Genomic DNA, 87,706 nt, shown 5'->3' with positions numbered 1-87,706 from the left:
TCCAGACCTCGATCAACGCCCCGCGCCAGAAGACCCAGGCGATCATCAAGCAGGCGGCCGCCAAGGCCGGCATCGAGATCGAGCTGAAATCGGTCACCGGCTCGGTGTTCTTCTCTTCCGACCCGGCCAACCCCGACACCTACCCGCATTTCTACGCCGACATGGAGATGTATACCAACAACATGACGCAGGCCGACCCGGCGATCTGGCTGCTCCAGTACGTTTCGTGGGAGGTCGCGGCGCAGCCCAACAAGTGGCAGGGCCGCAACGTCGTGCGCTGGCGCAACGCCGCCTACGACGAAGCCTACAACGCCGCCCAGAGCGAGCTCGACCCGGTCAAGCGCGCGGCGCTGCTGATCCGATGCAACGACCTCGCGGTCTCCGAGAACGTGCTTCCGCTGGTCCACCGGGCGAAGGTCTCGGCGGTCGGTGCCGGTCTCGTTGTCCCCCAAAGTGGCTGGGACAACGACCTGTCGTTTCTGCCCGACTGGTACCGGGAGGCCTGAGCGGGAGCGCGGGGCCATGGGCGCCTACATCCTGCGACGGCCCCTGGTCGCGATCCCGAGCGAAGTCCGTCGTCGCTCCACGTCGACTTGGCTTGAACAACTGCTAATCATGAGCCGCTGGCGATGAGTGCCGCATGAGTGTCGGAAGCGATCTGGCGTGAGCCGCCTCGTAGCCTTCGGCGTTATGGCGCTGATCTGGGGGGTCACGTGGTTGCCGACGAAGATCGCGGTGCAGACCGTGCCGCCGATCCTCCTCGCAACGGCGCGCTTCCTCCTCTCCGGCGTCCTGTTCCTCGTCATCGTACGCGTACGGCGCCTGCCACTGCGCATCCCGGCGCTCGGCCGGATCGTCGCCGCCTCACTCCTCATCACGACAGGCTGCTACAGCTTCGTATTCTGGGGTGTCGCACATGCCCCGAGCGGGTTGTCGGCGATCGTCAATCTGTCGCTGATGCCGATCTTTCTCGCCTTCATTGGCTTCCTCTACGGCCAGGAGCGCCTCAGCGTGCGTCGGGTCGGCGCGATCGGCCTCGGTGTCGTCGGGCTCGTGCTCCTGTTCTCCGGCCGCGCCGGGGCCGCGGAAGACGGCGTCACGGCGGTGCTTGCTCTCTTATCGGTGGCGGTCGGCACGGCCTGCTACGCCTGGGGCTCTGTGATCAGCCGGCCCTTAACGCAGACGATGCCGCCGCTGGTTCTCGCCTTCTGGGAGACGCTCATCGGCGCAATCGGCCTCGTGCCCATCTCTTTGCTTATCGAGGGGTACCATCCGGGCCGCTTCGCCGCATTCTGGGATGGGCGGGTGCTCGTCTGCCTCGGCGTGATGGTGATCGGCGGCTCGCTGATCGCCTTCTCGATCTTCCTCTGGCTGGTGCGGGACTGGGGCGCGTTTCGCGCCGGCCTGTACGCCTTCGTCAGCCCGGTGATCGCGGTCGCGATCGGCGTCATCTACGCAAACGAACCCTTTGGATGGGAGGAAGTATCGGGGATGGGTATCATGCTCGCAGCGACTGCGTTGGCGCTTGCCGAGCGATCGAGTGTGCAGGTCGACCAAGCCGCCTCGAGCCGTTCTTGACGGAAGGCGCACGCGATCGCCTCCCAATTCGGTTGCGCCGCCATCACAGCGCGCGCGGCAAGATCGCATTTGGCTGCAGTGAATCCGCAGCGGTCGACCGGATCTTGCCGTAAGTCGCGCGACCGGTTTCAAACCCGCGCGCCACCAGAAACGGACGGCGGGGTGCGATCTTCTGTCATGTGAGCGGCTTGGCGCGGGGAATGTGATGCCGGCCGCCTGGCAGCCGGATCTCGTTCCGGCACGCGGTCGCGGCAGACATGCGTCACCGGACTGAGCCGCGCCTATCGATGAGCGTGCTCCAAAGGCTGCCCGTCGGTGACGCCGCCGATGAGGTTGAGGCTGAGCAGGAAGTCGGACGCGAAATCGGTCCGCACCACCGGCTCCCGCGGGACCGGGCCGCGCAAGAATTCCGCCTCGGCGCGCCGAGCCGTCACCGCTTCAGCAACCGATACCGCCCGGAAAGCGATCCGTGCGCCGCCCCGGACCTGGGCCACCCGTCCAAGATCGGGGCCTATCACCGTGGCGATCTTCGGATAGCCACCGGTCGACTGCCGGTCCGCCATCAGCACAATGGGCAGGCCGTTGCCCGGCACCTGGACCGCACCCATCGCTACCCCGTCGGAGACGATGTCGTGCCCCCTGGCGTGCTTGAGCGGCGTCCCGTCCAGGAAGCAGGCCATGCGGTCGCCGCGGGGCGAGACGGTCCAGGGACCGGCGAGGAAGGCCGCGATCTGGTCGGGTGCGAAATAGTCGTCCTGGGGGCCGAGCACCACGCGGACCGTGTCCGGAGCGCGGTCGAGCCACGGGGCCACCAGCCTGTGGGGCGCGCGCTCGCCAGGGCGGCCATCCGCCACCGGGATCCGGACGCCCGCGGCCAGCCCGCGCCCATGGAGACCGCCGACGCCGGAGCGCGTGTGGGTCGCCAGCGAGCCCAGTACCGGGGGGAGATCGAGCCGGCCCTGGACGGCGAGGTAGCCCCAGGAGCCGGTGTCTCCAGCGCGCACGACCAAGCTCCGGCCCGGCTCCAACGTCAGCGCGACGGCGGGCGGCAACGGCTCGCCGTCGAGGGCGATGCGGAAGCCCGTCGAGGCGAGCGCGAGCCCGAGGGCTTCGCCCTCGACCGCGAGCGTGACCCCGCCGGTCGAGATCTCGATCGCCGCCGCGTCGAGGGGATTGCCGGCCGCCCGGTTGGCGGTGGCGTGCATCAGCGGGTCCATCGGCCCGGCGGCGGTGAAGCCGTAGCGCAGGTAGCCGTGCCGGCCGCCATCCTGCAGGGTGATGCCGGGGCCGGCGGCCGCGATGACGAGGGCGCTCATGCGGTGCGTCCCTGTCGAGCCACGGGCTCGCCCGACGCCTCGCGGGCGGCCAGCGCGTCGAAGGTCGCCGCGTCCACCGGCTCGAACCGGATCGCGTCGCCGGCCGCCACGAAGAAGCTCTCGGCGCGCTCGGGGGCGTAGAGCCGGGACGGCGTGGCGCCGACCACGTACCAGCCGGTGGGCATCGGCACGGTGGCGACCGCGGCGAGGCCACCACCGACCACAACGGCATTGCGCGGGTGCGGCGGCCGCGGGCGCGCGCGCCTCGGCACCGCAAGGCCCTTCGGCAGACCGCCGAGGTAGGCGAAGCCCGGAGCGAAGCCGTACATGTAGACCCGGTAGGTCGCCCCGGCATGCAGCGCGACCACCGCCTCGGGCGATAGCCCGGCACGCCCGGCGAGTTCGGCGACATCCTCCCCGTGCGGGGCGTCGTAACAGCAGGGCAGCGTCCACAGGGTGGCCGTGCCCGTGCGCTCCGCGGCGCTCCCGGTCAACCGCAGCACGTGGTCGGCGAGCCGCGCCCGGTCGAGAACGAGAGGGTCGTAGTGCAGCATCAGGGACCGGTAGGTCGGCACACGCTCCCGCAGGCCCTGCGGCGGGTCGGCGGCGAGCGCCTCATCGAGCGCCAGCACTCGGTCGCTGAGCGCCGGATCGACCGTGGTGCCGAACTCCACGACCAGGGCCGCCTCGCCCGCGTCGAGGAGGCGGGGGACGCTCATGGCCGGAACGGGGCGAGCGTCACACCGCCGCCCTCAAGGATGGCGCGGACGGCACGCGCGGTGGCCACCGCGTGGGCGGTGTCGCCGTGGACGCAGATCGAGCGGATCGGCGTCGGCAATTCCCGGCCCGATGCCGTCAGGATGATGCCCCCCTGGACCATGCGCAGCACCCGGTCGGCGGCCGCGTCCGGGTCCGTGACGAAGGCGCCGGGCTGACTGCGCGGGATCAGCAACCCGTCCTCGGTGTAGCCGCGGTCCGCGAAGATCTCCTGGTGGACCTCGAGGCCCGCAGCCTCCCCCGCCGCCACCTGCGCGCTCAGCGCGATGGCGAGAAGGGCGAGGTTCGGATCGACGGCCCTGACCGCGCGGGCGACCGCGTCGGCTACCGAACGCTCCTCAGCCGCGATGTTGCCGAGCGCCCCGTGCGTCTTGACGTAGGTGATGCGGTGCCCCGCATAGGCGGCGAGCGCCTGGGCAGCCCCGACCTGATAGGCCACCAGCCGCCCGATCTCGTCCGGGCTGAAGGGGATGCGGCGCCGGCCGAAGCCCCACAGGTCGGGGAAGCCCGGATGCGCGCCCACCGCGACGCCCTTCTCCTTCGCCAGGGCGAAGGTGCGGGCCATGATCTCGGGATCGCCCGCGTGCAGACCGCAGGCGACGTTGGCCGAGGTGACCAGGTCGAGGATCGCCGCGTCGTCGCCGCAGGCATAGGCGCCGTAGCCTTCGCCGAGGTCAGAGTTGAGGTCCACGCGGGTCATCGCCCGTTCTCCCGTCTCGCCATGTGCCGGCGATGCCGGCACGGGATGGTCTCAGATTCCGAGGTAGGCCCGCCGCACCTCCGGATCGTCGCGCACCTGCGCCGCCGGCCCGGAGAGGATGACGCGCCCCGTCTGCAGGACGTAGGCGCGGTCGGCGATGGCGAGGCTCTCCGCGAGCCGCTGCTCGACCAGCAGGACGGTCACGCCGGCGTCGCGGATCGCCGTGACGGCGGCGAAGATCTCGTCGACGAGCTTGGGCATGATGCCCTGCGAGGGCTCGTCGAGCATCAGCAGGCGCGGGCGGGTCATCAGGGCGCGGCCGATGGCCAGCATCTGCTGCTCGCCGCCGGAGAGGGTCGCGGCCCGCTGCGGCAGCCGCTCCTTCAGGCGGGGAAAGAGGGCGAAGACCCGTTCCAGCGGCGCCTCGCGGTCGGCCTTGCTCCGGTGCAGGTAGCTGCCGAGCCGCAGATTGTCGGCGACCGAGAGGCGCGGGAACAGCCGCTTGTTCTCGGGCACGTAGGCGACCCCGCGGGCCGTGATGAGATGGCCGGGGAGCCCGTCGAGGCGGCCGCCGTCGAAGCGCACGGTGCCGTCGCGCGGCCGCTCGAGCCCGGCGATCGACTTGAGCAGCGTCGACTTGCCCGCGCCGTTGGCGCCGGCCACGACGACGATCTCGCCCGCGGCCACGCCGAGCGACACGCCCTGGATTGCGAGCAGGCCCTGGTAGGCGGTGGAGAGCCCGTCGACCTCAAGCAGCACGGTGTCGCTCCCCGAGATAGGCCGTGATGACGCCGTCGTCCCGCACCACGTCGGCCGGCAGGCCCTGAGCCAGGACGCTGCCGAGGTGGAGCACAACCGCCCGGTCGACGAGCGGCATCACCACCTCCATCACGTGCTCGACCATGATCACGGTCACGCCCGTGGCGGCCACGCGCCGGATCAGCGCGACGCCGGCCTTGGCTTCGGACGGTGTGAGGCCGGTGAGCACCTCGTCGAGGAGGAGCAGGCGCGGGCCGGTGGCGAGGGCGCGGGCCACTTCCAGGCGGCGCTTCTCGGGGGGCGTCAGTTCGCCGGCCACCGCCTCGGCGCGGTGGGTCAGCTCGACGCGCTCCAGGGTGTCCAGGGCGGCGCGGCGGGCGGACGCGGCGGTGGGGTGGCAGGCGAGCGCGCCGACCGTGACGTTCTCCAGGACGTTCATCGAGTCGAAGGAGCGCGGCACCTGGAAGGTGCGTGCGATGCCCCGGCGGCAGCGCTCGGCCGGCGGCAGTCGGGTGATGTCGGCCCCCGCGAACAGGATGCGCCCCTTGCTCGGGCGGTAGACACCCGAGATCAGGTTGAACAGGGTCGACTTGCCGGCCCCGTTCGGACCGATCAGCCCCAGGATCTCGCCGCGGCGCACGTCGAGGGTCACGTCGCGGTTGGCGACGAGGCCGCCGAAGGCCAGCGTCACGGCGTCGACGCGCAGGATCGGGTCGCTCGGGTCCGCGCTCACGGGTTCACACCTCCTCGTTGCGCGCGGCGCGCGTCCGCTTGAACAGGCTGAGCACGCCCTCGGGGCGGGCGATCGCCACGACCATCACGAGGCCGCCGTAGAAGATCAGATCGATGCCGCTGCCGGTGCCGCCGAGATAGGAGCGGCTGATCTCGGTGATCGGGATGAGGATCGCCGCACCCACGAGCGCGCCCCAGAGGGTCCCGACGCCGCCGAGCACGGCGGGCAGCGCGAAGAGCAGGGAGAAGCGAAAGCTCATCACGCTCTCGGGATCGATATACGAGACGTAGGACGCGTAGAGCCCACCGCCGACCGCCGTGAAGAAGGCCGAGATCGCCGCCGCCGCCATCTTGGACCGGAACACCTCGACGCCGAGGCTCTGGGCGGCGGCCGGGTCGTCCTTGACCGCGCGCCAGCCGTAGCCCCACCGCGATTCGGCGACGAGGAAGGTGACGAGCCAGGTCGCGACGAGCAGGCCGAGGGCGAGATGGGCGTACGGGATCTTGTCCCGGGCGAACTGGAGGGTCGCCCAGCTATCCGGGTTGAACGGCCACTGCACGCCCATCGCCCCGCCCACGAAATCCCAGTTCTGCACGAGCAGCAGCCCGGCTTCGGCGATGACGATGGTGGCGATCGAGAAGTAATGGCCGCCGAGACGGAAGCAGGGCCACCCGATCGCGAGGGCCACCGAGGCCGCGAGCACCGCGCCGAACCCGAGGCCCAACCACGGCGACACGCCGTAATTCACGAACAGGATGCTGGTGGCGTAGGCGCCGATGCCGAAATAGAGCGCGTGACCGAGCGAGATCTGTCCGCAATAGCCGCCCAGGATGTTCCAGCTCTGCGACAGGGCCGCGTAGAGCAGGGTCAGGACCAGGACGTTCTGCAGGTAGACGTCCCGGATCGCGTAGGGCAGCGCGGCGAGGCCGGCGAAGACCAGTGCGCCGACGTAGAGGCTGCGGCGGCGCTTGGCCGCGAAGCGCCGGTCAGCCTCGTCCAAGCTCGGGGAGATCGCCGGAGCGGCGATCAGCGACGTGCCGGTCATGTCAGAGCCTCCCGAACAGGCCCTGGGGCCGCACAAGAACCACGAGGAGGTAGAGGGCGTAGACGCCCACCGATTTCAGGGAGGGCGGCAGAACCAGCGTCGTCGCCGCCTCGACCAGCCCGACGATCAGGCCTGCGGCCAGCGCGCCGAAGATGCTGCCGAAGCCGCCGAGCGCCACCGTGACATAGGCGATCAGCGCGAAGGTGCCCCCGACGCCGGGATGAATGTAGTAGAACACGGTCAGCACGGCGCCCGCGAGACCGACGAGCGCCGCACCGAGTCCCCAGCCGAGGGCGAAGACCCGGTTGCGGTCGATGCCGACCAGGGCGACGGCGCCCTGATCCTCGCGGGTCGCCTCCAGGGCCCGGCCGAAATCGGTCCGCGTCATCAGGAGGAACAGGCCGCCGAAGGCCGCCAGCGAGACGAGGGCTCCGAAGACCTGCGGCCAGGGCAGGTAGACGCCGCCGAGGTCGAGGGTCTTCCCTCCGAGCCAGGACACCTGGAGGCTGCGGTAGTCCGGTGTGAACAGGTACTGCGCGACGCCCTGGAGCAGGATCGCCAGGCCGAAGGTCGCGAAGATCTGCACCATGCCCTGGTTGGCCTTGGCCCGCATCGCGAAGCGGACCACGCCGAGGTAGACGGTGCCACCCAGCACGAACATCAGCGCGGCGACGAGCGGCATCAGCACGATCGGATCCAGCCCGGACACGACGACGAGCCCGAAGGTCGCGTACATCGCCAGCATCAGGAATTCGCCGTGGGCGAAGTTGACCACGTCCATCAGGCCGAAGATCAGCGACAGGCCGACCGCGACGAGGCCGTAGATCAGCCCGGTGAGCAACCCGCTCGCCAGCACCTGCACGAGGGCTTGCATCGTCATCGGTGTGATCCCGGGCAGGTCCGAAGGAGGGAGGGTCGAGGGCTGATCGGTCACGCCCGGGCGCGACCCGTCCGATCAGGCGTTCATGGGCCAGATCGCCGGGGCGACGGCGGCGGATTCGGGGAACACCGTCACGAACGTGGTGCCGACGTACTGGATCAGCACCGGCGTCGCGTCGGGGTTCTGGCCGCCCGCGTCGAAGATCACTTTCTTCCAGGGCATGATCGTGCGCGTGCCGGGTATGTCGGTGGCCGCGAGCGCCGCGCGCAGCTTGGCACCGTCGGTGGAACCGGCCCGGTTGAGGGCGTCGGCGAGCACGAGCATCGCCGTGAACTGGCGCGAGGTGTTGTCGTTCAGGTCCCGATCGGCGCGCTTCCTGTACATCGCGTTGACGATGCCGACCGAGGGGCGCTTGGCGGCGAGGTCGAGGGAGAAGCTCGCGCGCGAGATCAGGCCCTGGAGCTTGTCGCCGACCGCGTCGTAAACGGATTTCTCGGAGAAGCCCGCCGCCTGGGCGATGATGGCCTTCGGCTTGTAGCCGAGTTCGCCCATCGTCTTGGTGAGCAGGATGGCATCGTTGGTGTAGCAGGTCGGCAGCAGCACGTCGGCGCCCGCGGACTTGAGCGCCTGCACCTCGGCGGTCAGCGAGGGCGAATTGCTCTTGTACTTCACGTCCGCGGCGATCCTGTAGCCGCGCTCGTTCGCGAGCTTGCGCTGCACGTTGGACGAGTCGATGCCGTAGATCGTGTCCTCGTAGAACAGGGAGACCGAGTCGATCGTCTTGCCCTGCTTGCGCAGGCCGTCCATGAAATCGAACATCGCCGCCGAGAACATCTCGTCGTTGGCGGCCGGCCGGAAGAAGTACTTCAGGTTCCGGCGGCTCAGGCTGGGCGAGGAGGAATCGGCACAGACGAAGGGCACGCCGTAGCGCTCGCACACCGCGCTCACGGTGGCCGAGACGCTGGACTGATAGGCGCCCACGATCGCGATGACCTTGTCCTGGGTGATCAGGCGCTCCGCCTCGGCGCGGCCCTTCTGCGGGTCGCCCTGGTGGTCGGCGATGACGAGGCGGATCCTGGCGCCGCCGAGCCCTTCGAGGCCGGCGCCCTTGGCGGCGGGCAGGTCGAGGTCGTGGCTCTCGTTGATCACGTCGAGCGCCGTCTCGAAGGCGTGGCGGGCATCGACGCCGTTCTGGGCGCTGGCGCCGGACAGGGCGTACAGCACGCCGACCACCACCTCGTCGGCGGCCGTCGCGCGCTGGGACCCGAGGCCCGCGAGCGCCAGGGCGCCAGCGGCCAGAATTTCGCGACGACGCAGCATGGGGCGTTCTCCAAAAGGGACGGGCGCCGGAATGCGGGATTCACGCCATCGCGAATTCGGCGTTGAGCCGGTCCGTGATGAGCATGCAGCCCGGCGCGTGGGTGATCGCGAAATCCGGGCGGGCCGACGCGATCACCGACTGGGGGGTGACGCCGCAGGCCCAGAACACCGGGATCTCGTCATCGCCGATCCGCACCGGGTCGCCGTAATCGGGAGCGGCGAGGTCGCGGATGCCGATCAGGTCTGGCCGGGCGAGATGGACGGGCGCGCCGTGGACCCGGGGATAGCGGGCGGTGATCTCCACCGCGCGGATCGCCTGCGCCGGGGTGAGCGGGCGCATCGAGACCACCATCGGCCCGGCGAACGGCCCGGCCGGGACGCACGGGATGCTCGTCCGGTACATCGGTACGCGCACGCCCATCTCGACGTGGCGCAGGGGCAGTCCGCCCTCGACGAGGGCGGCCTCGAACGAGAACGAGCAGCCGATGACGAAGGCTACGAGGTCGTCGCGCCAGAGGTCGGCGACCTCCGTCCGCTCCCCGACCACCGCGCCGTCGCGCCAGATGCGGTAGCCGGGCACGTCGGTGGCGAGATCGAGGTCGAGACCGAGGTCCGGGATCGTGCGGCTGCCGGGGCGCGACTCGCCGATCACCGGGCAGGATTTCGGGTTGCGCTCGGCGAACAGGCGGAAATCATCGGCCAGCCGCTCGGGGAAGACCGCGAGATTTCCCTGGACGTAGCCGTCCGCGACGCCCGCCGTGCTGCCGGGGATCGTCCCGTCGCGGCAGGCGAGCCGGCCCTCGAGGCCGGTCCAACTTGCTCGGACCGTCGGATCACTCGCGGACATCGTCGCCGTGGACGCCATCACCGACCTCTTCTGCCTTCGTATGCGGCAAGCCTATCCGATGGGCATCGGAGGTCGAATTATCTTTTCTCATCAGTATTCATAAGTCAGGCTTATGGACGGCTGCACCAGTCGACGGCGATGCTGCGGGCGATCTCGGCGGCCGCTGCGGCGAGACGGTTATCCGGCACGTTCTCGTAGGTCGCGGTGAAATCGATGTCCGGAAGACGGACCGTCGTGTCGACGACGCGCAGACGCCCATCCGCCAACTCGGCGCGCACGGTCTCGGCCGGGATCACTCCGACGCCGATAGCCTCCACCGCCATGCGTACGATCGTCGAGAGCGAGGCGCTGCTGTAGAGCCGCGGCGGCGGCAGATTGGAGCGCGCCAGGAGCTCGCGCAGCTGGGCATAGGGGTTGGTGTTGCGGGGATAGGTGATCACGGGATGCCGGACCAGTTCGGCCAAGCCGATCTCGCCGTCGCCGAAATCGAGGCTCGGCGCGGCGATCCAGGCGATCGAGAACCGGCAGAGCGGGACATTGATCAGGTCCGGCGCCGTGATGGGCCCGACGAGGAAGGCGAGGTCGAGTTCGTGGCGTGCCAGCGCGTCGCGCATGTTCGGCGAGACATCGACGGAGAGGTCGACGGCCACGCCGGGATAGGTCCGGCTCATCGCCTCGATGAACCGCATGAGCCATGTGTGGACCAGGGTCTCCGATGCGCCGAGCCGCAGCACGCCGGTCGTCGCCGCGGGATTGGCGACGGCGCCCATCATCTCGGTGCGCAGGCGCAGGAAGCGCTCGGCATAGCTCAGGAGCTCACGGCCTTTGGGCGTGAGGACGACAGCCCGGGCGTTGCGCTCGAACAGCGGCAGACCGAACTCTCGCTCCAGCGCGGCAATCCGCTGCGAGACCCCGGGCTGCGTCATGTTCAATCGCTCCGCCGCGCGGCTAAAGCTGCCGAGGGTGGCGGCCCAGTAATAGACGTCGAGGCTTTTGAAGTCCGGCATGGCGCTTCGGATGCAGGGCGTGGACCGTTCAGGATGGGCGCCCAACGCGCGGATACGAGAGCATACCCGCGTCGTCGGCCTATCCATGGCTCCACTACGGCGACGACGGGCTTGATCAGCGCGACCGAGGCGATCGAGCGGCCGCCAGGCGATCAGTCAGCCGAGAAGCCTTCGCAACCCTGCCAACCACGACGTGGGGGGCCGCTCAGCCGAGGACAGCGAGAGCCGCGGCGAGGTCGGCGATCAGATCGTCTGGATGCTCGATTCCGATTGACACCCTAATCGTCGCGTCCGTTATCCCGAGACGGTCGCGCACAACCTTTGGCACACCCGAATGGGTCGTGGAGGCGGGATGGCTGGCGAGTGATTCCGTGCCGCCTAGGCTGACGGCGAGCTTGAATAATTGAAGAGCGTTGAGGACTTGGAACGCCTCTGCCTCGCTGCCGACGATGTCGAATGAGAATGTCGAGCCTGGTGCCGCGCATTGCTCGGCATATACGTGCGCCTGCCGCGATCCGGGCTCTAGATGCGCGAGATGGTGAAGGCGCAACACCTTCGGATGCGCCGCCAGCATGCGGCCGACAAGTTCGCCATTGCGGTTGGCGGCACTCATCCGCAGCGTCAAGGTTTCGAGCGACCGACCGAGCATCCAGCAGGAATGCGGGTCGAGGCCGGTTCCGATCGCTGAGCGCAGCATCCGCACCGGCCTTATCCGCGCTGCTGAGCCGAGGGCAGCGCCAGCGATCAGGTCGGAGTGGCCGCCGACGTATTTCGTCAGCGAGTAGACCGAGATGTCGGCGCCGTGGCGCAGCGGGTGCTGGAAGAGTGGACCGAGCAGGGTGTTGTCGCAAACCACGACCGGAGCTTCACCGCCTTGTCGGGTGCCGATCTCGTCGGCGACCGCGCGGATCAGGCTGAAATCGACGAGGGTGTTGAGCGGGTTCGAGGGTGTCTCGATCATGATGACGCAGACCCGTCCCGCTTCGGCGGCTTGGTCAGCCACGGCGCGCACGCTCGCCGGTTCAATCCCGTCTGAAAAGCCAAACGGCACGATACCGAAACCGGCCAGGGTCTTGGAGATGAGCGTTTCGGTGCCACCATAGAGCGGCTGCGAGTGCAGGATCGTGTCGCCGGGCCGTGCGAAGGCCAGGATCGTGGTCGCGATCGCCGACATGCCGGAGGAGAAGACCAGCCCGGCCTCGGCCCCTTCAAACACCGCCAGCCGATCTTCGACGATCTCGCTGTTTGGATGATTGAAACGCGAGTAGACCAGCCCCGCCGCCTCGCCAGCCGGGGGTTCGCGCCGCCCGGAGACATAGTCGAAGAAGGCTTTGCCGTGCTCGGCGGACGTGAAGACAAAGGTCGATGTGAGGAAGACCGGCGGCTTCACCGCGCCCTCGGACAGGGCTGGATCGTAGCCATAGCCCAGCATCAGCGTTTCGGGATGGAGCGGGCGGTTGCCAAGCGTCTTCCTGTGGTAGCGATCGTCGGACATGCTTGCCTCGCTCCGACCCGGCTCCAGCCCGGGGCTGAACAGCTCGGTTGCGCTTTCAATCCGGTCTTCCGGACGAAGGAGCATGGCATAGCCGCGCCCGCTTCAAAACGTTGCGACGGCCTCAAAGAGCCTGGGCAAGCGGCAGCGCACAGTCACTCTTGGCCGTGCGCGGAATGGCTGCTTCGGAGAAAAACTGACAGGAAAGCAGCCCGCCTACGGCCTATAAGCGATCCGCAGCCGGCATGATTGACACGTGAGCGGACACCACCTTCCAACCGCGGTCGGGTAGGCGCATCCAAGTCTGGCTTTGACGCCCGATGCCGGGCTTGCCGCGCGGCTTGAACTCCAGATTGACCGTGGCGAAGTCGTTCCCGAGCGTCAGGATCTCCAGCCGGATCCGCGCCTCCTTGGTCCCCCCCGGCGGCGGATCGGCTGCGACGCGTGCGGCGTGGACCTCGGCAAAGCCGTAGCAGTTCTCATGGAGGGCGTAGCGGATCGTGTGCGGACTGTCCCAGAAGGTCTCGTCGAGCACGGCGACATCCTTGTCGACGAGCGCCCGCTCGTAGCGCTCGAACAGGGCGGTAATCTCGGCCACGACCTCGGGGCGGTTCACAGTCACGTCCATTCAGGCCTCCAGGGCGACCGCGGTGCGGATCAGGTCGAGGTCGGTTCCACGCGCACCGAGGATCGACAGGCCGACCGGAGCGCCGTCGACTTGTGCGCCCGGCAGATTGACCTGCGGGACGCCGGTGAGGCCGCCGTGGCTCGTCAGGCAGGCGATGCGCTCCCGCAGGGGATGCAGTTCGCCGAGCGGCAGCCCGCGCAGGGGCGCCGGGAACGGCGTGGTCGGAAGGCACAGGATCGTGCCGGGGGGCAGAAGCCGGGCGAGGCGCGCCCGGGCCTCGATCCGCATCAGGCCCGCGGCGCTCCGCTCGGCGTCGGTCATCATCGAGCCCTGGATCAACGATCGGGCGACCGAGAAGGCCATGCGGGGATTGCAGGCATCGAGCCAGGGCTCGAAGGTCTGCCACGCCTCGCTGCTCTGCAGGACGCGCTGGGCCCGTTGCCACACGGACAGGCCCTGCGGCGCCAACGTCACGTCGCGGCGATTGCCGATCAGGGAAGCCAGACGATCGATCTGCGGAGCCAGTGCCTCCTGAACCGCGGCGTCGGCGAAGCCGAGCGCGTCGGCGGCCACGAGCAGCGTGCGCGGCAGGTGGTCCGGCATCCCTCGGCCGAACAGCACCGCGCCGACCCGCGCGAAGGTCACCGCGTCCCGGGCGAACCAGCCGCAGGTATCCGAGCTCGGCGCCTGCACGCAGATCCCGGAAAAGTCGATGCGGCCGTGCGTCGGCCGGATGCCGTAGAGGCCGCAGAAGCTCGCCGGCACGCGCACGGAGCCGCCGGTATCCGTGCCCAGGGCGAAATCGCAGGCGCCCGCCGCCACCGCGGAGGCAGAGCCGCTGGACGAGCCGCCGGGTACCCGATCGGGCGCCGCGGGATTGAGCGGCGTGCCGTCGTGGGCGTTCTCGCCGAGGATGCCCAGCGAGACCTCGTCGGTCACGGTCTTGCCCACCACGGAGGCGCCCGCATCGAGCAGCGTCCGCACCACGCCGGCGTGGCGGGTCGGCGTCGGGTAGACCCGCGGCCAGTCCGGGTTGCCGCCCCCGGTGGGGGTGTCGGCGACGTCGATCAGGTCCTTGACGGCGAAGGTGAGGCCGGCGAGCGGTCCCGCCGCGGATCCCGCGACGCGGACGCGCGGCCCGGGCAGGAAGGGATCCGTCGAAATCGGTTGCTCGGCTGTCATGCTGGGATCGATTCCTGCCATTGGGCGCCGGGCACGGCGGCGAACAGCGCCTTCGTGTAGGGGTGCTTGGGCGCGAAGTAGATCTCGGCCGTGGGCGCGACCTCGACCACCTGACCGGACCGCATCACGGCGATCCGGTCGCAGATCTGCAGCGCGACCCGGAGATCGTGGGTCACGAACAGCATGCTGAGATGCAGCCGCGCCTTGATGTCGGCGAGCAGCGCCAGGACCTGCGCCTGCACGGAGACGTCCAGGGCCGAGACCGGTTCGTCGGCCACCAGGATCTCGGGCTTCATGGCGAGCGCCCGGGCGAGCCCGATCCGCTGGCGCTGGCCGCCGCTGAACGCGTGCGGGTAGCGCTGCGCCGCCGCGGGGTCGAGGCCGACCAGCGCCAGCATCTCGCAGGCCTGGACACGCGCGATCCCGGGTTCGGTGCCGTGGATGATCGGCCCCTCGGCGACGATGTCGACCACGCGCTGGCGCGGATCGAGGGAGCCGTAGGGGTCCTGGAACACCATCTGCACGCGCCGGCGGTGCGGGCGCATCTGGCGGCGGCTCAGGTCGGCGACGCTGTGCCCGGCCAGCAGGATCTCCCCGCTGTCGACGGGCATCAGCCGGGTGATCGCCCGGGCGAGCGTGCTCTTGCCCGAGCCGCTCTCGCCGACGAGGCCGAGGGTCTCGCCCCGCCGCAGCGTGACGTCGACGCCGTCGAGGGCCCGGGTGACGCGGCCCCCGAACAGGCCGCGGGCCGCGTAGGTCTTCTCGACCTGCCGCGCCTCGACCACCAGGGGGGCGGTGGTGGCGGCGCGGCGCGGCGGCGGCGCGAGCTTCGGCACGGCGGCGATGAGCGCGCGCGTGTAGGGATGCTTCGGCGCCCCGAGCACCGAGGCCGCGGGCCCCTGCTCGACCAGGACGCCCTTCTGCAGGACCGCGACCGTGTCGGCGATGTCGGCCACGACGCCGAAATCGTGCGTGATGAACAGGACGCTCGTGCCGTGCTCGCGCTGCAGCTCGCGGATCAGGTGGAGGATCTGCGCCTGCGTGGTGACGTCGAGCGCCGTGGTCGGCTCGTCGGCGATGAGCAGCCGCGGGTTCAGCGCCAGCGCCATGGCGATCATCGCCCGCTGCCGCTGGCCGCCCGAGAGCTGGTGCGGGTAGGCGCGCAGCATCCGGTCCGGGTCGGGCAAGTGGACGCTCGCGAGGAGCGCGAGGATGCGCGCCCGGCGGTCGGCGCGCCCGAGCGTCGTGTGGATGCGCAGGACCTCGTCGATCTGCCGCCCGATCGTGTGGAGCGGGTTGAGCGCCGTCATGGGCTCCTGGAAGATCATCGCGATGCGCGCGCCCCGGACGCGCCGCATCTGACGCGGCGGGATCGCCGCGAGATCCGCCCCCTCGAACTGGATGCGCCCGCCCGCGACGCGCACCCGCGGCCCCGGGAGCAGCCCGAGGATCGCGCGGGCCACCATCGACTTGCCCGATCCGCTCTCGCCGATCAGGCAGGTGACCGCGCCGGGCCGCAGGACGAGATCCAGATCGGTGACGGCATTCGGACGGTCCGCGCCGGGCGGCAGCGTGATGGTCAGTTTCTCGATCTCGAGGACGGCGTCGCTCATCGCTCTCGGAGCCTCGGGTTCAGGACCTCGTTCAAGCCGTCCCCGACGAGGTTGATGGCGAGGACGGTCAGCAGGATCGCGAGGCCGGGGAACGTGCAGATCCACCACGCCGACCGGAGGACCGCGCGGCCCGAACTGATGATCAGGCCCCAGCTCATCACGTTGGGATCGCCGAGACCGAGGAAGGCGAGCCCCGCCTCGATCAGGATCGCCGTGCCGATCAGGAGCGTGCCGACCGTGATGATTGCCGCGGTGCAGTTCGGCAGCATGTGGCGGAAGACGATGCGCGCGTCGCCCGCCCCCAGGCCGTCGCAGGCCAGCACGAACTCGCGACCGCCGAGCGCCACGAACTCCCCGCGCACGAGGCGGGCGATGCCGGGCCAGGAGACGGCCACGATGGCCACGACCTCGCTGGAGAGCGACGGCGACAGGATCGCCACGATGAGGATCGCCAGCACGAAGGCGGGGATCGTCTGGAAGAACTCCGTGAGCCGCATCAGCGCGACCTCGACGCCGCCCCGATAGTAGCCGGCGAGCCCGCCGATCAGGGTCCCGAGCAGGATCGCCGCCCCGGTCGCGCTGAGGCCGATGATCAGGGAGGTGCGGGCGCCGTACGCGATCTCCGCGGCCACGTCCCGTCCCAGCGTGTCGGTGCCGAGCAGGAACTGGCCGCCTGGCGGCTGGAGAGCGGGGCCGACGAGGCCGAACGGATCGCCCGGATAGAGGAGCGGCGTGAGCGCCACGAGGGCGACCAGCCCGAGGAGCACCATCGCCCCGGCAAGCGCGAGGCGGTTGCGCGCGAACCGCGCCAAGCCCGTACGCATCGCTAGAGCTCCAGCCGCGGATCGAGGCAGACGTAGACGAGGTCGACCGCGAGGTTGATCACCACCACGAGGCAGGCGGAGACGAAGAAGATGCCGAGGAGCAGGTTGAGGTCGCGCGACTGGAGCGCGTTGAAGGCCAGCGTGCCGACCCCCGGCCAGCCGAACACCGTCTCGACCACGATCGAGCCGCCGATCAGGTTACCGGCCTGCACGCCCGCCATGGTGACCACCGGCAGCAGCGCGTTGCGCAGGACGTGCCCGGTCATCACCCGGGCCTCGGTCTGGCCCTTGGCGCGGGCGGTGGTGACGTAGTCCATGCCGACCTGCTCCAGCACGGAGGCGCGCATCACCCGGGCGTAGACCGCGAGGTAGAACAGCGCGAGCGCCACCGCCGGCATGACGAGGTGGCGGCCGACGTCCCAGACCTCGTCCCAGCCCTCGTTGTCGGCGCCGACCGTGTCGTAGCCGCTGGTGGGCAGCCAGCCGAGGCGGATGGCGAAGACCACGATCATCATCAGCCCGAGCCAGAAGCCCGGGGTCGCGTAGGCCACGAGGCTGACGAGGGAGATGAGTGCGTCGCGCCAGGAATTGCGCCCGGTCGCGGCCACGAGGCCGAGGAGCGTCCCGATCACCAGCGCGGCCGCGAAGGCGGTCAGCATCAGCAGCCCGGTGGGCCAGAGCCGGTCGACGATCAGGCTTCCCACCGGGCTGTCGTTGCGGAACGAGTAGCCGAGATCGAGGTGGAGCATGTTCAGCAGGTAGACGCCGAACTGCGTGGCGAGCGGCTGGTCGAGGCCGAACTTGTGGCGCAGCTGCTCCATGTATTCGGGGCTCGCCGCCCCGCTCTCGCCGGCCAGCACGGAGGCCGCGTCGCCGGGGGCGAGGTGGATCAGGAAGAAGTTGAGCACGACGATGCCGAGCACCACCGGGATCGACAGCAGCAGCCGGTAGCCGAGGAAACGCGCGAGCCGCACGGGACTACTTGTCCATCCAGGCCCGCTCGAAGGCTTGCTGGGTTCCGAGGGGGCCGGTCGTGTGGTCCTTGAGGCGCCGGTTGAAGACGCTGACGTACTGCACGTCGATGAGCCAGATCATCGGGCTGTCCTCGGCCAGGATCTGCTGGACCTCCTTGTAGAGCGCGGCGCGCTTCTCGGCGTCCGGCTCGCGCGCGCCCTCGCCGAGCATGCGGTCGACCTCGGGGTTCGAATAGAAGGTGTCGTTGACGAAGGTCACGCCCTTGCGGATCTGGCTGGTGAGGAACTGCTTGTTCAATCCGTAGACCGGGTCGACGCCCTGGCTGAGGAACGGCTCGTTCAGGTCGTAATCGTAGTTGGTGTAGACGCGCCGCAGCCAGGTCGCGGTGTCCTCCGAGCGGAGCGTCACGGCGATGCCCACGCCGGCGAGCGCCTGCTTCAGATACTCGGCCTGCCGCAGCCACTGCTCGCCGAAGGAATTCACCTCCAGGTGCAGGGCGAAGCGGGTCCCGTCCGGGCCGCGCGGGGCGCCGGCCTCGTCGAGCAGCCGGTTGGCGATGTCCAGCCGGTCCGGCACGTCGTACTGGCGGACGGCGTCGGTGTAGAGGCCGGCGGTCTTGAACTTGCGGCTGAGCGGGCCGGTGGCGGGCAGGCCGTAGCCGAACATCACGTCCTTGAGGATGACCTTGCGGTCGATGGCGTAGGCGATCGCCTGGCGCACCGCCTTCTTCTGGAGCTGCGGGTGACGGCCGTTCAGCTCCAGGACGCTCTGGGCCGGCGTCATCTCGTAGCCCTTGGTCGTCAGATCGAGGATCGGGTTGGTCTTCATCCGCGCGAGGTCGGCGTAGTTCACCGCGCTGTACCCGGCGAAATGCGCCTCCCCCGCCTCCATGGCGGCCGAGCGCGTGGCCGCGTCCGGGATGAACCGGGCGACGATCCGGTTGAGATACGGCAGGCCGGGCTTCCAGTACTGCTCGTTGCGGTCCAGGCGCACGGACTGGCCCCGCTCCCAGCTCACGAACTTGAACGGCCCGGTGCCGATCGGCTTGTTGGCGCTGGGGTTCTGGAGGACGTCCGTGCCCTCGAAGACCGAGCGGCACAGGATCGGCAGGTCCCGCCCGGAGAGCGCCTTCATGATGTAGGGCGCCGGATTGGCCAGCCGCAGGATCGCGGTCATCGGGTCCGGCGTGTCGACGGCCACCAGTTCCGCGAGCATGACCGGCGCGATCGGATTGTACTTCTTCAGGATCTCCATGAAGGAGTACTGCACGTCGGCGCTGGTGAACGGCTTGCCGTTGTGGAAGCTCACGCCCTCCTGCAGCTTGAACGTGATGGTCTTGCCGTCGGGGGCGACCTCCCAAGACTTCGCGAGGTTCGGCTGCGGGTTCTGGTCCCAGTCGTAGGTGCACAGCCCCTCGTAGACCTGCGTGGCGATCGGCGGGATGTTGCCCGCCGACACCGCGTAATGGGCCAGGGTCGAAGGCTCGGGATGGACGATCATCACCATCGTGCCCCCGCGTTTCGGCTCGGCGGCGCGGGCGCCGCTCGCGGCTGCTGCGAGGCCGAGGGGAAGCGCCAGAACCGTGCGGCGGGAGAAGTTGGTCGCGTCGAACGTGCGGGGCAAGCCGGAGAACTCCTGAAGCGTCCGGCCGGTTCGCAACACGCGTGCCATACAGATGAGACGTCGACGGATCCATTACGCCGCAAGATTGAGGGTATTGTTTCGTGCAACCAGTCGGTTGCCCTGAAGGATCAAGCACATCATCAGGCTGACTTCGTCCGATACGGGCATTATAATGGCCGGTTCGACCTGCAGGTGGCTGGTCGGCACACCGCCATCACGACAGCTTTACGACGATCGGGCCGCACGCATCGGGCTGTGAAACGGGCGCAGGCCTGAGAACCGGGGAAACGCCATCGCCACGCGTTCAAGACGATCCAGCCCTCGCCTCACGCATCCGCCGCGCAAGATTTTCGCCGATCATCACGCAGGTGAAGTGCAGGTTGGCCCGGCAATCGCTCGGCATGATGGAGGCGTCGCAAACCCGCAGCCCAGCGAGTCCACGAACCTTGAGATCGGGATCGACGACCCCGGACGGGTCCTGCCGGCCGGTCATGCGGCACGTGCCGGCGGCGTGCTGGATGTCGCCGGCCTCGGCGAGCATCAGGGCATCGAGGTCCGCGTCCGGAAGGCGCGCGGCGTCACCGATCGCGAGCGGGCTCTCGCCGAACCGGATCGCCGTCGCGAGATCGGCCAGGGCCGGATGCTCGGTCAGGCCTGCCAGACGGCGCACCGCGTCGCGCATCCGCAGGCGATCGCGCGGGTCATCGAGCATGTTCTCCTCGATGACCGGGTTGGCCTCCGGATCGGCCGCGGTGAGGTGGAGCGTCCCGCGCGAGAACGCCTCGTAGAGGCCGACGCCGATCGCGCCCTGCGGCGTCGGCTCCGGCCCGGTCAGGGTCCGATGATTGTAGGCGACGAAGATCATGTCGCGCTCCCCGCCGCCCGCGAGGCCGCTCGAATAGGTGACGCAGCAGTTGGTGTGGCGTGCATCCGGGGCAAGCGCCCGGTGACCCGGCTTCAGATCCAGTGTCGCCCGCAGGATCGGATGGTCCATGAAGTGGCGGCCGACCGCCTCGTGTGCCTGCCGGACGGGGATGCCGAGGGCGCGCAGCGGCTCGGCCGGGCCGATCCCGGAGCGCATCAGGATGGCCGGGCTGTGGACGGCGCCGGCGCAGAGCACGATCTCGCGGCCATGGATCTCGGTCCAGGGCTCCGCTCCGAAGCGTACGCGCAGGCCAACGGCCCGGTGGCCCTCGAACAGGACGCGGTCGACCAGGGCCTCGCAGCGGATCTCGAGGTTCGGCCGGCCGCGGGCCGGCTCCAGGTAGCCGTCATTGGTGGTGACCCGGTGACCGTTGCGGCTGTTGATCGGGTTGCACGAGACGCCCTCGCCCGTCGGCGCGTTGAGATCCACCTTCCAGGGATGGCCGGCTGCGAGGGCGGCCGCGCGGAGCCCCAGATCCACCGCGCCCCAGGCATCCGCCTTCGCGCGATACACGGGGAGCGGACCGCCGCGACGGCAGCCGTCCTCCAGGCCGAAATCGGCATCGTCTTCGATTCGGTCGAAGAGGGGCAGCACATCCGCGGAAGACCATCCGGTGCAGCCCTGCTCCGCCCAGGCGTCGAAGGCCGCTGGGACACCGCGGATCGCGATCTGCGCGTTGACCGTCGAACTGCCGCCGAGCGCGCGACCGCGCCAGTAGAAGCGGGGCTCCTGCGCACGGGTGCGCCGGCTCATCAGCCCCGGCCACTGCCAGTCCGCCTGATGCGCCGGATCGTACATGAACGGGATGATGTTGGCCGACCGCAGGGCCGGCGGGGCCTCGTGCGAACGCCAGTCGCGCCCGGCCTCCAGCAGCAGTACCCGACGACGCGGATCCTCCGACAGGCGGGCCGCTAGCGCCGCCCCGGCGGAGCCGGCACCGACCACGACGACATCGTACAGCGCGGCACTCATCGCTTCTCGACATTCCAGAAGAGCGGGACGGCCGAGGGGATCAGGCCGGTGAGGGCGGTCCTGTAGGCTGCGGGCTGCGCGAACTGGCCGAACGGGACGACCAGCCCCTCGCCGTAGATGATGGCCTGGATCTCGCCCGCGATCGCGCGCCGCTTGTCCAGATCGGGCTCCCGAGCGAAGCGATCGAACAGGCCGACCACGCGCGGGTCGCACATGAATCCTGAGCTCGCCGCGTCCTTGCAGTTGAAGTTGATGGCCGAGTTCGTCAGCGGCGAGCTGAGATCGAGCCCCAGGGCATGGATGCCGAAGACGCTCCACCCGGCCTTCTTCGTGCGGCGCGCCAGCAGGGCCGCCCAATCCAGGACCTGCACGTCTACGGTGAAGCCGGCCTGCTTCAGCCGGTCGGCCAGGATGGTCGAGGACACGCGCGCCGCCTCGAGATCGTTGGCCACCATCACGATCACCGGCTCGCCCTTGTAGGCGGTCGCCTTCAGGGCGGCCTGTGCCGCCGCCACCGACGGATCGTGCAGGAGATCGGTCCCGACATGCGTCTCGTAGGGCGAGCCGCAGATGAAGAAGGCGTCGCAGGTCTGGGAGAAGCGGGACTCGAGGCCGAACCCGTCCAGGACCTCGCGCTGGTCGACGAGCCTCAGCAGGACGCGCCGGATCGCCGGGTCGTCGAACGGCTTGGCCGCCGTGTTGATGCGGTAATGGCCCGTGAACCGATGCGGGCCGGTGAAGTTCATCACCGCCAGACTCTTGTTGCCCTCGATCTGCTCGATCAGATCGAAGGGCGCGTACTGCATGAAGTCGATCTCGCCGGCGCCGAGGGCGCTCGTGGCAGTCGCCCCGTCGGGGATGACGCGGATGTCGAGGGCGTCGACCTTCACGAGCTTGCCGCCGGCTAGGAAGTCGGCGGGCTCGGGACGCGGCCGATAGTCGGGGTTCCGGCGCAGCAGCATGTGGTCGCCGGGGATGTGCGCGGCGCGGTCGTAGACGAAGGGACCGGAGCCCACGACCTCCGCGAGTTGCGTCGCGGGCGGCGTCGCTGCGAGCCGGGCCGGCATGATGAAGGGCGTGGGGGTCGACGTCGTGCCGAGCGTGTCGAGGACGAGGCCGTAGGGCTCCCGCAGGGTCAGCACGAAGGTCCGGTCGTCCACGGCGTCGAGGGCGGCGGTCACGTCCATGAGCCGGCCGGCCAGCGCGCTGCGGGCCGCCCAGCGCCTCAGCGAGGCGACGCAGTCGGCGGCCCGGACGGGCGCGCCGTCGTGGAAGCGCAGCCCATCGCGCAGGGTGAAGCGCCAGGTCAGGCGGTCCTCCGACACAGACCACGTGTCGACCATCTGCGGCCGGAACACGCCCTCCGCGTCCGGCGCGAACAGCGTGTCGTAGACCATGAAGCCGAAGGTCCGCGTGATGTAGGCCGTGGTGAAGTAGGGATCGAGGGTGACGATCTCGGCTTCCAGCACCGCCTTCAAGGTCGTCTCCGCTCCGGCGGAGGCCGGCGCGAACCACGCCGCGGCCGCGAGCAGCCCGGTAAGCCAGGATCGTCTCATACGCATTCACCCTCTGTCCCGGGCCCGGTAGGCAAGCCGGATACCAACCCTCGCACGCCACCCCCCGGTCGTGCAGCGTCGCCAGCGAGCGCCGGGCGAGGGCGTTGGGCGCGGTTTGCCGACTCGGAAGGGTCCAGCTGTCCCACCGTCCGGCAACTGGCCTGGTCGATGCATTGTTGGCTGACGCGGCCCCGGTCGCCGCGCGGATCGCCGACCAAGTGGCGGTGATGCAGCGGGGCCGGATCGTCGAGGCCGGTCCGGCCGAGACCCAGTTCGCCGCGCCCGCGCATGCCTACACGCGGGGTCTGATCGCGGCGATCCCGGGCCGGCGCCTGTTCGGCGGCCTCGGTGACGCGCCGGGGCCCGAGGCGCTGACGGCCTGAGTGCCCGGCTCAAGCCGCCCGGACCCAGACCGCTGTGTCGTGGAAAGCGGCGCCGTCGTTGGGCGCCGCCGGCGCGGCGCCGATCAGGGTGTTGATCCCGCTGCCGCCCGCGAAGGACGCGCTCGGCCACAGGCTCTCGACCACCACGACGCCCGGCTGCTGCCCCTCGGCGAGGCGCGCGTGCAGCCGGACCCGGCCGCGGCCATTCCCGATCTCGATGGCGTCGCCCGTGCCGATCCCGAGCCGCGCCCCGTCCTCCGGGTGGAGCAGGCAGGTCGGCCGTCCCTCGCGGCGGAGCGACTCGGCGACGTTGGTGAAGGTCGCGTTGAGGAACTGGCGGGCCGGCGGGGCGATCATCCGGAACGGGTGCTCCACATCGGCGGGCTCGGCCACCGGCCAGTGGTCGGGCAGGGCCGGCATCCCGGCCGCGCGGGGGCCGAGCGCCGCCCAGTCGGGGGCGAAGCGGAAGCGCCCGTCCGGATGGCCGAATCCGTTGAGGAAGTGGCTCTCGGCGAAGTCCGGCTGCGCGTCGATCCAGCCCTCCGCCTCCAGCCGGTCGAGCCCGCCCCAGCCCGAGCGGGCCAGGGTCGCGTCGGCAAGATCCCGGGCGCTCAGCCGGAAGCCCGCATGGTCCGCGCCGAGCCGGGCGGCGAGCGCGCCGAGCAGCGCGTGGTTCGAGCGGCATTCCCCCGGCGGTTCTAGGATCGCCGGCCCCGCCTGGATATGGCTATGGCCGCCGGCCCCGTAGATGTCGTCGTGCTCCAGGAAGGTGGTTGCCGGCAGGACGAGGTCGGCCAGCGCTGCGGTCTCGGTCATGAACTGCTCGTGCACGGCCACGAACACGTCCGGCCGCATCAGGCCCGCGCGCACCCGGGCGCTGTCGGGGGCCGAGATTGCGGGATTGGCCGACTGGATCAGCATGGTGCGCACCGGCGGCCCGCCCTGCAGGGCATCGGGATCGTCGTCGAGGATGGCGCCGATCCGGCTCATGTCGAGCTCGCGCACGCCCGGCGCCTTGATGTCGAGCCCCTCCGTTAGGGTCTTGTCCCAGTTGAAGATCGCCGCCTGCTGCCAGAGCGCGCCGCCGCCCTCATGCTGCCAGGCGCCGGTCACCGTCGGCAGGCAGGTCACCGCGTGCAGGTTCACGGCGCCGTTGCGGCTCCGGGTGAAGCCGAAGCCGCAGCGGATGTAGCTGCGCGGCGTCCGGCCGTAGAGGGCCGCGAAGGCCTCGATCGCGGCGGGCTCCAGGCCCGTGATCGCCGCCGCCCATTCGGGCGTGCGCGACGCGAGATGCGCCTCCAGCGCCGCCGTCTCCTCGGCATGGGCGGCAAGGTAGGCCCGGTCCGCATACCCGTCGCGGAACAGGACGTGGAGAACCGCGCAGGCCAGGGCCCCGTCGGTGCCGGGTCGGGGCGCGAGATGGAGGTCGGCGGCCGCCGCAGTGCCGGTGCGGTAGGGATCGATCACCACCAGTTTGGCGCCCCGATTCTTTCTGGCGCGGCTGATGTGGGTCATCGCGTTGACCTGGGTGCTTACCGGGTTGCCACCCCAGACCACGATCAGGTCCGACAGCGCCATCTCGCGGGGATCCGGCCCGGCGATCCGGCCGACCCCGGCGCTCCAGCCCGCGATCGCGACCGCCGTGCAGATGGTGCGCTTGCGCCGCGAATAGCCCATCGCGTGGGTCAGCCGGTGGATGCCGTCGCGCTGGACGAGGCCCATGGTCCCGCCCGAATTGTACGGCCAGACCGCCTCCGGCCCCCACCGCTCCGCCGTCTCCGAGAGGGCTGCGGCCAGCCGGTCGAGCGCCGCGTCCCAGTCGATCCGGCGCCACTGGCCGCTGCCCTTGGCGCCGACGCGTTCGAGCGGGTGGAGGATCCGGTCGGGATGGTGGACGCGCTCGCCGTAGCGGCTGACCTTCGCGCAGATCACCCCCGCCGTGTAGGGGTTGTCTCCGCCCCGGACCGAGACGACGCGGCCATCCGCCACCTGCACGTCGAGGCTGCAGGCGGAGGGGCAATCATGGGGGCAGACGGTCCGGACCAAGCGACGAACTCCCGTGGCACCGGCATGGATGATGCAAAGCCCGTGCGTTTTCGAGGCGCCGAGGCGGTTGGAGGTAACATATGGCTTCGGCCGGCGGACGGGTTCTCACGGGTACGGAGGTGAAGGCGCTGTCGCAGCGCTCGGACCTGCGCGGCGCGATTCGCCTCGGCGCGCATGTCTCGATGCTGGCCGGCACCGGCTGGCTGGTCTGGCGCGCGGGCCCCTGGACGCTCGTTCCCGCCATGCTTCTGCTCGGGATCGTGCAATCGGCCCTGTTCGCGCCGATCCACGAGACGATCCACCTGACGGCGTTCCGGACCCGAAACGCTAACGCGATCGTCGGCTGGCTGGTGGCCTGCCCGTCGCTGCTGAACTGGCACTTCTACACGGCCTTCCACCTCGCCCATCACCGGCATACCCAGGATCCGGAGCGCGATCCCGAACTCGCGCTGATGCCGCCCTCGACGCTCGACGCCTATGTCTGGCGCATCCTGGCGCTGCCCTACTGGCGCACGCGCCTACAGGTGGTCTGGGCCGGCCTGCGCGGCGATCTCTCGGCCTACCCGTTCATCACCGATCGGGCCGCACCCCGCATCGTCCACTCCATCCGGGCGATGTGCGCCGTCCTGCTCGCCGGCTCGGTCCTCGCCATGGTGCTGGTCGGCTGGTGGGCGCCGCTGGTGTTCTGGATCGGACCGCAGCTTCTCGGGCAGCCGTTCCTGCGGCTCTACCTGCTCACCGAGCACACGCTCTGCACGATGGACGACAACGGCCTGACCAACACGCGCACGACCTTGACCAACGGTCTGATGCGGCTGCTCATGTGGAACATGCCCTTCCACACCGAGCACCACCTCTACCCGTCGATCCCGTTCCACCGCCTGCCGGACGCCCACGCGGCCATGCGCGCGCGGCTCGGCGTTCTGCAGCGGGGCTACGCCCGCTGGCACATCGGCTTCGTGCGGACGCTGCGCCCGTGAGCGCTTGGCCGACCGACACCGGAACCTTCAAACTCGGGGACCTGCCCCTCCAGTCGGGTGACGTCCTGCGGGGCGCTTCTCTGCGCTGGAAGACGCACGGAACCCTGTCGCCCGAGCGCGACAACGTCGTGCTCTACCCGACGAGCTACGCGGCCCAGCACCCCGACCTCGAGTGGCTGATCGGGCCCGAGGGGGTGCTCGATCCGGGCCGCTGGTTCATCGTCATCCCGGACATGTTCGGCAACGGCCTGTCGTCGAGCCCGTCGAACACGCCGGACTGGCCCGGCCTCGTCACCGCCTGGGACAACGTCCACGCCCAGCGCCGCCTGCTCGCCGAGACCTGGGGGATCGCGCGCCTGCACGCCGTCTACGGCTGGTCCATGGGGGCGCAGCAGGCCTACCACTGGGCGGCGCTGTTTCCCGAGCAGGTCGCCCGGGCGGTGATCAATTGCGGCAGCGCCCGGACCGCCACCCACAACCGCGTGTTCCTGAAGGGCCTCATGGCGGTGTTGGAGGCGGCGCCGGAGCATCGCGGCGCCGGGCGGTTCTCGGCCGAGCCGGCCGCCGCGCTCCGGGCCTTCGGGCGCATCTACGCGGGCTGGGCGCTCAGCCAGGACTTCTACCGGTCCGGCCTGCACCGCACCGCGCTCGGCGCCCCGGACCTCGACACCTTCCTGCGCACCGACTGGGAGGAGCGCTTCGCCCGCCGTCCGGCAGCCGATCTGTACGCGCAGCTCCGCACCTGGGACGCGGGCGACATCAGCCGCGACCCGCGCTACGGCGGCGACCTCGCGCGGGCGCTGGGTGCGATCACGGCCCGGCTGCTGCTGATGCCGGGCGAGACCGATCTCTACTTCCGCGTCGCCGACAACGCCGCCGAACTGCCGCACCTGCGCGAGGCCGTCCTGCGGCCGATCCCGAGCCTCTGGGGCCACCGTGCCGGCAATCCCTCGACCAACGCGACCGATGCGGCCTTTCTCCGCGACACCGTGCGCGCCTTCCTGGCTTCATCCAACCCGGTCACCCCCTGATCGGCGCGACTTGCGCCCGACATCGGCGCTGATCGGCGCGAAATCTTGAGCGTCGGGTGCAAACGGGATCTGCGTCCGGACGAAGCGGACTCAGTCAAATCACTGCGTCGACCCCGTATCGCAGGCGAGACGCCGCTCGGCCGTGCCCCGTGTCCGCTTCAGGGATGCTGCCGATGGCAGGCGGATGACCGAGATGGGCGCAAAGTCGAACGTCTGGTTCTGCGTGCGATGACGATCCGGCGTGAGGTAGTCTGGCCGGAAGCCGTCCGTCTGTTGCGGAGCCTCAGGCGCGGCAAAGCGGACGGAGTCCGACTCCGGTTCTGGCGGATCCTCTCGATCAAACCGGTCCAAGGACCGCCAGCCGATTCGGTGCGACTGCTGTCCTTGAAGGGTTCTGCGGGGTCACTCCGCGGATGCGGTGTGCGGGGGGGCATCCTGCCCGGCAACACGGACGAGGTCTCCGGAAGCTAGGAACTCCTGCGGGTTGTCGATGAGCCGATCGGCAATTGTGAGGCCTGCGCGCACTTCGACGTCGTTGCCGAGGTTGCGGCCGAGCGTGACGGGCTTGAGCGCGACCCGGTTGTCGTCCTGGACCTGGGCGACGAGGGTGCCGTTGCGGTTGAACACCAGAGCGGTCGCGGGCACGCGCAGGGTCCCTGGGTTCGATGGCACGTGGAATTGCACCTCGACGAAGGCGCCCGGCCAGAGCCGTCCGTCCGGATTGTCGGCTTGCAGCTCGACGAGCCCCTTGCGCGAGTCCTCCGCGATGGCGTTCGCGGTCGAAGTGACCTCGGCGGTGAACGTCTCCTCCAGTCCCGGTACGCGCATGGATGCCTTGAGGCCCGGTTTCATCGCCCCGAGGAACGCCTGCGGGACATTCACGTAGACGCGCACGCGATGGATGTCGGAAACGCGGTAGAGCGGCTTCCCCGAGGTTCCGCCGGCTGTCAGAAGGTCGCCGATATCGACGTTGCGCGCGGTCACGACGCCGTCGAAGGGGGCCTTGATCTCCTTGAACCGCGTCAGCTCCTCCAGCCTCCCGACATTCGCCTGCTGGGCCACGAGGTTCGCCTTGGCGACCGACAGGGCCGCGGTGCGCGAGGCCGCGGTGAAGCGGTCTGTGTCGCCACGCTCCTCGCTCGACCAGCCCTGCGCCACGAGCCGGGTGGTGCGCTTGTTGGTGGCCGCGCTGAGGTCGGCATTCGCCTGGGCTTGATCGACCGCCGCCTGGAGCTGGGTGAGCGTGGCGCGCGCCTCGGCGAGCTGCTGATCGAGATCCGGTGCCGAGATCTGGATCAAGACTTCGTCCTTACGGACGCGAGCGCCCAAGTCCTTGTGCCACGTTGTGACGTAGCCGCTGGCGCGCGCATAGAGCGAGCCGGTGTAGTAGGCGCTGAGCGAGCCGGGCAGGCTCAAATCCTCGTTCATCGGCCCGCGCTGTGCGTGGACCACCCGCACGGTGGGTACCGACTGACGCTCGGTCCAGGCCTCGACCTCCTGCATGCCTTTCGCACGGTCACTGATGCCGACCCAGGCGAGCGCGGCGGCCCCGACCGCCACGCCCGACAGAAGTGTGGCCACGTTCCGCTTCGCGGGCATCTTGGGCTCCGGGGCGTCCTCTGGCGTATGCATGCGGCTTCCGGATTCAGGCGGACGGGGACGGGATGGCGTCGGTCGCGGAGTGAGATGACGGGCCGGGCGCGGCTGCACCGACGCGGCGGGGCCGGCCGTGCACGATGCTGAAGACCACCGGCACGAAGAACAGCGTCGCCAATGTGGCGAAGAGCAGGCCACCGATGACGGCACGGCCGAGCGGCGCGTTCTGACCGGGCTCGATCGCCATCGGCGCCATGCCGATGATCATCGCGAGTGCGGTCATCATCACAGGCCTTAGGCGCGTCGCCCCGGCCGCCAGGGCGGCCTCGATCGCCGTGCGGCCGGCGCGGAGCTGCTCGCGGGCGAAGCTGATGACCAGGATCGAGTTGGCGGTGGCTACGCCCATGCACATGATCGCCCCGGTCAGCGCCGGGACGGAGACGTGCGTGTGGGTGGCAAACAGCATCCACACGATACCGGCCAGCGCGGCCGGCAGCGCCATCACGATGACGAACGGGTCGACCCAGGATTGGAAGTTGATGACGATGAGCAGGTAGATGAGCACGATCGAGAACGCGAGGCCGACCAGCAACTGCTGGTAGGCGTTGGCCATCGTGACCGCCTGCCCGCGCACCATGACGGTCGACCCTTTCGGCAGGTCTCCGCGCGTGTCGTCGATGGCCCGCTGGATATCCGCCGCGACGCTCCCGAGGTCGCGGTCCTGTGTCGTCGCCAGGATGTTGACGGTGCGCGCGATGTTGTAGTCCGTTACGACGGCACTCAGCGGCTCGGGCGTGACGGTCGCGAGGCCGCCCAGGAGCTGATCCGAGCGCGCCGCGGTAATCGGCAGGTTGTTGAGATCGCCCAGCGTGTCGATGGCGTATTGCGGCGTCTGGACCGAGACCGGGTACGAGACGCCGTTGCGTGGATCGAGCCAGTAGGTCGGAGCGGTCTGCGTGCTGCCCGAGAGGCTGGCCTGGATGCTCTGGGCGGCATCGCCTTCGGTGAGGCCGACGACACCGGCCAGCGCACGGTTGAAGTCCACCCTCAGCGCGGGGTTCTTCGACTGCTCCTGGATCCGGGCGTCGGCGACCCCCGCCACCCGGCGGACCCGCGCCAGCAGCTTGTTGGCGTAGGTGCGTCCGCCCTCGACGTCAGCGCCGGCCACCTGCACGTCCAGGGCGGCCGGCGAGCCGAAGTTGAGGATCTGGCTGACGATGTCGGCCGGCAGGAACGAGAAGGTCATGCCCGGGAAGTCCTGCTGCAGCCGCTCGCGCAAGACCCGGGTCAGCGCGGCCGTGGACGGCCCTTCTCCCTCGTTCAACGTCACCAGCATGTCGGCGTCGAAGGTGCCGATGGTGCCGCTGTTGCCATACGAGATGTTGATGCCGCTGATCGGCAGTCCGATATTGTTGACGACGCTGGCTACGCGGTCCCGCGGGATCAGGGCGCGCACCCGTCCCTCGACCCGCCCGGTCAGGGCCGTCATCTCCTCGATACGTGTACCCGTCGGAGCCCGCAGGTGGATGCGCAGCGCGCCCGCATCAACGTCGGGGAAGAAGTCGCGTCCGAGATAGGGAACGAGGCCGAACGATACGGCGACCACCGTGAGGAAGCCGACGGCAAACAGCTTCCGGTGCGACAGCGCCAGGGCGAGAAGGCCGAGATAGCCTTGGCGCAAGGCTTCGAAGCGGCGCTCGAAGCCACGCTGGAAACGCGCGAAGGTCCCGGGGCGCACGTCCGCGGCATCACCGTGCGCATGTTCGGTCAGCAGGTAGCGGGCCAGCGTCGGCACCAACGTGTACGTGAGGCCGTAGGACGCGATCATCGCGAACACCACCGCCATCGCCAGCGGCCGGAACAGAAAGCCGGCGACGCCGCCCAGCGCCAGCAGCGGTACGAAGGCGATGCAGATGCAGAAGAGGGCGATGGTAGCCGGCGGCATGATCTCCTGCGCGCCGCGGGTGATCGCCGTGACGATATCCTCGCCAAACTCCTCCATGTGCCGGTTGATGTTCTCGATCGTCACGGTGGCGTCGTCGACCAGGATGCCCACCGCGAGCGCGAGGCCGCCGAGCGTCATGACGTTGATGGTCTGCCCGAGCACCGAGAGGGCGATCAGCGAGCATAGAACTGCGAGCGGAATCGACACCGTGATGATCAGCGTCGACCGCCAGCTTCCCAGAAACACCAGGATCATCAGGCCGGTCAGCGCTGCGGCGATGATGCCCTCGCGCACGACCGCCACCACGGACTCGCGCACGAAGCCCGACTGATCGGCTACGTATTTGAGATCGACGCCGGCCGGCAGCGTTGCCTGGATGGTCGGTATCCGGGCCTTCACGCCGGCGATGATGTCGAGGGTCGAGGCGTTGCCGATCTTCAGGATCGACATCAGCACGCCCTTCTTGCCGTCGAGCTGAACGACGTTGGTTTGCGGCGGCGAGCCGTTGCGGACGTGGGCGACGTCGCGCATGAACACCACGGCGCCGTCCACGACCTTGACCGGCAGATCGTTGAACGCCTCGATCGTCTTCGGCGAGTCATTGAGATCAACGATCCACTCGTAGGTGCCGATCTTCTGGGTTCCGACCGGAGTGATCAGGTTCTGCCGAGCCAGCGCCGCGCCGACATCCGCCGCCGAGAGGCCGTGAGCGTGGAGCGCCGACTGATCGAGGTCGATCTGCACCTGCCGCGCCGCGCCGCCGTAGGCGTAGGGAAGCTGGGCCCCCGGGATCGTGGTGAGCTGAGGCCTGATGAAGTTCTGGGCCAGGTCGTTCAGGGCCGACTGCGAGAGGGTGTCGCTCGACAGGGCGAGCTGGATGATCGGCACGCTCGACGCGTTGTAGGCGAGCATCAGGGGTGGCGTGATCCCGGGCGGCAGCTGCTTGAGCTGTGTCTGAGAGATCGCGGTGACCTGCGCCTGAGCGGCTGTGATGTCGACGTTGGGCTGGAAGTAGATCTTCACGATCCCGTAGCCAGGGACCGATTGCGACTCGATGTGCTCGATGTCGTTGACGGTGGTGGTGAGCGAGCGCTCGAAGACCGAGACGATGCGGCCGGACATGTCCTCCGGCGGAAGGCCGGTATACTGCCAAACGACACTGATGACGGGAATACCGATACTTGGGAAGATATCGGTTGGTGTCCGAAATATCGACATGACCCCGAAAATCAGCATCAGGATCGACATCACGATGAAGGTGTAGGGTCGAAGCAGAGCCAGTCGGACGATCGCCGCCATTGCCTTACATCTGCCGTGTTAGATGCGCGCGCTCGGACCGCGGGCCGTGAACGCCAGCATATCGCATAATGCATTCATCGGGCCAGTGCGGCAATTTGATGGTCTTCCTGCCAGGGACGCTTTGGAAATATTGAGAAACAATCCGGAAATACGGTTCTGATCAGATATATATTTCCTGACGACGGCACTTTTAGAGGATCTGCCGGCGAGCGTGACATCTGTCAGGGGATGAGGCAGGGTGAACGATATCGCCATCACCAGCAGCGATGCCCTGCGCTGCAGGCATCGCTGCGTGGAAAGCATCGCGGTATGCGATGATCCTCGCCGAGACCAGTAGACATCCTGGCTCAAGCCTCGCGAAGGCGTGATGCGGAACGACGGCCTGCGGGCAATGCCGCTATTGGATTCCGTCAGGCGAGCCCCGCAGGGTATGGCGGCGGCAATTGGATCGACGCGATGCCGGTCGTCGCGGCGGCGCGAGGCGGTGACGGGCCGAAGATTCGAGGTGGGCGCAGCCCGACGTGCGATCTGGCCTGAGCCAATGCCCGCTTCGGAGAGGCCGGCGTCTGCCGAATGTCCGTGACGGGCGCGAAGCGGCCGGCGGGAGGTGATCTGTTTCAGTCTGGCTACCCTGGGGCCAGGAGAGCGGTGGACCGGACGGCAATGCCGTCTCTGACCGCCGTGTGGCGGTCCGGGTCGTTCCAGCCACGCTCCAACCGATCGAAGCCGAGTTACGCCAGCAGAGGCTCAGCGTAGTCGCGTCGCATCGATGACCAAGAAATACTGGCACGCGTCCGACCCGAGATTGGTGAAGGCGTGCCCCGCATCGGCCTCGAAATACAGGCTGTCGCCCTCCTCGACGATTACCGCGCGGTCGCCGATCGTGGCGCGAAGGCGCCCCTTCAGCACGAAGATGTATTCCGACACGCCGCGGCGGTGGGCGACGAACTCTCCCGTGGTGGCGCCCGCGGGGAGCGTGTTGAGCACCCAGTCGATCCCGCGTCCGGGCAAAACCGGAGAGAGGCACCGGCGCAGGAAGCCTGAAGCCTCGTCACGCAAGACCGGCTGGCGGGACGCCGGGATCAGCAGCACCTCGAGTTCGGTGGCTGGCGCCATCAGCCGCGAGAAGGTCACGCCCAGCGCCTCGGCAAGGCGCGAGAGAACCGCCGTCGACGGGACGGCCTCGCCGCGCTCGATCTTCGAGATCATCGAGCGACTGACCCCCGATACGGCCGCCAGCGCTTCAAGCGAGAGATCGCGCTCCCGCCGTCTGCGCCGGATCTCCTCGGCGAGCACCTGGATCTGAGAGCGCGCTTCGGCCTCGATCTGGACACGTCGTACCTCTGTCGTGACCGTCATGCGCGTTTCGTCCTGGTCCTCCGGCTGGCGCGTCATCCCTGGGCGCCGGGGCTGGTTGCGGGGTGCTTAGCATAGGTCGCGCGGTGGCGCCCGCGCGACCATCACCCCTGTTGGCATGTCCCTTGTATCGTGCGGAGTGGAAATTCATCTCGAAAAGTGGATGCCCGCGCATGCTCGACGCCGCACTGCCGTTGGATACGACACGGATCGCCGAGCCTGATGCGGTGACGCTCGCGGACAGACGCCAGATCGTCTGGTCGAGCGTCATCGGCACCACCGTCGAATGGTACGACTTCCTGATCTACGGCACGGCCAGCGCCCTCGTCTTCAACAAGCTGTTCTTCCCCAGCATCGACCCCGTGGTCGGCACCATCGCGGCGTTCGGCTCCTACGCCGTCGGGTTCCTCGCCCGCCCCCTGGGCGGGGCCGTCTTCGGGCATTTCGGCGACCGGATCGGGCGCAAGGCGATGCTGTCGCTGACGCTGATGATCATGGGGCTCGGCACTTTCCTGATCGGGTGTCTGCCGACCTACGGACAAATCGGCATCCTCGCGCCGATCCTGCTCGTGGCCCTGCGCCTCGTCCAGGGCATCGGCATCGGCGGCGAGTGGGGCGGAGCCGTGCTGATGGTGGTGGAGAGCGTGCCGCCGGACCGCCGCGGGTTCTTCGGGAGCGTCGTCCAGCTCGGCTACCCGATCGGCGTGATCCTCTCGATCGGCGCGTTCGCGCTGACCGGCCTGATGCCCGAGGCGGCGTTCCTGTCGTGGGGCTGGCGCGTCCCCTTCCTGGCGAGCGCACCCCTCGTCGGGGTCGGCCTGTTCATCCGCCTGCGGCTCCATGAAACGCCCGCGTTCCGGCGGATCAAGGAGCAGGCGGTGACGGCGCGGCTGCCGGTCATGGAGATCCTCACCGAGCATCCCGGCATGTTCCTGAAGGCTGTCGGGCTCAAGGTCTCCGAGATCGCCTACGTGAGCGTCGTCACCGTCTTCTCGATCTCCTACGTCACCGGCCAGCTCGGCCTGTCACGGGGCGTGATCCTGAACGGCATCCTGGTTGCCGCCGTCATCGAACTCTTCACGATCCCCGTCTTCGGCTATCTGTCCGACCGCTACGGGCGCAAGACGTTGTTCATCGCCGCCTGCCTGTTCTCGATCGCCTTCGCATTCCCGATGTTCAAACTCCTGGACACGCGCGACCCGACGATCATCACCCTGACCGTCGCGGTGGCCCTGAGCTTCGGGCAAGGCATCATGTTCGGGACCGGGGCCGCGTGGATGTCCGAACTGTTCGATGCCCGCTTGCGCTACAGCGGTGCATCCCTCGGTTTCCAGGTGGGCGCGGCGCTGAGCGGCGGCTTCACACCGCTGATCGCCGCAGCCTTGCTGGCCTGGAGCGGCGGAGCGACATGGCCGATCTCCGCCTACCTGATTGCGCTCGCCTGCGTGACGCTCGTGGCGACCTTCGCGGCACCGGAGACAGCCCGCAGGCGGATCGGCTGAACGGTCCCGCACAATCCGAAGACACGCTTTAACCGGTGGACGTGCATCCACTACAATGGAATGATGTCGGACGCCTCACGCGATAGGAAGACGGATTTGAACAGGATCATCATCGCCACGGAGGCGGCGGCTCCGGCCGTCGGCCCCTACGCCCAAGCGACCCGCGTCGGCGACCTCGTCTTCGCTTCGGGACAGCTGCCGATCGATCCGGAAACCGGAACGTTTCCGGAGGGCATCGAAGCGCAGACGCGCCGCTCGCTGGCCAACCTCGTTGCCGTGCTGGAGGCCGGAGGCGCCAGCCTCGCGAGCGTCGCCAAAACCACCGTGTTCCTGAAGGACATGAACGATTTCGCCGCGATGAACGCCGTCTATGCCGAGCACTTCCCCGGCGCGGCGCCGGCGCGCTCGACGGTCGAGGTGGCGCGCCTGCCTCGCGACGCGCTGGTCGAGGTCGAGGCGATCGCGTTGGCGACCGGGCCGGCCCGATGAGCGCGACATCCGCACCGCGCCATGTTGAAGCCTTCGCGCACGCGGTCGGCTCGGTGGCGGCCGGCGTGCCCGGAGGGGCGACCGGCTGGCACGGCACGCTGCTCAACATCCACATCGCGCCGGCGGCGAGTTACGAGATGGAGGAGCTGGCCGAGGCCCACTGCGTCGCCGGCCGCGGCATCGAGGGCGATCGCTACTTCCTCGGGACGGGGACCTACTCGCCCAAGCCGGACACCCGCGAGGTGACTCTGATCGAGCAGGAGGCACTCGATGCCCTCGCGCGCAACGATCCGCCGCTCCAGGGCGGCCCCATCCATCTCGCACCCATCGATCACCGCCGGAATCTCACCGTGCGCGGCGTGCCGCTCAATCATCTCGTCGGCCGCAGATTCCAGGTCGGTGAGGTGATCCTGCGCGGCGGGCGCCTGAACTTCCCGTGCAAGTATCTGGAGGAACTCCTCGGGCAGCCGGTCTATCTGCCGCTCTACAACCGCTCCGGCCTGAATTGCGGGATCGAGCGCGGCGGGATCATCCGCCCGGGCGATTCGATCACGCTGTTGGATTGAAGCCATGTCCGCCCGCATCGTCATGAAGCTGACGGTCGTAGAGGCCGTCGCCACGACGCCGGAGGTCGTGCGCCTGACCTTTGCCCACCCGCAGCGTCCCGAACTGCCGGCTTGGGAGCCTGGCGCGCATGTCGATCTGCGTCTGCCAGATGGTCGCACGCGCCAATACTCGCTGTGCGGCGATCCGGCCGACCGGAGCCGGTATGTCCTGGCGATCAAGCGCGAGGATGCGGGCCGGGGCGGCTCGCTGTGGACGCATCACAATCTCACCCCGGGCGCCGTCGCGCACGTGTCCCATCCGCGCAACAACTTCGGTCTGGCCGTCGGGGCACGGCGCCATGTCCTGATCGGCGGCGGAATCGGCGTGACGCCCCTCGCCGCCATGGCCCGGTATCTCAGCGCGCGCGGTGCCGACTTCAACCTTCATCTGTGCGCGCGCTCCGCCGAGCATGCGCCGCTGCTGCCCGAGCTGCAGGCCCTCTGCGGCGACCGGCTCCGCTGCTGGTTCTCGTCGGAGGGGTCGCGCTTCGACGCCGCGGCGCTCGGTGCGTCTGAGGCCGGCGTTCATGTCTATGCCTGCGGGCCCCAGAGGCTCACCGACGCCGTGCAGGCCACGCTGGAGGCCGGAGGCTGGCCGGCTGAGCAGGTGCATGTCGAGCACTTCGCGCCGATGGCCGACGAGACCTACAAGCCCGAACCCTTCGATGCGCGGATCGCCTCGACAGGGGCGGTCGTTCACGTCCCCGCGGATGTCTCGCTGCTCGAGATCCTGCGCCGGCACGGCTTCGCGATGCCCTCGTCCTGCGAGATCGGCGTGTGCGGCTCCTGCGAGTGCGGCTACCAGGACGGCACCGTGATCCATCGCGACGTCGTGCTGCCGGTCGCCAAACGCCAGGACCGGATGATGCCCTGCGTCTCCCGCGCCCGGGTGAACGTCACGCTCGACCTCTAGGGGTCCACTGCCGATGCCATAAAGTCCCAGGCACCGCGCCCCGATCGCCGGCGCGACGAATGCGCTCCCCGCGCCGCGGCTGGCTCGGGCACCTATGCTCCAGGTCGTCGGCTGCTTCACCGGCTCACATGATTTTTGGTTGGTCGGGCTGGCAGCCGTCCTGTGCGCGCTCGCCGCGACCGCTTGCATCGAGTTGCTGCGTCATGCGCGCAAAGCGTCCCGGCGCATGCGCGCGATCTGGCTCAGCGTTGCCACCCTGGCCGGGGGCTCCGGCATCTGGGCCACGCACTTCATCGCCATGCTGGCGTTCGAGCCCGGTCTGCCGAGCGCCTATCACATCGGCCTGACCAGCCTCTCGCTCGTCGGCTGGAGATCGAGATCACCGAGACGGCCCTCATCCGGGATCCGGCTCGGGCGCAATCGACCCTACGCCCGTTGAAGGCTCTCGGCGTGCGCATTGCCATGGACGATTTCGGCACGGGCTACTCGTCGCTCCACGACGGCGAACTCGAACTCGCGATGATGACCACCCCGGCACGCGCGCCGGCGCCGACTGCTGCGGCCTTCATTGAAAACCCCGCCACGCAGAAACGACCGGAGCAAGCTCGGCCCGCGATCCGCGCACGCGCTGCCGCCTGACGCACCTCGCGACGATTGGCACAAGACGCCTCGAGCCTGAGACAACTCAATGTCGCCGGCTCGGGGCGATGATGGTGGACATCTGCGCGCGCGGCAGCGACCCACCCATGCACGTACATCCTGCGGTTCTGCCCTGTTAGCGCCCCGCGCAAGTGTTTGAAACCGGGTGGCCCGCGTCCCCACGGTTCCACGCACAAACGGGCTGATCCGCAACCGACGAGCTGTAGTTCAGCCCCGCCATAACAACCGCCCGCCCCGGCCGAGCTGTCGCCGCCAGCGAAATGCGCAACGCACATTCGTTCAGACCGCCTCGAGCCTTCGACACCGCGACGGATCACCGATGGCGTTATGTCCTTGGGTGGCCATCGACGGATCCGAGAACGAACCTTTCCACGCGGGCATAGGCACGTCGGCTGCAGGCGAAGGCGCTGTGCGGGTTGCAGGTTGAGATTCCGGCTTTGAAGCCGGCGCCGGCGGGACAGCGGACGTTGGTGGCCCGACGCCCCGGTCTGGCGAGCTCGCCGAACGACCGTTCGAGCTGGTCGCGACCTGCGATCGACCTCCGGGTTGCCCTGTTCCGGGGATCAGCTTGTCGGACCCAGCCGCGCAAACGGTTCAATCGGCAGGGACGAGAAATCGCGCGATCGCGTCCTGGATGATCGCCACGATCTGCGCCTCCCGCCGCTCCACATCGGCGAGCACGCCTGAGATCGCGACGGCGAGGGGCCGGCCTCGTTTGTCGATGCGTTTCGGCAGAGGCACCGCAATCGATCCGGCGCCCGGCGTGACGAGGCCGCGGGAGAAGAAGTAGCCCGCCTGCCGCACCCGTGCGAGGTTGGCCAGCACGTCCGAGATCGGGATCGGAGACTGTTCGGGCGAAGCCTCCGCGTTCGTGCGGCGCACGAGCGGACCGATCTCGCAATCCGGGTTCCCGGCCAGCAGCGCGGTGCCGGTCGCCGACCAGACCACCAGGCGGCGCGTGCCGGGCGGGACGTGGAAGCGCATCGCGGAGCGGGCCTGCAGCACGTGAACGTACTGCGAGAAGATGGCGTTGCGCGCGGCCAGGATCACCGTGTCGCCCGTGCGCTCGGACAGGTGCTCGAGCATGCGCACCAGGCTACCGTCGCGCACCGGCCCCTTGTCCAGCCACGCGCCGAGCAGCGCGACGCGCGGTGACGGCAGGAAGGTGCGGCTTGCCGCGTCGTAGTCGAGGTACCCGAGCTGGGCGAGGCTCTTCAGGAGCATCGAGGTCGAGGATTGCGGGAAGCTCAAGCGCTCGGCGATCTCCGAGACCCGGGCCTCGCGCTGAAGCTCGTCGAACAGCTCCAGGATCTGCAGCACGCGGCCCGCCGACTTCACGAAAGCCAAGGAGGGGCCGACCGCATCGGCACCGACCGAGAGGTCCGTGCCCGAAGCCGCGTCGGCCCTGTCCGAAGGGGAGAAGCCGCCGGACTCAGGCACGCCCGTATCCCGGCCCATCGTACGACGAGGTGGCAAACAGCTTCGAACGCGACGTCTGCGCCCCCCGTAGCCCCCGCGGCCGCGGACAGCCCGGCGATCGCCCGAGGCGTCCACGCGTCGCGGTTTCATGGCATCCGCGGGGAAATCCCAAGGCGTGTCCTCGATCCTCGTGACTGGAGCGCCGGCCGCCGAGGCTGGCTGCCGCTGGGGATGCGTCGCCGCAGGGGCGCTCAGCGAACGTATAGCGCGGCCCGTCCATCGCGTCATCACAGATGTGATATTGCTCAACAGATCCACGATGACAGTTGAAGCCTGATCCCGGCTCTGCCCTATTCTCAGGCGAACGTCGGGCGGTGATGCCGACCGGACGTGCCGAGACCGCGCGACAGGGGCGGCTCCGCTCGGGAGGGATGCCGATGCTGATCCGCCTCGCGGCCGTCGCCGCACGTCTCATGGCTGTCGCGCTACTGCTGCTCTCCGCGTCCGGCGGACCGACCCGCGCCGAGACGAACGCGGTCCGCATCGGCCTGCAATACGGGCTCGTCTACCTGCCGGTGATGATCGCGCAGAGCGAGGGCCTGTTCGACAAGCGCGCCAAGGCGGCCGGCCTCGACGGGTTATCGGTCACGCTGATCCGCTTCAGCGGCTCGACGGCGATGAACGACGCGCTGCTCTCCGACAGCGTCGAACTCGGCACCCTCGGCGCGGCCGGTGCCCTGATCGCCTGGGACAAGACGCGCGGCCGCCAGCAGATCAAGAGCCTGTGCGCGCTCACCTCCGTCGTCTACACGCTGTTTACCGGCAAGCCGGGCGTGACCGCGCTGAAGGACTTCACCTTCGGCGACAAGGTCGCGGTCCCGGCCTTCAATTCGCCGCAGGCGATCCTGCTGCGCGTGGCAGCGGTCCGGCAGCTCGGTGACCCGGCCAAGGCGGATACGCTGATGGTGAGCCTGCCCCATCCCGACGCCACCGCGGCCATGCGCGCCGGGCAAGGGATCGCCGGCTACTTCTCGACGCCACCGTTCACGCAGGTGCTGCGGGCGGATCCCAAGCTCCATGCGATCATGACCTCCACCGGCTTGATCGACGACGGCGACCCCACCGCCGCGACCCTGAACGCCAAGCAGGGCTTCGTCGACGCCAATCCGAGGGTGGCGCAGGCGATCCTCGCCGGCATCGAGGACGCGGTCGCGCTGATCCGCAGCGATCCGAAGCGGGCGGCCGCGATCTACCTGGCCTCCGAACAGGTGCAGATCGATCAGGCGCAGGTCGAGGCGACTCTCAACGACGGGTCCCTCGCCTACGGGGTGGCCCCGAAAGGCATGGTCAATCTCGCCAAGGCGATGGCCGCGCAGGGGTTCCTGCGCAAGGTGCCGACCGACTGGCAGGAGATCTTCTTCCCGACGCTCAAGGACCGCGACGGGAGCTGAGCGAGCCACGCGCGCGGCCGCCGATCCCACAGACCACGGAGCATCGATGCAGAGCTTTCGCTTCAGCGCCGAAAAGCTGCCGGCCGAGGCCGAGGCGGCCCGCGCGGCCGTCCGCGCCTTCCTCGACAGTGAGGTGGAGGCCGCGCGCTTCGTGCCGCACCGGACCTCGTGGACGACCTTCGACGCCGCCTTCAGCCGGCGCGCCGGGGCGGCCGGGTTCATCGGCCTGACCATGCCGGAAGCCTATGGCGGCCACGCCTGCTCCGGGCTCGTCCGGTTCGTGGTCACGGAGGAGATGCTGGCGGCCGGCGCGCCCTGCGGCGCGCACTGGATCGCCGACCGCCAGTCCGGACCGCAGATCCTGCGGCACGGGACCGAGTCGGCCAAGCGGGCGATCCTGCCGCGGATCTGCCGGGGGGAATGCGCCTTCGGCATCGGCATGAGCGAGCCGAACTCGGGCTCGGACCTCGCCGCCGTGCGCACCCGCGCGGTGCGCGACGGCGACGATTGGGTGATCAACGGCTCGAAGATCTGGACGACGAACGCCCATCAGGTCGATTACCTGCTCGCCCTGGTGCGGACCGGCGAGCCTGGACCGGACCGGCACGGCGGCCTCACCCAGTTCATCATCGACATGGCGGCGCCCGGGGTCACGGTGCGACCGATCCTCGACCTGTCGGGCCATCACGAGTTCAACGAGGTGTTCTTCACCGACTACCGCGTCCCGGACGCCATGATGGTCGGCGTGGAGGGGGCGGGCTGGGAACTCGTCACGGAGGAGCTCGCCTTCGAGCGCTCGGGGCCCGACCGCTTCCTGTCGGACTACCGGCTGCTGGTCGAGCTCGTCGACCGGATCGGGCCGGAGCCCGACCGCTTCCAGGCGGTCGAGACCGGCCGCATGGTGGCCCAGCTCACCGCCCTTCTCGGCATGTCGGCCTCGGTGGCCCGGCTCCTCGACCAAGGCATCGTGCCCGGCGTCGAGGCGGCGCTCGTGAAGGATGTCGGCAACAGCTTCGAGCGTGCGGTGCCGGAGATCGCCCGGCGGCTCGTGCCGGTCGAGCCGAGCCTCACCGCGCAGGGCGAGGCGTTCCGCGAGGCGCTCGGCGGCGTGACCCTGCGGGCGCCGTCCTTCACCCTGCGGGGCGGCACCCGGGAGGTGCTGCGCGGCGTGATCGCCCGGGGGCTGGGCTTGCGATGAACACGACCGACCACGCGCAGGACGGGTCGGCCGACGAGGTCGCCGGCATCGTCCTCGACCAATTCGAGCGGCTGCTGGCTCAGCATCTCTCCCCGCACGTGCTGGCGGCCTGCGACGGGGCCGTGGGCGGCGCGGCCTGGCCCGCGGATCTCTGGAGGGCGCTGGCCGACAGCGGTCTGCCGCTCGCCCTGGTGCCCGAGGCCGCCGACGGGATCGGCCTGGAGGCCAGTACGGCCGCCCGTCTGATCCGGCGCTGCGGGCAGGCGGCGCTCCCGCTGCCGCTCCCCGAGACCATCGTGGGCGCGGCGCTCTGGGCGGCGGCCGGCGGCGGCGCACTGGACGGCGCCCTCACCCTGGTCCCGGCCGGCAGCCCCGTGCGGATCACGCAGCGGGCCGACGGCTTCGTCCTCGACGGGCGGACCGCGCAGGTGCCCTGGGGCGGTTCGGTCGCGGTCCTGCTCGTCGACGCGATCGACGCCGCGGGCGTCCGCCACCTCGTGCGGATCCGGGCGCCGGGCACGGTGCGCGACACGCGCCACAACCTCGCGGGCGAGCCGCGCGACGCCCTCGACCTGACGGGCTGCGCCGTCGCGGCCGCCGACGTGCGAACCGTGCCGGACTGGATCGTGGAGGGCGGTGTCGGCTCGGTGGCGGCGGCCGGCGCCTTTGCGCGCGCGCAACAGATGGTCGGCGCGATGGAGACCTGCCTCGCCTCGGCCCTCGATCACGTCCGCGAACGGCAGCAGTTCGGGCGTCCGCTCGCCAAGTTTCAGGCGATCCAGCACATGCTGGCTGAGGCCGCGGGCCACGTCGCGGCGGCGACCGCCTCGGCCGATCTCGCCGCCGCGTGCTGGGGCGACCCGCGCTTCGTCCTCGCGACCGCGATCGCCAAGGCGCGCTGCGGCGAGGCGGCCGGCCACGTCGCCGAGATCTGCCACCAACTCCATGGGGCGATGGGCTTCACCCAGGAGCACCCGCTGCACCGCGCGACGCGGCGCCTGTGGTCCTGGCGGGACGAGTTCGGCTCCGATGCCCTGTGGCAGGAATGGATCGGGCGCGCGGTCTGCGCCGGCGGCGGCGCGGCCCTGTGGCCGATGCTGGTGCGGCTGCGGGCGGGCGCGGGCTGAGATGGGAGAGCGTTGCGTGCCGGATCACTCCGCCGAGACGAAGGCCGGTCCCCTGGCGGGCGTGCGGATCGTGGACCTCACCAGCGTGATCATGGGGCCCTCGGCCACGCACATCCTGGCCGATCTCGGCGCCGACGTGATCAAGATCGAGACCCCGGAGGGCGACTCCTTCCGCCACTATCGGCCCGCCCGGGGCGCCGGGATGGGCGGCAACTTCCTGCACCTCAACCGCAACAAGCGCAGCGTCCGGCTCGACCTGAAGCGGACCGCCGCGCGCGCCGCCCTCGACCGGCTGATCGCCACGGCCGACGTCTTCGTGCACTCGATGCGGCCCGACGCGATCCTGCGCCTGGGCTACGGCTACGAGCGGGTCCGCGCGCTCAAGCCCGAGATCATCTTCTGCGGCGCCTACGGGTTCGGGGCCGAGGGCCCCTACGCCCACAAGGCAGCCTACGACGACCTGATCCAGGCGGGCTCCGGCCTCGCCGCCCTCCAGGCCGCCGCCACCGGCCAGCCCGGTTACCTGCCCACCGTGCTCTGCGACAAGATCGCCGGCCAGGCCATCGCCTGCGCGATCCTGGCCGCGCTCTACGAGCGCCGGGCCGGCGGCGGCGGGCAGGCGGTCGAGGTGCCGATGTTCGAGACGATGGTCGAGTTCAACTTCGTCGAGCACATGGTCGGCTACGCCTTCGATCCGCCGCTGGGGCCTCCGGGGTTCAACCGGGTGCTCAGCCCGAAGCGCAAGCCCTACCGCACCCGCGACGGCTACGCCTGCATCCTGCCCTACTCCGACCGGAACTGGCGCGACTTCTTCATCCACACCGGTCGGCTCGAGTTCGTGGACGACCCGCGCTTCACGCCGCTCGCCGTGCGGGTGGAGAACATCGCGGTCCTGTACGCGCTGGTGGAGGAGGAGGCGCCGCGCAGGACCACGGCCGAGTGGGTGGCGTTCTGCGACTCGGTGAGCATCCCGTGCATGCCGGTCCTCGAGCTGGAGGACCTGCCCGAGGATGCGCACCTGAAGGCCGTGGGCTTCTTCGGCACCGCCGAGCATCCGAGCGAGGGACGCTACCGCACCATGCGCCGGCCGGTCTCGTTCAGCGGCAGCCGCTTCGCGATCCGCCGCCACGCCCCCAGGCTCGGCGAGCACACCGCCGAGGTGCTGGAGGAGGCGGGCCTCGATCCGGTCGAGATCGCCGCCCTCACCCGGGAGGGGGCCGCGCCGGACCCCTCCACGCAACCCGAGGAGACCGCCCGATGACGCTTGAGGCCGAGACCCGCGGTGCGGGGGAGGACCTGCTGTTCTCCGTCGCGGAGGGCGTGGCGACCATCACGCTGAACCGGCCCGAGCGGAAGAACGCCTTCACCTTCCCGATGATCGAGGCCTGGACGGCGGCGCTCCAGCGCTGCCGCACGGACGAGGCGGTCCGCGTCGTCGTCGTGACCGGCGCGGGCCCGGCCTTCTGCAGCGGCGGCGACATCGTCGAGATGGGCGAGCGCCTCGACCAGCCGCCGGCGCGGCGCAAGGAGGAACTCCACGGGCGGATCCAGCGCATCCCGCTGGCGCTCGAGGATCTCGACAAGCCGGTCATCGCGGCGCTGAACGGCGTGGCCACGGGGGCTGGGCTCGACCTCGCGCTGATGTGCGACCTGCGCTACGCCGCGCGCAGTGCCCGCTTCGCCGAGACCTACGTCCGGGTCGGGCTGGTGCCCGGGGCCGGGGGCGCCCACTTCCTGCCCCGCCTCGTCGGCACCGCGAAGGCGCTGGAGCTGTTCTTCACCGGCGACTTCGTCGATGCGGAGGAGGCCCTGCGGATCGGTCTCGTCAACGGCGTCCACGACGACGCGGCCCTGATGCCGGCGGTCGAGGCGCTAGCCCGCCGGATCGCGAAGGCGCCGCCGCTCACGCTGAGCCTGATCAAGCGCGCGGTCTATCAGGGCATGCGCAACGACCTGCGCACCAATCTCGATCTGATCTCGTCGCATTACGCGGTCATCACCGCCACGCCCGAGCATCGGGATGCGGTGCAGGCGTTCATCGGCGGACGCGGCAAGCCGTGACGACGGGCGGATGCCGGAACGCCGGCGGGGGGCGCACCGGTAGGGCGGGTTTCAAGGCCACCGACGTGGTCCCGCCCCGCCGCAGCGGCCCGATGGCGAGCGAGGCCGGGCGCCCGTCGGGGCCAGGGTCGGCGGGAGCGATAGAACAGCGGCGATGTGTCAGTGCGGTCCGTGCCAGCGCCTATACGGGTCTCCCCACATCATATCCAATATCCCTTATCTGATTGGGAGGGGGCGCTCGATGACCGTCGCAGCCAAGAGGTCGGTGTACGAACCCGATCAAGCCGGTCTGGCCTTCCCCCGCTACCCCGTGTTCGCTGATGCCGCTCAGGAGAGAAGGCACCGCAGGGTCCGCCTGGCCGCTGCCTGCAGGCTCTTCGCCGACCTGGGCTACGAGTACGGATTTGCCGGCCACATCACCGTCCGCGACCCGGAGGACCCGAACCTCTACTGGACCAATCCGTTCGCCCTGGAATTCGGGGCGGTGAAGGCGTCGGACCTCCTCCTCGTCGACCACGACGGCCGGGTGATCGAGGGCGCGCGCGCGGTGAACCGCGCCGGCTTCGTCCTGCACGCGGCGATCCACGCGGCGCATCCCGGCATCCTGGCCTCGTGTCACTGCCACACGATCAACGGCATGGCTTGGGCCGCCCTGGGCCGGCGCCTGGAACCGATCACCCAGACGGCCTGTGGCTTCTACGGCGATGGGCAGGCCCTGATCACCGAGGAAGCCGGCGCCGTGGTGGTGGAACGCGGGGCCGGCCACAGCGTCGCCGCCGCCTTTGGCAGCGATACCAAGGTCGCCATTCACCAGAACCACGGCCTGTTCAGCGCCGGCCAGGAGAGCGTCGAGGAGGCCGTCTGGTGGTTCGTCGCCGCCGAGCGGGCCTGCGAGATCCAGCTCAAGGCCGAGGCGACGGGCCATCCCCTCAAGCTCGTTCCCGAAGCCAATGCGGCGCATTCCGCCAAGCACCTCGCGACCCCGTTCATGGCCTGGCTGCACGCCCAGCCGATGTTCGACCGCACCTTGCGCCTGCATCCGGACGTGATCGACTTATCGACCGGTCCACGCCCCGGCGCGCACCCATGCGGCGCGTCGAGGATCGAGCGTCCGCCGTGCCGGCAACGCCTCGAAACTTCCATGTCGCCAAATATAAATCAAAATAAATATAACTACTGCATCGGGAGGTGCGAATGGGCAAGCGCCGTTATCTGTTGTATATCGGAATTTTCTTGCTCGTCGTCTTTAACTACGTGGATCGCGTCGCGCTATCGGTCGCGGCGCCGGCGATCGCGGCCGAATACAACCTGAATCCGGTCCAGGTCGGCTACCTCTTCTCGGCTTATCTCTGGACCTATGTGGTCTGCCTGATCCCGTGCGGGTTCCTGACCGATCGCTACGGGGCGAAGGTGGTCAACGGTGTCGGCGTGCTCGTGTGGTCCGGCGCGACGATCCTCACGGGGCTCGGGTCCGGCTTCGTCAGCCTTCTCGGCTCGCGCATGCTGATGGGCGCGGCGGAGGCGTCCACCTATCCGGCGGGCGGTCGCGTGCTGCGGGACTGGTCGCCGCGATCCGAGTTCGGTCTGGCGGCCACGATGCTCAACAGCGGCGGCTATGCGGGGCCGGCGTTCGGGACCTTGCTGCTCGGCTGGGTGGTGTCGGTCCAGGGCTGGCGGTGGGGTTTCTATACGGCCGGCCTGCTGGGGCTGGTCTGGCTGGTCGGTTGGCTGATCTGGTACCGCGGGCCGGAGACGGCGACCTTCGTCGGCGAGGACGAGCGCGCCTTCATCCTGCGCGAGCGCGATTCCGGGGCGAAATCGGGTGGCTCGGCGGACGGGTTCGGCGTGCTGTTGCGGTCGCGCAGCATGATCGCCGTCGCGGTCACGCAAGGCTGCGCCGTCTACACGCAGATCGTGTTCCTGACCTGGCTGCCGAGCTATCTCGCCAACGTCAAGCACATGTCGATCGTGAAGTCGGGCCTGTTCACGGCGTTCCCGTACTTCGCAGCGACCGTCTTCGCGTGGGTCCTCGCCCATCTGAGCGATCGGGCACTGGCAGCGGAGGGCGGCTCGAGTACGGGGCGGCGGCGGCGGATCGTCGTCGTGTCGATGCTCAGCGCGGCCGTGATCCTGGCGGCACCGTTCGTCGACAGCACCCCGATGATCCTCGGCCTGATCACCATCTCGCTGACCGGCTTGGCGACGGGCATCTCGCTCAACATCGCCCTGGCCGCCGATCTGCTGCGGTCGCCGTCGAGTGCCGGCAAGGCCATGGCGATCCAGATCACCGGCGGGAACATGTTCGGTCTCATCGCGCCGATCGCCACGGGCTACATCATCGCGGCGACGGGGAGCTACGACCTCGCCTTCGTCGCCGGCGGCGCGCTGCTGGTGACGGGGGCCCTCATCACGCTGACCCTGACGCATGCCCCGATCGGTGGCGACCGCCCCGCGCCGGCGGTCGTCCCCGCGCTGCGCCGCGCTTGAGATCGGAACGGAGGCCCCGATGTACGCAGCCCCGCCCGTCTGCCCGACCACGGTCTTCGCCAGCTACCCCGAGGCGTGGCGGGTCGCCACGGCGGAGAACGAGTGGATCCGCACGCAGCCCGCGCGCATGCCGACCGGGTCGTTCCTGGAGGGGCCGTCCTTCGATCGCGACGGGAACCTCTGGTGCGTCGACATCCCGAACGGACGCATCCTGCGCGTGGCGCCGGACGGCGGGTTCACAATCTGCGCCGAGTACGATGGCTGGCCGAACGGCCTCAAGATCCACCGCGACGGGCGGATCTTCGTCGCCGACTACAAGAACGGCATCATGGTCGTCGATCCGGCCTCCGGCACGGTCCAGCCGTTCCTCCTGCGGGTCGGCCCCGAGCGGTTCAGGGGCGTCAACGATCTGTTCTTCTCCCGCGACGGCGATCTCTACTTCACCGATCAGGGGCTGACCGGCTGGCAGGACCCGGGCGGACGCCTCTTCCGCGTTCGCGCGGACGGGTCCGTGACCTGCATCCTGGACGGCATCCCCAGCCCGAACGGCCTCGTCATGAACCTCGCTGAGGACACGCTGTACCTCGCGGTGACGCGGGCCAACGCGGTCTGGCGGGTCCCGCTGATGCGGGACGGGACGGCCGCGAAGGTCGGCACCTTCATCCAGATGTCGGGGGGAGCCGGGCCGGATGGGCTCGCCCTCGATGCCGACGGCCGCCTCGCGGTCGCCCACGCCGGAAAGGGCGCCGTCTGGCTGTTCGACGCCACGGGGGAGCCGGTGCTGCGCATCGCCTCCTGCGCCGGCCTGCACACCACCAACGTGGCGTTCGGTGGCGCGGACGGACGAGCGCTGTTCATCACCGAATCCGGCTCGGGCTCCATCCTGCGCGCCGACCTGGAGACGCCCGGGCACACGATGTTCTCCCACGCGCCAAGGTTCTCCCAAGCGCCCAGGAGCGGGGCGTGAGGGTCGGCCCGGTCGGCTGCACGGTCGGCGCCGGATCCCGCAGGCTTCCCGCCGCCCGCGATCGGATCGCGCGGGAGCGCCGTGGCTGATGGCGGCACGCAGCGGCCTCGCTCGGGGCTTCGTCCCGCCGTCCAATCCCGCCCCGAGGCGTGCGGAGCCGCCGCGCCGGGCAGCCCCGGTGCGATCCCGGACTCATCCACACGGAGGGGACACAGATGGCCCGCCTTCCCTACGCCGACCCGGATCGACCGGAGGCGGCCGAGCTCGTCGCCCGCATCAAGGCCCAGCGCGGCGGAGTGCTGCACCTCTACGCCATGCTGCTGCACAGCCCGCCGGTGGCCGACGGCTGGCTGCATTTCCTCACCGCCATCCGCCAGCGCTGCGCCCTGCCGGGCGCGCTGCGCGAGCTCGTGATCCTGCAGGTCGCCCACCTCAACGGGGCCCCCTACGAGGCCGAGCAGCATACCCCGATCGCCCTGCGCGAGGGGTTGAGCCCGGCACAGGTCGACGCCCTCCCCGACTGGGAAACGTCCGACGCGTTCGAGCCGGCGCAGCGCGCGGCCCTGGCCTACTGCGATGCGATGACCCGGACGATCCACGTCCCGGCGGACGTGTTCGCGGACCTGCGCGCCCATTTCGACCCGCGGGCGATCGTCGAGCTCACCGCGACGGTCGGGGCCTACAACATGGTCTCGCGCTTCCTCGAAGCGATCGGCATCAGCTCGACCGACGACATGGGCGCGGGGCGGGCCGAACGATGACGGACCCCTTCTCCCTCGACGGCAAGGTCGCGCTCATCACCGGCTGCGGCTCGCAGGGGCCCGGGTGGGGCAACGGCAAGGCCACCGCCGTGACCTTCGCCCGGCGCGGGGCCGCCGTCTACGGCGTCGATCTGAACGCCGAGGCGGCGGAGGAGACGCGCCGCCTCGTCGAGGCCGAGGGGGGCCGCTTCGCGGTCGGGATCGGCAGCGTCACCGATCGCGCGACGGTCGAGGGCTTCGTGGCCGACTGCCGCGCCCGCTTCGGGCGCCTCGACATCCTCGTCAACAACGTCGGCCTGTCCATTCCCGGCAGCCCAGCCGTGATGACCGAGGAAGACTGGGACGCGCAGATCGAGATCAATTTGAAGAGCGCGTTCCTGTGCACGCGGTCGGTCCTGCCGGGCCTGGTCGAACAAGGTGGGGGCGCGGTGGTCTCCATCGCCTCGACCGCGGCGATCCGCTACAGCGGCAAGCCGCAGGCCGCCTACGCCGCGGCCAAGGCCGGTCTCGTCCAGTTCAGCCGCGTGACGGCGGTCGAGTTCGCGGCCCGCGGCGTGCGCCTCAACTGCGTGCTGCCGGGTCTGATCGAGACGCCGCTGGTCGAGCGGCTCGCGCGACAGTTCGCATCCGCGGAGACCGGGCTCGACCGCGACGCATTCTACAGGCGGCGCCACCAGCAACCGCCGATGGGACGGATGGGCGAGGCGTTCGATGTGGCCCACGCAGCCCTGTACCTCGCCTCCGACGCGGCCAAGTACGTGACCGGCACCGAGATCCTCGTGGACGGCGGCCTGTGCGCGACCGTACCGGGCTAGAGCGATGCGTTCGTCATCGGGCGCGGCATCCGAGCCGGACGACCCCGTTCGGCCTGCGCCTGGCACGCGGTCGGCGCGGTCGAACGGCCATCGATCCTAATCGACAGCGGCGGATCGTGACGGTCGCGTGGGGATGCCGCGCGTATCGGACTTCGCGAGCGCTTTCCGCAGGGCCGGCACGGCATGCGTCCGATGCTCCACCAGGCGCCGTTGCAACGTTCGAAGGTCACCGGATCTGGCGGCTTCGTAGATGTCGACATGCTCGCGGTGCATCAGGGTCCGATTGTCCACATCGCAGAAGTAGACGGCGCGATAGGGATCCGACGCGTCCCAGAGCTGCTCGAGAATCCTGAGCAGACGGGGCATCCTGCAGGCGTTGTAGAGCGCGAAGTGAAACCGCCGATTGGCCGCGGTCAAGGCCGCGACATCGTCGTGTTTCATGGCGGCGCGCATCTGCGCCATGCTCTGCGCCATGAGCGCGAGGTCGGCCGCGGTCAGGTTCGGGAATCCCACCTCCGTGGCCTCCGCCTCGAGCAGATCGCGCAGGCGGTATATCTCGACCAGCTCGTCCAGGTTCAGATCGACTACGAAGTAGCCGCGGTGCGGTTCGTAGATGAGTTGCCCCTCCCCCTCGAGCGTGCGGAGGGCCTCGCGGACCGGCACGCGGCTGACGCCGAGTTCCTCCGCCAGAACGTCCTGCCGGAGTTGCTCGCCGGGCGAGAAGATCCCGGCGATCAGGCGGCGCCGCAGTTCGGTGAGGACGGCGGCCTGCGCCGTCGGCGGCTTCTGGAACAGCTTGTCCACCCTACGCGTCCGGCCTCTTCTGGTGGCATCCGCGAGTATCCCCGCCTCAACTGCCCCGCGCCCTGCCCTAGCACGCGGGCGTGCCCGGCTCACCGTGTCGTGTCGCGTCCGCCGCCAGTCCGGAAGCAGGCCAGATGCCGGACGTCCCGGGTTCTCCGACCGGTGGATCGATAGCGGTGAGGTAACCCCGGTCGCGGGGCGGACCATGGTCGGCGCAGGGCGGCAGAGGGGATCACACCGGGTCAAGAACCTCCAGCGCGTCCGCCGGCCCGGCGATCGCGCCGGCTGCGCGACCTCACGGCGTGCTCACGCGCGACACAGCCCGCGCTCAGCGCGGTCCGACGTCCCAACCTGCCTTCTTCAGCCGGTCGGAGCCGGTCGGCCCCGTCACGAAGGCGATGAAGGAGAGCGCCTCGCGCGGGTTTCGTGTCCGCGTCGTGACGGCGGCGGCGTAGGGCGTGATCGCGTTGACGGCCTCCGGCAGGAAGCCCGCGAACGCCAGGCCGGGCACGTCGAGGAGCTCGCTGGCCTGCGTCAGGCCGAGGGCCGCCCTGCCCGAGGCGACGGCCGCGGCGACATCGGCTCCGGTGGCGCAGAGCACCGCTTTGGCGTGCACCGCGTCGGCGACGCCGAGCCGCGCCAGCATCCCGTCGAAGTAGGCGCCCGATGTTCCGCCGCCCTTCGGATCGATGTAGGCTACGGCGGGTGCCGCGAGGAGCGCGGCGCGTAAAGGCGCCTCCCCTGTGAGGTCAGGCAGAGCGGTCCCGGACTTGACGGCGGCGCCGAGCCGCATCCGTGCGACTTCGACCTTGGTCTCCGCGCGAACATCGTCGCGCGCGACGAGCGTGTCGACGCCGGCCGAGGCGGTCATGACCACGTCGGCGTCTTCATGCGCGGCAAGCTTGGCGAGGACGCCGCCCGCATTGGTGATCGTCAGGACGATGTGGTCGCCGGTCTGCCGCTCGAATGGCGCGGCGAGGTCGCGCAGGCTCGACGCGTAGACCCCCGTCGCGAGCACGCGGATGTCGGCGGCCGCCGCGGGCGTGCTCAGCGCAGCCATGCAGCAGGCGATCGACAGCAGCTGAGCGCGGCGCATGGCATCTCTCCTCGGGCGCGACGCCCCCAGTTCGCGGACCGGCGTGATGTGCGCGATGTTGGAGCACGAAGCGCCGCGATCGACAAACGACGGGCCTCGTCGACCGCCGTCCGTCCCCCCCACCGGACGCACCCTCCCCCGTCTGAACGGGGATCCGGAGATGGCGCCGGGACGCGTCTTGTCGCGGCATCGCCGCTCGGTCGCCTGGGGAAGCGATCCCGGACGTCGATGGCGGGCTGCCGGCCACATGGCGAAGAGCCGGCGGTGATCGAAGCCCGGGCTTGCGTCCCATATCGCCCCACGAATTCCCGCGCGCGCCGCGGCGCGGGGCGTGCTTTGCGGTCTACGCCCGCCCGCCCGGCAGGACGGGGATCATCGGGGCGCGCGTGCGGCCCAGTCCCAACGCCAGCGCCGCCCCCGTAGCCGTGACCAGCGCAAGCGGCAGCAGGCCCAGCGCGTAGCTGCCGCTCGCGTCCTTGATCACGCCCATCAGATACGTCCCGACGAAGGCGCCGAGATTGCCGATGGCGTTGATCTGCGCGATCCCGGCCGCGGACGCGCCCGGCGGCAGCCATTCCGTGACCAGCGCCCAGAACGGACCCTTGACGGCGTAGGTCCCCAGGATCGCCAGGAACAGGATCGCGACCGTCGGCCCGAGCCCCTGCGCGGCCAGCGCCGCCGCGAGGCAGAGCGCGGTCAGAGCCTGCGGTCCGGCGACGTGCCAGGCCCGCTCCCCCGTGCGGTCCGAGTGGCGGGCCCAGAGCACCATCAGCCCGGCCGCGATCCCGAACGGCACCGAGTTGAGCAGCCCGATCTCCATGGTGGTGAGGCCGTAGGACTTGAAGATCTGCGGCTGCCAGATCGACAGGCACGCGCTCGCGCCGACGCTGCCGGCGAAGATCAAGCCCGCCGCCAGCACGCGCCGATCGGAGATCACCCGCCAGACGGAGGGGCGGACCGCGGGCTGCTCCGCGCGCTCAGCCGCCAAGCGCCCGGTGAGCCATCCGCGCTGCGCGTCGTCGAGCCAGGGCGCCCGGTCCGGCCCCTCCGGGAGGAACCGGAGGACGAGCAGGCCCAGCACCACGGCAGGCATCGCCTCGACGATCGACATCAGCTGCCAGCCGCGCAGACCCAGCCAGCCGTCGAGCCCGAGCAGCGCCGCCGAGAGCGGCGAGCCGACGAAGTTCGACAGGGGCACGGCCACCGCGAAGAGGGCGATGACCCGGGCGCGGTAGGCCTTCGGGAACCAGCGCGTCAGGTAGAAGATCACGCCGGGATAGAACCCCGCCTCCGCCGCGCCGAGCAGGAAGCGCACCGCGCAGAACGAGACCGGCCCGACGACCAGCGCGGTCGCGCCGGAGATCAACCCCCAGGTGATCATGATCCGGGCGAGCCACAGCCGGGCGCCGAACCGCTCGAGCATCAGGTTGGAGGGCACCTCGAACAGGAAGTAGGCGACGAAGAACAGCCCCGCGCCCAGGCCGAAGACCGACGCCGACAGGCCGGCATCGGCGTTCATCTGGAGCGCCGCGAAGCCGACGTTGACCCGGTCGATGAACGCGACGAGGAAGCCCAACATCAACAGCGGCATGATCCGCAGCGTGACGCGCCGCATCGTCGCCCGCTCGATCGCGGACACAGTCTCGTCGCTCGTCGATGTCACGAACGGCTCCAGGTCTGGAGGGGCACCTGCGCGCGGACCCTGGCCCGGGCGCATGCGATCGACAGCACGGGGTGTGCCAGTCAGGCTTGGCCTGTCAGGTACCGACCCGGAGCGGGGCGGCGAGCTTGCGCAGGTAGGCGATGACCGACAGGGCCGTGATGCGGCCCGTGCGGGGATTCTCGTCGGTCGGCACGTTCTCGATCGTCATCGCGAAGCGCGCCGCATCGGCCTCGACCTCGATGCGGTGGGTGTTGCGGTCGAGGATGGGGTCGGCCCAGATCTCGAGTTCGGTCCGGTCCGGGCCGATGCCGGCGAGCGAGAGCGCAACCGCGACGTTGAGGTTTGCCGGAAACCCGCGGGCCGCCTCGCGCGGGCTGCCCGCGAAGACCCGCATCGGCTCGGTGATGCCGGCGATCACGATGCCGTTTTCCACCAGGTAGGGCGCGCCGACGAGGCCGCGCACGGGTTTGCGGGTGATCATGCGCACCGTATGGATCGTGCCCTCCGCGGCCGCCGTCACGGCGTCGAGGCCGAGCAAGGCGCCGGTCGGGACGACGATCTGACCCCCGTGGGCGCGGGCGAGCTCGACGAGGTCCTCGTGGTCGAGGAGTGCCCCGCAACTCAGGACGACGGCCGTCTTGCCCGCCGTCACGAACGGCCGCACGATCGCCGGGAGATGCTGGGACGGCGCGCATTCCAGCACGATGTCGGCCCGCGGCTCCAGGGCGTCGAACGCGGTGACGACCTCAGGCGGCTCAGCCAGTGCCGCGAGTTCGGCGCGGGCCTTCGCGGCGTCGCGAACCGCGACGGCGGTCAGGCTCAAACCGGGTATGGCGCCCCCATCGAGCGCGCGCGCCACGGCCCGCCCGACGGTGCCGAGGCCGGCGATCGCGACGCGCCCGCCGCGGATCGGCGATCTGGCTGTTTCCTGCAGCGGCATGCTGGGTTCCCGTTCATCGAGGCCGGAGCGGCCGGCCGCCGCAACCCTCTGCATCGGCCGTGCCGGGGGACGACACGGATCGGCCCTCATCTTGGACCGCCGGCACACCGGCGTAGCACGCCACGCGGCGCGCGGACGGCGCTCACGGCTCGACCGCCACCGGCGTCGTCGGATTCACCGGCGGCCCGAAGCGGCTTGAAGACGCCGAGGGCGTCGGGCGTCCGAGCAGGAGGACGGCGACCGTGGCCACGGCGGTCACGCCAGCGAGCGGCAGGAGCGCCAAGGGCCAGCTTCCGGTCGCATCCTTGATCGCCCCGGTCGCCCAGCTCGTGAAGAAGCTCGCCCCGGTGCCCACCGCGTTGATCTGCGCGATCCCCGCCACTGCCGCGCGCGAGGACAGCCATTCGGTGGTGAGCGCCCAGAAGGGGCCGCGCGACGCCGAGACGCCGAACAGGGCCAGGCACAGCAACAGCACGGTCGGGGCCAAGCCGTGCAGGACGAGGCAGAGGCATAGACCCAGCGTCGTCAGGGCGGTGGGGACGGCCGTGTGCCAGACGCGCTCGTCGCGCCGGTCGGAACTCCGGCCGCCCGCGTACATCGCCAGCGCGGCGAGCGCGAACGGGATCGCGTTCACGAGGCCGACCTCCGTCGTCGAGAGGCCGAACGACTTCAGGAATTGCGGTTGCCACAACGACAGGCCTGCGTTGGCGGTGGCTTGGCCCGCGTAGATCAGCGACAGTACCAGAACGGTGCGGTCGCCCATCACCGCCCAGACGGAGGTCTTCTCGATGCTGGTCCGTGCGGCCGCGTCGGCGGCGAGCCGGTCGGCGAGCCAGGCCTTGTGCTCCGGATCGAGCCAGCCCGCCTGCGCCGGCGCGTCGGTCAGCCAGACGAGGCCGACGAGGCCGATCAGCACGGCAGGGATCGCCTCGACGATGAACAGCCACTGCCAGCCGGAGAGGCCGAGCCAGCCGTCCAGTCCGAGCAGCGCTGCCGAGAGCGGCGAGCCGACGATGCCGGCCACGGGGCTCGCGACCATGAACAGGCCGATGACCCGTGCCCGCTCCCGGGCCGGGAACCACTGCATCAGGTAGAGGATCACGCCGGGCACGAAGCCGGCTTCCGCCGCACCCAGCAGGAAACGCAGCACGCAGAACGAGACCGGCCCCGACGTCAGCGCCATCGCTCCGGAGACGAGCCCCCACGTGATCATGATCCGCGCGAGCCACAGGCGCGCCCCGACCCGGACCATCGCGAGATTGCTCGGCACCTCGAACAGCAGGTAGGCGATGAAGAACATCCCGCCGCCGAGGCCGAACGCGCTCGCTGTCAGCCCGACCTCCCGGTTCATCTGCAGGGCGGCGAAGCCCGCGTTGACCCGGTCGATGTAGTTGGCGAGGTAACTCAGCGCCAAAAACGGCAGCAACCGCAGGCTGATCCTGCGCAGAGCTTCACGGCCGACCGGGTCAGCCGTCGTCGACGGGTTGCTCACGGTTTCCTCCCAGTACTCAGGCCGGCCTGCGTCTCGACGCGCTGGTCGCGGCGGCTTTAGAAGGGCGATGGCCCGAACGCGCCGGAGAGCGAAGGCCGCATCCGCGGTGGCCCGGGGCCGGAGGCGACGCCATGCGCATACGAGATGTCACGGTCACCCTGTTCGGCTGGGACGACATCCCGCCGACGCGCTACTCCGGGCGCACGGCGCGCGCGGTGGGCAGCAGCCAGCTCGGGCTTGTCACGATCCACACCGACGAGGGCATCGAGGGGCATGCCTTCCTCGGCTCGGCTTACGGACCGGCCGATCTCGACGCACCGCTTCTCGTCCGGGTGCTCAAGCCGGTGCTCATGGGGCGCGATCCCCTCGACCGCGAGCGCCTGAACCAGGAGCTGTGGGCGCGCGTGCGCGCGGCCTCCGTCCGGACGATCGGAGCGCTCGACGTCGCCCTGTGGGACCTCGCCGGCAAGGTCGCCGGACTGCCGATCCACCGGCTCATCGGCACCTATCGCGACCGCGTGCCTGCCTACGCGAGCTCGCAGATCCTCGACGCGGCCTCCGCCTACGTCGAGCAGGCGCACGCGTACCGCGAGGCCGGCTGGAGCGCCTACAAGATCCACCCGCCTCAGACCTGGCGCGAGGACATCGCGATCTGCGAGGCGGTGCGGGCCGGGATGGGCGAGGATTTCACGCTGATGCTCGATGCCTGCTGGGGCTATTCCTACGAGCAGGCGCTGCGGGTCGGCCGCGCGATCGAGGCGGCGGGCTACTACTGGTACGAGGATCCGCTCGCGGATTCCGACCTCTACGGCTACGTCAAGCTCAAGGCCAAGCTCGACGTCCCGATCATGGCGACCGAGTATCCGCAGGCCGGCTTCGATGCCTACGCGCCCTGGATCCTGCAGCGGGCCACCGATTTCCTGCGCGGCGACGTGGCGGTGAAGGGCGGCATCACCACACTCGTCAAGGCGGCCCATCTCGCTGAAGCGTTCGGGATGAACTTCGAGGTCCACCACGGCGGCAACTCGCTCAACAACGTCGCCAACCTCCACGTCATCATGGCGATCCGCAACACCGAGTTCTTCGAGGTGCTGCTGCCGGATGCGGCGCAGAAGTACGGGCTCGCAGCGGACATCGCGGTCGATGCCGCCGGCATGGTGCATGCGCCGACGGCGATCGGTCTTGGAGCGGAGATCGACCGCGATCTCATTCGCGCGAAGACCAAGGCTGTCCTCACGTGAGGGCTCACCCATCCCGGTCATGATGTTGCGTGCGTCGCCCTGCGCCCCCGCGGCGGGTGGCTCACGGCCGGGTCGGCGATGAGCCCGGCGGCGTCCGCGAGCCCGGCGATGTAGCGGCCCGCCTCGCGGATATCCTGTCGGATCGCCGTGGCCGCCGCGTCAGCATCGCCGGTGCGCAGGGCCGACAGCGCGGCGGTATGCAGATCGCTGCCCTTCTCCAGCAGCACGTAGTCCGGGATGACGTAGGTCAGGACCGGACCGCACCGCAGCCAGATGTTCTCGATCAGCCCCTCCAGGATCGGCATGCGCGCCAAGGCGTAGAGCTCGAAGTGGAAGCGCCGGTGCAGATCGAGGTACGCGTCGAGGTTCTGGTCCCGGATGAGGGCCTTCATTTCGGCGAGCAGGTCGTCGAGGACGCCGAGATCGCCCGGTGCCGCGCGCTCGGCCGCGCGGGCCGCGGCCCGACCTTCGAGGTCGCAGCGGATCGTCAGCAACTCGTCGAAGCGCTCCACGTCCATGCGCGGGACCACGGCGCCGCCGCCCTGGCCGGAGCTGCCGCGCTCGAGCACGTGCTCGGCGATCAACCGGTTGACCGCATCGCGGACCGGCGTGAGGCTGATGCCGAGTTCGGCCGCCACCTCGCGCAGGAGGATCCGCTCCCCCGGCCCGAACCGTCCGCCGAGCATGGCTGTTCGCAGCTCCGCGTAGGCCTGATCCCAGAGTGGCAGTCGCTCGACCTGTCTCAACGGCGTTGCCCCCTGCCCCATAAACAACCCGCCCGTCGCGGATCGACAGCGGCCGGCGAGAACCGGATCGACCACGCTTGACATCCTAGCCGGCTTCCATCGTTATAACAAACAACGAAGACGTGAGGAACGCCATGCTGACCCGCCGCAGCCTCGTCGGAAGCCTCGCCCTGGGGGCACTCGGCGCGCGGACCGCCCTGGCGCAGTCGGGCTTCCCGGCGCGCGAGATCACCTTCGTCGTGCCCTGGAACGCGGGCGGCTCGAACGACATCCTGGCGCGCGGTCTGCAGCCGTTGCTCAAGGAGCGCGGGATCACGATCATCGTCGAGAACCAGCCCGGCGCTACCGGCGCGATCGGGATGCGACGCGTGGCGACGGCGAACCCGGACGGCTACACGCTCGGCATGGGGACGAGCTCGACGCTCGCCTACATGGCCGAGGGCAAGACGCCGCTGAAGAGCAGCCAGTTCACCCACATCGCCCGGGTCTCGATCGACCCGCTGATGCTCCTCGTCCCCGGGTCGAGCCCCTACCAGACCCTCGACGATTTTCTCGCTCACATGAAGAAGAACCCGGGCAGCGTGTCGATCGGCACGCCGGGCAACTACAACCTCAACCACATCTTCGCCTCGATGACCGCCCGGGCGGCGGGTGTCGCCTACATTAACGCGCCGTACACGGGCGGGGCCAAGGTCATCACCGATCTCGCCGGCGGACAAATCCAGGCCGCGGTTCTCAAGCCCGCGGAGTCGCTCGGGCAATTGCAGCAGGGCCTCGTGCGCGCGCTCGGCGTGTTCGCCGACGAGCGCCTCCGGCAGTTCCCCGACGTGCCGACCTTCAAGGAGCGCGGCTACGACGTGTTCCCGTTCGGCCCGGTCGTGCAGATGGCCTACGTGGTCGCCCCCGCCAAGCTCCCGCCGGAGGTGCGCGCCAAGCTGATCGACGGGTTTACCGCCGCGATCGGGGACCAGCGCTTCAAGGATTTCGCCGAGCGCAACGCCTTCCTGATCGCGCCGCTGACGGGCGATGCGCTGACCGCCGAGGTCGATCAGGTCGAGCAGTCGATCAAGGTCGTGGCCGAGAAAGTCTTCAAATCCTGAGCCGACGCGCCTCTCCGAGCGCTCGAACGATCTGAATAATTAGCGGGACGGACATTGTGACCAAGATCAAGACGATCACCTGCCATGTCGTGACCACGCCGATCAAGCGGCCGTTCACCTCCTCGCGCGGCTGGCTCTACAAGACCCGCGGCACCTGCCTCGTGGAGATCGAGACGGCGGACGGGATCGTCGGCTGGGGCGAGTGCTACGGCCCGTCCGCGGTGGCCAAGGCGTTCATCGACACGCAGCTCGCGCCCCGCGTGATCGGTCAGGACCCGTTCGACGTCGAGGTCGTCTGGGAGGATCTCTACAACCGGATCAAGGATTACGGGCCGAAGGGCATGTCGATCGCCGCGATCAGCGGCATCGACATCGCGCTGTGGGACATCATCGGCAAGAGCGTCGGCAAGCCGGTGCACAAGCTCATCGGAGGCGCCTTCCGCACCAGCGTCGACGCCTACGCGACCGGGCTGTACTTCACCGACATGGACCGCCTCGTCGAGGAGGCGGTCGAGGAGGCGCGCGGCTACGTCGAGGCCGGCTTCAAGGCCGTGAAGATGAAGATCGGCCTCGGCTCGATCGAGCGCGACATCGCCCGCGTGGCGGCGGTCCGCGAGGCGGTCGGCCCGGACATCCGCCTCATGGTCGACGCCAACCACTCCCTGTCGGTGCCGACCGCCATCCGCATGGGACGGCGGCTGGAGGAGCTCGGCATCGAGTGGTTCGAGGAGCCGATCTCGCCGGAGGATCTCGACGGCTATGTCGAGGTGACCCGCGCCCTCGACATCGCGGTGGCCGGCGGCGAGAACGAGTTCACCCGCTGGGGCTTCCGCGACGCGATCACGCGCAAGGCGATGGACATCGTCCAGCCGGACGTGTGCGCGGCCGGCGGCATCACCGAGTGCAAGAAGATCGCCGCGATGGCGACGGCGCACGGCGTCGAGTGCGTGCCCCACGCCTGGGGCTCGGTGGTCGGCCTGGCCGCGACCATCCACTTCCTCGCCTCGATTCCCGATCAGCCGCCCTGCCTGTTCCCGGTGTCGCCGATGCTCGAGTTCGAGCAGGAGGAGAACCCGTTCCGGGATCACCTCGCCCTCGAGCCGATCCGGCAGGTCGGCGGCAAGGTCGCGGTCCCCACCGCGCCGGGACTCGGGGTTGAGGTCGACCGCGCCGTGATCGACCGCTACCGCGCCGCCTGAGGCACGACGCAATGCGCTTCGTCACCTTCACGAGCGACGGCACTGACCGGGCAGGCATCCTGCTCGGCGACGCCAGCGGGCTGGACGATACGGTCGTCGACCTCGCCCACCCCGCGATGCGGTCCGCGCTCGCCGGCTGCGCGCCCCAGGTCCTCGACCTGATCCGCTCCGGGCTGGCCGATGCCGCAGCCCGCCTGCGCGATCACGCCATTCCCGAAGCGGCGCGCCTCCCGCTGCGGTCGGTGCGCCTGCGCGCGCCGCTGCCCTCCCCAGGCCGGATCTTCGGGATCGCACACAACTACGTGGACGCGCTGGCCGAGCGCGGCGCGCCCCATCCGGCCGAGCCGTTCCTGTTCATGAAGGAGCCGTGGACGGTGATCGGGCCGGGCGAGCCCGTGGTGCTGCCGCCGGGCATCGGCGGCTGCACCTACGAGGCCGAGATCGCCGCGGTGATCGGCAGTCGGGCCGATCACGTCGCCGCGCAGGACGCGCTGGCCCATGTCTGCGCCTATGGCGTGTTCAACGACGTCAGCGCCAGCGAGCTGATCCGCCGCGAGGGCTTCGGCCCGGGCAAGAACATCGCGACCTTCGGCCCGTTCGGTCCCTACCTCGCCACCAGCGACGCGGTGCCCGACCCGCAGGCGCTGCGGATCGGGCTGTCGATCGACGGGGTGAGCCTGCAGGACTCCACCACGGCCCGGATGCTGTTCTCGGTGGCCGACCTCGTCGCCCACCTGTCGCGGCAGACGGTGCTGGAGCCGGGCGACGTCATCGCCACCGGCACGCCGGCGGGGATCGCGGCTCTGCGCCAGCCGCCGGCCTGGATCCGGCCCGGCACGACGATGACCGCCTGGGTCGAGGGGCTCGGCGCCCTGATCAGCCCGGTCGTCGCGGGGGAAGGTCCATGAGCGAACGTCCCGTGGTCCTGTTGACCAACCCGATCCATCCGGATGCCGAGGCGATGCTGGCGGCCCATGCCCGCCCCGTCACCGCGCCCGATCCGAGTCCCGAGACCCTGCGGAGGCTGGTCGCGCAGGCCGAGGGTCTCGTGGTGCGGGTCAAGCTCCCGGACGACATCCTCGAGGGCGCGACGCGGCTGCGCGGCATCGTCCGCCACGGCGTCGGCCTCGACATGATCCCCGTCGCGGCGGCGACCGCACGCGGCATCCCCGTGGCCAACCTGCCCGGCAGCAACACGCAAGCCGTGGCCGAGTACGTGTTCGCGGCGCTGTTCCACCTGCGCCGCCAGGTCTGGCGCCTCGACGGCGGCCTGCGCGCGGAGGGATGGGGCGCCGTGCGGCCGATCGCCGACGGTCTCGCCGAGATCGGCGGCAGCACCCTCGGGATTCTGGGCTTGGGCGAGATCGGCGGCCGCGTCGCGCGGATCGCCCATCACGGCTTCGGCATGCGCGTGCTCGGGGCCTCCCGCAGCGGCGCGACGCTCGGCGGTCTCGTCGAGGCGGTCGATTTGGAGACCCTGTTCGCGCAGAGCGACGCCGTGGTGGTCGCCTGCCCGCTCACCGACGCGACGCGCGGTCTCGTCGACGCCGGGCTGATCGGCCGGATGCGGTCGGGCGCCGTCCTCATCAACGTCGCCCGCGGCCCCGTGGTCGACGCGGCCGCGCTCGCCGCAGCCCTGCACGTCGGGGCGCTCGGCGGTGCGGCGCTCGACGTGTTCGACGTGCAGCCGCTGCCCTCCGATGATCCACTCCGCGCCTGCCCGAACCTGCTGCTCACCCCGCACGTGGCCGGCATCACGCAGACCAGCTCACGCGCCATGAGCGTCGGCGCCGTCGAGGAGATGCTGCGCATCCTGCGCGGCGAGCGCCCGCGCAACCTCGTGAACCCCGAAATCCTGCCCGCCTGAGGGAAAGCCCATGCGCATCACCCGCATCCAGTCCGTCCCGATCTCCTTCCGGGTCCCCGAGGGCCAGAACGTCCGCCTCGGCATCGGCCGCGCGGTCAAGCGCGACGCCGTTCTCGTGAAGGTCGAGACCGACGAAGGCCTCGTCGGCTGGGGCGAGGCCCATCACGGCCGCTGCCCGGGCGCCATCGCCAAGCTCATCGACACGACGCTGTCCGAACTCGTCCTCGGCATGGATCCCCTCGACGTCAACGGCGTCTGGGCCCGGGTCTACCGGATGCAGCTCGCCAGCCACGGCATGGGCGCGGCCGCCGCGATGGCGCTGTCGGGCCTCGACATCGCCCTGTGGGACATCCGCGGCAAGGCGGCTGGATGGCCGATCTACCGGCTGCTCGGGGGTGGCCCCCGCGCGGTTCCGGCCTATGCCGGCGGCATCTCCCTCGGCTGGCAGGAGCCGGCCTCCCTGGCCGATGAGGCGCGCGCCCACGTCTCCGCCGGCTACCGGGCGGTGAAGCTGCGCGTCGGCGACAGCCCCCGGCGCGACATCGCCCGGGTCGAGGCGGTGCGCGCGGCTTTGGGCGCCGACGTCGAGATCCTGGTCGACGCCAACACCGGTTACACGGTCGACGACGTCCGTCGGGTGATGCCGGCCTTCGAGGCGGCGGGGGTCGCGTGGCTGGAGGAGCCGTTCCCACCCCACGACGCCTACAGCTACGGCGAGGCGGCGCGGCTGGGCACCGTGCCGCTCGCCGCCGGCGAGAACCACTTCACCCGCTACGAGTTCGTACAGGCGCTGCAGGCGGGCTATCTCGGCTTCGTCCAGCCCGATCTGTCGAAGACCGGCGGCATCACCGAGACGATGCGGATCGCCGCGCTGGCTTCCGCGTGGAAGATCTCGGTCAATCCGCACACCTCGGCCACCGGCATCAACATGGTGGCGACGCTCCACCTCCTCGCGGCCGTCGACAACCCCGGCTACTTCGAGGGGGACGTGGCCCGGCACAACCCCTTCCGCGACGACGTGGTGGGTCTGCCCTACCGGCTCGACGCCGAGGGCAGAGTGTGCCCGCCGGACGGCCCAGGCCTCGGCGTCGAGGTCGACGAGCGCTTCCTCGCCGCCAACCCGCTGATCGATGGCCCCTGCTACGTCTGAGGCCCCACCCTATCGCGCGGCCCCGCAACGCCCCGGGGCCGTCGCACGAGCAAGAACAGAAAAATCAGGACGACCGGAGGGACGCGTGCTTCACTCGATCCAGCGGCACAGGGAGCGCTACGCCGGCGTCCTGACCGCGCTGATCGGCCTCGGCGCCATCGTGGAATCGGCGACGTACGGCCTCGGCACGCTGGCGGCGATCGGGCCGGGTGCCTTCCCGCTGGCCATGGGCGTCATCCTCGTGGCCTGCGGCCTCGGGATCGGGCTGTCGGAGGCGACGACCGCCGACGCGCACGACCACGACCGCGTCGACCTCAGCCGACCCGAATGGCGGGGCTGGGCCTGCATCGTCGGCGGCATGCTCGCCTTCCTCCTGCTCGCCCGGACCGCCGGCCTGTTCCCGGCGACGTTCGCCTGCGTCTTCATCGCGGCGATGGGCGACCGCACGACGACGGTGCGCGGCGCCTGCCTCCTCGCGACCCTGATCGCGGCGTTCGGCTGCGCCCTGTTCTACTACGGCCTGCACATCCAGCTGCCGCCGCTCGCCTGGGGACAGTCATGATCGGCACGGCGCTCACCGATCTCGCCCACGGCTTCGGGGTCGCCCTCCAGCCGGCCAACTTCCTGGCGTGCTTCGTCGGCGTCCTGCTCGGCAACATCGTCGGTGTGCTGCCCGGAATGGGCGTGATGGCGGCGATCTCGATCCTGCTGCCGCTCACCTTCGCGATGCCGCCGGTGGCCGCGATCCTGATGCTGTCGGGCATCTTCTACGGGGCCCAGTACGGGGGCGCGATCTGCTCGATCCTGCTCAACCTGCCGTGCCATCCGCCGCACGCAGTGACCTGCCTCGACGGGTACCCCCTGACCAAGCAGGGCAAGGGCGGCACGGCGCTCGGCATCACGATGCTGGGCGGCTTCTTCGGTGCCTCGTTCGGCATCGTGATGATGATCTTCTTCGCGCCGCTCCTGGTGCGGGCGGCGCTGAAGTTCGGGCCCGCCGACGTGTGCTCGCTGATGCTGCTCGGGCTGCTCGCCGGCTCGACGCTGGCCCGCGGCTCGGCGCTGAAGGGCATCGCCATGACGACGCTCGGGCTCCTGCTCGGGATCTTCGGCACCGACGTCACGTCGGGCTACGAGCGCTTCACCTTCGGCCTGCCCGAGCTCGCCGACGGGGTCGAGATCGTCGCCCTCGCCCTCGGGCTGTTCGGCGTCGCCGAGTTCCTCAAGAGCGTGAACAAGGTCGAGCCGCTGCGCGGCGGCGCGAGCGTGCGCCTGCGCGACATGCGGCCGAGCGGGGCGGACCTCAAGCGCTCCGCCCTGCCGATCCTGCGCGGCACGCTGATCGGCAGCCTGTGTTCGCTCATCCCCGGCACGGGCCCGACCATCGCCTCCTTCGTCGCCTACGCGGCCGAGAAGAAGATCTCGCGCACCCCTGAGCGCTTCGGGCGGGGCGCGATCGAGGGCGTGGCCGCCCCCGAGACCGCGACGCACTCCTCGGTCCAGGGCGACTTCATCCCGACCATGAGCCTCGGCATCCCCGGGGACGCGGTGATGGCGTTGCTGCTCGCCGCCCTGACCATCCAGGGGATCACGCCGGGGCCGCTCCTGATCTCGCAGCACCCGGACATCTTCTGGGGCCTGATCGCGAGCTTCTGGGTCGGGAACATCTTGCTGATGGGGCTGAACGTCCCCCTGATCGGCATCTGGGTGAAGCTGCTGACGATCCCCTACCGCTACCTCTACCCCAGCGCGCTGTTCTTCGTGTGCATCGGCGTCTACTCGACCAGCAGCAGCCTGTTCCAGGTCGGCGAGACGCTGGTGATCGGGATCTTCGGGTATCTCCTCCTGATCCTCGGCTTCCACCCGGCCCCGATCCTCCTCGGCTTCGTGCTCGGGCCGCGGTTCGAGGAGAACTTCCGGCGCGCCATGCTGCTGTCGCAGGGCGACCTGACGGTGTTCGTGGAGCGCCCGATCAGCGCCGCCTTCCTCACCGTCTGCGCCATCCTGATCCTCGGGCAGCTCTACCTGCGCTGGCGACGCCGGGGCGCGCTGGTGCCCGACGGTCCCGTCGTCATGGAGGGCTGAGGCGTGCGCAAGCACGATCTCGCAATCGGGATTCGGGGGCCATCGGATCAGACCGAGCGCGGCAAACCTGAATGACCTGACCGGCTGGCATTGGTTCGGGCGGATTGGGAGGATCGGCCAGGACTGAAGGGGTCGGACCTGCGGCGAGGTCAGAAGACGAGCACCGAAGGTGGCGCGGCGCGTCGACAGCCTCGGCGTGATCGAGGCCCTGGCCGACGCCATGTGCCTGCACGGCATCCCGGAGCACATCCGCTGCGACGATGGCCCTGAACCGAAGGACGGCGCAGCGAGATGATCGCGAAGGCGTTGCGCGCATGGGTCGCCGAGACGGGCCCGCAGAGCCAGTCCATCGCACCGGGCTCGCCGTGGGAGAACGGGTGCTGTGCGAGCGTCAACGGCAAGCTGCGCGACGAGTGCCTGGGCCAGGAGATCTTCTACGCGCTGCAGGAGCCACAGAAATTCTCGGGCGGACCGATCCGACGCGATCCGCGCGCATCGCTGCGGGGCGGGACCCGGCCGTGCGCCGCTCGGCCTGAGCTCCCCGTCATGCCCGCCTAACGGAGGCGCTGCAGGACGCGGTCGATGTCGGCCGTCGTCATCTCCCACTCGTTCTGGAAATTGGCCACGACGCTGCGCATGAACTGCGGCTGGAGGCGTTCCGCCTGGGCCGTGTCGCCGAGGTGGTCGACGAGCAGCGCATACGCGAGTTGCGACGGCTCCGGCCCCTCGTAGCTCCACTCGAAGCCGTTGCGCGAGTAGCACTTCGTGTCGGTCTTTTCCCCGAGCGGCTTGCCGTCGACCGTGACGACGATCCCGTCGATGGTGCGGTCCCCCACGTAGACCTTGTTCACGAGCGCGCCTCCCTCATCTGATGGCGCGGCGTGCGGCCGTCGGAGCGGTTGCGCATCACCTCGGGGAAGATCCAGAGGCTGACGACCATGAACGGGCCGAGGAACGCCACGGCCCAGCGCGGGCCGGTCTGACCGAGGTAGCCCATGTAGAACCACCCTGCGAGCGCGGCCAACGCCACGGCGACGGACAAGCCGAACTTGATGGGAAACGGCATCGCGTTCCTCCCGGAGCAGTGGTTGTTCTTACAGGGTGAAGAGGGAGCTGACCTGCTGGAGCAGGCCGAGCGCGCCGCCGAGCCCGGCCAGCACGATGGCGAGCCCGGCCAAGCCGTCACGCCAGCGCTGGGGCCAGACGTTGAACAGACCCGGGGCGAACAGGACGGCGAGCCCGCCCACAATGACGAGGCTCGTCCACCGCAGGTTGGCGGCGCCGTAGGCCATGCCGCCACCGACCAGCGTCAGCAGCATTAGGACGTTGGCCGCCAGCAGCAGCAGGCCGAGCGGCCGACTCCTCAGGTCGGGGCGGGTCTCGAGCGGGAACATGCCCGCGAGGACGTAGAAGCCGACGCTGGCGACGCCGGCGAAGAGGGCGAACCACGCGAGTGCGGCGGCGTTCGGTTCGATCATGCTCATGGAAGACCTCCCAGGTGTCGGGGCGGTACCCTGTGGGTGCCGCACGTCGCGTGTGGCGGGGGCTTACTCGGCCGGCTGCATCGCGCCGGGCTCGGCGGCTCCGGGCGTGCGGGCCGTCTTGCGCATGTCGGTCCTCACGTGGCGTGAGTCGTAGCCGTTGAAGAGCGTGCCGATGAGGCCGCGGTTGAGGTCCGAGGTGCCGAACAGCCAATCCATGATCGGGAAGGTGAGATTCATATTCCGCTCCATCATGATCGACTGGTCGTGATGGGCCGTGTGGTGCCGGCGGTTCGTGTTGATGAACGGCATGTTGCGGACGAACCAGTTGTCCTCGACGTGGCAGCAGAAGTGCATGAACTCGTAGATCATGTAGATGCTGGTCGTCGTGGTGATGAACAGCCAGCCGACGTTGGCTGTGAACACGTTGCCGAGCACGATGGCGCCCGGGATCGACATCAGCGTGAACGTCGCCAGCGCGTAGGGCGGAAAGAATGTCACCCGATAATCACGATGGTCGGCGAAACGCATCTCGTGATCGGTGAAGAACTGGTGGTGCTGGAGGGTGTGCCGGTTGTAGACGGCGCGGCCGATCGGATTGCTCTGGGGGCGATGCATCACGTAGCGATGCAGCCACCACTCGAAGAAGTTGCAGAATAGGAACACGACCGGCACCGTGGCGAGCTCTGCCCAGGTCGGGGCCTTGATGTTGGACATGTAGATGTACAGCGCCGTCAGGCCGATGGTGTAGATGATCGCGATGTGCAGGAAGCCGTTGTACCAGCCTGCGACACGCTGCCGGTAATTGGCCCGGTAGTTTCGCTGCCGCTCGCTCATCTTGGTGACCGCGAGTTCCATTGCATCTCTCCCCTATCCGAATGCTGTTTGGGCGGCCGTATCGATCGCTTCGGCGAAGCTGTTCAGTCGGTCATCGTCGGCGAACCCATGCGCGCTCGATGAGGCGGTCGGGCGGCGGCAGACACTGCACCGCGTGACCACGTGATCTCCGCGGAACGAGCGGCTCTCGCGGACTGGCTTGCCGCGTGACCATCAGATCCTCGACGGACGGCGCGAGACGGCTTCACTCCCGCCGCGTGCCACTTGGGACATGGTCTCGCGTCCTCACGCTTCTATAAGAATATCATTGATATATCAGATGTCAACAGTCGAGGGCTGCCTTCTGCAGGTCGGGGATGCGAGCCACCTCGCGTTCCCCTCCCCTGCGGTCAGTGCGAGATCGCCTCCAGGGACCTGCCCCGGGTCTCGATGCCGAGGATGCCGACGCTCGCCGCGGCGATGACGAATGACCCGGCGCCTAAGGCGAACACGCCGCCATGACCGAGCGTCGGCAGGATGAGCCCGATGGCGGAGGGGCCGATCAGCGAGCCGACGCGGCCGACGGCCGAAGCGCAGCCGGCCCCGGTCGCGCGTGCACGGGTGGGGTAGAGCTCGGGGGTGTAGGCGTAGAGCACAGACCACATGCCGAACAGGAAGAACTGCATCATCAGCCCGAAGGCGATCAGCCAACCGAAGCTCGGGGAATGCCCGTACAGGTAGGCTGCCACAGCGCTGCCCAGCAGCATCAGGACGGCGGTCGGCTTGCGGCCCCAGCGCTCGACGAGGATGGCCGAGGCGATGAAGCCCGGGACCCCCGCGAGCGAGATCAGGATCGTGTAGGTCACAGACTTGGCGACGCTGTAGCCCGCATCCTGCAGCAGGGCGCCGAGCCACGTGGTGAGTCCGTAGAAGCCCAACAGCGCGAAGAACCAGGTCAGCCAGATCATGACCGTGCGGCTGGCGTAGCCCGGGCTCCAGAGTTCGAGGAACGAGAAGCGACGCTCGCCTTGAGCCTGCTCGGGCAGAACCTTCGGCTCGGACAGCGGCCGACCATCCAGGCGCGCGGCCACCTTCGACTCGATGGACGACATCACGCGGTCAGCCTCATCATGCCGCCCGCGGTCGGCCAGCCATCGGGGTGACTCCGGCACCAGGAAGCGGATCACGAACAGGAACAGGGCCGGCACGGCCTGCGCCAGGAAGACCGCGCGCCAATCGAAGTAGCTCAGCAGGACATAGCTGAGGCAGCCCGCCGCGATGAAGCCCAGCGGCCAGAAGCCCTCCATGACCGCGAGGTAGCGGCCGCGCTTATCTGTCGGCAGGAACTCCGAGACGATGGCGAGGGCCACCGGGAACTCCATGCCCATGCCGAACCCGAGGAGCAGGCGGGCGTAGCCGAGCATGGTCGCATCCGGCGCGTAGGCGCACCACGCGCTGCCCAGGCCCCAGAACACCATGCTGATCTGGAAGACGAGCTTCCGGCCGAAGCGGTCGGCGAGCATCCCGGAGAGCGCCGCGCCGGCGAACATGCCGATGAAGCTCATGCTGGACAGGAGCCCGGCCTGGGCCGTCGAGAGGCCGAACTCCGTCTTGATCGAGCCCAGCAGGAAGGTGAGCGAGCCGAGGTCGATCGAGTCGAAGAACCAGGCCGTCGCGATGATGAGGAAGATCGTGCGCTGGAACTGGGTCATCGGCAGGCGCTCGAGCCGCGCCGCGATCACCGCGTTCGAGCCCGCCGCGACGCGGGCGGGTGTCTCAGTCGTAGCCTGCTCCGGCAGCACGCCGCCGGCAGGTATCGCGATTTGCCCTACCATCTCCTGCCTCCCCACCTTTTTGATATGTGCGGAATGTTCATGCAGGATACTTCTCATCGGCGCAAGATATATCAGACGTATGCTCTTGCGCCGGAATGGGTGCCGCACCATGCAGATCGCCGATGCCGCGGTGCGCGGAACGGCCAGGATAAGGGGGCGGCGGCCATGAACTTCGTGACCGGAAAGACGACGTCGGTCCGTGCGGCACCACGTGGTGAGAAGAGGGCGAGGAAGGCCGTGAAGGGGACGCTCGACGCGACCGCCGACCAGGAAGACCTGCCCGATCTCACGCTCACAGACAAAGCCTACCAAGAACTGGAGGAGTTGATCACGACGCTTGTCCTCCCGCCCGGCATGGTGCTCGGCGAGCAGAATTTGGTTCAGCGCCTCGGGATCGGCCGCACTCCCGTCCGGGAAGCCCTGCAGCGTCTCGCCCGCGACGGCCTCGTCGTGGTCATGCCCAGGCGCGGCATCCTGGTCTCCGACATCAACATACGCACCCAGTTACGCCTGCTGGAGACCCGCCGCGTGCTGGAGCGTTTGATCGCCCGCCTCGCCGCGGAGCGGTCCACCAAGGAGGAGCGGGACGTCTTTGCCAGTCTCGCGCAGGACATGCGCGATGCGGCCACGGCGTCGGATGACCTGGCGTTCATGCGCCTAGACCGTCACTTCAACGAGCTGATCGCAACGGCGTCGCGCAACGAGTTCGCCGTGCGCTCCTTGGAAAGCATGGCGGCCCTGTCGCGACGATTCTGGTACCAGCATTACAAGCAGGCGGCCGATCTGCCACTGACCGCCAATCTCCACGCCGATGTTTGCGAGGCGGTCGCTCGGCGCGATGTCGAGGCAGCCGGTGACGCGTCGGACAAGCTCGTCAATTATATCGAGAGCTTCGCTCGCAAAACCCTGGACCTTTGATCTGCGCCCGATTTGGAAGTGATCGCTTCGCGGTGGATCAAGCGCATCATTAATGTCAGCACGTCAGAGATGTCGGTCGATGGGTTAGCATATGGACGCCCTCGTTATCAGAGGCCTGTGCCACAGCTGTAGGGCGTTCGTGCTGCATGTCTGCTTCCGGGTTGGCAATAGGATCGGCTGAACGACTGGAAAGGGCGCCAAGCCGAAGATCCGTTTTCGAGTGACGGGTTGCGGCTCGGTGAGGTAGCTTATCGGCTGAGAGGCGTCGGACGGCGGCATAGCTTTTGAAATGATCTCGCAATCTCAATCACATAGGTGTTCGCATTTTTGTTTTGACTGGTGCGCCAATCTCCATCGACGACTCAGCGGCCGGTGCGATGCAATCCGGAGATTGCTCCGGATGCACTGCGGAAGCGGAGGGATCGAATCGCCCAGCCGCATCCTTCCGGCCGCGGCCGCCCTTCTCGCCAGCATGACGCTCTCGAGCCCCGCGCAGGAGGCCGCGGCAAAGACCGCGTTGGCGCCGACCGGCACGCTTCGGGTCGGCCTGATCGAGGCGCCGTCCGCGGGGCTCATCTTCGTCGGCCGTTCGGAGGTCGGGGCGCCCGAAGGCGTCACGGCCGACCTGAGTGCCGACCTCGCACACGGACTGGGACTGCCGATCGCCGTCACCCTGTTCCCAAATTCGGGCGCCGCGGCCGCCGCGCTCCAAGCCGGGACCATCGACGTGAGCTTCATGCCGGTCGACGCGACCCGGCGCCAGGTGCTGGATTTCGGGCCGGGGTACTACGATCTGGAGAGCACCTACCTCGCCAGCGGCGCCTCGGGCATCACGGACGTCGCGCAGGTGGATCGGCCGGGCATCCGGGTCCTGGCGATCGACGGCACCACGACCCTGCGCGCCGCCGCCCGGACGTTGAAGCGGACGCAGCCCGTGGCCGTCCCCTCAGTGGCCGAGGCGGTCGATCGGATGCGCGCCGGGGAGGCGGAGGCCTTCGCCCTCTCACGCGATACGCTGCGACCGGTCGTCCCGCAGGTCCCGGGCTCGCGGATCGTCAGCGGCGGCTTCCAGCAGACGCAGGTCGCCGTCGCCATACCGAAGCATCGTCCGGCCGCCCTCGCCTACGTGACGGCGTGGCTGGAGGCGGCCAAGCGGACCGGGACCGTCCGGAGGATCTTCGACGCCCGGGGCTTCGGCAGCGACGCGGTCGCGCCCTGACGCGCGCGCTCTGGGGGGAAGGACGATCGATGATGAAGTGCATTGCGCGCGGCCGGATGGGCGCCCTCGTGGCGCTTGCCCTGGTCTGCTGCGGGCCGGTCTCGGCCCAGATTCAGCAGGAGACGTTCAGCTATCCGGTCGGCCTCGATCCCGACGGCGACAACTTCCTGGCCCTGCGCAGCCTCCCGAGCGGCACCGAGGGGGTGCGCCTCGCGCGGCTCGGCCCCGACACCCTGTTCACCGAACTCGGGCGGCGGGGCGGCTGGGTGAACATCCGGCTGCTGTCCGGTCAGACCGGATGGGTGAGCGCGCGGTATGTCGGCTGCTGCCGGACGGCCGCCACGGCTCCCGGCCTCGCGCCGAGCCATCCCCCGGCGGCCGCGTCCTGCGACGATCTCTGGTACGCGCGCAACGCGATCTACAAGGTGTCCGGCTACTGCTTCCGCTCGCCGCGTGCCGTCCGGGCCTTCGGCAACGACGGGTGCCAGTTCGATCAGGAGGCCGACGTCCCGCTCTCGACCAGCCAGCGCGAGCGGTTGGCGCAGATCCGCGAGGCCGAGCGGCAACTCGGGTGTGCCCCGTAAGCCTGCCTCCGTGGGGTCCCGCGCCGCCGGACCGGCTTCCCTTTCGGGGGCGCGTGCCCTGGCCGCGGTGCCTTCGGATCCTATGTCGGCGTCAAAGGAGCCGCTCGACACATGATCATGATCATCATCTGCTTCCTCGCCCCATGGCTTGCCATGTTCCTGCGCGGGAAGGTGATCCAGGGCATCCTCTGCATCCTCCTCCACCTGACGCTGATCGGGTGGATCCCGGCGACCATCTGGGCCCTGGCGGTCACCCGGAAGGAAGCCGCCTGACGGCGTTCGCCGCCCGGCCGGGTTCGACCGCGATCCGCCCGGGTGCGGGCCGGCCGCTCAGGCGACCGCGGAGGCGGGCCGGGGCCCGCGCACCAGGAAGCGCCGGAGCTTGAGGGCCGGCTTCTCGATGTAGTCCCACGAGATCGACGCGAAGGAAGCGGTCAGGACCAGCACCAGGGGGAAGATCACCGCGAAGCACAGCCCCCTCGGGACGTCGGTCAGGGACGGGAGCAGCAGCGCGACGGTGGCCTGCGTGATCGGGAAGCCGTACAGGTAGATCCCGTAGGAGAGGTCCTTCTTCACCAACCGGTCGAACCAGGCGAAGCTCTGCATGCCGAGATAGACCATGCAGTAGGTCAGCAGCATCCCGCTCACGACCCCGAGGACGTCGCCCAGCATCAGGACGTAATACAAGGCTCCGCAGGCCAGGAAGAGCGGGAAGCTCAGGATCACGCGCTTCGCGTTCAGGAACATCGCCGCGCCGAAGAAGAACATCAGCACGATGTACCACGTGGTGAAGTGGGTATTGTCGTGCCGCACCGTGTAGTGCGTCGGGTCGTACAGGCCGAGGCCGAGCGCGATCGCCGAGAGGGCCGCCACCGCCAGGGTGAAACGGACCGGAGCCGCGAGAACGCCGCTCACCATCAGTCCGAGCATGATCAGGTAGCACCAGAACTCGGGCGGCAGCGTCCACAGGTTGGCGTTGACGAGGGACGGCCAGGGATTGGTCTGAAACACGCCCGGGAGCTCGAACGCCACGTGCCCGACGATGTTGCCGAAATATCGGGCCAGCATCGGATCGGAGAGGTACTGTCCGAGCGGCAGCGTGGTGAAGATCGGCCCGAGCACGAGCGCGCAGAGCGTCACCTCGACGGTCAGGGCGGGAACGATGCGCAGGCACCGGTTCGCCAGGAACGGGCCGACCTTGCCGGTCCGCAGCGCGCTTCCGGCGATGAGGAAGCCGCTGAGCGCGAAGAACATGCCGACCAGGGCGAACAGCGCCGGCTGGAGGAACCCGCCCATGAACGGGCCGTGGCCCGTCACCGACGCGGTCGCGCCCGCGCCGCCGAGGGCTTCCGCGGCCGGTCCGGCCGCACCGAGGACCGCCACGCGGCAATGGTGGGCGAGAATGACGGCCGAGAGGGCATGGCGCAGGAAGTGGAATCCCGGCCCGATGCCCTGATGGGCCGCCAGGCGTTCGGCCAGGCTGGGCGCCCCCGCGCGCGCGGACCGGCGGCCGATCACCGGGACGAAGCTCTGGACGCGGTCGGCGATCAACCCGAGCGGTGGCATAGCGGACGGACTCATCGGTTGAAGCCGCAGGGCGTCACCGCCTGGAAGGCCGGCGAAGTCGTGCGAGAATAGTAATCGCGCCGGACATCAGCAATCGATAGAGATCGTTAAGGTTTACGTCGGTGTCGTCCTGTTGATGGCGCCGCCGCGGCGCGCCTCAGGCGGCGAATTCCAGCACGGTCAGGCGATCGGAGATCTCGATCGTGCCGATCCCTTCGTGGAGCGCCACCGCCTCGGCCCGGACGCCGCCCGCGTCATCGAAGCGATGCGCGGTGACCGCGTTCCTCCGGTCCGCGTCCTCCAGCCGGAGGCGGCGGGCGACGGGCGTCACCGCGGTCTTCGTCCGCCAGTCCCAGCCGGAAAGGCCGAGCCACAGCGGCAGCAGGACCGCTCCGTCCCCGCGCCGGAAACAGGCGCCGTGAACGTCCCGATGGTCTCCGACCGTCGCGATCCGCCGCGGGTCGGCCCGCTCCCGCGCCGGGGTCCCGGCCGGTCCGCGCGGGTCGGCGAAGAGGGCGATGAGGCGCCCGACGGCCCGGTACGTCGCCGTCGGCTCGCCCTCATGGGTCAGCAGCCCGAACGCGGATTCGGGATCGGCGGCGGCGCGGCCGAAGCTGGAGCGGAGTTCGTAGAGATAGGTCCGCCGCATGCCCGCCAGGTAGGCGAACAGCAGCAGCCGCGGCGTGTAGCGCGCCCGGATCGCTTCGGAGACCGGGAGGTGGGCCGACTCGGTCGCGAGCGCCGTGTGGTAGCCGGTTTCCGTGACGATGCTCTCGACCGGGCCGCAGACCGGTCTCATCGCCTCGCGGAAGCCGCCCAGGCGCCCGGGCCCCGCGGTCTCGGGATGTTCCATGCCGGGATAGGGGTGGAGATTGGACCGCTCCACGAACCCCGCCAGCGGCCTCGCCAGGGCGATGTTGCCCTGCACGTAGCTCGGTGAGGCCACCGCGATCCCCGTTCCCGACAGGTCGCGACGGACCGTCTCGTGAAGCGCGCGCTGATGGAGCCACGACAGGGTCGGGTTGCGTGCCGGGTCCGCGAGGAGCGCGGGCTCGTTTCCCCCTTCGACGATGTCGATCGCGCCCCCGCACAGCTCGTAGATCCGCGGAAGCGCCGAGGGCGGCGTCGTGACATACCGATCGCTCGGATCGTTGCAGACCGCCGAGAACCGGCAACCCAGCCGCGCCAGATCGCGCATGCGCGCGTACAGGACATCGGTGACGCCGGGCGTCGGCGTATAGACACCCTGCCGTATCTGCTTGACCGAGAGATCCTCGATGGCCCGGAGGATGGAGCTCTCGAAATACGTGTCGTACACCGTACCCTTCTGGGCCAGATGCACGTTGACCCCGATGCGGCCGACGAAATCGGCCGCCTGCCACGAAACATCGCCGTGGATGCGACGGTCCTCGGGCGTGTCCGACAGGCCGGCCGACAGACCCGCCGCCGTCGCGGCGGTCGTCGCGGCCAAACCCTGCAGGATCAGTCGGCGGTCGAAGGTCATCGTGCTCGCGGCCGTTCCGCGCGGACACGCGCGATCCACGCCGATGACCGCCCCCTGAAACGTCGCGTCGGACGGATCGAACGACAGCATCCGGCGGTTAAAAAGAGCAAGCGGCAGGCCAAGCGGGCAAGGGCCTCGGCCGTCCCAGATCGGGATTTCGGGGACGCGGCGGGCCTTCGCCCGGCGCGGTACGGCCCGACCGGAGCTGTCCCGCGGGCGATCACAGTCACGCGATATCCCGCACGGGCTCGGCCGAACGCTGAGGTCGCGGGACGCGCACCCGGTGGCGGCCTTTCTCCTGTCGATCCCGGGGCCTGCCGCCGCCGCCCTCACGACCCGACGCGCCGGCCCGCCGGCGCGCCGCGCCGCTTACGGCCACGCCTGCGGCAATCGGCAGGCTCTTGATTCCGATGTCCGGCGCCTAATGTCGCCGATGGCTTCGAGCCCGACGGGAAGTGCTCCCCAAGGTGAGAGACCGCCTGCACCGGTCCGCCGTCGTCGGCGACCGGTGCAGGCGAAGAGGTTGGCGGCGCCATCCTCCGCGTGACATCGGCTTCACGTCCAGGAGGGGACTTCGATGAACGAGATGATGATCGACAAGACCGACACGACCACGTTCAAGATGGCGGGCCAATGCCCGTTCGGCGGCGATCGGATCGGCGGCGCCCTCGGAGACCGGCCGACGCTGGAGAACTGGTATCCCCACCGCCTGAGGGTCGAACTGCTGCACCAGAACGGGCTGGCGGCCGATCCCCTGGGTCCCGATTTCGACTACGCCGCCGAGTTCAACAGGATCGATCTCGACGCGCTCAAGCGCGACATCAAGCAGTTCCTGACCTCGTCGGTCGCGTGGTGGCCGTCCGACTACGGCAATTACGGCCCGCAGATGATCCGCATGGCCTGGCACTCGGCCGGCACCTACCGAATCGCGGACGGGCGCGGCGGCGCCGGCACCGGCATGCAGCGCTTCGCGCCGATCTCGAGCTGGTGGGACAACGGCAACACCGACAAGTCGCGTCGCCTCCTGCAACCGATCAAGCACAAATACGGCAACGCCCTGTCCTGGGCCGACCTCATGGTCCTGACGGGCAATTGCGCCCTGGAGATCATGGGCCTGCCGACCTACGGCTTCGCCGGCGGGCGGCTCGACGCCTGGGAGGCGGACGATGCCACCTACTGGGGGCCCGAGTTCGTCGACATGGGGACGGTGTCGAGCTTCGACGACATGGTCAACCGCGACAAGCGCTGGCGGGGCCGGAACGGCGACGCCGATTACGACCTGGAGAACCCGCTTGCGGCCTCCCATCAGTCGCTCATCTACGTCAACCCGGAGGGGCCCTACGCCAGCGGCGACCCCCTGGCGTCGGCCCGGGACATCCGGATCACCTTCACCCGCATGGCGATGAACGACGAGGAGACGGTGGCGCTGATCGCGGGCGGCCACGCCTTCGGTAAGAGCCACGGCATGACCCCGGCCAAGGAGATCGGGCCGCCGCCCGAGATGGCGCCCATGGAGGCGATGGGGCTGGGCTGGCACAACCCGAAGGGGACCGGCGCCGGCAAGGACACGATGACCAACGGCATCGAGGGCAGCTGGACCCCCGACCCGACGAAGTGGGACAACGCCTACCTGGAGAACCTCTTCCGGTTCGACTGGGAGCAGACCAGGAGCCCGGCGGGCGCGCTTCAGTGGACGCCGAAGGACCCGAACGCGCCCCGGACCCCCGACGCCCATGTCGAGGGCCAGACGCATCCCCTCATGATGATGACCTCCGACATCGCCCTGAAGGTCGATCCGGCCTACCGCAAGGTCTGCGAGAAGTTCCTCGGCGACTTCGACGCCTTCACCCAGGCCTTCTCCAAGGCGTGGTACAAGCTCACGCACCGCGACATGGGGCCGAAGCACCGCTATCTCGGCCCGGAGGTGACGATCGAGGACGGGCTGCTGTGGCAGGACCCGCTCCCCGACGCGGCCTACGCGCCGGTCGGTGACGCCGAGATCGCCGCGCTCAAGCAGGCGATCGCCGCGACGGGCCTGTCGGTCTCCGACCTGGCCTTCACGGCCTTCTCGGCGGCCTCGACCTATCGCGACAGCGACAAGCGCGGCGGCGCCAACGGTGGCCGCCTCGCCCTCGCCCCCCAGAAGGACTGGACCGTCAACCGCCGCGCCGCGCCGGTGGTCGAGGCCCTGCGCGGCGTGATGGCGACGTTCAACGACGGGCGCGGCGACGGAATGCGGGTCTCCCTCGCCGACCTCATCGTGCTCGGCGGCTGCGTCGCCGTGGAGACGGCGGCCCGGGATGCCGGTGTCGCCGTCGCGGTGCCGTTCACGCCGGGCCGGGTCGACACCACGCAGGACCTGACCGACATCGAGATGTTCACGTGGCTGAAGCCGGTCGTGGACGGCTTCCGCAACTACGTCGACGACGGGTTCGGGCGGATGACCCGCAGCGTCTCGCCGGAGGAGCTGTTCCTCGACAAGGCCAACCTGATGACGCTGACCGCCCCGGAATGGGTCGTCCTGACCGGGGGCCTGCGCGTGCTGAACGCCAACCACGACGGGTCGAAGCGCGGCGTGTTCACCGACCGCGTCGGCGTGCTGACGACGGACTTCTTCCGCGCGCTGACCGACACCGACCTCGTCTGGGAGAAGGCGGACGCGGAGGCGATGACCTTCGTGCTCAAGGACCGCGCGAGCGGGCAAACCCGCTTCGAGGCCACGCGCGACGACCTCGTCTTCGGGGCGAACGCGCAGCTGCGGTCGATCGCCGACGCCTACGCGGGCAGCGACGGCCACCGGCGGTTCGTGGCGGACTTCGTCAGGGTCTGGGACAAGGTCATGATGCTCGACCGCTTCGACGTGAAGGGCCACCGGCGCTACGCGCCCATGGCGGCCTGACCGGCGGGCCCGGGCCGGCAATGCTTGGCCCGGGCCGTTCCGGGCCGCCCCATGCCGGGCCCCGGACCGCGCCCCGCCGCCCGGACGAAGGCCCGGTCTCGGTGCCCGCCGCACGATCGCCGCGGGGGGACGACCCCCGGCGAACCGGGTCTCGCGGAGCTCCGCGCCGCCCTCCGATGCGGGCCGGCCGCCGCCCCTGATCGCGGCCGGCCGATCGGCCGGATCGGCCCGCGCCACCGGCGCGGGCGAAGGCCCCCTCCCGAGCGGCGCGCGCCGCCCGCGGCCCCGTCGCGCGGCCCGTCATCCGGAACCGTCAAGTCGCCCCGGTCGCCCTGACGAACAGGACGACGTTGGAGCCGCCCGCCCGCACGTTTATCCGGGAGACCCGTGCGCCGGACCGCCGACGCACCCGACCCTGTCCCGGAGCAGCACCCCCATGTCCGACGAAGCGTGGTCGACCGCCGTCGGACTGACCGCCGTCCTCGCCCTGGTCCTCGCCAACGGCTTCTTCGTGGCGGCGGAATTCGCGCTGGTCTCGGTGCGCCGCAGCCGCGTGGCCGAGCTGGTCGCCGACGGACGCATGAACGCCACCGCGCTGCAGCGCGCGACGGACCAGCTCGATTCCTACCTCGCCGCCACCCAGCTCGGCATCACCCTCGCGTCGCTGGCGCTCGGCTGGATCGGCGAGCCGGCCCTCGCCCACCTGATCGAACCGGCCGTGGCGTGGCTGCCGGCACCGTTCGAGACGGCGGCGGCGCACAGCATCGCCGTCGCGGCGGCCTTCACCGTCATCACGACCCTGCACATCGTCCTGGGCGAGCTGGCGCCCAAGAGCCTCGCGCTCCAGCGCAGCGAGCGCACCGCCCTGGCGGTGGTGCGGCCCTTAGGCCTGTTCCTGTTCGTGTTCCGGCCGGCCACGAACCTCCTGAACGGCCTCGGCAACCGCGTGCTGCGCCTGCTCGGCCTGCAGCCCGGCCACGGCGAGGGCGCGCAGCACTCGACGGCCGAGCTGAAGCTGCTGGTGCAGGCGAGCCAGGAGGCCGGCCTGATCAAGGAGGCCCAACAGGAGGCCGTCGAGCGGATCTTCGCGATCGGCGAGCGCCGGGCGCGGGACATCATGACCCCGCGCCGCAGCGTCGAGTGGATCGACCTCGACGGCGAGGCGGGCACCGTTCACGCGGCCATCCGCGCGTGCGACCACGCCCGGATGGTGGTGAGCCGGGGCATGATCGACGAGGTGGTCGGCGTCGTGACCAAGCAGGACCTGCTCAACCAGATCCTCGACGGCGGCGGCATCGACGTGGCGGCCGCCCTGCAGCCGCCCACCGTCGTGCACGAGGGGCTCTCGATCCTCGGCCTGCTGGAGATCTTCCAGCGCGAGTCCGTGCGGCTGGCGGTGGTCGTCGACGAGTACGGGAGCCTGGAAGGCATCGTCACGCCGATGGACCTGCTGGAGGCCATCGCGGGGCAGATCCCGGAGGCGGGCGACGATCCGGCGGTGATCGAGCGCCCGGACGGCGCCCTGTCGCTCGACGGCATGATGCCGGCGGTCGAGGCGCTGGATCGCCTGGGGATCGAGCACGGGCCGGACGGCGACGAGTTCACCACGATGGCCGGGTTCGTCATCCATCGGCTCGGGCGAATCCCCACGGTGGGCGACGGCTTCGAGGTGCAGGGCTGGCACATCCAGGTCACCGAGATGGCCGGCCATCGGGTCGCCCGCGTGCTGGCCAGCCGCGTCGGCCATCCCCGGGAGACCGGGGAGGCGCGAGGCCGCGACCGGACGTCCGCATGACGCTCGCCTGACCCCGCCGCTCCGGAGACGGGATCGGCGGCGCCGGCGACAGCCTCCCGGGCAAATGCGACGGCAGGCGGACGACGTCGGACCGGCCCCGGGCAGATCTCGGCGGAGACCGCGCGAGGGGTGCGGGACAGTCGGGGTGATGCCCGACGGGCGGCATGCGGCCTCGACACGGTCGCGGGTTGGGGACCGGGCTCCCGCGCCCTGCGTCGCATAGCGGACCTTCGCGCGGGCTCGGCCGCGCCGCGTCCGCTGGCGCCCCCGTCGGCAGCTTCGGCTCACGCGGCGGCGGGCCGGCGGACCTCGCAGGAAGGTCGCGACGGCCTCGTTCGGGACCTCAGCAGATCCGGCGCGATGATCGAGATCGAGGAAGATGCGACGGCGCCGGAAAACTTTCGGTTGGTCTCAGCGGGACGGCTTCTCCACCAACACGGCGACGTGATGTGGCGAGAGGGCGGCAAGATCGGCGCGCAGGTCGTCGTCTGAGCGTTGCGATCATTCATGCGCGCCTCCGCCCCGGGATCTCGGGCTCGGAGGCCGGGGCGGGCAGCCCTCGGGAACGCACGGCTCCGTCGGCGACTTCGACATGGAAGACCCGAACGGCATCCGTGCCGCGACGGCCAGAAAGCAGCGGGAGGTTCTCATGGCGCGCGATCACAGCGGTGGTGCCACGTTGACCCCCGAGGAGGCTGCGGTGCTCGAGCGCGTCAGGCGTAAGCGGCTGGCGGAAGACGGCTGCCCGCAGGAGCGTTTGCCTGATCGACAGGCTTCGCACGACGATCGGTCTGCCGATCAGGTCCCCGAGAACGAAGAGCCGGGTCTGATCGACTCGATGAAGGGGATGTAGGCCTTCGGACGTCACGACCGTACCTCCTCCCAACGCCGAACAGATCCCCCCTCGCGCCCTCGGCATCGGCCTCCGCGCGGAGCTTGCGCGCGATCGCCCGCATAAGCGCGTTCCGGCAATCGGCGTGCTGCGGGGTCCGGGGCTCCGAAGAGAGGGCCGCGCGGCTGAACCTGTGCCCGAGGCCAGCGTTGGATCTCCGCCATCCCGGGGAGCGGCCGATGTCCTTCGTTGATGCGTTCAGGAACGATCCCGCCGCCTGGCTGGCGCGCGCCCGCGCCGAACCTGAGGAGCCGCTTGTCGGAGCTCCGTTCTCTTCGATGTCGATCGAGGACGCGGAACGCCTGGAGGAGGCTGTTTCGGGCAGGAGCCCCGGTTACGGCCGGCCCGTCGTCTCGGCGGGCTCTGCCGCGCTGGGCAGGGCCGAGCCGGAAACCGGTCGACAGGCGCGCCCAAGCACCACGCGGGTTGCCGGCGGCCGGTCGGGTGCCTTCAACGGCGACCGGGAACGAAACAGCCAATCGGGCTGATGCCGAGGCGCCGGTGACGCGCTGCACGTCTTCGACGCGCCGAGTCGCGATGCGAGGCGCGTTCATGCCTCCGCCCTCCCGCGGCAGACACGGATGTGCGCTGGCGCATGCCAAGCATCGCCATCCGGGCCCAGTTACCCTTCAGCAACGATGCCGGAGGCGGTCATGAGGCGGTCGGACAACGTGGTGTGGCTTCGCCAGCCCAGCGCACCAAGTCGCGCTGTCGCTCGGAGCCGGCCCGAGCCGGAGCGCGGCATCGTCGACGCGGTCTTGGTCGGCGGGCTCCTGACCGGTCTGGCGTTCGCCGGACAGCAGCTTGTGCTGGCGCTGAGCCTTGGGTGAGAGCACGTCATGCCCCGCCCCTTCGCCGCTCGCCCGGAGGGACCTCCTGGTGCGCCGGCATGGGCGTGCTCCACGAACGCCGCTGAAGTTGTTCGCCTTCATGCAGGAGTAAGCACGTCGGTATGTCGAGCCTGACGTGGCGCTCGCCAGTAACACCATCGTAAGAGGCTGGCCCGCTTGAATGCTTCTCGTCATTCGGAGGGCAAACATGGCTGGCGAGAAGCGCCTCTCGGGCAGAACGGACTGCTTCAGCGCCGGGCACATCCTGGAAGACGATACCGGCCGGCGGTTGCGGTGCCTCGTGTGGAATATGTCGGACACCGGCGCGTTGCTCGAGACAGGTGAAGAGGACGCGGTGCCTGCGGCCTTCACGCTTTTGACTGCCATCGACCAAACGCTGCGTCGCTGCACGGTGGTCAGGCGCACCGGCGCGCGGTTCGGCGTCGTATTCGAAGCGCCCTGAGCGCACGGATCGTCGGCTCCTCGGTCGACGCCGCGCCCAGTCGCGCGGATTGACCGGTCATCGTTCGCAGGATGAGAACCAGCCGGCGGCTCGGGCCGTTGACGGCGATGCCCGACCTGACGATCCCGCTGATCTCGGCTGCCGCGTTCATCGCGGTCGGCTTGCTGATCGTCCACGCCGGGCGGCAGTACGATGACGCCATCGGGCACACCCTGAAGATCTTCGCCCTGGCGATCGGGTTTGTGGTCATGGCCGGCGTGACGGCGAAGCTGCACGCGCTGCTGGGCGTGAGACCGATGTCGCACCGGGTCGAGGCCCGGTCGCAGGTCGATCGCCCCTACCCTGTGCGACCCGTGCGAAGGACCGGGGCTGGGCTCAGCCCGTGATGCGATCAAGCTCATTGCAGCTTCAGCACCGCCTGCGCCGCGCTCGTCTTCCGACCGCGCCGCATGTCCGACGCCTTCAGTCCTGGCCGATCCTCTCAACGAGCCCGGTCCTAAGCCGGCCGGTGTGGCCACGCCCGCTCCAGGGCCAGACGGCGGGCATCCCGATCTGGGCGTTCGCCGCGGCGCACTGACGATTTGCTGTGTGATCAGCGGGAATGTCGGGGACAAGGCCGATGTTCGCCGTCACAGGTTGTTGCGCCGGCCAAGCCATTAACACGTCGAGGCTTTTCGCGAGGCATCGTGCGGGCATGTCCCGCTCCGCGAGCCCGCCATGCACTTCGAGATCCGCTCCACCAGCCGTCACCTCTGGACCTGGGTCCTTCTCGACGCGACCGAGATGACGGTCCTCGAATCGGACCGGACCTTCCCATCCGAGACACAGGCGTCGGCCGCCGCCCTGGCCTTCGCGAAGCTCGTCTCCCGGGCCGGCCGGTCGCTCACGGGTGGACCGGGTGGCGGCCTGATCTGACGCGCCGCCTGAGCCGGGCCGCTGAAGCCGTTGGCGCGACACGCTGTCTCCGAACCTGCGGATAGGCCTCGGTCGCGAGGTTGGCCGACACCGCGTCGACCGCGGCGGTGATCGCGTCATCCGGGACGTCGGACGTTTTCCGCAATTCGGGGACGGTCGGGTCGGTGGCCGTGCGAACCGGCTTGCGAGGCCCGCTGAACCCGCTTCAGGTTCGCCGAACCTGCGACCACTTCTTCGATGCCAGCTAAGTCATTGAAGGAGTGGTGGGCGCGACAGGGATCGAACCTGTGACCCCTACCATGTCAAGGTAGTGCTCTCCCGCTGAGCTACGCGCCCGGGCCGGAGCCGTGCGGGCTCCGGTGGGCGGGGCCTATAGCGGCTGGCCGGCGGGGGCGCAAGCGGAACCTGCGCGCCGCCGGCCCGCCCGCCCGGCCGGATCCGGCCGGGCGACGCGGCGCGTCGGGACCGCGATGGTGCACGCCGGGGGAAAAATGCGCTATGGGCCTGCCGCTCGGCATCCGGCCACGCCGCGAGACACGCCCCCTCACGCTTCGGGACATGCGCTACTTCATCGACCACGATCAGGGTGACTCGATCCACGGCTGGATCGTACCGGACAATCCCCTCGCCATCAGCCGGGTCGCGGTCTCGGTCGACGGCCGGCGCGTGGCCGAGGTCCCGGCCAGCGTCACGGACGAGACGTTCCGGCGCCACGGCTGGCACGCGACCGGGCAATGCACCTTCGTGCTGACCGCCGCCGAGGTGCCGGGCCTGCCCGACCTGCCCCGGCTCGAACTCTACGACGCCGACACCAACGTCCTGATCTACCGCCGCATGCCGGCCGCGGGGCAGATCCCCCTGCGGGTGATGCTGATCAACACCGGCCTCGAGCCCGAGACCCTGCTCCAGGCGGCGCTGTTCCCCCATTTCCAGCACAGCTACTTCGGCATCCACAAGCTGCCGGACGAGATCATGACCTGCGTGCTGACCGGCTCGGCCGCCCCCTCGGCGTTCCTGTCGGGGGCCGTGACCATCCCGCGTTACGAGAACTACATGACGCCGGACCTGATGGTCACCGCGATCCTGCTGCAGGACCCCTACGTCGAGACCGCGACCCGCATGCGCTGGCTCAAGGCCCGGGCCGGCGACGCCGCCGATCCCGCCCGCAGCTGGCGCCTGGGCCCGCTCGCCGAGGCCGCCGCCTTCGCGGAGGCCTACGACTTCACCGACCCCAAGGCCCTCAAGCGCTTCTTCCGCATGCTGCCGGAGCCGGCCTACCGGCTGCTGTACAACCCGCTGACCCGCCAGCTCGGCACCCGCATGCCCGACGACCGGCTGCATCCGGGCAACTCCATCGCGGCGATCGAGATCTTGGCCCGGGTCGGCATCGTCGGCCACAAGGCCCGGTTCCCCGCCTTCGCGTCGACGCTGTTCGACCGGCTCGGCATCGCCACGCCGATCCCGGTCCTGCCCCCGGTGCCCGCCGAGACCCAGGCGCTCGCCCAGCGCCTGAGAGGCGTCAAGGCGGTCGAGGAGATGATCGTGTTCGACGTCGCCATGTCGGATGCCGTCAAGGCCTCGGTCGACAAGAGCTGGAGCTGATCGTGCGCGCGACCGATGCGCCGGCGGCCGACGCGGGGGCGCCCGGCCTCCGCTTGCCCCCGGCGCAGCTCTCCGGACCCTGGCGCGCCCGGGGCGTCCTGCCGGTCCGGGCCGGCGCCGACGGGCTGCGCGTCGGACTCCCCGGGCTCGCGGGCCGCTGGGTCGAGATCATCCTGTTCAACGATCCCGCCGACGGCCGCGACGCCGTCCCGGACATCAGCCTCGTCGGGCCCGACGGGCGCCCGGGTTCGCTGCTGCCCCAGGAGGCGCGGGGCGCGGGCGCCTTCGCGTGGATCGGTCGCCTGCCCGAGGACGTCGCCGGGTTGCGCGTCGCCGATCCCTCCGGGCGGGTGCCGGCCCGGCTGCGCCGGATCGCGGTGCGCCGCCTCGCCCGGCCGGGCCTCGCCGTGCGCGGCCTCCTGCGCGAGCCGGGCCTGACCGCGCAGGCGCTCGGGTGGCGCGTCCTCGGCAAGAAGGTGCGGGCCCGGGGCTTCCTCGGCCGGGCCCTGCGCCATCGGCGCGTGACCGGCTACGACGCCTGGATCGGCACCCACGCCCTGCGCCGCCGGGAGCGGGACGGCATCGCCGCCGAGATCGCCGTCTGGGCGGACCCGCCCCTGATCTCCGTGCTGATGCCGGTGCACGATCCCGATCCGAAGGTGCTCCGAGCTGCCCTCGCGTCGCTGCGCGCGCAACTCTATCCCCACTGGGAGCTGTGCGTCGTCGACGACGCCTCCACGCGGCCCGCGATCCCGCGGATCCTCGCCCGGGCGGCCGAGGCCGATCCGCGCATCCGCGTCCACACCCGGTCCGAGAACGGCCACATCGCCCGGGCGACCAACGACGCGCTGGGGCTGGCCCGGGGCGCGGTCTGCGCCTTCATGGACCACGACGACGCGCTCACCGAGGACGCCCTCTACGAGGTCGCCCGGGCGCTCCGCCGCGACCCGGACCTCGTCCTGATCTACAGCGACGAGGACAAGATCGACGGGCGCGGGCGCCGGTTCGACCCGCACTTCAAGGCGGCCTTCGACCGGGAGCTTCTCTACGCCCAGAACTACATCAACCATCTCACGGTGGTGCGCACCGAGTCCCTGCGCGCCGTCGGCGGCCTGCGTCCGGGCTTCGAGGGCAGCCAGGACCACGATCTGCTGCTGCGCCTGACCGCCGGGCTCGAGCCGGCCCGCATCCGCCACATCCCCCGGGTGCTCTACCACTGGCGCGCCGCGCAGGGCTCCGGCACCTTCTCGGACCGGTCGCTCGCCCGGGCGGAGGCCGCGCGCCTGCGCGCCCTGGAGGAGGTGGCGGCGCCGTTCGGCGGCCGGGCCGAGCGCGGGCCCAACGGATTCAACCGCCTGATCCGCCCCCTGCCGGAGCCGCCCCCCCGGGTCTCGGCCGTGATCCCGACCCGGGACCGCGCCGAGATCCTGTCGGTGACCCTCGACGGGCTGCTCGGAGCCACCGCCTATCCCGACATCGAGGTGGTCATCGTCGACAACGACAGCCGCGAGCCCGAGACGGCCGCGCTCTTCGCCCGCTACCGGGAGGATCCGCGGGTGCGCGTCGTGCCGGTGCCCGGCGCCTTCAACTTCTCGGACCTGTCGAACCGCGGCGCGGCGGCGGCCACCGGCCCGGTTCTGCTGTTCCTCAACAACGACATCGAGGTGCTGGAGCCCGAATGGCTCACCGAGATGGTCCGCCACGCGGTCCGGCCGGAGATCGGCGCCGTCGGGGCGAAGCTGCTCTACCCGGACCGGACCATCCAGCACGGCGGGATCGTGCTGGGGATCGGGGGCGTCGCGGGGCACAGCCACCTCGGCGTCGCGGACGCGGATCCGGGCTATTTCTGCCGCATGGTGATCGCCCACGAGGTCTCGGCGGTCACCGGCGCGTGCCTCGCCATGCGGGCGGACGTCTTCGCCGAGGTCGGCGGCTTCGACGCGGTCGACCTGAAGGTCGCCTTCAACGACGTGGATCTCTGCCTGAAGGTCCGCCGGGCCGGCTACCGGATCGTCTGGACGCCCTTCGCCCGGCTGATCCACCACGAGTCGAAGAGCCGCGGGGCCGAGGACACGCCCGAGAAGCAGAAGCGCTTCGAGGCCGAGGTGCTGACCATGCTGCACCGCTGGGGCCCGGAGCTGCGCGCCGACCCCTACTACAACATCAACCTGTCACGGAACGCGGCGCATTACCGGGTGTGAGCGGCGCGGAGGCGGCCGTCCGCGCCGCGCGTTGCCATGCATGCGTCAGTGGGTGAACTTGCGTCCAGGGCCGGTTGCGATACCTCTGGACATGCCGCATGAGGCGGTTCCGGCCAAGGCGCCTCGGCAGGCGCACGGCGAGGGCGACAACCAGCGATGAGTGCCAACACCCCGACGGCCACCGGCCTGGAGCGCGACGCCCAGCGGGCGACGGGGGACCACAAGGTCCACCCGAACGAGATCGCCATCGGTGTCGTGATCGGCCGCGCGTCCGAATACTTCGATTTCTTCGTCTTCGGCATCGCCTGCGTGCTGGTGTTCCCGAAGGTGTTCTTCCCCTTCGTCGACCCGCTCAAAGGGACGCTCTACGCCTTCGCGATCTTCGCCCTCGCCTTCATCGCCCGGCCGATCGGCACGGTGATCTTCATGGCGATCGACCGCCGCCACGGGCGCAGCGTCAAGCTCACCACCGCCCTGTTCCTCCTCGGGGCGTCCACCGCGGCCGTGAGCTTCCTGCCGCGCTACGACAGCATCGGCATCTCGGCCGTCTACATCCTGGCCGGCCTGCGGATCCTGCAGGGGCTCGCGCTCGGCGGCGCCTGGGACGGGCTCGCTTCGCTGCTCGCCATGAACGCCCCGCGGGAGCGGCGCGGCTGGTACGCGATGATCCCGCAGCTCGGCGCCCCCCTGGGCTTCATGGTGGCGAGCGCCCTGTTCGCGTTCTTCATCGTCAACCTCGACGCGGCCGACTTCATCGACTGGGGCTGGCGCTTCCCGTTCTACTGCGCCTTCACCATCAACGTGGTCGCGCTGTTCGCCCGGCTGCGCCTCGTCGCCACCGACGAGTTCGCCCGGATGATGGACCTCGACCGGCTGCGCCCGGTCCCGGCCCTGGAGCTGTTCCGCCACCACGCCGGCGACGTGATCCGCGGCGCCTTCGTGCCGCTCGCGGCCTTCGCG

77 protein-coding genes, 1 tRNA gene and 5 pseudogenes are annotated in these 87,706 nt (G+C 69.9%); 45 read left to right on the top strand and 38 right to left on the bottom strand.

The features are described 5' to 3' along the window. Both MKL01_RS20710 and MKL01_RS20705 read left to right on the top strand, forming a co-directional pair. A pseudogene (locus MKL01_RS20710) lies at positions 1 to 506 on the top strand (peptide ABC transporter substrate-binding protein); the annotation flags it as partial. Between the two features lie 157 nt (positions 507 to 663). Further along, positions 664 to 1,578 (top strand): DMT family transporter, encoded by a 915-nt coding sequence (locus tag MKL01_RS20705; RefSeq protein ID WP_243907075.1) that lies wholly within the window; start codon positions 664 to 666, stop codon positions 1,576 to 1,578. A gap of 281 nt (positions 1,579 to 1,859) precedes the next feature. Here the strand turns inward: MKL01_RS20705 and MKL01_RS20700 are convergent, their stop codons facing one another. The 19 genes from MKL01_RS20700 to MKL01_RS20610 all read right to left on the bottom strand — a co-directional run bounded on the left by MKL01_RS20700 (position 1,860) and on the right by MKL01_RS20610 (position 22,752). Further along, positions 1,860 to 2,894 (bottom strand): biotin-dependent carboxyltransferase family protein, encoded by a 1,035-nt coding sequence (locus tag MKL01_RS20700; protein WP_243907074.1) that lies wholly within the window; start codon positions 2,892 to 2,894, stop codon positions 1,860 to 1,862. Beyond that, on the bottom strand, positions 2,891 to 3,613 hold the full coding sequence (locus tag MKL01_RS20695; RefSeq protein WP_243907073.1) for a 5-oxoprolinase subunit B family protein: 723 nt from the start codon (positions 3,611 to 3,613) through the stop codon (positions 2,891 to 2,893). The genes MKL01_RS20700 and MKL01_RS20695 overlap by 4 nt, the downstream gene beginning before the upstream one ends. Then, on the bottom strand, positions 3,610 to 4,371 hold the full coding sequence (locus MKL01_RS20690) for a 5-oxoprolinase subunit PxpA (protein ID WP_243907072.1): 762 nt from the start codon (positions 4,369 to 4,371) through the stop codon (positions 3,610 to 3,612). The genes MKL01_RS20695 and MKL01_RS20690 overlap by 4 nt, the downstream gene beginning before the upstream one ends. A 51-nt stretch (positions 4,372 to 4,422) precedes the next feature. Then, positions 4,423 to 5,130, bottom strand: coding sequence for an ABC transporter ATP-binding protein (locus MKL01_RS20685; RefSeq protein WP_409566294.1), 708 nt, complete (start codon positions 5,128 to 5,130; stop codon positions 4,423 to 4,425). Then, positions 5,120 to 5,863 (bottom strand): ABC transporter ATP-binding protein, encoded by a 744-nt coding sequence (locus tag MKL01_RS20680; protein WP_243907071.1) that lies wholly within the window; start codon positions 5,861 to 5,863, stop codon positions 5,120 to 5,122. The genes MKL01_RS20685 and MKL01_RS20680 overlap by 11 nt, the downstream gene beginning before the upstream one ends. Before the next feature lie 4 nt (positions 5,864 to 5,867). Then, the gene (locus MKL01_RS20675) at positions 5,868 to 6,908 is read right to left on the bottom strand and encodes a branched-chain amino acid ABC transporter permease (protein WP_243907070.1); all 1,041 of its coding nucleotides are present in this window, start codon (positions 6,906 to 6,908) and stop codon (positions 5,868 to 5,870) included. Position 6,909: 1 nt separating this feature from the next. Further along, on the bottom strand, positions 6,910 to 7,788 hold the full coding sequence (locus tag MKL01_RS20670; protein WP_243907069.1) for a branched-chain amino acid ABC transporter permease: 879 nt from the start codon (positions 7,786 to 7,788) through the stop codon (positions 6,910 to 6,912). 75 nt (positions 7,789 to 7,863) lie between these two features. Beyond that, the gene (locus tag MKL01_RS20665; RefSeq protein WP_243907068.1) at positions 7,864 to 9,108 is read right to left on the bottom strand and encodes an ABC transporter substrate-binding protein; all 1,245 of its coding nucleotides are present in this window, start codon (positions 9,106 to 9,108) and stop codon (positions 7,864 to 7,866) included. 40 nt (positions 9,109 to 9,148) lie between these two features. Next, positions 9,149 to 9,955: a putative hydro-lyase gene (locus tag MKL01_RS20660; RefSeq protein WP_243907079.1), complete on the bottom strand. Its 807-nt coding sequence runs from the start codon at positions 9,953 to 9,955 to the stop codon at positions 9,149 to 9,151. A gap of 110 nt (positions 9,956 to 10,065) precedes the next feature. Continuing rightward, entirely contained in the window at positions 10,066 to 10,962 is an 897-nt protein-coding gene (locus tag MKL01_RS20655) for a LysR family transcriptional regulator (protein ID WP_243907067.1), read from the bottom strand. 205 nt (positions 10,963 to 11,167) lie between these two features. Beyond that, positions 11,168 to 12,457 carry a cystathionine gamma-synthase family protein gene (locus MKL01_RS20650; protein ID WP_243907066.1) on the bottom strand — a complete coding sequence of 430 codons (1,290 nt, stop codon included), beginning with the start codon at positions 12,455 to 12,457 and terminating at the stop codon, positions 11,168 to 11,170. A 220-nt stretch (positions 12,458 to 12,677) separates the two neighbouring features. Then, positions 12,678 to 13,082 (bottom strand): oxalurate catabolism protein HpxZ, encoded by a 405-nt coding sequence (gene hpxZ / locus MKL01_RS20645; protein ID WP_279604761.1) that lies wholly within the window; start codon positions 13,080 to 13,082, stop codon positions 12,678 to 12,680. After that, on the bottom strand, positions 13,083 to 14,264 hold the full coding sequence (locus MKL01_RS20640) for an amidase (protein ID WP_243907065.1): 1,182 nt from the start codon (positions 14,262 to 14,264) through the stop codon (positions 13,083 to 13,085). Beyond that, complete coding sequence (locus tag MKL01_RS20635; RefSeq protein WP_243907064.1) at positions 14,261 to 15,877, bottom strand: ABC transporter ATP-binding protein; 1,617 nt, start codon at positions 15,875 to 15,877, stop codon at positions 14,261 to 14,263. Before MKL01_RS20635 ends, MKL01_RS20640 begins: the two co-directional genes overlap by 4 nt. Then, complete coding sequence (locus MKL01_RS20630; RefSeq protein WP_243907063.1) at positions 15,874 to 16,701, bottom strand: ABC transporter permease; 828 nt, start codon at positions 16,699 to 16,701, stop codon at positions 15,874 to 15,876. The genes MKL01_RS20635 and MKL01_RS20630 overlap by 4 nt, the downstream gene beginning before the upstream one ends. 2 nt (positions 16,702 to 16,703) lie before the next feature. Next, positions 16,704 to 17,675 carry an ABC transporter permease gene (locus MKL01_RS20625; protein ID WP_243907062.1) on the bottom strand — a complete coding sequence of 324 codons (972 nt, stop codon included), beginning with the start codon at positions 17,673 to 17,675 and terminating at the stop codon, positions 16,704 to 16,706. A 4-nt stretch (positions 17,676 to 17,679) separates the two neighbouring features. Further along, positions 17,680 to 19,299 carry an ABC transporter substrate-binding protein gene (locus MKL01_RS20620; protein WP_243907061.1) on the bottom strand — a complete coding sequence of 540 codons (1,620 nt, stop codon included), beginning with the start codon at positions 19,297 to 19,299 and terminating at the stop codon, positions 17,680 to 17,682. A gap of 304 nt (positions 19,300 to 19,603) precedes the next feature. Beyond that, positions 19,604 to 21,184, bottom strand: coding sequence for a GMC family oxidoreductase (locus MKL01_RS20615; RefSeq protein ID WP_243907077.1), 1,581 nt, complete (start codon positions 21,182 to 21,184; stop codon positions 19,604 to 19,606). 8 nt (positions 21,185 to 21,192) lie between these two features. Beyond that, complete coding sequence (locus MKL01_RS20610) at positions 21,193 to 22,752, bottom strand: ABC transporter substrate-binding protein (RefSeq protein WP_243907060.1); 1,560 nt, start codon at positions 22,750 to 22,752, stop codon at positions 21,193 to 21,195. 194 nt (positions 22,753 to 22,946) lie between these two features. Here MKL01_RS20610 and MKL01_RS20605 point away from each other — a divergent pair. Beyond that, positions 22,947 to 23,135: pseudogene (locus MKL01_RS20605) on the top strand (microcin ABC transporter ATP-binding protein); the annotation flags it as partial. A gap of 9 nt (positions 23,136 to 23,144) precedes the next feature. Here the strand turns inward: MKL01_RS20605 and MKL01_RS20600 are convergent. Beyond that, entirely contained in the window at positions 23,145 to 25,181 is a 2,037-nt protein-coding gene (locus tag MKL01_RS20600; RefSeq protein ID WP_243907059.1) for a molybdopterin-dependent oxidoreductase, read from the bottom strand. Positions 25,182 to 25,261: 80 nt separating this feature from the next. On the opposite strand from MKL01_RS20600, the gene MKL01_RS20595 reads away from it, so the two are divergent. Together MKL01_RS20595 and MKL01_RS20590 are read left to right on the top strand one after the other, a co-directional pair. Further along, entirely contained in the window at positions 25,262 to 26,161 is a 900-nt protein-coding gene (locus tag MKL01_RS20595; protein ID WP_243907058.1) for a fatty acid desaturase, read from the top strand. After that, the gene (locus tag MKL01_RS20590; protein WP_243907057.1) at positions 26,158 to 27,192 is read left to right on the top strand and encodes an alpha/beta fold hydrolase; all 1,035 of its coding nucleotides are present in this window, start codon (positions 26,158 to 26,160) and stop codon (positions 27,190 to 27,192) included. The genes MKL01_RS20595 and MKL01_RS20590 overlap by 4 nt, the downstream gene beginning before the upstream one ends. Before the next feature lie 402 nt (positions 27,193 to 27,594). Here MKL01_RS20590 and MKL01_RS20585 read toward each other — a convergent pair whose 3' ends face one another. The 3 genes from MKL01_RS20585 to MKL01_RS20575 form a co-directional block, all read right to left on the bottom strand. After that, entirely contained in the window at positions 27,595 to 28,791 is a 1,197-nt protein-coding gene (locus tag MKL01_RS20585; protein ID WP_243907056.1) for an efflux RND transporter periplasmic adaptor subunit, read from the bottom strand. A 46-nt stretch (positions 28,792 to 28,837) separates the two neighbouring features. Then, positions 28,838 to 32,032: an efflux RND transporter permease subunit gene (locus MKL01_RS20580; protein ID WP_243907055.1), complete on the bottom strand. Its 3,195-nt coding sequence runs from the start codon at positions 32,030 to 32,032 to the stop codon at positions 28,838 to 28,840. A 747-nt stretch (positions 32,033 to 32,779) separates the two neighbouring features. Next, on the bottom strand, positions 32,780 to 33,391 hold the full coding sequence (locus MKL01_RS20575) for a helix-turn-helix domain-containing protein (RefSeq protein WP_243907054.1): 612 nt from the start codon (positions 33,389 to 33,391) through the stop codon (positions 32,780 to 32,782). A gap of 170 nt (positions 33,392 to 33,561) precedes the next feature. On the opposite strand from MKL01_RS20575, the gene MKL01_RS20570 reads away from it, so the two are divergent. The 6 genes and pseudogenes from MKL01_RS20570 to MKL01_RS36255 all read left to right on the top strand — a co-directional run. Beyond that, the gene (locus MKL01_RS20570; protein WP_243907053.1) at positions 33,562 to 34,890 is read left to right on the top strand and encodes an MFS transporter; all 1,329 of its coding nucleotides are present in this window, start codon (positions 33,562 to 33,564) and stop codon (positions 34,888 to 34,890) included. A 96-nt stretch (positions 34,891 to 34,986) separates the two neighbouring features. Then, complete coding sequence (locus MKL01_RS20565; RefSeq protein WP_243907052.1) at positions 34,987 to 35,379, top strand: Rid family detoxifying hydrolase; 393 nt, start codon at positions 34,987 to 34,989, stop codon at positions 35,377 to 35,379. Next, the gene (locus tag MKL01_RS20560) at positions 35,376 to 35,945 is read left to right on the top strand and encodes an MOSC domain-containing protein (protein WP_243907051.1); all 570 of its coding nucleotides are present in this window, start codon (positions 35,376 to 35,378) and stop codon (positions 35,943 to 35,945) included. The genes MKL01_RS20565 and MKL01_RS20560 overlap by 4 nt, the downstream gene beginning before the upstream one ends. A 4-nt stretch (positions 35,946 to 35,949) precedes the next feature. Next, the gene (locus MKL01_RS20555) at positions 35,950 to 36,897 is read left to right on the top strand and encodes a PDR/VanB family oxidoreductase (protein ID WP_243907050.1); all 948 of its coding nucleotides are present in this window, start codon (positions 35,950 to 35,952) and stop codon (positions 36,895 to 36,897) included. Positions 36,898 to 36,991: 94 nt separating this feature from the next. Then, a pseudogene (locus MKL01_RS20550) lies at positions 36,992 to 37,216 on the top strand (MHYT domain-containing protein); the annotation flags it as partial. Between the two features lie 44 nt (positions 37,217 to 37,260). Beyond that, positions 37,261 to 37,392 (top strand): annotated as a pseudogene (locus tag MKL01_RS36255) (EAL domain-containing protein); the annotation flags it as partial. A gap of 759 nt (positions 37,393 to 38,151) precedes the next feature. Here MKL01_RS36255 and MKL01_RS20540 read toward each other — a convergent pair. Beyond that, a complete protein-coding gene (locus tag MKL01_RS20540; RefSeq protein ID WP_243907049.1) occupies positions 38,152 to 38,997 on the bottom strand; it encodes an IclR family transcriptional regulator in 846 nt (281 codons plus the stop codon). Between the two features lie 416 nt (positions 38,998 to 39,413). On the opposite strand from MKL01_RS20540, the gene MKL01_RS20535 reads away from it, so the two are divergent. The 10 genes from MKL01_RS20535 to MKL01_RS20490 all read left to right on the top strand — a co-directional run bounded on the left by MKL01_RS20535 (position 39,414) and on the right by MKL01_RS20490 (position 49,843). Continuing rightward, complete coding sequence (locus MKL01_RS20535; RefSeq protein WP_243907048.1) at positions 39,414 to 40,427, top strand: ABC transporter substrate-binding protein; 1,014 nt, start codon at positions 39,414 to 39,416, stop codon at positions 40,425 to 40,427. Between the two features lie 46 nt (positions 40,428 to 40,473). Further along, positions 40,474 to 41,625: an acyl-CoA dehydrogenase family protein gene (locus MKL01_RS20530; RefSeq protein WP_243907047.1), complete on the top strand. Its 1,152-nt coding sequence runs from the start codon at positions 40,474 to 40,476 to the stop codon at positions 41,623 to 41,625. Then, complete coding sequence (locus MKL01_RS20525) at positions 41,622 to 42,752, top strand: acyl-CoA dehydrogenase family protein (protein WP_243907046.1); 1,131 nt, start codon at positions 41,622 to 41,624, stop codon at positions 42,750 to 42,752. Before MKL01_RS20530 ends, MKL01_RS20525 begins: the two co-directional genes overlap by 4 nt. Before the next feature lie 16 nt (positions 42,753 to 42,768). Further along, positions 42,769 to 44,013, top strand: a complete 1,245-nt coding sequence (locus MKL01_RS20520) for a CaiB/BaiF CoA transferase family protein (RefSeq protein ID WP_243907045.1) — start codon at positions 42,769 to 42,771, stop codon at positions 44,011 to 44,013. After that, positions 44,010 to 44,813 carry an enoyl-CoA hydratase/isomerase family protein gene (locus MKL01_RS20515; protein ID WP_243907044.1) on the top strand — a complete coding sequence of 268 codons (804 nt, stop codon included), beginning with the start codon at positions 44,010 to 44,012 and terminating at the stop codon, positions 44,811 to 44,813. Before MKL01_RS20520 ends, MKL01_RS20515 begins: the two co-directional genes overlap by 4 nt. 241 nt (positions 44,814 to 45,054) lie before the next feature. Further along, entirely contained in the window at positions 45,055 to 46,125 is a 1,071-nt protein-coding gene (locus MKL01_RS20510; RefSeq protein ID WP_243907043.1) for a class II aldolase/adducin family protein, read from the top strand. Continuing rightward, a complete protein-coding gene (locus MKL01_RS20505; protein WP_243907042.1) occupies positions 46,047 to 47,300 on the top strand; it encodes an MFS transporter in 1,254 nt (417 codons plus the stop codon). Before MKL01_RS20510 ends, MKL01_RS20505 begins: the two co-directional genes overlap by 79 nt. A 19-nt stretch (positions 47,301 to 47,319) precedes the next feature. Beyond that, positions 47,320 to 48,267 carry an SMP-30/gluconolactonase/LRE family protein gene (locus MKL01_RS20500; RefSeq protein ID WP_243907041.1) on the top strand — a complete coding sequence of 316 codons (948 nt, stop codon included), beginning with the start codon at positions 47,320 to 47,322 and terminating at the stop codon, positions 48,265 to 48,267. A gap of 215 nt (positions 48,268 to 48,482) precedes the next feature. Then, positions 48,483 to 49,028 carry a carboxymuconolactone decarboxylase family protein gene (locus MKL01_RS20495; protein ID WP_243907040.1) on the top strand — a complete coding sequence of 182 codons (546 nt, stop codon included), beginning with the start codon at positions 48,483 to 48,485 and terminating at the stop codon, positions 49,026 to 49,028. Next, positions 49,025 to 49,843 carry an SDR family NAD(P)-dependent oxidoreductase gene (locus MKL01_RS20490; protein WP_243907039.1) on the top strand — a complete coding sequence of 273 codons (819 nt, stop codon included), beginning with the start codon at positions 49,025 to 49,027 and terminating at the stop codon, positions 49,841 to 49,843. The genes MKL01_RS20495 and MKL01_RS20490 overlap by 4 nt, the downstream gene beginning before the upstream one ends. A gap of 96 nt (positions 49,844 to 49,939) precedes the next feature. Here MKL01_RS20490 and MKL01_RS20485 read toward each other — a convergent pair whose 3' ends face one another. From MKL01_RS20485 to MKL01_RS20465, 5 genes are all read right to left on the bottom strand, one after another. Then, a complete protein-coding gene (locus MKL01_RS20485; protein WP_243907038.1) occupies positions 49,940 to 50,647 on the bottom strand; it encodes a GntR family transcriptional regulator in 708 nt (235 codons plus the stop codon). Between the two features lie 328 nt (positions 50,648 to 50,975). Further along, a complete protein-coding gene (locus MKL01_RS20480; RefSeq protein ID WP_243907037.1) occupies positions 50,976 to 51,743 on the bottom strand; it encodes a molybdate ABC transporter substrate-binding protein in 768 nt (255 codons plus the stop codon). 343 nt (positions 51,744 to 52,086) lie between these two features. Continuing rightward, a complete protein-coding gene (locus MKL01_RS20475) occupies positions 52,087 to 53,406 on the bottom strand; it encodes an MFS transporter (protein WP_243907036.1) in 1,320 nt (439 codons plus the stop codon). A 94-nt stretch (positions 53,407 to 53,500) separates the two neighbouring features. After that, complete coding sequence (locus MKL01_RS20470; protein WP_243907035.1) at positions 53,501 to 54,346, bottom strand: aspartate dehydrogenase; 846 nt, start codon at positions 54,344 to 54,346, stop codon at positions 53,501 to 53,503. Between the two features lie 142 nt (positions 54,347 to 54,488). Further along, positions 54,489 to 55,838 (bottom strand): MFS transporter, encoded by a 1,350-nt coding sequence (locus MKL01_RS20465; protein ID WP_243907034.1) that lies wholly within the window; start codon positions 55,836 to 55,838, stop codon positions 54,489 to 54,491. 131 nt (positions 55,839 to 55,969) lie between these two features. On the opposite strand from MKL01_RS20465, the gene MKL01_RS20460 reads away from it, so the two are divergent. Next, on the top strand, positions 55,970 to 57,079 hold the full coding sequence (locus MKL01_RS20460) for an enolase C-terminal domain-like protein (RefSeq protein WP_243907033.1): 1,110 nt from the start codon (positions 55,970 to 55,972) through the stop codon (positions 57,077 to 57,079). A 17-nt stretch (positions 57,080 to 57,096) separates the two neighbouring features. Here MKL01_RS20460 and MKL01_RS20455 read toward each other — a convergent pair whose 3' ends face one another. After that, entirely contained in the window at positions 57,097 to 57,825 is a 729-nt protein-coding gene (locus tag MKL01_RS20455) for a GntR family transcriptional regulator (RefSeq protein WP_243907032.1), read from the bottom strand. A gap of 134 nt (positions 57,826 to 57,959) precedes the next feature. On the opposite strand from MKL01_RS20455, the gene MKL01_RS20450 reads away from it, so the two are divergent. From MKL01_RS20450 to MKL01_RS20415, 8 genes and pseudogenes are all read left to right on the top strand, one after another. Further along, positions 57,960 to 58,925: a Bug family tripartite tricarboxylate transporter substrate binding protein gene (locus MKL01_RS20450; protein WP_243907031.1), complete on the top strand. Its 966-nt coding sequence runs from the start codon at positions 57,960 to 57,962 to the stop codon at positions 58,923 to 58,925. Positions 58,926 to 58,981: 56 nt separating this feature from the next. Then, positions 58,982 to 60,124, top strand: a complete 1,143-nt coding sequence (locus MKL01_RS20445; RefSeq protein ID WP_243907030.1) for a mandelate racemase/muconate lactonizing enzyme family protein — start codon at positions 58,982 to 58,984, stop codon at positions 60,122 to 60,124. Positions 60,125 to 60,135: 11 nt separating this feature from the next. Next, positions 60,136 to 61,032 carry a fumarylacetoacetate hydrolase family protein gene (locus MKL01_RS20440; RefSeq protein ID WP_243907029.1) on the top strand — a complete coding sequence of 299 codons (897 nt, stop codon included), beginning with the start codon at positions 60,136 to 60,138 and terminating at the stop codon, positions 61,030 to 61,032. After that, a complete protein-coding gene (locus MKL01_RS20435; protein WP_243907028.1) occupies positions 61,029 to 61,991 on the top strand; it encodes an NAD(P)-dependent oxidoreductase in 963 nt (320 codons plus the stop codon). Before MKL01_RS20440 ends, MKL01_RS20435 begins: the two co-directional genes overlap by 4 nt. 10 nt (positions 61,992 to 62,001) lie before the next feature. Then, the gene (locus tag MKL01_RS20430) at positions 62,002 to 63,141 is read left to right on the top strand and encodes a mandelate racemase/muconate lactonizing enzyme family protein (protein ID WP_243907027.1); all 1,140 of its coding nucleotides are present in this window, start codon (positions 62,002 to 62,004) and stop codon (positions 63,139 to 63,141) included. 85 nt (positions 63,142 to 63,226) lie between these two features. After that, positions 63,227 to 63,703: a tripartite tricarboxylate transporter TctB family protein gene (locus MKL01_RS20425; RefSeq protein WP_243907026.1), complete on the top strand. Its 477-nt coding sequence runs from the start codon at positions 63,227 to 63,229 to the stop codon at positions 63,701 to 63,703. Further along, positions 63,700 to 65,226, top strand: coding sequence for a tripartite tricarboxylate transporter permease (locus MKL01_RS20420; RefSeq protein WP_243907025.1), 1,527 nt, complete (start codon positions 63,700 to 63,702; stop codon positions 65,224 to 65,226). Before MKL01_RS20425 ends, MKL01_RS20420 begins: the two co-directional genes overlap by 4 nt. Before the next feature lie 160 nt (positions 65,227 to 65,386). Continuing rightward, positions 65,387 to 65,682, top strand: a pseudogene (locus MKL01_RS20415) (integrase core domain-containing protein); the annotation flags it as partial. A 98-nt stretch (positions 65,683 to 65,780) separates the two neighbouring features. Here the strand turns inward: MKL01_RS20415 and MKL01_RS20410 are convergent. From MKL01_RS20410 to MKL01_RS20390, 5 genes are all read right to left on the bottom strand, one after another. Then, positions 65,781 to 66,077, bottom strand: coding sequence for a DUF6166 domain-containing protein (locus MKL01_RS20410; RefSeq protein ID WP_243907024.1), 297 nt, complete (start codon positions 66,075 to 66,077; stop codon positions 65,781 to 65,783). Next, a complete protein-coding gene (locus MKL01_RS20405; protein WP_243907023.1) occupies positions 66,074 to 66,292 on the bottom strand; it encodes a hypothetical protein in 219 nt (72 codons plus the stop codon). The genes MKL01_RS20410 and MKL01_RS20405 overlap by 4 nt, the downstream gene beginning before the upstream one ends. 28 nt (positions 66,293 to 66,320) lie before the next feature. Further along, positions 66,321 to 66,710, bottom strand: coding sequence for a hypothetical protein (locus MKL01_RS20400; protein ID WP_243907022.1), 390 nt, complete (start codon positions 66,708 to 66,710; stop codon positions 66,321 to 66,323). A 63-nt stretch (positions 66,711 to 66,773) separates the two neighbouring features. Then, the gene (locus MKL01_RS20395; protein WP_243907021.1) at positions 66,774 to 67,565 is read right to left on the bottom strand and encodes a sterol desaturase family protein; all 792 of its coding nucleotides are present in this window, start codon (positions 67,563 to 67,565) and stop codon (positions 66,774 to 66,776) included. Positions 67,566 to 67,933: 368 nt separating this feature from the next. Further along, a complete protein-coding gene (locus MKL01_RS20390; protein WP_243907020.1) occupies positions 67,934 to 69,358 on the bottom strand; it encodes an MFS transporter in 1,425 nt (474 codons plus the stop codon). A gap of 165 nt (positions 69,359 to 69,523) precedes the next feature. Between MKL01_RS20390 and MKL01_RS20385 the strand changes: the two genes are divergently transcribed. From MKL01_RS20385 to MKL01_RS20370, 4 genes are all read left to right on the top strand, one after another. Then, positions 69,524 to 70,276 (top strand): GntR family transcriptional regulator, encoded by a 753-nt coding sequence (locus MKL01_RS20385; RefSeq protein WP_243907019.1) that lies wholly within the window; start codon positions 69,524 to 69,526, stop codon positions 70,274 to 70,276. A 400-nt stretch (positions 70,277 to 70,676) separates the two neighbouring features. Continuing rightward, positions 70,677 to 71,495, top strand: coding sequence for a transporter substrate-binding domain-containing protein (locus tag MKL01_RS20380; protein WP_243907018.1), 819 nt, complete (start codon positions 70,677 to 70,679; stop codon positions 71,493 to 71,495). A 29-nt stretch (positions 71,496 to 71,524) separates the two neighbouring features. Further along, the gene (locus tag MKL01_RS20375; protein ID WP_243907017.1) at positions 71,525 to 72,079 is read left to right on the top strand and encodes a YARHG domain-containing protein; all 555 of its coding nucleotides are present in this window, start codon (positions 71,525 to 71,527) and stop codon (positions 72,077 to 72,079) included. A 111-nt stretch (positions 72,080 to 72,190) separates the two neighbouring features. Then, the gene (locus tag MKL01_RS20370) at positions 72,191 to 72,352 is read left to right on the top strand and encodes a YqaE/Pmp3 family membrane protein (RefSeq protein WP_243907016.1); all 162 of its coding nucleotides are present in this window, start codon (positions 72,191 to 72,193) and stop codon (positions 72,350 to 72,352) included. 57 nt (positions 72,353 to 72,409) lie between these two features. Here the strand turns inward: MKL01_RS20370 and MKL01_RS20365 are convergent, their stop codons facing one another. After that, positions 72,410 to 73,660 carry an acyltransferase family protein gene (locus tag MKL01_RS20365; RefSeq protein ID WP_243907015.1) on the bottom strand — a complete coding sequence of 417 codons (1,251 nt, stop codon included), beginning with the start codon at positions 73,658 to 73,660 and terminating at the stop codon, positions 72,410 to 72,412. 142 nt (positions 73,661 to 73,802) lie between these two features. After that, entirely contained in the window at positions 73,803 to 75,149 is a 1,347-nt protein-coding gene (locus MKL01_RS20360) for a hypothetical protein (RefSeq protein WP_243907014.1), read from the bottom strand. 577 nt (positions 75,150 to 75,726) lie between these two features. Between MKL01_RS20360 and katG the strand changes: the two genes are divergently transcribed. From katG to MKL01_RS20325, 8 genes are all read left to right on the top strand, one after another. After that, positions 75,727 to 78,048 (top strand): catalase/peroxidase HPI, encoded by a 2,322-nt coding sequence (gene katG / locus MKL01_RS20355; protein ID WP_243907013.1) that lies wholly within the window; start codon positions 75,727 to 75,729, stop codon positions 78,046 to 78,048. A 436-nt stretch (positions 78,049 to 78,484) separates the two neighbouring features. Further along, entirely contained in the window at positions 78,485 to 79,843 is a 1,359-nt protein-coding gene (locus MKL01_RS20350; RefSeq protein ID WP_243907012.1) for a hemolysin family protein, read from the top strand. Positions 79,844 to 80,203: 360 nt separating this feature from the next. Beyond that, a complete protein-coding gene (locus tag MKL01_RS35790; protein WP_279604758.1) occupies positions 80,204 to 80,335 on the top strand; it encodes a hypothetical protein in 132 nt (43 codons plus the stop codon). Positions 80,336 to 80,435: 100 nt separating this feature from the next. Continuing rightward, positions 80,436 to 80,696: a hypothetical protein gene (locus MKL01_RS20345; RefSeq protein WP_243907011.1), complete on the top strand. Its 261-nt coding sequence runs from the start codon at positions 80,436 to 80,438 to the stop codon at positions 80,694 to 80,696. Positions 80,697 to 80,914: 218 nt separating this feature from the next. Next, entirely contained in the window at positions 80,915 to 81,223 is a 309-nt protein-coding gene (locus MKL01_RS20340; RefSeq protein WP_243907010.1) for a hypothetical protein, read from the top strand. A gap of 550 nt (positions 81,224 to 81,773) precedes the next feature. Beyond that, entirely contained in the window at positions 81,774 to 82,028 is a 255-nt protein-coding gene (locus MKL01_RS20335) for a pilus assembly protein PilZ (protein WP_243907009.1), read from the top strand. A gap of 71 nt (positions 82,029 to 82,099) precedes the next feature. Beyond that, positions 82,100 to 82,414, top strand: a complete 315-nt coding sequence (locus tag MKL01_RS20330) for a hypothetical protein (RefSeq protein ID WP_243907008.1) — start codon at positions 82,100 to 82,102, stop codon at positions 82,412 to 82,414. A gap of 331 nt (positions 82,415 to 82,745) precedes the next feature. Beyond that, positions 82,746 to 82,943: a hypothetical protein gene (locus tag MKL01_RS20325; RefSeq protein WP_243907007.1), complete on the top strand. Its 198-nt coding sequence runs from the start codon at positions 82,746 to 82,748 to the stop codon at positions 82,941 to 82,943. Positions 82,944 to 83,204: 261 nt separating this feature from the next. On the opposite strand, the gene MKL01_RS20320 is transcribed toward MKL01_RS20325, so the two are convergent. Continuing rightward, positions 83,205 to 83,279 (bottom strand) — tRNA-Val (locus tag MKL01_RS20320). Positions 83,280 to 83,501: 222 nt separating this feature from the next. On the opposite strand from MKL01_RS20320, the gene MKL01_RS20315 reads away from it, so the two are divergent. From MKL01_RS20315 to MKL01_RS20305, 3 genes are all read left to right on the top strand, one after another. Then, entirely contained in the window at positions 83,502 to 84,545 is a 1,044-nt protein-coding gene (locus tag MKL01_RS20315; protein WP_313901479.1) for a hypothetical protein, read from the top strand. A 2-nt stretch (positions 84,546 to 84,547) separates the two neighbouring features. Further along, complete coding sequence (locus MKL01_RS20310; RefSeq protein WP_409566293.1) at positions 84,548 to 86,746, top strand: glycosyltransferase family 2 protein; 2,199 nt, start codon at positions 84,548 to 84,550, stop codon at positions 86,744 to 86,746. A 156-nt stretch (positions 86,747 to 86,902) separates the two neighbouring features. After that, the coding region (locus MKL01_RS20305) for an MFS transporter (protein WP_243907005.1) at positions 86,903 to 87,706 on the top strand (804 nt) is incomplete at its 3' end.

Source organism: Methylobacterium sp. J-070 (assembly GCF_022829385.1).
GTDB lineage: Bacteria > Pseudomonadota > Alphaproteobacteria > Rhizobiales > Beijerinckiaceae > Methylobacterium.
Note: the sequence above shows the minus strand (reverse complement) of the source record. Positions and strands in the feature narration are given on the sequence as shown.

Coding starts and splice junctions, on each gene's coding strand:
- MKL01_RS20335 (WP_243907009.1), top strand. CDS start 81,774: ATGGCTGGCGAGAAGCGCCTCTCGGGCAGAACGGACTGCTTCAGCGCC.
- MKL01_RS20650 (WP_243907066.1), bottom strand. CDS start 12,457: ATGTCCGACGATCGCTACCACAGGAAGACGCTTGGCAACCGCCCGCTC.
- MKL01_RS20460 (WP_243907033.1), top strand. CDS start 55,970: ATGCGCATACGAGATGTCACGGTCACCCTGTTCGGCTGGGACGACATC.
- MKL01_RS20510 (WP_243907043.1), top strand. CDS start 45,055: ATGACCGTCGCAGCCAAGAGGTCGGTGTACGAACCCGATCAAGCCGGT.
- hpxZ (WP_279604761.1), bottom strand. CDS start 13,082: ATGGACGTGACTGTGAACCGCCCCGAGGTCGTGGCCGAGATTACCGCC.
- MKL01_RS20365 (WP_243907015.1), bottom strand. CDS start 73,660: ATGAGTCCGTCCGCTATGCCACCGCTCGGGTTGATCGCCGACCGCGTC.
- MKL01_RS20450 (WP_243907031.1), top strand. CDS start 57,960: ATGCTGACCCGCCGCAGCCTCGTCGGAAGCCTCGCCCTGGGGGCACTC.
- MKL01_RS20570 (WP_243907053.1), top strand. CDS start 33,562: ATGCTCGACGCCGCACTGCCGTTGGATACGACACGGATCGCCGAGCCT.
- MKL01_RS20440 (WP_243907029.1), top strand. CDS start 60,136: ATGCGCTTCGTCACCTTCACGAGCGACGGCACTGACCGGGCAGGCATC.
- MKL01_RS20390 (WP_243907020.1), bottom strand. CDS start 69,358: ATGGTAGGGCAAATCGCGATACCTGCCGGCGGCGTGCTGCCGGAGCAG.
- MKL01_RS20575 (WP_243907054.1), bottom strand. CDS start 33,391: ATGACGGTCACGACAGAGGTACGACGTGTCCAGATCGAGGCCGAAGCG.
- MKL01_RS20385 (WP_243907019.1), top strand. CDS start 69,524: ATGAACTTCGTGACCGGAAAGACGACGTCGGTCCGTGCGGCACCACGT.
- MKL01_RS20405 (WP_243907023.1), bottom strand. CDS start 66,292: ATGCCGTTTCCCATCAAGTTCGGCTTGTCCGTCGCCGTGGCGTTGGCC.
- MKL01_RS20360 (WP_243907014.1), bottom strand. CDS start 75,149: ATGACCTTCGACCGCCGACTGATCCTGCAGGGTTTGGCCGCGACGACC.
- MKL01_RS20655 (WP_243907067.1), bottom strand. CDS start 10,962: ATGCCGGACTTCAAAAGCCTCGACGTCTATTACTGGGCCGCCACCCTC.
- MKL01_RS20325 (WP_243907007.1), top strand. CDS start 82,746: ATGCACTTCGAGATCCGCTCCACCAGCCGTCACCTCTGGACCTGGGTC.
- MKL01_RS20670 (WP_243907069.1), bottom strand. CDS start 7,788: ATGACGATGCAAGCCCTCGTGCAGGTGCTGGCGAGCGGGTTGCTCACC.
- MKL01_RS20535 (WP_243907048.1), top strand. CDS start 39,414: ATGCTGATCCGCCTCGCGGCCGTCGCCGCACGTCTCATGGCTGTCGCG.
- MKL01_RS20595 (WP_243907058.1), top strand. CDS start 25,262: ATGGCTTCGGCCGGCGGACGGGTTCTCACGGGTACGGAGGTGAAGGCG.
- MKL01_RS20430 (WP_243907027.1), top strand. CDS start 62,002: ATGCGCATCACCCGCATCCAGTCCGTCCCGATCTCCTTCCGGGTCCCC.
- katG (WP_243907013.1), top strand. CDS start 75,727: ATGAACGAGATGATGATCGACAAGACCGACACGACCACGTTCAAGATG.
- MKL01_RS20695 (WP_243907073.1), bottom strand. CDS start 3,613: ATGAGCGTCCCCCGCCTCCTCGACGCGGGCGAGGCGGCCCTGGTCGTG.
- MKL01_RS20630 (WP_243907063.1), bottom strand. CDS start 16,701: ATGCGTACGGGCTTGGCGCGGTTCGCGCGCAACCGCCTCGCGCTTGCC.
- MKL01_RS20530 (WP_243907047.1), top strand. CDS start 40,474: ATGCAGAGCTTTCGCTTCAGCGCCGAAAAGCTGCCGGCCGAGGCCGAG.
- MKL01_RS20470 (WP_243907035.1), bottom strand. CDS start 54,346: ATGCCGCTGCAGGAAACAGCCAGATCGCCGATCCGCGGCGGGCGCGTC.
- MKL01_RS20555 (WP_243907050.1), top strand. CDS start 35,950: ATGTCCGCCCGCATCGTCATGAAGCTGACGGTCGTAGAGGCCGTCGCC.
- MKL01_RS20560 (WP_243907051.1), top strand. CDS start 35,376: ATGAGCGCGACATCCGCACCGCGCCATGTTGAAGCCTTCGCGCACGCG.
- MKL01_RS20330 (WP_243907008.1), top strand. CDS start 82,100: ATGAGAACCAGCCGGCGGCTCGGGCCGTTGACGGCGATGCCCGACCTG.
- MKL01_RS20435 (WP_243907028.1), top strand. CDS start 61,029: ATGAGCGAACGTCCCGTGGTCCTGTTGACCAACCCGATCCATCCGGAT.
- MKL01_RS20660 (WP_243907079.1), bottom strand. CDS start 9,955: ATGTCCGCGAGTGATCCGACGGTCCGAGCAAGTTGGACCGGCCTCGAG.
- MKL01_RS20525 (WP_243907046.1), top strand. CDS start 41,622: ATGAACACGACCGACCACGCGCAGGACGGGTCGGCCGACGAGGTCGCC.
- MKL01_RS20690 (WP_243907072.1), bottom strand. CDS start 4,371: ATGACCCGCGTGGACCTCAACTCTGACCTCGGCGAAGGCTACGGCGCC.
- MKL01_RS20640 (WP_243907065.1), bottom strand. CDS start 14,264: ATGACAGCCGAGCAACCGATTTCGACGGATCCCTTCCTGCCCGGGCCG.
- MKL01_RS20380 (WP_243907018.1), top strand. CDS start 70,677: ATGCACTGCGGAAGCGGAGGGATCGAATCGCCCAGCCGCATCCTTCCG.
- MKL01_RS20675 (WP_243907070.1), bottom strand. CDS start 6,908: ATGACCGGCACGTCGCTGATCGCCGCTCCGGCGATCTCCCCGAGCTTG.
- MKL01_RS20340 (WP_243907010.1), top strand. CDS start 80,915: ATGTCCTTCGTTGATGCGTTCAGGAACGATCCCGCCGCCTGGCTGGCG.
- MKL01_RS20400 (WP_243907022.1), bottom strand. CDS start 66,710: ATGAGCATGATCGAACCGAACGCCGCCGCACTCGCGTGGTTCGCCCTC.
- MKL01_RS20315 (WP_313901479.1), top strand. CDS start 83,502: ATGCGCTACTTCATCGACCACGATCAGGGTGACTCGATCCACGGCTGG.
- MKL01_RS20375 (WP_243907017.1), top strand. CDS start 71,525: ATGATGAAGTGCATTGCGCGCGGCCGGATGGGCGCCCTCGTGGCGCTT.
- MKL01_RS20635 (WP_243907064.1), bottom strand. CDS start 15,877: ATGAGCGACGCCGTCCTCGAGATCGAGAAACTGACCATCACGCTGCCG.
- MKL01_RS20515 (WP_243907044.1), top strand. CDS start 44,010: ATGACGCTTGAGGCCGAGACCCGCGGTGCGGGGGAGGACCTGCTGTTC.
- MKL01_RS20665 (WP_243907068.1), bottom strand. CDS start 9,108: ATGCTGCGTCGTCGCGAAATTCTGGCCGCTGGCGCCCTGGCGCTCGCG.
- MKL01_RS20490 (WP_243907039.1), top strand. CDS start 49,025: ATGACGGACCCCTTCTCCCTCGACGGCAAGGTCGCGCTCATCACCGGC.
- MKL01_RS20420 (WP_243907025.1), top strand. CDS start 63,700: ATGATCGGCACGGCGCTCACCGATCTCGCCCACGGCTTCGGGGTCGCC.
- MKL01_RS20610 (WP_243907060.1), bottom strand. CDS start 22,752: ATGAGACGATCCTGGCTTACCGGGCTGCTCGCGGCCGCGGCGTGGTTC.
- MKL01_RS20370 (WP_243907016.1), top strand. CDS start 72,191: ATGATCATGATCATCATCTGCTTCCTCGCCCCATGGCTTGCCATGTTC.
- MKL01_RS20700 (WP_243907074.1), bottom strand. CDS start 2,894: ATGAGCGCCCTCGTCATCGCGGCCGCCGGCCCCGGCATCACCCTGCAG.
- MKL01_RS20350 (WP_243907012.1), top strand. CDS start 78,485: ATGTCCGACGAAGCGTGGTCGACCGCCGTCGGACTGACCGCCGTCCTC.
- MKL01_RS20500 (WP_243907041.1), top strand. CDS start 47,320: ATGTACGCAGCCCCGCCCGTCTGCCCGACCACGGTCTTCGCCAGCTAC.
- MKL01_RS20345 (WP_243907011.1), top strand. CDS start 80,436: ATGGAAGACCCGAACGGCATCCGTGCCGCGACGGCCAGAAAGCAGCGG.
- MKL01_RS20480 (WP_243907037.1), bottom strand. CDS start 51,743: ATGCGCCGCGCTCAGCTGCTGTCGATCGCCTGCTGCATGGCTGCGCTG.
- MKL01_RS20495 (WP_243907040.1), top strand. CDS start 48,483: ATGGCCCGCCTTCCCTACGCCGACCCGGATCGACCGGAGGCGGCCGAG.
- MKL01_RS20395 (WP_243907021.1), bottom strand. CDS start 67,565: ATGGAACTCGCGGTCACCAAGATGAGCGAGCGGCAGCGAAACTACCGG.
- MKL01_RS20580 (WP_243907055.1), bottom strand. CDS start 32,032: ATGGCGGCGATCGTCCGACTGGCTCTGCTTCGACCCTACACCTTCATC.
- MKL01_RS20585 (WP_243907056.1), bottom strand. CDS start 28,791: ATGCCCGCGAAGCGGAACGTGGCCACACTTCTGTCGGGCGTGGCGGTC.
- MKL01_RS35790 (WP_279604758.1), top strand. CDS start 80,204: ATGATCGAGATCGAGGAAGATGCGACGGCGCCGGAAAACTTTCGGTTG.